Source organism: Pauljensenia sp. UMB10120, from assembly GCF_030212035.1.
Taxonomy (GTDB): Bacteria; Actinomycetota; Actinomycetes; order Actinomycetales; family Actinomycetaceae; genus Pauljensenia; species Pauljensenia radingae_A.
On the sequence record NZ_JASODH010000001.1, the window covers coordinates 1 to 115,343 of the forward strand.

At 59.7% G+C, this 115,343-nt stretch carries 98 protein-coding genes, 1 tRNA gene and 1 riboswitch; of the genes, 80 read left to right on the plus strand and 19 right to left on the minus strand.

The genetic code is table 11. The features are described from left to right. Positions 1-354 precede the first annotated feature (354 nt). The 15 genes from QP093_RS00005 (at position 355) to QP093_RS00075 (ending at position 15,877) form a co-directional block, all read left to right on the plus strand. Positions 355-2,979 (plus strand): HAD-IIA family hydrolase, encoded by a 2,625-nt coding sequence (locus QP093_RS00005; RefSeq protein ID WP_285014000.1) that lies wholly within the window; start codon positions 355-357, stop codon positions 2,977-2,979. Further along, a complete protein-coding gene (locus tag QP093_RS00010; protein WP_070727364.1) occupies positions 2,972-3,157 on the plus strand; it encodes a hypothetical protein in 186 nt (61 codons plus the stop codon). The genes QP093_RS00005 and QP093_RS00010 overlap by 8 nt, the downstream gene beginning before the upstream one ends. Before the next feature lies 1 nt (position 3,158). Next, entirely contained in the window at positions 3,159-3,995 is an 837-nt protein-coding gene (locus tag QP093_RS00015; RefSeq protein ID WP_285014001.1) for a TlyA family RNA methyltransferase, read from the plus strand. Continuing rightward, the gene (locus tag QP093_RS00020) at positions 3,995-4,834 is read left to right on the plus strand and encodes an NAD kinase (protein WP_058236919.1); all 840 of its coding nucleotides are present in this window, start codon (positions 3,995-3,997) and stop codon (positions 4,832-4,834) included. Before QP093_RS00015 ends, QP093_RS00020 begins: the two co-directional genes overlap by 1 nt. 39 nt (positions 4,835-4,873) lie before the next feature. Continuing rightward, entirely contained in the window at positions 4,874-6,550 is a 1,677-nt protein-coding gene (recN, locus tag QP093_RS00025) for a DNA repair protein RecN (protein ID WP_285014002.1), read from the plus strand. Then, a complete protein-coding gene (gene steA / locus QP093_RS00030) occupies positions 6,543-7,724 on the plus strand; it encodes a putative cytokinetic ring protein SteA (RefSeq protein WP_285014003.1) in 1,182 nt (393 codons plus the stop codon). Before recN ends, steA begins: the two co-directional genes overlap by 8 nt. A gap of 11 nt (positions 7,725-7,735) precedes the next feature. Beyond that, positions 7,736-8,740 (plus strand): copper transporter, encoded by a 1,005-nt coding sequence (locus QP093_RS00035; RefSeq protein ID WP_285014004.1) that lies wholly within the window; start codon positions 7,736-7,738, stop codon positions 8,738-8,740. Between the two features lie 28 nt (positions 8,741-8,768). Beyond that, positions 8,769-9,398 (plus strand): NUDIX domain-containing protein, encoded by a 630-nt coding sequence (locus QP093_RS00040; protein WP_285014317.1) that lies wholly within the window; start codon positions 8,769-8,771, stop codon positions 9,396-9,398. A gap of 126 nt (positions 9,399-9,524) precedes the next feature. After that, a complete protein-coding gene (locus QP093_RS00045) occupies positions 9,525-10,220 on the plus strand; it encodes a helix-turn-helix transcriptional regulator (protein WP_285014005.1) in 696 nt (231 codons plus the stop codon). Between the two features lie 70 nt (positions 10,221-10,290). Next, the gene (sufB, locus tag QP093_RS00050) at positions 10,291-11,739 is read left to right on the plus strand and encodes a Fe-S cluster assembly protein SufB (RefSeq protein WP_058236818.1); all 1,449 of its coding nucleotides are present in this window, start codon (positions 10,291-10,293) and stop codon (positions 11,737-11,739) included. Position 11,740: 1 nt separating this feature from the next. Further along, a complete protein-coding gene (gene sufD, locus QP093_RS00055; RefSeq protein ID WP_285014006.1) occupies positions 11,741-12,892 on the plus strand; it encodes a Fe-S cluster assembly protein SufD in 1,152 nt (383 codons plus the stop codon). Positions 12,893-12,924: 32 nt separating this feature from the next. After that, on the plus strand, positions 12,925-13,674 hold the full coding sequence (gene sufC / locus QP093_RS00060) for a Fe-S cluster assembly ATPase SufC (RefSeq protein ID WP_058236816.1): 750 nt from the start codon (positions 12,925-12,927) through the stop codon (positions 13,672-13,674). A 16-nt stretch (positions 13,675-13,690) separates the two neighbouring features. Further along, entirely contained in the window at positions 13,691-14,971 is a 1,281-nt protein-coding gene (locus QP093_RS00065) for an aminotransferase class V-fold PLP-dependent enzyme (protein ID WP_285014007.1), read from the plus strand. Next, positions 14,971-15,441: a Fe-S cluster assembly sulfur transfer protein SufU gene (gene sufU, locus QP093_RS00070; protein WP_092648626.1), complete on the plus strand. Its 471-nt coding sequence runs from the start codon at positions 14,971-14,973 to the stop codon at positions 15,439-15,441. Before QP093_RS00065 ends, sufU begins: the two co-directional genes overlap by 1 nt. Next, on the plus strand, positions 15,434-15,877 hold the full coding sequence (locus tag QP093_RS00075) for a metal-sulfur cluster assembly factor (RefSeq protein ID WP_257590272.1): 444 nt from the start codon (positions 15,434-15,436) through the stop codon (positions 15,875-15,877). The genes sufU and QP093_RS00075 overlap by 8 nt, the downstream gene beginning before the upstream one ends. A gap of 17 nt (positions 15,878-15,894) precedes the next feature. Here the strand turns inward: QP093_RS00075 and QP093_RS00080 are convergent, their stop codons facing one another. The 6 genes from QP093_RS00080 to QP093_RS00105 form a co-directional block, all read right to left on the minus strand. Further along, on the minus strand, positions 15,895-17,793 hold the full coding sequence (locus QP093_RS00080; RefSeq protein WP_285014008.1) for an AMP-binding protein: 1,899 nt from the start codon (positions 17,791-17,793) through the stop codon (positions 15,895-15,897). Between the two features lie 74 nt (positions 17,794-17,867). Next, entirely contained in the window at positions 17,868-18,755 is an 888-nt protein-coding gene (ypfJ, locus tag QP093_RS00085; protein ID WP_092648624.1) for a KPN_02809 family neutral zinc metallopeptidase, read from the minus strand. Between the two features lie 16 nt (positions 18,756-18,771). After that, positions 18,772-20,118, minus strand: a complete 1,347-nt coding sequence (gene tgt / locus QP093_RS00090) for a tRNA guanosine(34) transglycosylase Tgt (protein WP_285014009.1) — start codon at positions 20,116-20,118, stop codon at positions 18,772-18,774. Then, positions 20,111-20,812: a queuosine precursor transporter gene (locus QP093_RS00095; RefSeq protein ID WP_285014010.1), complete on the minus strand. Its 702-nt coding sequence runs from the start codon at positions 20,810-20,812 to the stop codon at positions 20,111-20,113. The genes tgt and QP093_RS00095 overlap by 8 nt, the downstream gene beginning before the upstream one ends. Positions 20,813-20,845: 33 nt before the next feature. Next, positions 20,846-22,858, minus strand: coding sequence for a DEAD/DEAH box helicase (locus tag QP093_RS00100; protein ID WP_285014011.1), 2,013 nt, complete (start codon positions 22,856-22,858; stop codon positions 20,846-20,848). 227 nt (positions 22,859-23,085) lie between these two features. Beyond that, positions 23,086-24,477, minus strand: coding sequence for an MFS transporter (locus QP093_RS00105; protein WP_285014012.1), 1,392 nt, complete (start codon positions 24,475-24,477; stop codon positions 23,086-23,088). Positions 24,478-24,566: 89 nt separating this feature from the next. On the opposite strand from QP093_RS00105, the gene aspS reads away from it, so the two are divergent. Then, positions 24,567-26,423 (plus strand): aspartate--tRNA ligase, encoded by a 1,857-nt coding sequence (gene aspS, locus QP093_RS00110; protein ID WP_285014013.1) that lies wholly within the window; start codon positions 24,567-24,569, stop codon positions 26,421-26,423. A gap of 60 nt (positions 26,424-26,483) precedes the next feature. Here aspS and QP093_RS00115 read toward each other — a convergent pair whose 3' ends face one another. After that, positions 26,484-28,127, minus strand: coding sequence for a DUF4091 domain-containing protein (locus tag QP093_RS00115; protein WP_285014014.1), 1,644 nt, complete (start codon positions 28,125-28,127; stop codon positions 26,484-26,486). Positions 28,128-28,280: 153 nt separating this feature from the next. On the opposite strand from QP093_RS00115, the gene QP093_RS00120 reads away from it, so the two are divergent. The 28 genes from QP093_RS00120 to QP093_RS00255 all read left to right on the plus strand — a co-directional run bounded on the left by QP093_RS00120 (position 28,281) and on the right by QP093_RS00255 (position 59,719). Further along, positions 28,281-28,898: an L-threonylcarbamoyladenylate synthase gene (locus tag QP093_RS00120; protein ID WP_058236807.1), complete on the plus strand. Its 618-nt coding sequence runs from the start codon at positions 28,281-28,283 to the stop codon at positions 28,896-28,898. Positions 28,899-29,038: 140 nt separating this feature from the next. After that, the gene (locus QP093_RS00125; protein WP_285014015.1) at positions 29,039-30,484 is read left to right on the plus strand and encodes a L,D-transpeptidase family protein; all 1,446 of its coding nucleotides are present in this window, start codon (positions 29,039-29,041) and stop codon (positions 30,482-30,484) included. Positions 30,485-30,495: 11 nt separating this feature from the next. Beyond that, a complete protein-coding gene (locus QP093_RS00130; RefSeq protein ID WP_285014016.1) occupies positions 30,496-31,836 on the plus strand; it encodes a replication-associated recombination protein A in 1,341 nt (446 codons plus the stop codon). 112 nt (positions 31,837-31,948) lie between these two features. Next, a complete protein-coding gene (rpsD, locus tag QP093_RS00135; RefSeq protein WP_058236804.1) occupies positions 31,949-32,572 on the plus strand; it encodes a 30S ribosomal protein S4 in 624 nt (207 codons plus the stop codon). A gap of 124 nt (positions 32,573-32,696) precedes the next feature. Further along, positions 32,697-35,387 carry an alanine--tRNA ligase gene (gene alaS / locus QP093_RS00140; protein WP_285014017.1) on the plus strand — a complete coding sequence of 897 codons (2,691 nt, stop codon included), beginning with the start codon at positions 32,697-32,699 and terminating at the stop codon, positions 35,385-35,387. A 24-nt stretch (positions 35,388-35,411) separates the two neighbouring features. Next, complete coding sequence (gene ruvX / locus QP093_RS00145) at positions 35,412-35,909, plus strand: Holliday junction resolvase RuvX (protein ID WP_058236802.1); 498 nt, start codon at positions 35,412-35,414, stop codon at positions 35,907-35,909. Between the two features lie 136 nt (positions 35,910-36,045). Beyond that, positions 36,046-37,194 (plus strand): endolytic transglycosylase MltG, encoded by a 1,149-nt coding sequence (gene mltG, locus QP093_RS00150; protein WP_285014018.1) that lies wholly within the window; start codon positions 36,046-36,048, stop codon positions 37,192-37,194. Next, complete coding sequence (locus QP093_RS00155; protein ID WP_285014019.1) at positions 37,160-38,044, plus strand: shikimate dehydrogenase; 885 nt, start codon at positions 37,160-37,162, stop codon at positions 38,042-38,044. Before mltG ends, QP093_RS00155 begins: the two co-directional genes overlap by 35 nt. A gap of 2 nt (positions 38,045-38,046) precedes the next feature. Continuing rightward, positions 38,047-38,742: a prepilin peptidase gene (locus QP093_RS00160; RefSeq protein WP_285014020.1), complete on the plus strand. Its 696-nt coding sequence runs from the start codon at positions 38,047-38,049 to the stop codon at positions 38,740-38,742. A gap of 57 nt (positions 38,743-38,799) precedes the next feature. Continuing rightward, positions 38,800-40,011, plus strand: coding sequence for a chorismate synthase (gene aroC, locus QP093_RS00165; protein ID WP_285014021.1), 1,212 nt, complete (start codon positions 38,800-38,802; stop codon positions 40,009-40,011). Beyond that, entirely contained in the window at positions 40,008-41,606 is a 1,599-nt protein-coding gene (gene aroB / locus QP093_RS00170; RefSeq protein ID WP_285014022.1) for a 3-dehydroquinate synthase, read from the plus strand. The genes aroC and aroB overlap by 4 nt, the downstream gene beginning before the upstream one ends. Beyond that, positions 41,596-42,129, plus strand: coding sequence for a shikimate kinase (locus QP093_RS00175; RefSeq protein ID WP_058236797.1), 534 nt, complete (start codon positions 41,596-41,598; stop codon positions 42,127-42,129). Before aroB ends, QP093_RS00175 begins: the two co-directional genes overlap by 11 nt. A 42-nt stretch (positions 42,130-42,171) precedes the next feature. After that, positions 42,172-42,735 carry an elongation factor P gene (efp, locus tag QP093_RS00180; protein WP_058236796.1) on the plus strand — a complete coding sequence of 188 codons (564 nt, stop codon included), beginning with the start codon at positions 42,172-42,174 and terminating at the stop codon, positions 42,733-42,735. A gap of 2 nt (positions 42,736-42,737) precedes the next feature. After that, positions 42,738-43,361, plus strand: a complete 624-nt coding sequence (gene nusB / locus QP093_RS00185) for a transcription antitermination factor NusB (protein ID WP_285014023.1) — start codon at positions 42,738-42,740, stop codon at positions 43,359-43,361. 153 nt (positions 43,362-43,514) lie between these two features. Further along, the gene (gene pyrR, locus QP093_RS00190; protein WP_285014024.1) at positions 43,515-44,087 is read left to right on the plus strand and encodes a bifunctional pyr operon transcriptional regulator/uracil phosphoribosyltransferase PyrR; all 573 of its coding nucleotides are present in this window, start codon (positions 43,515-43,517) and stop codon (positions 44,085-44,087) included. Continuing rightward, positions 44,087-45,079 carry an aspartate carbamoyltransferase catalytic subunit gene (locus tag QP093_RS00195; RefSeq protein WP_058236793.1) on the plus strand — a complete coding sequence of 331 codons (993 nt, stop codon included), beginning with the start codon at positions 44,087-44,089 and terminating at the stop codon, positions 45,077-45,079. The genes pyrR and QP093_RS00195 overlap by 1 nt, the downstream gene beginning before the upstream one ends. Beyond that, on the plus strand, positions 45,072-46,394 hold the full coding sequence (locus QP093_RS00200; protein ID WP_285014025.1) for a dihydroorotase: 1,323 nt from the start codon (positions 45,072-45,074) through the stop codon (positions 46,392-46,394). Before QP093_RS00195 ends, QP093_RS00200 begins: the two co-directional genes overlap by 8 nt. After that, positions 46,391-47,593, plus strand: a complete 1,203-nt coding sequence (gene carA / locus QP093_RS00205) for a glutamine-hydrolyzing carbamoyl-phosphate synthase small subunit (RefSeq protein WP_070727314.1) — start codon at positions 46,391-46,393, stop codon at positions 47,591-47,593. Before QP093_RS00200 ends, carA begins: the two co-directional genes overlap by 4 nt. Continuing rightward, entirely contained in the window at positions 47,577-50,891 is a 3,315-nt protein-coding gene (gene carB / locus QP093_RS00210) for a carbamoyl-phosphate synthase large subunit (RefSeq protein WP_285014026.1), read from the plus strand. Before carA ends, carB begins: the two co-directional genes overlap by 17 nt. Further along, positions 50,888-51,736 (plus strand): orotidine-5'-phosphate decarboxylase, encoded by an 849-nt coding sequence (gene pyrF, locus QP093_RS00215; protein ID WP_285014027.1) that lies wholly within the window; start codon positions 50,888-50,890, stop codon positions 51,734-51,736. Before carB ends, pyrF begins: the two co-directional genes overlap by 4 nt. Before the next feature lie 101 nt (positions 51,737-51,837). Next, entirely contained in the window at positions 51,838-52,149 is a 312-nt protein-coding gene (mihF, locus tag QP093_RS00220) for an integration host factor, actinobacterial type (protein ID WP_058236788.1), read from the plus strand. Positions 52,150-52,158: 9 nt separating this feature from the next. After that, the gene (gene gmk / locus QP093_RS00225; protein ID WP_480295302.1) at positions 52,159-52,731 is read left to right on the plus strand and encodes a guanylate kinase; all 573 of its coding nucleotides are present in this window, start codon (positions 52,159-52,161) and stop codon (positions 52,729-52,731) included. Between the two features lie 43 nt (positions 52,732-52,774). Then, positions 52,775-53,041, plus strand: coding sequence for a DNA-directed RNA polymerase subunit omega (gene rpoZ / locus QP093_RS00230; protein ID WP_285014029.1), 267 nt, complete (start codon positions 52,775-52,777; stop codon positions 53,039-53,041). A gap of 2 nt (positions 53,042-53,043) precedes the next feature. Further along, positions 53,044-54,264, plus strand: coding sequence for a bifunctional phosphopantothenoylcysteine decarboxylase/phosphopantothenate--cysteine ligase CoaBC (gene coaBC / locus QP093_RS00235; RefSeq protein ID WP_285014030.1), 1,221 nt, complete (start codon positions 53,044-53,046; stop codon positions 54,262-54,264). After that, positions 54,261-55,463, plus strand: coding sequence for a methionine adenosyltransferase (gene metK, locus QP093_RS00240; RefSeq protein ID WP_285014031.1), 1,203 nt, complete (start codon positions 54,261-54,263; stop codon positions 55,461-55,463). The genes coaBC and metK overlap by 4 nt, the downstream gene beginning before the upstream one ends. A gap of 4 nt (positions 55,464-55,467) precedes the next feature. Then, entirely contained in the window at positions 55,468-56,085 is a 618-nt protein-coding gene (locus QP093_RS00245) for a vitamin K epoxide reductase family protein (protein WP_285014032.1), read from the plus strand. A gap of 6 nt (positions 56,086-56,091) precedes the next feature. After that, entirely contained in the window at positions 56,092-58,089 is a 1,998-nt protein-coding gene (locus QP093_RS00250) for a primosomal protein N' family DNA-binding protein (RefSeq protein ID WP_285014033.1), read from the plus strand. A 19-nt stretch (positions 58,090-58,108) separates the two neighbouring features. Continuing rightward, positions 58,109-59,719 carry an ABC-F family ATP-binding cassette domain-containing protein gene (locus QP093_RS00255; protein WP_285014034.1) on the plus strand — a complete coding sequence of 537 codons (1,611 nt, stop codon included), beginning with the start codon at positions 58,109-58,111 and terminating at the stop codon, positions 59,717-59,719. A gap of 26 nt (positions 59,720-59,745) precedes the next feature. Here the strand turns inward: QP093_RS00255 and QP093_RS00260 are convergent, their stop codons facing one another. Continuing rightward, positions 59,746-59,961 carry a hypothetical protein gene (locus QP093_RS00260; protein ID WP_285014035.1) on the minus strand — a complete coding sequence of 72 codons (216 nt, stop codon included), beginning with the start codon at positions 59,959-59,961 and terminating at the stop codon, positions 59,746-59,748. Positions 59,962-59,996: 35 nt separating this feature from the next. On the opposite strand from QP093_RS00260, the gene QP093_RS00265 reads away from it, so the two are divergent. The 28 genes from QP093_RS00265 (at position 59,997) to lnt (ending at position 91,272) form a co-directional block, all read left to right on the plus strand. Continuing rightward, positions 59,997-60,491, plus strand: coding sequence for a SixA phosphatase family protein (locus tag QP093_RS00265; RefSeq protein WP_070727411.1), 495 nt, complete (start codon positions 59,997-59,999; stop codon positions 60,489-60,491). 113 nt (positions 60,492-60,604) lie between these two features. Then, positions 60,605-61,369, plus strand: coding sequence for a YebC/PmpR family DNA-binding transcriptional regulator (locus QP093_RS00270; protein WP_285014036.1), 765 nt, complete (start codon positions 60,605-60,607; stop codon positions 61,367-61,369). Next, the gene (gene pdxS, locus QP093_RS00275; RefSeq protein ID WP_058236778.1) at positions 61,366-62,289 is read left to right on the plus strand and encodes a pyridoxal 5'-phosphate synthase lyase subunit PdxS; all 924 of its coding nucleotides are present in this window, start codon (positions 61,366-61,368) and stop codon (positions 62,287-62,289) included. Before QP093_RS00270 ends, pdxS begins: the two co-directional genes overlap by 4 nt. A gap of 7 nt (positions 62,290-62,296) precedes the next feature. Beyond that, a complete protein-coding gene (gene pdxT / locus QP093_RS00280; RefSeq protein WP_058236913.1) occupies positions 62,297-62,890 on the plus strand; it encodes a pyridoxal 5'-phosphate synthase glutaminase subunit PdxT in 594 nt (197 codons plus the stop codon). Beyond that, a complete protein-coding gene (gene ruvC, locus QP093_RS00285; protein WP_058236777.1) occupies positions 62,881-63,510 on the plus strand; it encodes a crossover junction endodeoxyribonuclease RuvC in 630 nt (209 codons plus the stop codon). Before pdxT ends, ruvC begins: the two co-directional genes overlap by 10 nt. Before the next feature lie 35 nt (positions 63,511-63,545). After that, on the plus strand, positions 63,546-64,139 hold the full coding sequence (gene ruvA / locus QP093_RS00290; protein ID WP_285014037.1) for a Holliday junction branch migration protein RuvA: 594 nt from the start codon (positions 63,546-63,548) through the stop codon (positions 64,137-64,139). A gap of 1 nt (position 64,140) precedes the next feature. Beyond that, positions 64,141-65,169, plus strand: a complete 1,029-nt coding sequence (gene ruvB, locus QP093_RS00295) for a Holliday junction branch migration DNA helicase RuvB (RefSeq protein WP_285014318.1) — start codon at positions 64,141-64,143, stop codon at positions 65,167-65,169. A gap of 152 nt (positions 65,170-65,321) precedes the next feature. Further along, positions 65,322-65,780: a preprotein translocase subunit YajC gene (locus QP093_RS00300; protein WP_285014038.1), complete on the plus strand. Its 459-nt coding sequence runs from the start codon at positions 65,322-65,324 to the stop codon at positions 65,778-65,780. A 46-nt stretch (positions 65,781-65,826) separates the two neighbouring features. Then, positions 65,827-67,668 (plus strand): protein translocase subunit SecD, encoded by a 1,842-nt coding sequence (gene secD / locus QP093_RS00305; protein ID WP_285014039.1) that lies wholly within the window; start codon positions 65,827-65,829, stop codon positions 67,666-67,668. After that, complete coding sequence (gene secF, locus QP093_RS00310) at positions 67,665-68,771, plus strand: protein translocase subunit SecF (RefSeq protein WP_285014040.1); 1,107 nt, start codon at positions 67,665-67,667, stop codon at positions 68,769-68,771. Before secD ends, secF begins: the two co-directional genes overlap by 4 nt. Continuing rightward, complete coding sequence (locus tag QP093_RS00315; RefSeq protein ID WP_070727295.1) at positions 68,768-69,313, plus strand: adenine phosphoribosyltransferase; 546 nt, start codon at positions 68,768-68,770, stop codon at positions 69,311-69,313. Before secF ends, QP093_RS00315 begins: the two co-directional genes overlap by 4 nt. Before the next feature lie 73 nt (positions 69,314-69,386). Further along, complete coding sequence (locus QP093_RS00320) at positions 69,387-71,720, plus strand: RelA/SpoT family protein (RefSeq protein WP_285014041.1); 2,334 nt, start codon at positions 69,387-69,389, stop codon at positions 71,718-71,720. Between the two features lie 83 nt (positions 71,721-71,803). Then, the gene (locus QP093_RS00325) at positions 71,804-73,135 is read left to right on the plus strand and encodes a DUF349 domain-containing protein (RefSeq protein ID WP_480295377.1); all 1,332 of its coding nucleotides are present in this window, start codon (positions 71,804-71,806) and stop codon (positions 73,133-73,135) included. 3 nt (positions 73,136-73,138) lie between these two features. Further along, positions 73,139-73,858 carry an MBL fold metallo-hydrolase gene (locus QP093_RS00330; protein ID WP_058236769.1) on the plus strand — a complete coding sequence of 240 codons (720 nt, stop codon included), beginning with the start codon at positions 73,139-73,141 and terminating at the stop codon, positions 73,856-73,858. Between the two features lie 32 nt (positions 73,859-73,890). Further along, positions 73,891-75,237 (plus strand): histidine--tRNA ligase, encoded by a 1,347-nt coding sequence (gene hisS, locus QP093_RS00335; RefSeq protein WP_285014043.1) that lies wholly within the window; start codon positions 73,891-73,893, stop codon positions 75,235-75,237. A gap of 7 nt (positions 75,238-75,244) precedes the next feature. Then, positions 75,245-76,939, plus strand: a complete 1,695-nt coding sequence (locus QP093_RS00340; protein WP_285014044.1) for a dynamin family protein — start codon at positions 75,245-75,247, stop codon at positions 76,937-76,939. Beyond that, positions 76,939-78,534: a GTPase family protein gene (locus QP093_RS00345; protein WP_285014045.1), complete on the plus strand. Its 1,596-nt coding sequence runs from the start codon at positions 76,939-76,941 to the stop codon at positions 78,532-78,534. The genes QP093_RS00340 and QP093_RS00345 overlap by 1 nt, the downstream gene beginning before the upstream one ends. 9 nt (positions 78,535-78,543) lie before the next feature. Next, positions 78,544-79,488, plus strand: a complete 945-nt coding sequence (fmt, locus tag QP093_RS00350; protein WP_285014046.1) for a methionyl-tRNA formyltransferase — start codon at positions 78,544-78,546, stop codon at positions 79,486-79,488. Between the two features lies 1 nt (position 79,489). Continuing rightward, positions 79,490-80,935, plus strand: coding sequence for a transcription antitermination factor NusB (locus QP093_RS00355; protein WP_285014047.1), 1,446 nt, complete (start codon positions 79,490-79,492; stop codon positions 80,933-80,935). Positions 80,936-80,939: 4 nt separating this feature from the next. Beyond that, the gene (rpe, locus tag QP093_RS00360) at positions 80,940-81,602 is read left to right on the plus strand and encodes a ribulose-phosphate 3-epimerase (protein ID WP_058236763.1); all 663 of its coding nucleotides are present in this window, start codon (positions 80,940-80,942) and stop codon (positions 81,600-81,602) included. Positions 81,603-81,649: 47 nt separating this feature from the next. Further along, a riboswitch (FMN riboswitch) is annotated at positions 81,650-81,776 on the plus strand. A 125-nt stretch (positions 81,777-81,901) separates the two neighbouring features. Next, positions 81,902-82,636, plus strand: coding sequence for an ABC transporter permease (locus QP093_RS00365; RefSeq protein WP_285014319.1), 735 nt, complete (start codon positions 81,902-81,904; stop codon positions 82,634-82,636). Positions 82,637-82,658: 22 nt separating this feature from the next. Then, entirely contained in the window at positions 82,659-83,702 is a 1,044-nt protein-coding gene (locus tag QP093_RS00370; protein ID WP_285014048.1) for an ABC transporter substrate-binding protein, read from the plus strand. A gap of 21 nt (positions 83,703-83,723) precedes the next feature. Beyond that, entirely contained in the window at positions 83,724-83,987 is a 264-nt protein-coding gene (locus QP093_RS00375; protein WP_058236761.1) for a phosphoribosyl-ATP diphosphatase, read from the plus strand. Between the two features lie 32 nt (positions 83,988-84,019). Next, positions 84,020-84,865 (plus strand): ATP phosphoribosyltransferase, encoded by an 846-nt coding sequence (gene hisG, locus QP093_RS00380; protein WP_285014049.1) that lies wholly within the window; start codon positions 84,020-84,022, stop codon positions 84,863-84,865. A 222-nt stretch (positions 84,866-85,087) separates the two neighbouring features. Next, positions 85,088-86,032: a helix-turn-helix transcriptional regulator gene (locus QP093_RS00385; RefSeq protein WP_285014320.1), complete on the plus strand. Its 945-nt coding sequence runs from the start codon at positions 85,088-85,090 to the stop codon at positions 86,030-86,032. After that, positions 86,025-86,942, plus strand: a complete 918-nt coding sequence (locus QP093_RS00390) for a helix-turn-helix transcriptional regulator (protein ID WP_285014050.1) — start codon at positions 86,025-86,027, stop codon at positions 86,940-86,942. The genes QP093_RS00385 and QP093_RS00390 overlap by 8 nt, the downstream gene beginning before the upstream one ends. 14 nt (positions 86,943-86,956) lie before the next feature. Continuing rightward, complete coding sequence (locus QP093_RS00395) at positions 86,957-89,716, plus strand: DEAD/DEAH box helicase (protein WP_285014051.1); 2,760 nt, start codon at positions 86,957-86,959, stop codon at positions 89,714-89,716. Then, entirely contained in the window at positions 89,701-91,272 is a 1,572-nt protein-coding gene (lnt, locus tag QP093_RS00400) for an apolipoprotein N-acyltransferase (RefSeq protein WP_285014052.1), read from the plus strand. Before QP093_RS00395 ends, lnt begins: the two co-directional genes overlap by 16 nt. Here lnt and QP093_RS00405 read toward each other — a convergent pair. Further along, positions 91,269-91,634 carry an RNA polymerase-binding protein RbpA gene (locus QP093_RS00405; protein ID WP_058236755.1) on the minus strand — a complete coding sequence of 122 codons (366 nt, stop codon included), beginning with the start codon at positions 91,632-91,634 and terminating at the stop codon, positions 91,269-91,271. The two genes, lnt and QP093_RS00405, sit on opposite strands and share 4 nt — an antisense overlap. 137 nt (positions 91,635-91,771) lie before the next feature. On the opposite strand from QP093_RS00405, the gene QP093_RS00410 reads away from it, so the two are divergent. The 4 genes from QP093_RS00410 to QP093_RS00425 are packed head-to-tail and all read left to right on the plus strand — an operon-like array spanning position 91,772 to position 99,621. Beyond that, the gene (locus QP093_RS00410) at positions 91,772-92,890 is read left to right on the plus strand and encodes a hypothetical protein (RefSeq protein ID WP_285014053.1); all 1,119 of its coding nucleotides are present in this window, start codon (positions 91,772-91,774) and stop codon (positions 92,888-92,890) included. Between the two features lie 5 nt (positions 92,891-92,895). Continuing rightward, complete coding sequence (locus QP093_RS00415) at positions 92,896-94,416, plus strand: Hsp70 family protein (protein ID WP_285014054.1); 1,521 nt, start codon at positions 92,896-92,898, stop codon at positions 94,414-94,416. Positions 94,417-94,452: 36 nt separating this feature from the next. Continuing rightward, complete coding sequence (locus tag QP093_RS00420) at positions 94,453-97,119, plus strand: MMPL family transporter (RefSeq protein WP_285014055.1); 2,667 nt, start codon at positions 94,453-94,455, stop codon at positions 97,117-97,119. Next, complete coding sequence (locus QP093_RS00425) at positions 97,120-99,621, plus strand: YhgE/Pip domain-containing protein (protein ID WP_285014056.1); 2,502 nt, start codon at positions 97,120-97,122, stop codon at positions 99,619-99,621. It abuts the gene before it with no gap. A gap of 2 nt (positions 99,622-99,623) precedes the next feature. Here QP093_RS00425 and QP093_RS00430 read toward each other — a convergent pair whose 3' ends face one another. The 7 genes from QP093_RS00430 to pepN form a co-directional block, all read right to left on the minus strand. Further along, on the minus strand, positions 99,624-100,148 hold the full coding sequence (locus QP093_RS00430; RefSeq protein ID WP_058236911.1) for a MerR family transcriptional regulator: 525 nt from the start codon (positions 100,146-100,148) through the stop codon (positions 99,624-99,626). 154 nt (positions 100,149-100,302) lie between these two features. Further along, positions 100,303-101,070, minus strand: coding sequence for a transcriptional regulator FtsR (gene ftsR / locus QP093_RS00435; RefSeq protein ID WP_092648609.1), 768 nt, complete (start codon positions 101,068-101,070; stop codon positions 100,303-100,305). Continuing rightward, positions 101,067-101,504: an FHA domain-containing protein gene (locus QP093_RS00440; RefSeq protein WP_058236910.1), complete on the minus strand. Its 438-nt coding sequence runs from the start codon at positions 101,502-101,504 to the stop codon at positions 101,067-101,069. Before QP093_RS00440 ends, ftsR begins: the two co-directional genes overlap by 4 nt. A 106-nt stretch (positions 101,505-101,610) precedes the next feature. Next, on the minus strand, positions 101,611-102,348 hold the full coding sequence (locus QP093_RS00445) for a DUF881 domain-containing protein (protein ID WP_092648608.1): 738 nt from the start codon (positions 102,346-102,348) through the stop codon (positions 101,611-101,613). Between the two features lie 10 nt (positions 102,349-102,358). Next, a complete protein-coding gene (locus QP093_RS00450) occupies positions 102,359-102,691 on the minus strand; it encodes a small basic family protein (protein ID WP_058236748.1) in 333 nt (110 codons plus the stop codon). A 2-nt stretch (positions 102,692-102,693) separates the two neighbouring features. Beyond that, a complete protein-coding gene (locus tag QP093_RS00455; RefSeq protein ID WP_285014058.1) occupies positions 102,694-103,506 on the minus strand; it encodes a DUF881 domain-containing protein in 813 nt (270 codons plus the stop codon). After that, on the minus strand, positions 103,503-106,067 hold the full coding sequence (gene pepN / locus QP093_RS00460; protein ID WP_285014059.1) for an aminopeptidase N: 2,565 nt from the start codon (positions 106,065-106,067) through the stop codon (positions 103,503-103,505). The genes QP093_RS00455 and pepN overlap by 4 nt, the downstream gene beginning before the upstream one ends. A 66-nt stretch (positions 106,068-106,133) precedes the next feature. Here pepN and QP093_RS00465 point away from each other — a divergent pair, with 66 nt between their 5' ends. The 3 genes from QP093_RS00465 to QP093_RS00475 all read left to right on the plus strand — a co-directional run bounded on the left by QP093_RS00465 (position 106,134) and on the right by QP093_RS00475 (position 110,169). Beyond that, positions 106,134-107,696, plus strand: coding sequence for a UDP-N-acetylmuramoyl-L-alanyl-D-glutamate--2,6-diaminopimelate ligase (locus tag QP093_RS00465; RefSeq protein WP_285014060.1), 1,563 nt, complete (start codon positions 106,134-106,136; stop codon positions 107,694-107,696). 5 nt (positions 107,697-107,701) lie between these two features. Next, positions 107,702-109,162, plus strand: a complete 1,461-nt coding sequence (der, locus tag QP093_RS00470; protein WP_502929352.1) for a ribosome biogenesis GTPase Der — start codon at positions 107,702-107,704, stop codon at positions 109,160-109,162. A gap of 131 nt (positions 109,163-109,293) precedes the next feature. Further along, positions 109,294-110,169 carry a Cof-type HAD-IIB family hydrolase gene (locus tag QP093_RS00475; RefSeq protein ID WP_285014062.1) on the plus strand — a complete coding sequence of 292 codons (876 nt, stop codon included), beginning with the start codon at positions 109,294-109,296 and terminating at the stop codon, positions 110,167-110,169. Between the two features lie 3 nt (positions 110,170-110,172). Here QP093_RS00475 and QP093_RS00480 read toward each other — a convergent pair. Both QP093_RS00480 and QP093_RS00485 read right to left on the minus strand, forming a co-directional pair. Next, positions 110,173-110,246, minus strand: a tRNA-Val gene (locus QP093_RS00480). Positions 110,247-110,327: 81 nt separating this feature from the next. Then, positions 110,328-110,729 (minus strand): DUF3052 family protein, encoded by a 402-nt coding sequence (locus QP093_RS00485; protein ID WP_058236741.1) that lies wholly within the window; start codon positions 110,727-110,729, stop codon positions 110,328-110,330. Between the two features lie 301 nt (positions 110,730-111,030). On the opposite strand from QP093_RS00485, the gene aceE reads away from it, so the two are divergent. Beyond that, positions 111,031-113,781 carry a pyruvate dehydrogenase (acetyl-transferring), homodimeric type gene (gene aceE / locus QP093_RS00490; RefSeq protein ID WP_070727254.1) on the plus strand — a complete coding sequence of 917 codons (2,751 nt, stop codon included), beginning with the start codon at positions 111,031-111,033 and terminating at the stop codon, positions 113,779-113,781. A 91-nt stretch (positions 113,782-113,872) separates the two neighbouring features. Here the strand turns inward: aceE and aspA are convergent, their stop codons facing one another. After that, on the minus strand, positions 113,873-115,330 hold the full coding sequence (gene aspA, locus QP093_RS00495) for an aspartate ammonia-lyase (RefSeq protein WP_285014322.1): 1,458 nt from the start codon (positions 115,328-115,330) through the stop codon (positions 113,873-113,875). Between the last annotated feature and the right edge of the window lie 13 nt (positions 115,331-115,343).

Sequence of the window (115,343 nt, forward strand, 5' to 3'; positions counted from 1 at the left end):
AAGCCGCCTTTGCGCTGATGGTACTGCGACCGGGGGGTCGTGGGAGAGTAAGACACTGCCGCAATCAACCGTGAGTTCGGGGGTGGGGTACAGGCCTGGAGACAGGCCAGTACCCCACCCCCCCTTTTTACGCGCACACGCAAGCCCGCACACCCAGCGGGGCCGACCGACCGGATACCCAGTCAACCAACATAGTAGTGCACGGGCAACTGCCCGCCTCAGACGTGTATCTGCGCACGAAATTCATGAGCTGACAGGTATGTCAGCGCATATCAGGTAGCATTAACAGCAGTATTAACGTGTGAAGCAGCTCCGTAGATAGGGCGGGACACAGACGAATAGGGGAGACCATTCATGGCAGACGAACGACACGATCGATCGAACGACTTCCGCTCACGAGGCGAGCGTTCATGGAGGGGCTCCTCAGACCGCCGAGGCTTCGGCCGTCGAGATGACCAGGGAGGTCGGCGCTCTTCCGGTGGCTACCAGTCACGCAATCGTCGCTTCGATGACGGCGAATCACGGCGAGACGGTGGTTTTCAGCGTGACGGTGGTTTCCGACGCGACGGTGAGTCACGACGCGGAAGCGGACAATGGCAGCAGCGCGACAATGACCGTGATTTCAAACGCGGCAGCTTCAACCGCTCAGACCGTGACCGCGACCGTCATGGCGCGGGGCGCGGCTTTAGAGAACGTGACGATCGTCGCGGCGGACGTTCTGACGGTTTCGACCGCGATGGCAGAAAGCGCTTCAACAGACGAGGTGACGGTAAAGGCAGGAATTGGTCAGACCGAGGCGATCGGAATGACCGTCATGACCACTCCGAACGTGGCAGCCGTTTCGACCGAAACGATCGTGGAGACCGCAGGCGCGATGACCGCTCCCGTTCACGTCATGACCGAGGAAACAATCAGCGCGGCGATGCCAACTACGCGAGCACCGAAGAATACGTGTCACCTCACGGTGATGAGCCGACAATTCCAGCCGGCGTATCAGCCAGTGAACTCGACTCTGAAGCCCTGCGTTCACTCAAGACGCTATCGGGAGCTAACCATGACATCGTGGCACGCCACCTCGTTATGGCCGGTCAACTCATTGATCTGGATCCCGAGCAGGCCTACGAGCATGCCCGCGCCGCAGCCAAGCGAGCCGGTCGTGTCGATACAGTACGCGAAGCAGCCGCATTGACTGCCTACGCATCGGGACGCTATGAAGAAGCATTGCGTGAGGTGCGAGCCGTGCGACGCATGCGCGGAGACCAGTCTCTGCGCGCCGTGGAAGCGGACTGTGAACGCGGACTGGGCCATCCAGAACGAGCAGTTGACATTATTGACAAGACCGACACCGCCGCTCTTGACCTGGGTGAACAGGTCGAACTCGTCCTCGTTTCGTCTGGTGCGCGTGCGGATCTAGGACAAAACGAAGTCGGCCTGGTGCTGGTCGATGATGCGCTGGCAGCCTTGCCTGAAGATGCCGACACCGAATATGTGCGCCGTCTGATGAGCGTCAAAGCCGATCGTCTGCGCGAACTGGGGCGCGACGAGGAAGCCACTCAAGTCGAAGAATCGATGCCGCCGGAAATCGAAGATCCCGACATCGTGGACATCGAAATGATTGCTGATGCGGACGTCACCAAGCGTGGCAGCACGTTGCACGGAACCGACGAACCACTGTCCAGTCTCTTTGACACAGCGTTGCTTGACCTGGACGGCGTGGCATGGATGGGGTCAGACCCCATTGAGCATGCGGCCCCGTCCGTCGTCGCCGCGCGTGAGAACGGCATCAAGACGGTGTTCGTGACCAATAATGCCTCACGTCCGCCTCAGGCAGTCGCTGAAAAGCTGAATTCGATGGGATTCGAAGCGGACGAATCCATGATCATGACATCCGCGATGGACGTGGCGGCTATTATGAGCGACGAGCTCGATGACGGCGCCAAGGTCTTTATGGTTGGTGGTCCTGGACTGCGCGAGGCTCTCGAAAAAGCTGGATTCACCCTCGTTGAACGTGCAAGTGACCAGCCAGATGCAGTCGTCATGGGACTGGACCGAACTGTCGGCTGGGAACAGATGTCGCAGGCTGCCTACGCGATTCAGGCCGGCGCCCGATTCTTTGCCTCCAATATGGACTCCACACTGCCGACAGAAGAAGGCTTTGCCCTCGGAAACGGCTCTCTGGTGACCGCCGTCGAACATGCCACCAAACAGCGTGCAACCGCGGCAGGTAAGCCGACGCCCGGAATCTACCAACGCGGTGCGAACCTGGTCGAAGCACACAATCCACTGAGCGTGGGAGACCGACTCGAAACCGATATTGCCGGCGCTGTCTCAGCTGGCTACCCTGCCCTTCACGTGCTGACCGGTGTCCATCAGGCAGCAGATGTGATTCGGGCACGAAAGGGTCAGCGACCCACCTACCTCGCCCTTGACATGCGAGGGTTGAACGAGGCTCATCCTCATCCCAAACATCACAAGGACAACACGTGGACCTGTGGGTACTCCCAGGTAGCATCGGTGACCAAGTGGGGCACGCTGCGCCTGGACGGTATCGAGTTGACTGAACCGACCACGGTCACCCTGGATTCGTATCGTGCGCTGGCAGCCGCAGCGTGGGCTGTCGAATCAGATGAGCCCGTGCGGTGCCCGGAATTGACGGTTGTGCCCAACGACGATCCGGCAGGGATTGTGACTCCGCCTGAACCTCAGGACGAATCGGAAGACGAAGCGGAAAATCCCGAGGTTTCAGACGCCATTGACGCGGAATTGGCTGAAGATACGCGCCCGGATTCCGAAGTCGAAGAGGAAGCCCTCAACACAGACAATCCGATCCCGGCGTTCCTTCCTGGTGAAGAAGAACTCGAAGCTCTGCTGCGCGAGGGCGCAGATGACGAGACCGGCGTGAAGACCGCTGAAAGCGAAGATGACGCTGCCGCGGCGGACAGCGCGCAGGACGTGTCGCAGGACAGTGCCAGTGAGTGAGAACGACCCCGTGACACCGCGCCCTCATGATCCGCATGATCGTGAGGACGCGGTCACAATTCCCAACGCAGAAGTCGAACTCGACGGATTGAACGAGGCAAGCGCACAGATTCAGGTACGCACGCTGGCAGGATTCGATGCGCAGCTTCGTGCTGCCCTCGAGCACGTGAGCCGCTGAGATGAAACTCAGGAGAATCGACTCCGAACTGGTGCGCCGCCACCTGGCACGCTCACGCACCCACGCTCAGGAACTTATCCACGATGGGCGCGTCAAACTCGACGGGCAGGTGGTGCTCAAGCCGGCTCGACAAATGGATCCTGCACAGGCAATCGTCATTACCGAGGGGGACACCGTCGACTACGCTTCACGCGGTGCCTACAAACTTGCCGGTGCGCTGGACGCCCTCGGAAAATCAGCACCGCTCATACAGGGGCGACGATGCTTGGATGCGGGAGCATCGACGGGCGGATTTACTGACGTCCTGTTGCGACGAGGAGCACAGCAGGTGATCGCTGTTGACGTGGGATATGGGCAGCTTGCCTGGAAGCTGCAGTCGGATCCGCGCGTCGAGGTACGTGATCGCACCAATATTCGTACGCTCGCGCCCGCCGATATCACGCCACCCGTTGACCTAGTGGTGTCCGACTTATCGTTCATTTCACTGACACTGGTGATCCCGCCGCTGATCTCCGTGGCAACACCCGACGCGGACTACCTGCTGATGGTCAAGCCTCAATTTGAGATCGGCAAAGACAGGCTCGGCCACGGAGGCGTGGTGCGTGACCCCGATCAGCACGTGGAAACGGTGGAAAAAGTCGCGCAATGTGCGCGTAGCAATGGGTTGGATATCTACGCCGTTCAGGCTTCACCGTTGCCGGGTCCTGCCGGTAATGTCGAGTATTTCCTGGCGATGCGCTCAGGTCATCCGGATGCGATCTTGGAGCAAAACCTGCACAATCGGATTGTCAGAGCAGTACAGGAAGGGCCGGCAGTGAGGGGAAGGAAACATTCGTGATTCAGCGCGTCATGCTGGTGCGCCACATCAACCGCCCAGAAGCACAGGCAGCCGCCCAGGCAGCAGCACGTGAACTTTCGGTACGCGACATTGACGTGGTGCCTGAAGGAGACTGCACCGGCGATATCGACCTGGTGCTGGCCACAGGAGGCGACGGCACGATTCTTGCCGCAGCAGAATACGCCCGGAAATTCGACGCACCGTTGCTCGGCATCAACATGGGGCACATGGGCTTCCTTGCGGAAGTGTCTGCGGACGGCATCCTGTCAGTTGTTGACATGATTGCAGATGGGCGTTACACCATGGACACGCGCATGACGCTCGACATCCATGCGCACTTCCCCGATGGCACCGAATGGCACGACTGGGCGCTGAACGAAGCAGTCGTCATGCACACGGACGTGGCGCACCCGGTCCACCTGGGATTCGGAGTGGACGGACAGGCTGTATCCACCTACGGGGCGGACGGCATCATCTTCTCCACACCCACCGGCTCAACTGCATATTCGTTCTCTGCTGGCGGGCCAGTGGTATGGCCCGACACGGAGGCAATCATCATGGCTCCGCTGGCCGCGCATGGCCTGTTCACGCGGCCACTTGTTGTCAGCCCTTCGTCAGTGCTCAGCGTCAATATCCTCGAAGATGCGTGGAGTGCGCCAGAAGTGTGGTGCGACGGTCTGCGTCAGCGCACCGTCCCCAGCGGAACAACCATCACTGCCACACGAGGATGTCGCCCCGTCCACCTGCTGCGCCTCGATGACACTCCATTTTCCACGCGACTGGTCAAACGATTCCAGCTGCCTGTGGATGGTTGGAGGAAACGCCCATCCGAGCGTTAATCTGTCACGTGAGAGCTGGAGAGGCGAGAGGAGGCCAACGTGATCGATGCGCTCCGCATCAAGTCCCTGGGCGTCATTGACGAAGCCGACGTGCAATTTTCACCTGGCCTGACTGTCGTCACCGGTGAAACCGGAGCCGGTAAGACGATGGTGTTGACCTCACTGTCACTTTTGCTCGGCACTCGGGCCGATTCTCAGACCGTGCGTCAGGGGTGTGAGCAGGCCGAAGTAGACGGCATTTTCGAAGTCGATGACATGGTTGCCGCACGCGCCCAGGAGCTTGGAGCCAGCGTCGAAGACGGTGAGCTCATCGTGTCCAGAACGGTTAGTACCAAGGGTCGATCACGCGCCCACCTTGCAGGACGCCCCATCCCGGTATCCATTCTTGCTGATATTGGCGATAGTCTCGTCACGATTCACGGCCAGGCCGACCAGATGCGTCTACGTCAGACATCCGTCCAGCGCGCCATTCTCGATGAGACAGGCGACGATCAGCACCAGGAGCTTCTCCGCGACTACGCGCAAGCCTGGAAAGCAGCAGTCAATGCGAAAAAACGCCTGGACATGGCGCGCTCGCACGCCGACGAACGTGCGACACGCATTGAGGAACTGACCCGCATCACTGACCAGATCCGCCAGCTGGACCCGTATCCGGGTGAAGACGACGATCTGCGCACTCAGACTGAAAGACTGACCAACGTTGAGGATCTGCGCGCCCAGGTGGCTCTGGCCTACGCATGTCTGCGCGGTGAATCTGACGAGACCCACCTGATCGATCTGCTGCACCGCGTCCAGGCCGCATTCGCTGATGCCTCGCGGTTTGATTCCACGCTCGATTCGTTCGCCCAGCGTGCCCACACTCTGCGTCTTGATGCCGACTCGCTGGCAGATGATGCCGAGGCCTACCTGTCCACACTGAACGCCGACCCGGAGCGTCTTAACGCGTTGCACCAACGGCGCGCCGACCTGAATCGCCTGCTGCAGGGGCGGGCCGCAGATGCCACTCAGCTGCTTGAATGGGAAGCTCAGGCGCGCGCTGAACTTGAAGAACTGACAGATCCAGATGTCAACGAAGACTCCCTCGCCGCTGAACTTGCGCAGGCTCAGCAGCGCGTACTGGAACTGGGGGAGCGCCTGAGCACCTCCCGCCGGCACCTCGCAGACGAACTCAGCGAGCACGTCGATGCCGAGCTGGCAGCACTGGCGATGAAAGGGGCACACCTGAACGTCGAACTGATGCACCGTAAACCCAACTCCACGGGGTGTGAAGACATCACATTCATGCTGCAGCCTCATCCTGACGCGCCCGCCCGGCCAGTGTCTCGCGGAGCATCAGGTGGCGAGCTTTCACGCGTCATGCTGGCACTGGAAGTGGCGCTCTCGCATCGTGCGACGCCCCGCACCTTCGTCTTTGACGAGGTCGACGCCGGAATCGGTGGGCGCACAGCCACAGAGGTGGGCGCGCGACTGGCACGGCTGGCACGCGTACACCAGGTGATCGTGGTCACCCACCTGGCTCAGGTGGCAGCCTATGGAGACACCCACCTGGTAGTGCACAAAGAGGGTGGAACTGCGCGTGTGACATGCGTTGACGGGGAAGAACGCATCGACGAGATCGTGCGAATGACCGGCTCGCCGACCACCTCAGAAACGGCACGCCGTCACGCGAAAGAATTGATTCTGGCCGCAACCGTGCCACAATCGCCCTGTGAGTGACAATGAGACAGGTATGCCACCATCGCAGGCTCCCAGCGATGCGGATGTGAGGGCACGGATTCGCATCGACGAGAATCCCGTGCGGCTCGCCCGGCGCCTCGAAGCCGGTGAAATTGCGGTTATTGACAGGCCTGACCTGGACCGGGCCACCGCCCGACTGCTCATTGACGCACAACCCACAGCAATTTTGAACGCGTCAGCGTCCTCTACCGGCCGCTACCCGAACCTCGGTCCAGCCCTCGTCCTCAAAGCAGGCATTTTGTTGCTCGATGACCTGGGTTCTGACATTATGACCCTGCGTGAGGGAGACACCATCACGATCAGCGGCACGGAGGTGACGCAAGATGGTCGACTGATCGCATCCGGCCACGTGATGACTGACGAGGACGACCTGCGCGCACGCGAGGAAGCACGCGTGGGTCTGAGCACTCAGATCGAAGCGTTCGATGAATTCACAGATGACTATTTTGAGCGCGAATCTGACCTGCTCTACCACGAAAAAGGGATTCCGACCCTGCGCACCAAGATGCAGGGTCGCCCGGTTCTCCTGGTGAATAAGGCTGAAGATTCTGTCAAGGAACTCAAAGGGCTGCGTCGCTGGATTCGCGATACCAACCCCATCCTGGTCGGCGTTGACGGGGGAGCGGACCTGCTGCTTCGCGAACGCATGAAGCCCCACATCATCGTGGCCGACATGGATGCGGTCTCAGAAAAGGCATTGGGATGCGGGGCTGAACTAGTGGTGCGGGAGAACCGTGACGGCACCGCTCCAGGACGCGAACGCCTCAACCGACAGGGACGCTCCTACGAAGTGATGACCGCATCTGGGACCAGTGAGGATGCAGCGATCATTCTGGCTGCCACGCAACGTGCCTCCGTGATCGCCACGATCGGTATTCACCTGACGCTCCAGGATTTCCTCGATCGCGGACGCGCCGGAATGGCGTCAACCTTCTTCACGCGTCTCAAGGCAGGTGACGCGCTTATCTCATCGCGTGCCATTCGCGAAACCTACCGTCCACGCATTTCAGCGTTCTGGCTGATCGTATTCGTTATCGTCGCCGTCCTGCTGGCCGGTGCGGCACTGTGGTCCACACCGTGGGGGCAGGGTGCTATGGAAGTCGTAGCCCATTGGGTCGCAAGCTGGTGGCCCTTCAGCGCAGGGAGCAGTTAAAAGAGGTCATCATGGTTAATTTTCGCTATCACCTAGTCTCCATCATCGCGATCTTCATCGCGCTGTGCGTGGGCGTGATCCTCGGTGCCGGCCCCCTGCAGGTACGGCTCGATGACGCACTGAGCTCATCGCGCGCACAGGCGCAGCGAACCGCTCAGGAACAACTCGAAGAAGCCGAACACAGCCTCAAGCTGTCAGAAGCAGCCGTTTCGCAAATGGGCGACGAGATTGTGCCGGGAACCCTCGAAGGACGCAATATTGGTCTGCTGAAAATGGCGGCCACCGATCCTGCTGATATCGAGCAACTCAAGACTATGCTGAGCAAAGCCGGTGCAACAGTTGTCAGCGTCGCAACACTGACAGACAACTGGGATTCTCAGTCCATGACCGAGTATCGCAATACGCTGGCCACGCCAGTTGAGACCAACCTCGCCGGTGACGTTCCGGCAGATCTGACCAGTGACGGAGTGATCGGGCAGGCCATCGTGACTATTATGACCTCCTCTGGCGCCAACCAGGATCTGCTCCGTGACATCCTGACCGATGATTCGCGTCCCATTGTCACCTTCGATGAATCCGAGGGCGGTCAGGCTGACACCCTGATTCTGGTCGGGCCGCGCACGATGAAGGCTGGAATAGCAACCGCGCAGGACGCCCAGAGCGGCACAGGAGGCCCGACTTCTTCGAGCGCATGGGTCGGAATGGCTCGCGCATTGGCAAGTGCGCCCAATCCCGGCGTGATCGTGGGTGATGCCGGTGATGCGGACGCGATGATTGCCCAGCTGCGTGCACAGAACGCTCCAATCACCACCGTTGATTCCGTAGGAACAGCGATCGCCACGCTGGCAACAGTTCTCGCACTTCCGAGCGCCCAGGCTCAGCCACGCGCACTGGGCGGTGAGGACAGCGCCACCAGCGTGTTCCCAGAGCTTCAGCTCTCAGGCCGGCAAGCGGCTCCACCCGCGCCACACAACGAACCGGCAGACGGAGCCCAGTCACAAAGCGGAGGAGAGTAACACCGTGACGGCACACGAGGATGAACAGATGCCCATCGCTGATCGCAGCGGAAGCGCATCCGTCGCCAGTCACGACATCGTATGGCGCGGCAAAGTCTTTGACATGGCTGAAGACGAGGTCATCCTTGACGACTCTCACTCAGTGATTCGCCAGTACCTGTCGCATCCAGGCGCAGTCGGCATCGTCGCATTGCGCGGTGAGGACGGTAATGAGGAAGTACTGCTGGAATACCAGTACCGCCATCCAGTAGGCGCGCACCTGTGGGAGATACCGGCCGGCCTTCTCGATATCGAGGGTGAAGACCCCCTGACAGCGGCCAAACGCGAACTTGCTGAAGAAACGGATCAGAAGGCCGAGCGCTGGGATGTCCTCGTCGATTACTTCACCTCACCTGGAGGATCCGAAGAATCTCTGCGGATCTTCCTTGCCCGCGATGTTTCTCCGACTGGCACCACCTTCGAGCGTGAGGATGAGGAAGCGGCGATGGTGACCCGCTGGGTCAACCTGGATGAAGCTGTTCGCCTCGTTGCTGCGGGAAATCTGCATAACCCTTCAGCCTGCGTGGGAATCCTCTCCACCTTCGCTGCGCGCGCCCACGGGTGGCAGACCCTGCGTGCCAGCGACGCGCCGTGGATGCGTTCTGCGCGTCAGAACTGACTGCTCCAGACTCGAATCCTCCTTATAGCGTGCAAGTGATCTCAATCGCCGTAATTTAGAAAGCATCGTGTTGCTAAAAGCCGTACACTGGTGGGGTAGTTACTGACGGCGATAAGGAGGACAGTCATGGGAGAGCCGACTGAAATCGGCACCCGCGAGCAGGTGCTCGACCTAATCGTCGAAAAAGGTCCCGTGACCGCTACGGTCATCGCGAAGATCCTGGATCTGACCACGGCGGCGGTCAGACGGCACATCACCATTTTGCAGGACGCTGGAGAAATCGTTCAGTATCAGGACTACTCGACGGAAAAGCGTGGACGAGGGCGACCAGCGCGTCACTACGTGGCAACCGAGCGAGCACACGACAGGCTCCCAGAGGGATACTCCGAGTTGGCTGTCAAGGCTCTGGGCTACTTGGGACAGGTCGGAGGTGGCCCGGCCATTGACTCATTTGCCGCTGCCCGCTCACGCGAAATCGAACGTCGATACGCGCCGATCGTGCGTGAAGCAGGGAACGACCCGAAAGTGCGCGCACAGGCTCTGGCTGACGCGCTCACCCAGGACGGTTACGCAGCGACAGTGCGCGACATTGGCGATGGCGCCTTCGCAATCCAGCTATGTCAGGGTCACTGCCCGATCCAGCAGGTAGCCGATGACTTCCCACAATTGTGCGAAGCGGAAACCCAAGCCTTTGCGCGTCTGCTGGACGTGCATGTTCAACGTTTGGCCACCTTGGCCGGAGGGGAGCACGTATGCACCACGCATATTCCCGTGGGTGCCCCCACAATCCGGCGCTCTGCGTTGGCGGCTCTCAGGCGATAGCGTGAGTGCTTTTGACACAGCGGCAAAGTCACGATCTTGACGCCAGTCAAGTCACTGAGGAAAGGACAATATGAGCCAGTCACCGCCAATCGTTTCATCTGAGGATAAGCGCAGAAGTGATGAAGCGATTATCGAATCCATCGGTGCATACGAATTCGGATGGCACGACAAGGACGACTACTCACATGATGTTCCCAAAGGCATCAACGAGCAGGTGGTGCGCCACATTTCGGCCGAAAAGAATGAACCCGAATGGATGTTGGAGCGCCGACTGAAAGCTCTGGAGATCTTCGAGCGCAAACCCATGCCGGCATGGGGTCCCGACCTGTCCGACATCGACTTCGGTGACTTCAAGTACTACGTGCGTCCCACCGACCGTCAGGTTAAAGACTGGAACGACCTGCCCGAAGACATTCGTCAGACCTATGACCGCCTGGGCATTCCCGAAGCGGAAAAACAGCGTCTGGTCGCAGGCGTGGCCGCGCAGTACGAATCTGAAGTTGTTTACCAGCAGATTCAGTCTGATCTGGAGAAGCAAGGCGTCGTCTTCATGGACACCGACACCGGCCTGCGTGAATACCCCGAGATCTTCAAGGAATACTTCGGGCACTCGGTACCTTCAGGTGACAACAAGTTCGCAGCACTCAACACGGCAGCATGGTCGGGTGGCTCATTCGTGTACGTGCCACCGGGCGTCCACGTTGAGATCCCTCTGCAGGCCTACTTCCGCATCAACACCGAAGCGATGGGCCAGTTTGAGCGCACGCTGATCGTAGCGGACGAAGGTTCCTACGTTCACTACGTCGAGGGCTGCACGGCCCCGATTTACGACTCCAACTCGCTGCACGCCGCAGTCGTGGAAATCTTCGTGCGCAAGGATGCCCGCGTGCGATACACGACCATCCAGAACTGGTCGACCAACGTGCTCAACCTGGTGACTCAGCGTGCCATCGTTGACGAGGGTGGAACGATGGAGTGGATCGATGGCAACATGGGCTCCGCGATCACGATGAAGTACCCCGCGTGCTTCCTCATGGGTGACCACGCCCGAGGCGAAACACTGTCGATCGGTTTTGCCGGCCCCGGCCAGAACCAGGACACGGGTGCGAAGATGGTGCACATGGCGCCGCACACGTCCTCGTCCATTGTCTCCAAATCAGTGTCACGAGGGGGTGGGCGCACCTCGTATCGAGGCCTCGTGCAGGTCAATGCGCGTGCGCGCCACTCCAAGTCGAATGTTCTGTGCGACGCGCTGCTGGTCGATAAGATCTCCCGCACCGACACATACCCGTATGTGGATGTGCGCACCGACGACGTGGAAATGGGGCACGAGGCCACCGTCTCGAAAGTGTCAGAAGATCAGCTGTTCTACCTGATGAGTCGCGGCCTGGATGAAAACGAAGCTATGGCCATGATTGTGCGCGGATTCGTCGAGCCTATTGCGAAGGAACTCCCCATGGAGTACGCACTCGAACTGAACCGCCTCATCGAACTACAAATGGAAGGATCGGTGGGCTGAGTTGGCTCAAGACCATCGCGAAGATCACGTCAGCCCACACCCATCGCGCGCAGATCGGCCGACGTCATTCAACCTCGACGATATTCCCGTGCCCAAAGGCAAGGAAGAAGACTGGCGATTTACCCCGATGCGCCGTATCTCGATGTTGTTCGACCCGGCCAACTACGATACCGAGGACGCTCCGCTGACTGTGGAAGCTCCCGAAGGCGTCTGCGTTGAAACCGTCTCGCGAAACGATTCACGCGTGGGCACCGTGCTGGCTCCTGGTGACAGGACCGCGGTAGTTGAATGGAATACGTTCCATGATGCTCAGGTCGTGTCCGTTCCAACCGGACAACGCATCGACGATCCAATTCTTATTACGGTGGATACGGCCTCTGACCAACGCAGCCAGCACCTGGTCGTCGACGCTGGCGCACACAGCGAATCCACAGTGATCCTCAACCACACGGACAGCGCCGATGCGCGAATCAACCAGGGCATTGAGATCACTACCGGTGAGAACGCATCGTTAACGTTCGTGTCCCTGCAGGAATGGGACGACAGTGTTGTACACGCGTCGAACCACCGCATCCGCATTGGCAAGAACGCGAAAGTGCGTCACATCGTGGTCACACTGGGTGGCGATACGGTTCGCCTGTGCGCCGATACTGACTTTGAAGGGCCGGGCGCTGAACTGACTATGCTGGGCGTGTACTTCGTGGACGGAGGACAACACCTGGAACACCGTGTGTTCGTGGACCACTCAGCACCCAACTGCTACTCACGCGTGACGTATAAAGGCGCCCTGCAGGGTAAGGATGCGCACTCGGTGTGGATTGGTGACTGCCTCATCCAGGAACCTGCTGACGGAACAGACACCTATGAGCTGAACCGTAACCTCATTTTGACCGAAGGCGCTCATGCTGATTCAGTTCCCAACCTTGAGATTGAAAACGGTGAGATCGCCGGAGCAGGACATGCATCAGCGACAGGACGCTTTGATGATGAACAATTGTTCTACCTGATGAGCCGCGGAATCACCGAGGAAGATGCCCGTCGCCTCGTGGTGCGAGGATTCTTCGCGGAACTGATTGACCAGATCGGTGTTCCGGCCATTGAAAAGCATCTGATGGAATCGGTTGAAAGAGAACTTGAAGTTACGGGACGCTGAGCCGCCCTCGAACGTAAGAGAAAGAACGCGACATGTCGACTTTGGAAATTCAGAACCTTCACGTCAACGTAGAAACACCTGAGGGCACGAAACAGATCCTCAAAGGTGTCGACCTCACCATCGAATCTGGCGAGATCCACGCCATCATGGGACCGAACGGATCAGGCAAATCCACACTCGCCTACGCGCTGGCCGGTCATCCAGCCTACGAGGTGACCGAAGGCGCCGCCTACCTCGATGGTCACAACATTGTGGACATGACCGTTGATGAGCGCGCCCGCAGCGGCCTGTTCCTGGCGATGCAGTACCCCGTGGCAGTGGCGGGCGTGTCAGTGTCGAACTTCCTGCGCTCCGCCAAGACCGCGATCGACGGGAAGGCGCCGAGTATCCGGACCTGGGTCAAGGACATGAACGCCGCGATGGAGAAATTGCGCATCGAACCGGCTTTCGCTGAGCGTGACGTCAACGTGGGCTTCTCCGGTGGTGAAAAGAAGCGCCTCGAAATTTTGCAGATGGAGATGCTGCGCCCCTCGTTCGCCATTCTTGACGAGACTGACTCCGGCCTTGACGTGGATGCGCTGAGGATCGTCTCCGAGGGTGTCAACCGGGTCCACGAGTCCACGAACTGCGGGATCATGCTGATCACGCACTACACGCGAATCCTGCGTTACATTCACCCCAGCCATGTGCACGTGTTTGTTGACGGTCACGTTGCCGCTCAAGGCGGCCCGGAACTGGCTGAACAACTGGAAGAAACAGGGTACGACTCATACCTTCAGTAAGCAGTAGGAGCAGATTGTGAGTGAGACGATCGGCGCGTTCACCGTCGATGAGATTCGTCAGGACTTCCCGTACCTGACGCGGCGCGGTAGGGCGGGTGGCCCCATCGCCTACTTTGACGCGTCAGCCACATCTCAAAAACCCTCGTGCGTCATAGACGCGGTTACTGACTTTTACCGGTACCACAACGGTGCCGTGCATCGCGGTACCCACGTGCTGTCAGATGACTCAACGCAACTGTACGAGGACGCGCGCGCCACCGTCGCACGCTTCATCAAAGCGCGGCCGGACGAAGTGGTGTGGACGAAGAACGCCACTGAAGCACTCAACATCGTCGCCTACGCGATGACGAACGGGTCAGCTGGTGGCTCGACAGGCCACGATGTCCGCTTCAGCCTGCAGGCAGGGGACCGGGTCGTGATCTCACGCGCCGAACACCACTCGAACCTGGTGCCGTGGCAGCTGGCCTGCCAGCGCAGCGGAGCCGAGCTCAAGTGGCTCGATCTGGACCCCGAGGGACGAATCGACCTCGATACACTGGACGTCATCACGCCGAACACGAAGGTCGTCGCCGTCACACACGCATCCAACGTGACCGGAGCGATCACTCCGATTGAGCCGATCATCCAGGCAGCCCATAACGTCGGCGCACTGGTGGTTCTGGATACATGCCAGTCATCTGCGCACCTTCCGATTGACGTGACAACACTGGGCGCAGACTTCATTGCTCTGTCATCACACAAGATGTGTGGGCCGACTGGAATTGGTGCATTGTGGTCACGTCGCGACCTGCTTGAAGCGATGCCACCAGTGCTGACGGGCGGCTCAACGGTCGCATCTGTCACGATGGATTCCACTGAGTTCCTGCCTGCACCTGACTGCTTCGAAGCCGGATCGCAACCAGTGGCACAGGCGGTCGGGTGGGCACGCGCACTGGAGTACATATCCACCATTGGAATGGATGCCATTGCCAGGCGCGAAGAGGAACTGGCCACACTGATGCTGGAAGGATTGTCCGACGTCGAAGGCGTGAAGATCCTGGGACCGACATCCACGCACGACCGTCTGGCAGTCGTCGCCTGGACGATGGACGGAGTCCACCCACATGATGTGGGCCAGTTCCTTGACTCGCGTGACGTTGCGGTGCGAGTAGGACACCACTGCGCCATCCCGTTGCACCAGTTTTTCTGCGAGCGCGCATCGACACGGGCGACGGCAACAGTGACCACGACACGCGCCGAGATCGATCAGCTGATCGACGCAGTGAGCGCAACAGCAGGATTTTTCACAGGAGCATAATGAGCAGTCTTGAACAGATGTATCAGCAAGTGATCCTGGATCACTCACGCGAACGCCGAGGCAGCGGCACGGTGGACAACATCCAGGCATCCTCACACCAGGTCAACCCCACATGCGGTGACGAGGTGACCCTGGGCATCAGAGTCGACGATGCCGGAAACATTGAACACCTGGTGTGGGACGGGGATGGCTGCTCCATCTCGCAGGCCAGCCTGTCGATGCTCTCCGACATGGTCGAAGGCCAACCGACTGACACGGTGCGTGACCTGTACGCCGATATGGAAACCATGATGCATTCGCGCGGTCAGGGTGTGGACGATACAGTCCTGGACGCGCTGGGGGATGCCGCGGCCCTTGAAGGAACCAGCCAGTTCCCGAACAGAATCAAGTGCGCACTGCTGGGATGGTACGCCCTGCGTGACGCGCTGGCACAAGTTGGTATCGACATAGCAGGAGACGATCATGAGTGACACGCCCTATTCGCCCGAAGGCGCGCAGTCAGCAAACCCGATGGCTCAGACGGAACCTGTCGAACAGCGCTTTGCCCCCGCACCACAGCAGCAACTGCCCACCGGCGTTGACTACGTGGAAAACGGCACCGTTCCCGCCGCAGACGTGGAAGAAGCACTCAAGGACGTCATCGACCCCGAACTGGGAATCAACATCGTTGACCTCGGTCTGCTCTACGGCATCACGGTCAGTGAGGATGACAGTATCCAGCTGGATATGACGCTGACATCTGCTGCATGCCCACTGACCGACGTGATCGAACAGCAGGCGCAGATGGTGCTGCAGACTTTCACGGATCTGGTGATGGTCAACTGGGTGTGGATGCCCGCTTGGGGGCCAGAACGCATTACTCCTGATGGGCGGGATCAACTCCGCGCCCTCGGATTCAACGTCTGAGCATCGTCTGTTTGTGCTTAGTCGCGTGAGGAACTCTCGCCCGTATCCGTCTGTCCATCTGCGGCGCGCTTGGCAGCCTCGTGGCGGATCTGCTCTTCCTGATAGGACCGGATCGCCGCCTCGGTTGCATCGGATACTCCGCGGGAGAGCGTTGTGGCAGCTTCGCTGACACCTTTCACCACTGGCGTGACGGCGTCCTCAACCGCTTTTGACGTGGAATCCCACAACTTTGCTGCCGGATTCAGCAACTGCTCACGAACCCTGCGCCGCATGACCTTGCCCAGCTGATTACGCGGCATGGTGGAGATGAACGCGATCTGGCGCGGCAATGCGTAGTGCGAGATCGATCGCTCTGCCCATTCGCGGACCTGATCCAACGAAATCAGGGGAGCGCCCTCGTCCATGATCAGCGCAGCGGTCACTTCCTCGGTCTCATCACCCTTCGGCAGACCGACAACGGCCACATCCTTCACTCCAGGCATGGAACGAATCGCGTCCTCGACCTGCGAGGGATACACGTTGAAGCCGCCGGACAAAATGAGTTCCTTGCGGCGGTCAGCGAGCGTGATGAAACCGTCATCGTTGACACCGATATCGCCGGTGCGGAGCCAGCCGTCCTGTGTGAAGACTTTTGCGGTTTCCTCGGGAGCATCCAGGTAGCCCTCAAAGACCTGCGGGCCGCGCACAACGATCTCGCCTGGTTCGCCATCGTCGACATCACGCGTGGGATCCTCAAGGTCGACTAGGCGCAGCTCGGTGGAAGCGAAGGGGATGCCTAGAGTTCCGTGTCGCCTGCCTGGTCCCAGAGGTGATCCGCAGATGACAGGAGAGGTCTCAGACAAGCCATAGCCCTCTAGGATAATGCCGCCGGTATATTCTTCCCATTCGTCGGCAAATGCGGTAGACAACGGCATCGCTCCGGAGACCGAATACCGGATGCTATCGAGCGGCGTATGCGTCTTTCGTGCTTTCTTCAGGATCCTCTCAAACATCGCGGGAACACCGACAAAGAACGTGACGGCACGACGACGATGCGCAGCAACAGCCATTGCCGCATCGAAAGTCGGCATCAGGACCTGCGTCGCCGCCTTCCTGACGGAGGTACACAGGAAAAACGTCAACCCGAATGCGTGGAAGTAGGGAAGCAGGGAGAAAAACGTTTCCGCGCCTTCGTGCAGCTTCCACACCCAGAACAGGTTCTGATTGACATTGGCGCCGATGTTGGTGTGAGTGAGCGGAACCGACTTCGGAATACCGTTGGTGCCGCCCGTGTGCAAGATAACGGCTCGATCTGAGCCAGTTGGATGCGGATAATCGCGACGAATACTGTGAGCAGCGGCCACTGCATGATCCCAGGAACGCGTCGAATCAGGAACCTCACCGCGCATCTTGTCATGCATCTGCTTCGCCTTGGCGACCGGCAACTTCAGCGCGAGGCGCTGAATGGTGGGAAGACCGGCTGCGATATTGACGGTGAAAACCTTCTCGATGTCAACCGACCCGTCAGTGGGGTAGGAGCCGACGCACTTTTCCCACACAATCGCGACCTTGGCGTGGTGACGCTTGAGCTGACCTTCGATTTCGTGGGCGGGCGCGAGTGGATTATGCTCAGCCGCTACGGCTCCGATCCTCATGCAGGCATAGAACGCGACAAAAGCCTGCGGGCAGTTCGGCAGCGCGATCGCGACCACGTCGCCCTTTCGCACGCCAGCATCCACCAGGACCTGGGCGGCGCGCAGCACCTGAGCGAGGACTTCCCGATAGGTCGTGGTCGCACCCATGTAATCCAGCGCCACATGCGACGGGTACAGTCGGGCAGTCGTATTGAGCAGTTCGAACAGTGGCGTGTCCGGGATCGGAATTTCATACGGACATCCCGGCTCATAGTGGGCGTGTGCCTGCTCGACGATACTCATAGCGCAATCTCCTCACCGATACGGTTCGATGCTATCGCACCGCCAACACTGCCTCCCAATCGAGGCGCTTGCCGTCACACTTCCGGTGCAGCGAATGTATCGCACTTCTCCAGCGAGCCGTTTTGCACGCCAGTTTCAAGCCAGCGTTGTCGCTGTTCAGCTGACCCATGTGTCCAGCTTTCAGGATTGGTCGTGCCCTGCGCCTGCTCCTGAATACGGTCATCACCAATGGCTTCGGCAGTCTGCCATGCTTGCGCCAGTTCCTCAGAAGTCGGCTCTTTCAGGAATGCCTCGCCTGATTCGGGATCCTTGGTCTGTGAGGCCCAATGCATCCACACGCCGGCGTAGCAGTCTGCCTGCAGTTCAAGACGCACTGCATCACTTTGCTCACCGGTCTCCTGGCTGCGATGTTCGGCAAAGATGCCGCGAAGATGCTGGATGTGATGGCCCCATTCATGAGCGACCACATACTCCTGAGCCAAAGGTGCGTTGGCAGCACCGAGCTGCGATTCCATCTGCTGGAAGAAACCCAGGTCCAGGTTCACTGACGCATCTGAGGGGCAGTAGAAAGGACCGACCTGTGAAGAGGCCGTACCACACGCTGTGTTCACCGCCTGCTCGAAGAGCTGGAAGCTGGGCGGCTGGTAGTCCATTCCGGCCTGCTCGGGCAACTGAGTCTGCCAAACTACGTCCAGTGAATCAGCGGTCGTCACCATGCGGCATTCGACGTACTGATTGGCATCTGCACCAGTTTGGCAGTGTTGCAGAGACGATCCGGACTGTTCTTCCACGCTGGGCTGCGCCCCTCCGGCCAAGCCGGTCAGGTCGATTCCCGTCAGACGTGACAGCAGGAACAGGCCGATCAGTACGGCAACGGATCCGCCACCGATGGCAACGCCACGTCCGCCGCGGCTGGTACGCACTCGTCCAGAATTAGACTGGACCCCCTCGTTAAAACTCATATCGCAAGAGTAGCCCCTAGCGTTGGTCAGCGTGATGATAGCGTCCGAGCATTTCATCACGGAAAGCATCGAAGTCACCTGACTGGATGCTTCCGCGGATCGCATCGACCAGGTGCACAGTGAACCACTCATTGTGAATCGTCGCCAACGTGGACGCAAGGATCTCCCTGGCCTTGAACAGGTGACGCACGTAGGCGCGGGTGTAGTGCTGACACGTGTAGCACCCGCATCCATCGACCAGGGGAGTGAAGTCGTCAGCAAAGCGCGCATTCGTCACGTTAAAGCGCCCGTCCGGGGTGTAGATCGCGGCATTTCGCGCTACGCGCGACGGATTCACGCAGTCGAACGTGTCCGCCCCAGCTTCCACTCCGGCAAACAGGTCATCCGGTTCGGAAATTCCCAGCAGGTGACGAGGACGATCGTCGGGCAGTTCCTCGCATACCCACGACACAATGCGCCCCAGATTCTCTTTCTCGAGGGCGCCTCCCACTCCGAACCCGTCAAAGGTGCGGCCATCGACTTGCATCTGCGCTAGGGTGCGCGCAGCACAGCGACGCAGATCCTCATACTGTGCGCCCTGGACAACGCCGAATAGCTGCTGGTAAGGATGATCCGCGCGCTCTTGGGTCAAACGTTCATGTTCAGCAAGGCAACGCCGCGCCCACTCATGCGTACGCTCCAGGGATTCCTCCTGATACCAACGCGGATGCAGCAGCGAAGTCAACTCGTCAAATGCGAACATGATGTCTGCACCCAGCTGATGCTGAATCTGCATCGACTTTTCCGGAGTAAAACGGTGATGGGAACCGTCAATGTGGCTTTGGAACACCACGCCGTCACTGTCGACCACTGCGCGCGAAGATTTCACGGCCTGGCGGAACATCCAGTCCTGCTCGGCGGCAGAAGCCTCCTTGTAGACTCCCGAAAACTCCTGCGTGAGCACTTTCTTAAAGCCAGCGCCCAGTGAGAGCACCTGGAAACCACCCGAGTCGGTGAATGTTGGGCCGTGCCAATTCATGAATGCGCCGAAGCCGCCGGCACGATCCACGATGTCGGATCCGGGCTGCAGGTACAGGTGGTAGGCGTTCGCGAGGACCGCCTGACCGCCCAGATTCGCCACCATCTCGGGAACCAGTGCCTTGACGTTGGCTTTCGTGCCCACTGGAATAAATGCGGGGGTGTGGATCTGACCGTGAGGCGTGGTAATGACACCCGTGCGGGACAGTCCCATACCGCTGTCGTGACGGTATGTGACCTCGAAACCGACTCCTCCCTCGCTCACTGTGCCAGCTTGGCCGGGCTGGGGCGTGATTTCTAGGTGCGGGCGGGACGGGAGCGCGATCCACTGCGGCGCGTCAGTCATGCGTTACCTCACGTTCATGTGCCGCGTTGCGCTCTGGCTGTTCCCAGCGGCGCACCGCACCGATCACTGCGTAGGTCAGGGGCAGGAAAATGACCTCGACCCCCACCTTGTACAGGTATCCGACCACCACGTAGTTGACGAAGTCCCATCCGGGAATAATTCCGGCGAAGGCGATGGTGCAGAAAATCAGCGTGTCAGCCAGCTCGCCCACCATTGTCGAACCGATGAGTCGAACCCACAGGTTACGCTCACCCCACCGCTGGCGCATGCGCACCAGGACCCAGGAGTTCAGCAACTGCCCGACCAGATAGCCACACACCGATGCAGCCACGATGCGTGGCACGAAACCGAGCACGGCGACGAAAGCATCCTGATTCTCATACCCCGGGCCTACAGGGGCAGCCCCGACAACCAGGAAGGTCAGGGAGGCCAGGATGGAAACTGCAAAACCGGTGAGAATGACGCGCTTTGCCCGCACAAAGCCATAAATCTCAGAGAGTAGATCGCCCAGGATGTAGGTCAGTGGGAACAAGACCGCGCCGCCATCGAAAACCAGCATGAGCGGGCCAATATGGATCCCGATCACTTTGGTTGCCACGATATTGGAGATCAGCAAGAACGCGACAAAACATATTGCGACGATGTCGTAGACGGATCGATGACGCTGGACGCGTGGTTGTGAAGAAGTACTCATGACGTGTTTCCGTACCTGGGTCTAAGGCCCGCTTTAGCGAGGCCTGCGCTGGCCGCGTGCACCGAAACGGTGTCCCGAGTGATGATCACCCGATCCGCTGCGGGGACGACGCACATGTCCTGCATCGGTGGCACGCGAACGCGGCCCGCCATCAACACGGATACGCAGTGTACGCCCGGCAACCTGGGCTTTACCGAGTTTTTCCATCTGATCGTCGGACAGGCTCGGGCCGATGTCCACCAGTGAGAATGTCGGGTAAATATCGATACGGCCCACATCAGAGCCTTTCAGATGAGCTTCGCCCGTGATTGCTCCAACAATGGATCCAGGTTTGACGCCATCCTTCTTGCCGACTTCGATGCGGTAGCGCGTCCCCATCGGGGTACGCTGCGGCTTGCCGCCGGCGCGCCGGCGGGCACCGTTCTTCCCACCCTTGAGCGGCTTCGAATCACGCCCGTTTTCGAAAGATGCAGACAGGAACTCACCGTTCTCATCGAGGACTTCCTCGCGGCGAATCTTGCCGTCGGAGCGGCGGTCCTTGTGATCGTGCGTGCCATTGTCATGGACAGTGCGCGCCAGCATTGCTGAGGCGATGATCAGTGGATCGCACGCGTGCTCATCTGCGAACTCGCGGATAAGCTGCTCGAACATGTCGAGTTGCCCGCGTTCAATACGCGTGGGCAACATGTCGAGGAAATGGCGCGAACGGAACTCGCTGACAGCCTGTGGCGTGGGGATGTGGACTTCCTCCATCGCAGTGCCCGTCAGTTTTTCGATACGACGCAGACGGTAGTGCTCGCGAGGAGTGAAGAACGACAGTGATTCGCCTTCGCGGCCGGCGCGCCCGGTGCGACCGATACGGTGGACGTAGGCTTCAGGTTCGCGTGGCACATCAAAATTGACGACCAGGCCGATCCGCTCCACGTCCAGGCCTCGGGCCGCCACATCGGTGGCAACCAGAACGTCCAAAGAACCGGACCGCAGACGCTCCACCATGCGCTCACGTTCCTGCTGTGCCACATCGCCGGAAATTCCGGCCGCGCGGAAACCTCGAGCCGTCAGATCCAGTGAAATCTCTTCAGCATCCAGTCGCGTGCGCACAAAGACGATGACGGCGTCGGCCGAGCGGGTCGACAAGACGCGGGCCAGCGCATTGTTCTTGTGTTTAAACGGCACAACCGCGTAGGTCTGGTGGATGGTGTCAACGGTCGACGACTCTTCCGACACCGCTATCTTCAACGGATCATGCAAGTGGGTTTGCGCCACTTTTTCAATCGCTGCCGGCATTGTGGCCGAAAAGAGTGCCGTGACGCGTTGGGTGGGAACTGTGGCGGCGATGGTCTCCACATCCTCGGCGAATCCCATGCGCAGCATTTCATCGGCTTCATCAAGGACGAGCATACGCACCGAGGACAGATCCAGCGCGCCCTTCTCGATCAGGTCGATCATGCGGCCAGGTGTGCCCACGACGATCTGCGCGCCATCCTTCAGCGCGCGAAGCTGCGGGCCGTATGCAGAGCCACCATAGACGGCGACAATGTTGATGCCGCGGTAGCTCGCCGCAAACTCTTCCATCGCATCGGCTGACTGCAGCGCCAGTTCGCGCGTCGGAGCCAGAACGACCGCCTGGACATCCTTTTCTTTCGGATCAATCAGCGTCAGCATCGGCAGCCCGAATGCCGCCGTCTTACCGGTGCCGGTCTGCGCGATGCCGACCACGTCACGCGCCTCAAGCAGTGCGGGAATCGCCTCAGCCTGAATGGGCGTGGGCGTCTCGAATCCCATCGCTGTGACCATGTCCAGCAGGGGAGCGGGCAGACCGAGGTCAGCGAAGTTCACCTGATCGTCGGCGTCGTCATCCTCGTCGTCATTTCCATCGTCATCCTCGTCATCTTCGAGGTCGATGTCGTCCTGATCGACATCGTCGGCATGGTCATTGTCGTCAGTTCCATCGGCGAGGGCCTCGCTGTCAGCATCCGAATCCTGTGCAACGTCATCCTCGTGAAACAGAACGTCATCGAGGCCGAGGGCATCGGATATGGACATAGGGGCAGAATCTTGTGAAGGCACGGTTTCCTCTTACTGTTGTGAACACAGGGCTCGCGGTTTCGAAAATGCCACCAGGAATGCCTGGGGCTACAGGGCGCGACCCATTACACCAACAACACACATCGGCTCCTGGCCGATCACTATCACAGTGGGAAGCGCCTTGACGAGTTTTAACACTATTGCGTTTCGCGCTCATTTCCTAGCGTGAGCGGCGGTGAAATGCCTCACCGCGCCTGTTTTGAGCGGATTCTGGAGGAGGCGAACACCGCCAGCAGGCACACGCCCAGCGCGATTACGGGGGCTGGAACATACTGAATACCGCCCTCAAACGCCGGCATCCAGACGGCCAACACGACCGAAACGATTGCCAGTTCCACGGCGCCGCCCGCATTGTCAGCAATCTGGAGCCACGAGGAGGCCCGTCCGTGTTCAGACGGATCAATTGACCCGAGCGTGAGATCAGACAATGTTGAGTGCACCATTCCGATCCCCAGACCTGTAATACTCCACCCCACAAGGGCGACAGCCGGCGGGAGCCCTTTCAACACCAGGAAACACACGGGAAGAACGCCGACCACCATGAGGCTCGCGCCCACCAGCGGCAGTCTTTCGCGCGTTGCCTGAGTGTTGACGCGCGTGGGAATCGCTGAGCCTATCGCCCACGTGATTGAGCCAATCGTCACGGCGAGCGATGCATGACTTGCACTCCATAAGTGCACACGCTGGAGAACAAGCGGCAGGAAAACCTCCGCGCCAGACAGACCGCCCATGACCAGTGCGCGAGTGGCAATGATTGAGGCAATACCGGGGCGAAGAGTAAACGTGCCGTCGGGAACCAGGCGCTTCAATGTCATGGCACAGCCGGCCAGGCCGAGAACAGTCGCCGTAACGAGCGCCCATCCACTCAGCGTTCCTGCAAATTGCACCAGCACAACGGAGCCACCCGCTCCGGCCGCCAACGCGGCCAGATGACGCATCGAACCTTCGACCGCACCCTGACGAGAAGGGAAACGCCGCAGCACGGGGACCATTGCCGCCAGGCCGACGGCAGCGATGAACGGCACTACGCCGAAGACCCATCGCCAGCCCCACGTGGCCGTGACCCATCCGGCAATCGCAGGACCGACCAGAGAGGGAAACACCCACGCCATCGAAAAGGCGGCGAAAAACGTGGGCCGATGCCGCGGTGACGCGATGGAGCCGACGAAAACATAGATCGGCACCATGACGAGGCCACCGCCCAGACCCTGAATCATGCGTCCGATGACGAAGAGTGCGATATGCCCGGCGAATGTGCACAGCGCCAGCCCCACCACAAACAGTGCGGCACCCCACAGCAGCACCTTGCGCGGGCCGCGTGCATCACACAGAGGTCCGGCGATGACGGTGGAGGCAAGCTGCATGGCGATCGCCGCTCCGGACGCGACGGCGAACCACGTATCGGATCCCAGATCGGCCACAACATTCGGCATGATCGTCATAGCTGCCAGCGCTTCAAATGCTGCCAGGGTGATCAAGACGATGGAACCAGCCAGCAGAACTTTCTCATCGCGACTCCACCGCGTGACGGCGTCACCCTCGGTGATCTGAGCAGGCGTTTCGCGGTTGGTCTCCATGAGCCGTAGACTACCCTGTGTCACTCTGGATTGCTGCGCTGCCTGTTTCGCAGATGCGGCGACCAGTGAAGTCAATGAAAGGAAAACTGGTGTTACGCACACACACGATCTCTCAGATGGGGACCGACCTGGTCGGTCAGACAGTGACATTAACCGGGTGGGTTGACCGCCGCCGTGATCATGGCGGAGTGGTGTTCATTGACCTGAGAGATGCCAGCGGAATCGTGCAGGTTGTTGTCCGCGATGAATCCGTCGCCCATGAGCTGCGTTCAGAATACTGCCTACGGGTAACCGGCGAAGTCAGCGCCCGTCCCGAAGGCAACGAGAATCCGGAACTGTCCACGGGGCAGGTTGAGATTCTGGGCGATGACATTGAGATTCTGAACACCTCGCCGGCTTTGCCTTTCCAGGTGTCGGCCCATGCCGAAGAATCCGGCAGCGTGGGCGAAGAGACACGTCTGCGTTACCGTTTTCTCGATCTGCGTCGCGCCCAGTTGCAGCATGCGATGCGTTTGCGCTCCCGCGTGTCGAGGGCGGCTCGCGAAGCCCTGTACGAACACGATTTCGTGGAAGTTGAAACACCGACATTGACGCGTTCCACCCCTGAAGGTGCCCGCGACTTCATCGTGCCGGCGCGCCTGTCTCCAGGCTGCTGGTACGCCCTGCCTCAGTCACCGCAGTTGTTCAAGCAGCTCCTCATGGTCGGTGGAATGGAACGCTACTTCCAGATTGCGCGCTGCTACCGAGATGAGGACTTCCGAGCTGACCGTCAGCCCGAATTCACTCAGCTTGATATTGAGATGAGCTTCGTCAGCCAGGACGACGTCATTGCCGTGTCCGAGGACGTGCTGCGAGCAGTGTGGGCTGAAATCGGTTACGACTTGAAGACTCCGATCCCACGCATGCCGTTCAACGAAGCAATGGCCAAATACGGCTCCGATAAGCCGGATCTGCGTTTCGGATGCGAACTGATCGACCTGACCGACTACTTCAAGGACACCCCGTTCCGCGTCTTCCAGAACCCGTATGTGGGTGCAATCGTGATGCCAGGCGGTGCTTCACAGCCTCGCCGCACCTTCGACAAGTGGCAGGAATGGGCCAAGGCTCGTGGAGCCAAGGGACTGGCCTACGTGACCATTGCTGAGGACGGAACACTGGGCGGTCCCGTAGCAAAGAACATTTCCGATCAGGAACGCGAAGGCCTGGTCGAGGCCACAGGAGCCAACCCCGGTGACTGCATCTTTTTCGGCGCCGGAAAGCCCACAGCAACCCGCGAACTGCTTGGCGCTGTGCGCCTGGAAGTGGGACGCCGCTGCAACCTGATTGACGAGGACGCATGGTCATTCGTGTGGATCGTCGACGCACCCCTGTTCAAACCGACCGGCGAAGCTGAAGCAGAAGGTGACGTGGCGCTGGGGCACTCCTCATGGACCGCTGTCCACCACGCGTTCACCATGCCGCAGGACGAATGGCGTGACAACTTCGAGGACGATCCGGAGCACGCGTTGTCCTACGCCTACGACATCGTGTGCAACGGCAACGAAATCGGTGGCGGCTCGATCCGTATTCACCGTGACGACATTCAGCAGCGCGTCTTCAACGTGATGGGAATTTCCGAGGAAGAAGCCGAATCGAAGTTCGGATTCCTCATGAGCGCACTGAAGTTCGGCGCACCGCCACACGGCGGCGTGGCATTTGGATGGGACCGCATCGTCTCGCTGCTCACGCATGCCGACTCGATCCGTGACGTCATCGCCTTCCCGAAGTCCGGTGGCGGATACGACCCGCTGACCGACGCGCCCGCGCCGATCACGCCGCGTCAGCGTAAGGAAGCAGGGGTCGATGCGAAACCGCGCAAGCGCGGTGAAACAGACCAGGATCAGAAGGCCGACAAAGCCGACAAGGCGGAGAAGGCCGAAAAGGCTGGCCAGGCTGACAAGTCGTGATCGTCAGTGCCATTTTGTCAGGGCGGCTCGGACACACATGTGTCGGGTCGCCCTCGGCTTTTACGACGCCAGGCGTTCAAACAGTCTGGCACGCCGCGCAAGATAGTCGCCCTCGCTGATCCATCCGGACGAAAAATCAACAGTGCGATTCGGATCCATGATGCGCAGCACCTCCTCGCGACCAATACGCGTGGCCGCGTCGTGGAACAAGACGAGGTCTTCGAAGGCAGCTCGGAGCATTTCGTAACGTAGCGAGTAATACACGCCGAGGTCGTCCGCCGGATACACGACGAATGGGTCGCCTGAGAAGAACGCTCCGCCGGCGCTGGAATCGGCGAACGGATTAATGGGACGCACCGACAGCTGCGAGTAGTAGAAGTCAAACGCCCAGTGCAGGAAACCGCGACTGTTCGCGCAGAACAGCTGCAGACCGAGCATGCGGTGACGAATCGGGCGCTGCGCGATGAAACGGTTGGCCACAGCGTTCGCCTGACCCACGCAGTAGTACACCCAGGATGGCTCGTAGCCAGCCTCACGGAAACGCGTCACCGCAGTGGTGGCCACGATCGGATGGTCAACCAGGTCGATGTAATCCGGATCGGACAGTGCATCGCCCACCATCTGCCCTTCCAGCAGATCGATCACCTGCTTGCGCGCCGCCTGATAGCTGGAACGGTTGGTCTCATCAGGCTCGTCTGAAATATGCCACCAGATCGCATCACCGAGGTTGCGTCCACGGAAATAACCGATGAGGAATGGGATGAGCTGTTCGACAAACGCGCGGTACTTGGGCGAGGTTGCCTCCGTGTCCCATCCGAAACGCCGTTGTTCCCCCTCAGTTGTTTTCACGATGAACTGCGGACACGCGTGCGCACCCCACTGCGTGAACAGGTGTGGCAGTTCGAGGTAGCGGATACCCGCATCCAGTGCCATATCAACCCACCGATCGAGACGCTCCGTGGCGAAGTGGTACGTCCCGTCATAGCTGATATCCAGTAACTGTGCCGCAGGCCTGTAGGTGCCGACCGCCGTGTCGAGTGGGGGAGACCAGATCGGGGTCAGCAAGCTGTTCACGCCCATCTGTGTAGCGGCCCGCACATGATTGGCGAGGGCGTGCCAATGCTGCTCGGACCACATGGGAACGTGAAAGTACGTGGCGAGGCAATCCGGATGCAGCCACTGGGTGTTGATGAAATCGCTGTCGTGGTGTGTCAGATCAACGCCTGTGACAGATACGGTTTGTTCGAACAGATTTGAATCGGCGCGGGTGACAGTTACGGTGATTGTGCCCGAAAATGCCGGCACACTCACCCATACGGCATTCCATCCCATATGGTGCGCCTGCAGCACAACAGTCGTCAGAGCACCGTCGACGCTCGCGTCCAGAGGGGTCAGCAGATCGGGCAGCAGGGATGGTTGGGTTGCCAGATACCCGTCATCTGCATCTGCCGGTGCTGGCAGGCCGGCCGCAACCAGGTCAACGTGACAGACCTGGACGGGCTCACCGTCCGTGCGAATGGTCAACGTCAATTCAGAGCGCGACCAGTACACGTCCTGGTGCTCGTGCCAGGCCACCTGGAAATTGATCGACTGACCGGTGCGCGTGACCAATGGCTGCGTGAGCGAGTCGGGCTCCTCGCTGGGAAGCACCTTTGTCAGGTCGTCAACCAATCGGATATCGACGCGTGAAGTGGGGGCAGCCATCAAGATCCTTCCGCACGGTGTCAGTTGCCTTCCAGTGTGCCATGAAGTTCTCGCCCGTGCCGCCTAACGACGCTGATCAATGGGCACTTTCTTTTTGGAAGAGACACGCGACAAGTTCCAGCGAAGAGGACAAAAATGAGGCACACTAGAGACATGGCTCACATTGAAATGCATCCGGAGAATCCACAAGCCCGCCTGGTCACTAAGACCGTTGACCTCCTCAAGGAGGGTGGCACCATCGCATTACCGACCGACTCGGGATATGCGATTGCCTGCACCCTGGGGAACAAGGAAGGGATGGATGTCATCCGGCAGATCAGAAAACTCGACGAGAAGCACAACTTCTCGTTGCTGTGTCATTCCTTTGCGCAGCTGGGTGAGCTTGTCATCGTCGACAACCACCAATTCCGCACGATTAAGGCGCTGACGCCCGGACCGTACACGTTCATTCTCCAAGGCACCAAGGTCGTGCCTCGTATGACGCTGAACAAGAAGAAGCACACAGTGGGCGTCCGGCTGCCAGATCATGTGATTACTCAAACGATTGTCGAAGCTCTGGGGGAGCCGCTTCTGTGCTCGACTTTGATCATGCCTGGCGAAGACGAGCCGTTGGTGGACGGACACGATGTTGACGACCGCATCGGCAACATGGTGGATCTTGTCATTGTTGGCCCGGTCGGTCTGGCCGAACCGACAACCGTCATCGATTACACCGACGGTACGGCAGTGATCGCCCGTAAGGGCGCTGGCGACACGTCACTATTTGAATAGAAGTTTCCTGTGCGCTCTCGCACTGTGGAATGGCGCAGCGCGAGAGTACACGAATTTGGGAATTTTGCTCACAATCAGTATCCAAATTTCAGTTCCTTAGGTAGCATCCGGCATGGAGCTATATTCGAAGGAGCGATGTTGTGAGCGAACACGTCAGGCGAGAACCGCGCAGGACACGTGTGTGGATCCTGATCGCGGCATGCACTGCCGTGCTGGTTGCGCTGGTCGGTTCGGGGGCTGCCTACGCTGCCCACTACGATGAGCGGGCGCTTCCGCGTACATCTGTTGCCGCTATTCCAGTTTCAGGAATGACGCATGACGAGGTCGTTGCCGCTATCAACGAACGTGCGCAGAACATTCGTGTCACCGCCCGGGTTGATGGCAAAGAAACTGAGATCGCTCTGGCTGACGCCGGTATCCAGATCGACGCCGAAGCCACAGCGACCCTGGCTCTTGAATCGAGCCGTTCCTGGACAAGCCGCCTGCAGGGACTGTTCACATCCCGACAGATCCCGGTGGTGACCACAACGGATGAAGAGGCACTCAGCGCGATGGCGGAAACGCTTGCGCGTCAAGCGGGACCTGCTGCCGTCGATGCGTCCGCCCACTACGACGCCGACCGTGATGCATTCGTGGTTGATCCTGCCGAAAATGGCACAACGATTGACGCGCAAGCACTGACGACAGCTCTGATGGACGCTGCGACAACGCTGGGCGACACGGAAGTTGACCTGTCCTCGACGCAGTCGGAGCCGTCCGTTACCACAGAAGCCGCACAGCAGGCTGCCCAGCAGGCAGATGAAATGCTGGAGACAGACGTTTCACTGACCGACACGATCGACTCCTTCACACCCTCGCGCGCCGACGTTGCCCAGTGGATTTCCTTCGAGAACACGGACAGCAAGCTCACCGCCCACTACTCCTCTGAAGCTGTTGGCTCGTGGGTATCAGCAACTGCCCAAGCCTCAAATGTGGAAGCCGACCCTACGATCAACAACGTCAATGCTGCAGGCGACGTGCTGGTAGAAGCATGGCCAGGTAAACCCGGCCTGAAAGCCAATAATGTCGCTGACCTGTCGAACGCGCTGATGAGTGCCCTCGACAATGGCGAAACGTATGAAGGCACGATCACCTATGACGACGTGCCGCAGGAAACGAAGACGCGCCCGATCGCCCCGGGTGCGGAGAATCTGCCGTATCCGGCTGCTGAGGGCGAAAAGTGGATCGATATTGATCTGACCAGGCTGACGGTCACCCCGTACATCGGCACGAAACAGGCTCACGAACCCATCAGCATTGTTCCCGGCTCACCTGGCCACGAAACGGTCACCGGCCTGTATCACGTCTACCTCAAGTATGAGAAGCAGGACATGGGGTGCACACCCGAGTGGCCATACTGCGCCAAGGGCGTGCCGTGGGTGTCCTACTTCACGGGCTCGTACGCCATGCATGGCGCACCGTGGGTGAGTGAATTCGGATGGTCCGGACCGGGCGGTTCGCACGGATGCCTGAACATGCCCGTGTGGGGCGCAAAACTCATCTACGATTTCGACGAAATCGGCACCCCTGTCATGAGCCACTATTAAGCCGTATCCCTATGGATTTATTTGACAGTGAAGGCATTGACACCAATGGGGTACCCTCGTTCGACGAGCATGCGCCGCTCGCTGTGCGGATGCGCCCCACCTCGATTGACGAGGTCGTCGGGCAGAACCATCTGCTGACGGCGGGATCGCCCCTGCGACGCATGCTGTCAGCGGCAGCAGATTCTGGACCGCTCTCCTCCATGATCCTGTGGGGTCCGCCGGGAACCGGCAAAACGACCCTTGCCTACCTGGTGGCACGCGCCTCACATCGACATTTTGAAGAATTGTCCGCTGTTTCATCGGGAGTCAAGGACATTCGCGATGTCATCGCATCGGCACGCCGTCGCACCGCTGCCAGCGGCGAAGACACCATCTTGTTCGTTGATGAGGTCCACAGATTCTCCAAGTCCCAGCAGGACGCACTGCTTCCGGCTGTTGAAAACCGGTGGGTCACACTCGTGGCGGCGACAACCGAGAACCCGTCGTTCTCCGTCATTTCGCCATTGCTGTCACGTTCTTTGCTGTTGACGCTGCATCCACTCGACGAAGACGGGATTAGCACATTGATTACCCGCTCCCTTGACGATGCTCGCGGACTGAAGAGTGAATTCACCATCGACGAGGCCGCTTTGGCTAGCCTCGTCCGACTGGCAGGAGCAGATGGCCGGAAGGCGTTGACACTGCTTGAAGCTGCAGCAGGTGCGGCGCGCGATGCGGACGATACGGTCATTGCTCAACACCACGTGGAAACCGCCGCAAACCAGGCGCTCGTGCGGTGGGATCAGGACCAGCACTATGACGTGGCTTCCGCGTTTATTAAGTCAATGCGCGGATCTGATGTCGATGCCGCCGTGCACTATTTGGCTCGGATGATCGAAGCGGGGGAGGACCCTCGTTTCATAGCCAGGCGCGTCATGATCTGTGCCTCTGAAGACGTGGGAATGGCGGCGCCGGAAATCCTCGGAATCTGCGTGGCAGCTGCTCAGGCAGTGGCGATGGTCGGCATGCCTGAGGCGCGTATTATCCTGGCACAGGCCGTGATCGCGGTGGCGACCGCCCCGAAATCCAATGCGTCCTATCTCGCGATCGATAAGGCGCTGGCCGACCTGCGCAGCGGGAAAGGCGGCCCGGTGCCTGCTCATCTGCGTGATGCCCATTACGCAGGAGCGAAGAAACTTGGGCACGGGGAAGGCTACCTGTATGCCCACGATGCGCCGCATTCTGTGGCCGCACAACAGTACTTACCGGATGATCTGCAAGGCACTCAGTACTACCGTCCGACTGAAAACGGAATTGAGGCAATGATCACGAAGCGGCTGACAGTGTTAAGGCAGCTGCTGTCCATGGGGTAAGCTATGAGGGTTGTCCACGACAACACCTGGGGTCTTAGCCGTTTGTGTTGACCCCATGTTCGGTTCAACGGGAGCCGGACATGACCCATGAAACAGGAAAGGAAACCGTTTTATGTCGACGAATCGTTCACGGAAGCAGGTGCGCCAGTCACGCGCACTCGGAATCGCACTGACCCCGAAGGCTGTGCGTTACTTTGAGAAGCGCCCCTACGGCCCCGGCGAGCACGGCCGTACCCGCCGTCGCCAGGATTCCGACTACGCCGTTCGTCTGAAGGAAAAGCAGCGTCTGCGCGCACAGTACGGCATCCGCGAAGCTCAGATTCGCCGCATCTTCGAAGAAGCTCGCCGTCAGGACGGCCTGACCGGTGAAAACCTGGTTGAGCTGCTCGAAATGCGCATTGATGCTCTGGTTCTGCGTGCAGGATTTGCCCGCACCATCCAGCAGGCTCGCCAGGTGGTTGTACACCGTCACATCATGGTGGACGGCAAGATCGTTGACCGCCCCTCTTTCCGCGTGAAGCCCGGACAGACGATCCAAGTCAAGCCAAAGTCGCAGACCACTGTTCCGTTCGAGATCGCCGCCTCCGGCGTGCACCGCGATGTACTGCCGGCAGTTCCGGATTACCTCGACGTTGAGCTGGAACGTCTCAAGGCCACACTGGTGCGTCGCCCCAAGCGCGCTGAAGTTCCAGTGACCTGTGACGTCCAGATGGTCGTTGAGCACTACTCACGCTGAGTATGAACGTGTGATGAGGACCCCGGGTGCCTGTGCGCCCCGGGGTCTTTATCGACACACCGTTCGAGGTCGCCCTTCAGGTGTATCTCGCTTTCCCTCTACTTTTCCAATACGATGAGGACACATGCGCACCTCTGAGATTCGTTCCCGCTGGCTCGACTACTTCGCTGCACACGATCACGAAATTCGTCCATCAGTTTCACTGATTTCTCCCGATCCATCGATTTTGTTCACGATCGCGGGGATGGTGCCGTTCATTCCGTATATCACCGGCGTTGAACCGCCGCCGTGGCCGCGCGTTGCATCGGTGCAAAAGTGCATCCGCACCAACGACATCGACAACGTTGGACGTACCACGCGACATGGCACGTTCTTCCAGATGAACGGAAACTTCTCATTCGGTGACTACTTCAAGGAAGGTGCGATCCACCTGGCGTGGAACCTGCTGACCGGCTCGCAAAAGGACGGCATGTACGGCCTGGACGCAGACCGACTGTGGACGACGCTGTGGGAGAATGATGACGAGTCCTACGACGTGCTGACCAAACAGATCGGTATGGATCCGCGCCACATCGTCAAGCTTCCACGCGAGGAAAACTTCTGGGATACAGGCCAGCCCGGGCCAGCCGGTCCGTGCTGTGAGTGGCACTACGACCGCGGCCCTGAATACGGTCCCGAAGCTGTGGGCGGCACCGTTGACCCGGGCGGCGACCGCTACCTCGAACTGTGGAACCTCGTTTTTGACCAGTACATGCGTGGCGAAGGCAGCGGAAAGGACTACCCGCTGCTGGGCGAACTCGATGACAAGGCCATTGACACGGGTGCAGGTCTCGAACGCCTCGCATTCGTCCTGCAGGACAAGCCGAATATGTACGAAATTGACGAGGTTTACCCCGTCATCCAGGCCGTCGAAGAGATGTCCGGGCGCCACTACCATGACGATGCCGATGACGACGTTCGCATGCGCGTGGTGGCTGATCATATTCGCTCCGCGATGATGCTGATCCTCGATGGCGTGCGACCCGGAAACGATGGACGTGGATATGTTCTGCGGCGCCTGATGCGCCGAGCCATCCGGTCGATGCGTCTGCTGGGTGTCGATACATCCTCACTCCCGACGCTGATGCCGGTTTCACGTGACGCCATGGCGCCGTCGTACCCGGATCTGGTGACGAACTGGGATCTTGTCGCAGATGTTGCGTACGGTGAAGAAGAATCGTTCATGCACACCCTCACCTCGGGCACGACGATCCTGAACGCGGCAGTCAAGCAGGCCAGGGAAACGAGCCAGGAGGCGCATTCGACGGCCACCCTCAGCGGTGAAGACGCGTTTGCGCTGCATGACACCTACGGCTTCCCGATTGATCTGACCCTCGAGATGGCGGCCGAACAGGGCGTGAGCGTGGATGAACAGCGCTTCACGGAGCTGATGAACGAGCAGAAGCAGCGTGCTCGCCAGGATGCTCGCGCCAAGAAGACCGGACACGTTGATGTTCGCGTTTTCCACGAGATTGCACATGAGCTGGGCGGGCAGTCTCAGTTCCTCGGATATACCGACATGGCAGCCGACGCGCATGTGGCAGCAATTCTGGTGGATGGTCAGTCAGTGCCCGCAGCAACAGCTCCCGCACATGTTGAGGTCGTCCTCGACCAAACACCGTTCTACGCGGAGATGGGCGGTCAGCAACCCGACCACGGCACCATTCGCGTGGCAGAAGGCGGGGGAGTGGTCCGCATTGATGACGTGCAGGCTCCGATCAAGGGGCTGACGGTCCATCGCGGCGAACTGGTCGAAGGTACCATTTCTGTCGCTGCCGACGCGTGGGCGGAGATCGACACTGAACGCAGGCGCGCCATTGCGCGCGCACACACCGCCACTCACATGATTCATCGCGCTTTGCACCAGATCGTCTCGGACAACGCTACGCAGGCAGGATCGGAGAACTCGCCGTCGCGTCTGCGCTTCGACTTCCGCCACAACAGTGCGCTGGAAGCCAGTCAGGTTGATGACATTGAATCCCTGGTCAACGACCGGCTGTCTGATGATCTGGCTGTGACGGATGAAGTGATGCCAATCGAACAGGCTCTGCAGACCGGAGCTATGGCGTTGTTCGGTGAAAAGTACGGTTCCGAAGTGCGTGTTGTGTCGATCGGCGGCGACTGGTCGAAGGAACTGTGCGCAGGTACTCACGTCCCCACAACCGGACATATCGGACGCATCGCGCTGCTGGGTGAATCATCCATCGGATCCGGTGTGCGCCGTATCGATGCACTGGTCGGATCTGGTGCCTACGGATTCCAGGCTCGCGAACATGCCCTTGTTTCGCAGCTGTCATCGCTGCTCGGAGGGCGCCCCGAAGATCTGCCCTCGCGCGTTGAACAGCTGATGGCGCGTGTGAAGAAAGCAGAGAAAGCGCTCGAGGAGGCCGAAACGCGCGGCGCGCTGGCACATGTCGACCAGCTCATCGCTGAGGCCACAATGCATAATGGCATCCGCGCCGTTGCCGCATCGGCCGGCCAGATGAGTTCTGCCGACAACGTGCGTTCCCTGGCGCTCGCCGTGCGCGACAAGATGGGCGAGGGCGAGCCTGCGGTGGTGGCACTGATCGGAGATATCGACTCCAAGCCGAGTATCGTTGTCGCAACCAACCAGAGTGCGCGTGAGCGCGGCGTCAAGGCTGGAATGCTTGTGCGCACTGCTGCGCAGGTTCTCGGTGGCGGTGGCGGTGGCCGTGATGACGTTGCCCAAGGTGGCGGTCGTGATCTGACGAATATGGATCAGGCCCTGTCAGCGATCACCGACTCGCTGAAGTAAACAGGGAAGGTAGACCTGGTGAGCATGCGAACGGGAGTACGTCTGGGACTGGACGTGGGGACCGTGCGCATCGGTGTGGCCAGGTCCGATGAACGCGGGATCGTGTGCCTGCCGGTGGAGACCGTTCATGTTCAACGAGATCATTCTGAAATCGATGATCTGTTGGACATCATCGATGAATACGATCCGATTGAGATCGTGGTCGGGCTGCCTCGGCACTTGAAGGGGACAGAGGGACAAAGTGCCCATATGGCCCGCAGCGTGGCCAACCGAATTGCGGCACGCTGGCGTGGCGGACGCATCTGTATGGTGGATGAACGCTTAACCTCCAATCAGGCTCACAGCAGGCTCCGGGACAGTAAAGTGGAAACTCACCGCCATCGGGAGATGGTGGACCAGGTCGCGGCTCAGATTATTCTGGAGCTAGCGCTGGAGAGCGAACGAATATCGGGGACTCCGCCAGGGCAAACCGTGTCTCTGGGAGATCCATCGTTGAGTAGTGGAAAGGCCGAACGTGACTGATTCAGACCCATTGCGGCCACCGTTCCCTTCACGAAGGGATCGCCACCGTCACCGGCAAACCTCGCAAGAATCCAGGACCTCTCAGCCCTCACAGCGTGTACCTCGCCCATCGTCAGGGGGCACTCCGGCAGGTGGTGTGGAACTACCGACGCGCGCGCAGCGCCGTGCACAACTCAGTGCCGAGGCGCGCCGCAATGCAGCTCGTCAGCAGCGCAAACGTCGAACTCGACGCAAAATTCGGACCTTTATCGTCATCATTGCCGTGCTGGCTGTTCTGGGCGGAGCGGCGTATGTTGCCGTGTCTGCACTGAAGTCCACCGGAGTTGTGGCGGACCAAAGCGATGACTACCCAGGCCCCGGCTCAGGAAGCGTCGAAGTCACCATTAACAAAGGCGAGATCGGTTCCGATATTGGAGCTAAACTTGTCGAGGCCGACGTGGTGAAGTCAGTTGCAGCCTTTAACCGCGCGTTTGACGCAAATAAGGCGGCATCGGGCATCAAACCCGGCACGTACCAGCTGAAGAAACAGATGTCGGCTTCTGGTGCCGTGGCAGCGTTGCTGGATGAAACCAACCGTACCGAAAACACCGTGACTGTCACCCCAGGTTCGGTACTGAAGCAGACTCTCGATAAAATGCGTGAAGTGAGCGGCTTCAGTGACGAGGCGATTCAGGAAGCCATCAACAACCCTGAAACACTGGGACTGCCTGCGCAGGCTCAGGGTAATCTCGAAGGCTGGCTTGAACCAGGTTCGTACGAGGTATCTCAGGACGATACGCCTGCTGACCTGCTCTCGGAGATGATTCAGGCGCGAGTCGACGCACTGGATCAGGCAGGAGTGCCCGAGGATCAGCGCCAGACCGTCCTGATTAAAGCTTCCATTGTGGAGCGCGAAATGCACCTGGAAAAGTACATGCCGATGGTGGCACGCGTCATTGAAAACCGCCTGAAGGACACTGAAGGTGAAACTCGTGGCCAGCTCAAGATGGATTCCACCGTCCTGTACGGTGTGGGCAAGTATGGCGGCGTTCCTACGAAGGATGACCTGGCCAACGACAACCCGTATAACACCTACCTGATCAAGGGACTGCCTCCGGGGCCCATCGCCTCGCCATCATCCACAGCAATTAACGCGGTCCTCAATCCTGAACCCGGTGACTGGCTTTATTTCGTCACCATCGACCTTGACACCGGTGAAACCCTGTTCGCGACGACGAACGAGGAACAGGAAAAGAACAAGGTAAAGTTCGATGAATATTGCGAAGCCAATCCCGGAAAGTGCTGACACGAGCCGCTGGGCGGCGGTCATTGGGTCGCCCGTGGCGCACTCGTTGTCACCCGTCCTGCACAGGACCGCATGGGACGATCTGGGGTGTGACCCACGGTGGGCCTACCGACGCATCGAATGCGACAGGGACGGCGTTGCATCCCTGATCCAGCAGTGGGATCCGAACTGTCTGGGACTGTCAGTGACCATGCCGTGTAAGCAGGTCATTGCCCCGCTCATGGATGTAGTTGATCCGCTGGCCAAAGCAGTGGGATCCATCAACACTGTCGTCCCGGCAGGCGGGTTACTGACCGGTCTGAACACGGATGTCGAAGGCATCGTGGAAGCTGTCAGGCGAGCGCGCACTGGACTCGAGCCGATTCGCAGCGCAACGATCCTGGGGGGCCGCGCAACTGCCTCATCCGCGCTGGCTGCGCTGAAGAGCATGCACGTTGATGATGTCCGTATCGTCGCGCGGCGCTTTTCGGGGCCAGGATCCGTTGTTATGGCAGAAAGCCGCCTGGGCGTGACCAGTACCCACATCATGTGGGATGACACTGAACGCGTCATCGCCAGCCTGGATGAAACCGATGTCGTGATCTCCACTATGCCGGCCGGCGTGTGTGACAACATTGCCGCACGTGTACGGCCACGATCCGAACAGACTCTGCTGGACGTGGTGTATGCACCGACTATCACACCACTCGTTCAGGCCTACCGTGACCGTGGGGCGCGCATTGCTCACGGCCTCGACATGCTGGTATTCCAGGGACTGGCGCAGGTGCGCGTGATGACCAGTCGAACACCCCGAGTCGAACCCGTCATGGATGCGGTGTATCGTGCAGCGGAAGTACCTCGAGCATCATGATCATGGGCAACGATGTTGGAGCGCTGTCACTGGCGCTGTCGCTGATGGTCTGGATCGCGATCGCCATGTGGCTGAACCGCGCAGGATGGCGCGTTCAGCGTCGCTACTTCACCACCATCAACATGAGGCCCATGAATCGCATGACGGTGGTATGGGTCTGTGCCCTCACCGGCATGGTCACCCTGCTTGCCGCGCATGCCTCACCGATGGCGCCCGCGATCGTCACTCTTGCGATGATCGGGCCTCTGAGCGCGTTCGTTGACGCCAAGACCCATAAGTTGCCCACGCGTTACACCCTCGTCCTTGCTGGGGGTGCCATCATCGGCATCGCGTCAGTCATTTTCTGCAGCGAGTACGCTCAACAGGTCAACGACACGTGGTGGATCTCCATGATCGGCGGAATGGTGATGTGGACTCTGCCCTTGTGGCTGTCAGCGAAGATTTCGCACGGAGCAGGCTACGGTGACGTCAAACTTGCGCCGGTGCTGGGTGCACTGACAGGTATCCCCGGATGGGCATGCACGTTTGGTGGTCTGGTCATCTGTTTTGTGGGAGCGGGCATCGCAGCGGTGTGGGCGATCATTGCACTGGGAGCTCATGGCCGCACCCGCGTCGCTCTGGGCCCGTGGCTCATTGGCGGAGCAGCGCTGGCACTGGTCCTGTGGGAGATCATCCCGTCCTGGCAGATACCTGCGTGAGGCACACGGTAGTGGAATGAGATGCTTCGACGTCGCTCAATGTGACACACTCGGAGCATGCTCAGATGGATCACCGCTGGAGAATCACATGGCCCGGCTCTTGTCGCGACCCTGGATGGACTACCCGCCGGCATCACATGCACGACGCAGACCATCACGCAGGCATTGGCTCGCCGCCGCCTTGGATACGGACGAGGCGCACGTCAACGCTTCGAACAAGACGTCGTGCACATTCTGTCCGGTATTCGTCACGGCACCACCCTCGGATCTCCGATCGCCGTGACCATCGAGAACACAGAATGGCCCAAGTGGGAAACCGTCATGAGTGCGGATCCGGTGGATCCCGACGCATTGCTCGTCAATGCCGGAACCGGCGATGAGCGCGAAGTTGCCCGCAATAAACGCCTGACTCGGCCTCGTCCAGGACACGCTGATCTGCCAGGAATGCTGTCGTACGGCCACGAGGATGCCCGGAATATCCTCGAGCGCGCTTCTGCGCGCGAAACTGCCGCTCGGGTCGCTTTGGGAGCTATTGCCGAGGAATATTTGCGCCAAGTTGCCGGAATTGAACTGGTCAGCCACGTCGTTGCTGTCGGAGACCGCTATGTTGGCTCCACCACGCTTCCGACTCCGCGCGAAACCCAGGCCCTTGATGAGTCGCCCGTACGCACCCTGGATCCGCAGGCTGAACAGAAATTCACGGAGGCGATTGATAAGGCTCAAGGCAACGGTGACACGATCGGTGGTATTGCTGAAGTCATCGCCTACAACGTTCCGATCGGAATCGGCACGCATGTCAGTGCTGACCAACGCCTGGATACCCAGCTTGCCGGTGCGCTCATGTCCATCCAGTCCGTCAAGGCCGTCGAAATCGGTGACGGCTTCCTGCAGGCACGCATGCCTGGGTCAACCGCACATGATGAAATAGTTCATGCCGACGACGGCCACCTGACCCGAACTTCCAACCATGCGGGCGGCATTGAGGGCGGGACCAGCAACGGGCAGCCGATTATTGTGCGCGCAGGCTTCAAACCGATTTCCACGGTGCCGCACGCGTTGCGAACCGTGGATATGGCAACCGGTGAGGATGCTCAGGCACTGCATCAGCGCTCCGACACGTGTCAGGTTGTCCCCGGAGCAGTCATCGCGCAGGCGATGGTCGCCCTCGTCATGGCTCGGGCGCTTCAATCACATGCGGGCGGGAATTCACTGGAAGAATGCAAGCGCAATCTGCGAGCCTACATGGCCGCTATCGAGGCGCGCGCATGAGCGCGATCCCCGCACATCTGCCGATTTTCCTGGTCGGACTGCCGGGGGCAGGCAAGACCCGCGTCGCACGGCTGTTGTCTGAACGCCTCGGAGTGCCGTGCGAAGATACTGATGAGATTGTTGTGCGCACCCAGGGTCGTCCCGTCACTGATATCTTCAGGGACGAGGGCGAAGCAGCTTTCCGTGAATATGAACGTCAGGCGATCGAATTGGTCTTGAACCACCGTTCGGTGATCTCACTGGGCGGGGGAGCTGTGACCTCGCCTCAGGTGCGGCAACTGCTGAAAGGTCAGACCGTTGTTTTTATCGACGCGGACCACGATGAACTGGTGCGCCGGACCTCGGGCAAGAATCATCGTCCGCTCCTGGCAGGTGATGCCGATGCTGCTTTACGCAGACTACGCAGTGAACGCGCAGGCTACTACGATGAAGTGGCGACCATACGTGTGACCTCGGATTCAGGTCCAGTGGAGCGTGTTGTGGAGGACATCGTGATGACGTTCAGTGACGTGACGACACTGACAGTGGACGGACCCGCTCCCTATGACGTCCTGATCGGACACTCGCTTGTGCCACAGGTGTTGACCCACTACGTTCCCGCCGGGTCACGCACCCTCATCGTGCACCCACCGGCAGTGGCCGAGTACGTCAACCAGATCGCTGACAACCTGACGCGCCACGGTGTTGAGGTGGCCGTCATGGAACATCCAGATGGCGAAAGCGGAAAAACCTTTGCGGTCGCGGAAGCTGGATGGCAGGCAGCAGCTGAAGCTCACATTGGCAGACGAGACACCGTGATTGGGATTGGCGGGGGAGCAACCACTGACCTGGCAGGGTTCATCGCCGCCACCTGGCTGCGCGGAGTGGACGTGATCCAGATCCCGACGACGCTCCTGGGCATGGTCGATGCAGCGGTGGGAGGCAAGACCGGTATCAATACGCCGGCCGGCAAGAACCTCGTGGGATCATTTCACACGCCGCGCGTTGTGATCGAGGACGTCGCGCTGCTGGACACGCTGCCGAGCCAGCAGATGCGCTCAGCGATGGGCGAGGTCATCAAGTGCGGTTTCATCGCAGACCGCGCGATCATTGACCTGATTCGTGACCACATCGAAGACACTGCTGTGCTGATCGATCCGCACGGACTCAACCTGCGAGAACTGGTGGAGCGTTCCGTTGCCGTCAAGGTGCGTGTTGTCAGTTCCGACCTCAAGGAATCCGGTATGCGCGAAATTCTTAACTATGGCCACACCCTCGCGCATGCCATTGAGCGGCAGGAAAACTTCACGTGGCGACATGGTGACGCTGTGGCCGTCGGCTGCATCTTTGCCGCCGAACTCGCCCACGCCCGCGGCATGCTCACTGACGAGGATGTCCAGCTTCACCGCGACCTGTTCAGCGCGTTTGACTTGCCTGTGTCCTACAGCGGTGCGCGCCTCGACGACCTTGTCCAGATCATGAAGCTGGATAAGAAAGTGCGCAACGGCGAACTCAGGTTCGTCCTTTTGGACGGTAGTGGCCATCCGGTTGTGCAGGTGGTTGATCCTGAGCAGCTGCGCATTCCAGCGAGCAAGGTAGGCATTCATGCTGACTGAGAGTGGACCGAGTGTCGTCCTTATTGGAGTGACAGGATCGGGTAAGACGACGGTGGGACGGCTCTTGGCTGACCGTCTGGGATTGCGTCTCATGGAGACAGACGACGTGGTCTCACGTGACCTGGATTTGTCCATCCACCAGCTGATTGTGAGCCGCGATCCGCGCCTGGAAGACGCGCAGCGGCGCACAGCTCTTCGTCTGCTCAGCCCAGACGGCCAGGCACGTGGTCAGATCGTCACCCTCAGCGCATCGTTGCCGACAGATGAAGGGGTGCGTGCCGCACTGCTCAAAGCACGCAGCAACGGCACAACCGTAGTGGAGCTGGCTGCCACCCCTGCAGAGATCGCACGCCGAGAGAATATGGGCGCCCCTCGGTCAGTCGCCCTGGGCGCTCCGCGCGCGATGATGACGCAGATGATGAAAGAACTGCGGGAATCATATGCGCCACTGGTTGACGTGAGTGTGAACACGGTTGGGGTCAGTCCCGCTGACGTGGTGAGGAATATTGCTCAATCGTTGTAAGATAGCGGGCGATTAGGTTTTGTCGAGAGTGAAGGAATGCACGTGGCTACTACAAATGATCTGAAGAACGGCCTGGTGATGGTGATTGACGGCCAGCTGTGGCAGGTTGTCGAATTCCAGCACGTCAAGCCCGGTAAAGGCCCTGCATTCGTTCGCACGAAGATCCGCAACGTGATGTCCGGCAAGACCGTCGACAAGACGTTCAACGCAGGCGTCAAGATCGAAACAGCCACTGTGGATCGCCGCGACATGACCTACCTGTACCAAGATGGCGATGACTACGTCTTCATGGATCAGGAAACCTACGAGCAGATCATGGTGCCGCGCGAAACTGTGGGCGACGCCGTGAACTACATGGTGGAGAACCAGGATGTCATCGTCTCCCAGCACGACGGCCAGGTTCTCTTCATTGACCTGCCGGCAACTGTGACACTGACTATTACGCACACCGAGCCCGGCCTTCAGGGTGACCGCTCCTCGGCAGGCACCAAGCCAGCGACGCTCGAAACCGGCTATGAAATCCAGGTTCCTCTGTACATGGAGGAAGGAAGCCGCATCAAGGTTGACACCCGCACCGGCACATACTCCGGACGAGTCACTGACTGACCGTGTCCGCTTTCGCTTTCACTGCCCGCACCAAGGCCCGCAAGCGCGCAGCCGACGTCATTTACGAGGCCGACCAACGCGGTATGGGTCGCAACCCGGAAGTTCTGCGCGACCTTCTGCGTGAGCGGCGTGTCGTTACCGCAGCGCAGACACCGCTGCCGGAATACTCTCTGCAGATTATCGAGGGCGTGGCAGAGCGCCTGCACGACATCGATACATTGCTGCGTCAACACGCAAAAGTGCACGGTCTGGATCGGATGCCGGCCGTTGACCTGGCCGTGCTGCGCGTTGCAGTGTGGGAACTGCTTGTGAACGAGGACGACGTTCCTCCGCTGGTTGTCATTGACGAGGCGGTGTCGATCGTGAAGTCCATTTCGACTGATGATTCGCCTGCTTTTGTCAATGCCGTGCTCGATGCGATTCGGCGTGGCCTCGAGACGCCATCGTGGACGCGTGAGCGTGTGATGGACGAGCCTGCACGTCTTGACGAGCCTGCCCCGGACAGCGGCAGCGAAGCTGACACGCAGAATCCGAGCTTTGCTGATGTTGAAAAGCAGCATCCAAGCCTTGCGGATGTTGAAAATATGAATATGGATGAGCTTGACGAGCTCTTGTCGGACTACTGAGCCTGGAGGCCGCTTCCACTAAACGGAAGCGGCCTTCACGTATGTAATGTCACCTCGGCGCGCCCGCCGACAGACGCGCGAGTGCGCTACTCTAAAAACCGGAACGATCAACCTTTAAGGTCCGTCCTGTGAGGCGGGGAAGGGAGGTCCACTGTGGGCCAGTCATATCCACAATCAACCGAGCGAGATGCCCGGGGCAAAGAAGTCCTGGGAGGTGATGACATCGCTCGTTCCCTGACCCGAATCGCCTACGAGATCATCGAACGCAACAAGGGTGCACGTGGCCTTGTCATTGCGGGAATTCCTACACGCGGTGAATACCTCGCCCGCCGCCTCATTGAACGGATCAAGGAAGTCTCTGGCGAGCAAGCCGATCTGGCGATCATTGACACCACCATGTTCCGCGATGACCTCCATCGTCATCCCATCCGCACACCCCACCCGAGCAGTATCCCTGCCGGCGGGATCGATGCGCGCGTGGTTGTCCTCGTCGATGACGTGCTGTATACCGGACGCACGATCAAAGCGGCGCTGGATGCCCTTGGATCACTGGGACGTGCAGATTCTGTACAACTGGCCATCCTCGTCGATCGCGGACACCGTGAGCTGCCAATCCGCCCCGACTTTGTCGGCAAGAACCTGCCGACCTCGCGTGAGGAAACAGTCAAGATTCTCCTGACTGAAGCCGATGGGAAAGACGCCGTCATTCTGGGAGGACACAACTGATGACTTTCTCGCACCTGCTCAGTATTCGCGACCTGACCCGCGAAGATGCCATCGACATCCTCGACACTGCCGAAGCAATGGCGGCCACGCAGTCCCAGCGAGTCAAGAAATTGCCGACACTGTTGGGACGCACCGTCGTTGACCTGTTCTTCGAAGACTCCACGCGCACACGCTGGTCGTTTGAGACGGCTGCGAAACGCCTGTCCGCCGATGTCATCACCTTCCAGTCCAAAGGATCATCGGTCGCCAAAGGTGAAACCCTCAAAGATACGGCCTTGACGCTGCAGGCAATGGGCGCAGATGCCGTCGTGATCCGGCACCCCTCATCGGGCGCAGCTCACCGCCTCGCTCACGCGGGCTGGATCGACCTGCCCGTCATCAACGCAGGCGATGGCACTCACCAGCATCCCACCCAGGCGCTGCTCGATGCGATGACGCTGCGTCGCCACTTCAAGCGTGACGTGAGCGACCCGTCCGTCAACCCTGTTCCTGCGGGCACGGATCTGGCGGGCGCACGCGTGACAATCGTGGGCGATGTTCTGCATTCGCGTGTGGCGCGTTCCAACGTTGACCTGCTGAGCCTGCTGGGTGCGCACGTGACCCTGGTGGCACCGCCCACATTGCTGCCGATGGGTGTGGAGCAGTGGGCCTGCGACATTGACTACGATCTTGATCATGCGATCGACGAGGCTCCCGATGCGCTCATGATGTTGCGCGTCCAGCGTGAACGCATGAGCGGTGCCGGTGGAGGATTCTTCCCGTCACCGGGTGAATATCACGATGCCTACGGCCTGGACGTGCACCGCTATGCGCGTCTGAGCGACCACTGCATCATCATGCACCCCGGCCCCATGAACCGCGGCCTCGAAATCTGCGCAGAAGCGGCCGATTCGCCGCGATCCGTTGTTGTTGAACAAGTTGCCAATGGCGTGAGCGTCCGTATGGCGGCTCTGTACATGCTGCTTGCCCCGGAAGGAACCCACCGTGACTGATCACCCCACTCAACTGCTCATCACCGGACTCAACATCGAAGGAGACGGTCAGACCGACCTGCTCATCGAAGACGGAGTCATCATTGCCGAGGGCGACCAGGCTCGCGTCGATGGCGCCCATGCACACACGCTGGATGCAGACGGGCTCATTGCACTGCCCGGACTGGTAGACCTCCACACGCACCTGCGTCAGCCAGGCAAACAAGACGCCGAAACCGTCGAATCAGCCTCCCGCGCTGCGGCGGCAGGCGGCTTCACCTGCGTGCACGCCATGGCGAACACGTTACCCGTAGCCGACACAGCATCGGCAGTTGAACAGATCTGGTGGATGGGCCAGGAAATCGGATTGACCGAGGTACGCCCCGTCGGCGCCGTCACGAAAGGTCTTGAAGGCAAACACATGGCCGCACTGGGCGCGATGGCGAACTCGCGCGCTCAGGCTCGTGTCTTTTCAGATGACGGCAAGTGCGTGTCGGACCCGGTGCTCATGCGCCGCGCTCTCGAATACGTCAAGTCCTTTGGGGGAGTAGTCGCCCAGCACGCGCAGGATCCTGGACTGACCGAGGGCTCCCAGATGAATGAGTCAGAACTGTCCGGTGAGCTGGGCATGACCGGCTGGCCTGCAGTGGCAGAAGAGTCCGTGATTGCGCGCGATATTCTGCTGGCTCAGCACGTGGGATCTCGCCTGCATGTGTGTCACGTGTCGACCAAAGGATCGGTGGAACTGATCCGCTGGGGTAAGCGCATGGGTGTCAATGTGACAGCCGAAGCGACCCCGCACCACCTGTTCCTGACGGAGGACCTGGCTGCCACCTACGATCCGATCTATAAAGTCAACCCGCCGCTGCGCTCACGAGAAGATGTGGACGCGGTGCGTGAAGGCCTGGCCGACGGCACGATTGACATCGTCGCAACGGATCATGCGCCGCACAACATGGAAGAAAAAGACTGCGAATGGCAAGCCGGCGCATTCGGCATGCTTGGACTGGAAACGGCGCTGCCCATCATTATCGAAACGATGGTGAAGCCCGGACTGATGGACTGGCACGACGTGGCCCGCGTCCTGTCACGCACCCCGGCGCGCATCGGCTTGGTTGACCATCAGGGGCTGTCTCTCACCGTGGGTAACCCCGCGAATATTACGCTGGTCGATCCGACCGTGCGTGTGCGCGTCAACCGCTCTGACTTGCATTCACGCTCCGTCAACACGCCGTATGACGGAATGGATGTCACAGGTCGGATCATTCATACGATCTTCAACGGGAAGGTCACCGTCCGTGATGGTGCTTTGGCGGCAGAAGGGACCGCACAATGACCACACACGATGATCTGGCCTTGCTCGTCCTCGAAGATGGGCGCATTTTCCGTGGACGTGCGTGGGGAGCGCGTGGCCGCACATTGGGTGAAGTCGTCTTCGCCACGTCAATGACGGGGTACCAGGAAACATTGACGGATCCGTCCTATCATCAGCAGATTGTCGTCATGACCAGCCCACATATCGGCAATACCGGCGTCAATTCGGAGGACTCCGAATCCTCACAGATCTGGGTCGCCGGATTCGTGGTGCGTGACCCGGCCCGTCGCGCGTCCAACTGGCGTGCCTCAGGAGAGTTGGAAGAAGAACTGATCCGCCAGGACATCGTCGGAATCGCAGATGTCGACACGCGAGCCATTACACGCCACATCCGCTCTCACGGTGCGATGCGCGGGGGGATCTTCTCCGGCACCGCGCTGCCTGCAGGTGCCGAGTACATGAGCGAGTATGTGTGTGAGTCACTGGTACGCATCGTGCAGGACCAGCCTCACATGGCCGGTTCATCGCTTTCACAGGCGGTGTCAACGTCGCACACGTACGTGGTGCCGGCAGCAGAAGACGGAGCCGACAATCACAAACGCGTCGTGGCAGTGGATCTGGGCATCAAATCACGTACACCCGAGCAGCTCGCGGCACGGGGTGTTGACGTCTACGTCGTGCCCCAGGACATCACCGCCGGTGAGATCCTCGAACTCGAACCTGACGGCGTATTCTTCTCCAACGGTCCGGGTGACCCCTCAACCGCCGAGCACCAGATTGGTGTGCTCCGCGCCATCTTGGACCAGGGGATTCCCTTCTTTGGCATCTGCTTTGGCCATCAGCTTTTCGGCCGAGCTCTGGGATTTGGCACTTACAAGCTGGAATTTGGTCACCGGGGGGTCAACCAGCCAGTGCGCGATGAGCGCAGCGGACGAGTGGAGATTACCTCCCACAACCACGGTTTCGCCGTGGACGTGCCAGTCGGTGAGCCGGTAGTTGCTCCCTTCGACAAGGGACGGTACGGACGAGTTGAGGTCAGCCACATTGACCTCAATGATCGAGTGGTGGAAGGCTTACGCGCCCTCGACATTCCAGCATTCTCCGTCCAGTTCCACCCCGAGGCGGCGGCCGGTCCCCACGATGGGGAACACCTCTTCGACCAGTTTCTTTCCATGCTGAGCCACGATAAGGAGGATGCTTCCGATGCCTCAGCGCACTGATCTGAAATCCGTCCTCGTCATTGGTTCAGGCCCGATCGTCATCGGTCAGGCATGCGAATTTGACTACTCCGGGACGCAGGCCTGCCGTGTCCTGAAAGAAGAGGGCCTGCGGGTCATTCTCGTTAACTCGAACCCCGCAACCATCATGACCGATCCGGCGATGGCGGATGCGACATATGTGGAACCGTTGACCTGCGAAGTGGTCACCTCCATCATTGAAAAGGAACGACCCGATGCGTTACTGCCCACCCTGGGTGGCCAGACCGCCCTCAACCTCGCCGTTGAACTGGCAGAAAGAGGCGTACTCGAGCATTACGGCGTTGAACTGATCGGCGCCTCCATCGAGGCGATCCAGGCTGGTGAAAACCGTGAGACGTTCAAGGAAATCGTGGCGCGCTGCGGAGCTGAAGTTGCACGCTCATCCATTGCGCACACGCTGGAAGATTGCCATGCTGCTGCCGAAGAGCTCGGCTATCCGCTGGTAGTGCGTCCCTCGTTCACCATGGGCGGTCTGGGTTCGGGTATTGCGTTCACACCCGACGACCTTGACCGCATCGCTGGCGCAGGCCTCGAAGCGTCCATGACCACCGAAGTTCTGCTGGAAGAGTCCATCCTGGGATGGAAAGAATACGAGCTGGAACTGATGCGCGACGCCGCCGATAACGTGGTGGTTGTCTGTTCGATTGAAAATGTTGACCCTGTGGGCGTGCATACCGGCGATTCGATCACGGTTGCTCCGGCTCTGACCCTGACCGACCGTGAACTCCAGCGGCTGCGCGATATTGCGATCGCCGTGATCCGTGAAGTCGGCGTGGATACGGGTGGCTGCAACATTCAGTTCGCTGTGCACCCGCAGAGCGGGCGCATCATCGTCATCGAGATGAATCCGCGCGTCTCACGCTCTTCAGCTCTGGCCTCCAAGGCAACCGGTTTCCCGATCGCGAAGATCGCGGCACGTTTGGCCACTGGCTTCACCCTCGATGAGATTCGCAACGACATTACAGGCTCCACGCCGGCCTCGTTTGAACCGACGTTGGACTACGTGGTGGTGAAGGTTCCACGATTCACTTTCGAGAAGTTCCCTGAAGCCGATGAGACGCTGACGACATCCATGAAGGCCGTGGGCGAAGCAATGGCGATTGGGCGCAACTTCACCGAAGCCCTCAATAAGGCGCTACGGTCCCTCGACAAGACGGGCGTGCAGTTCCACTGGGACGGCGCCGATCCGACACCGGCGGATGTCGAGGACCTGCTCACCCGCATCGCCACCCCGACCGAACACCGATTCGTTCAGGTCCAACAAGCTCTGCGCGGGGGTGCAACCCTGGAACAGGTATGCGAAGCAACCGGCATTGACCCGTGGTTCATCGACCAGATCATGCTGATCAACGAGGTCGCCCGCAGCGTCAGGAACGCGCCGGCGCTGACTCCGGACGTGCTCACCGCGGCCAAGCGGCACGGCTTTTCGGATCGACAGATCGCGGTATTGCGTAGCCTGACCGAAGATACTGTGCGCCAGGTTCGCCACGCCTTCAACATCCACCCGGTGTTCAAGACAGTCGACACGTGCGCAGCCGAATTCGCGGCACGCACCCCGTACCATTACTCCTCTTACGATGAGGAAACGGAAGTTACTCCACGCAGTCGCGAAGCAGTGATGATTCTGGGTGCTGGGCCGAACCGAATTGGTCAGGGTCTTGAGTTCGATTACTCGTGTGTGCACGCAGCATTCGCACTGCAGGATACCTACGACACGATTATGGTCAACTGCAACCCAGAGACTGTGTCGACCGATTATGACATCTCAGATCGTCTCTATTTCGAGCCGCTGACCCTGGAAGACGTCATTGAAATCTACCGGGCAGAATGCGAGGCTGGTCCCGTTAAGGGTGTGTTGGTCCAGCTGGGTGGACAAACGCCACTGTCACTGGCCTCCGACTTGGAAGCGGCAGGTGTGCCGATTCTGGGAACTACGCCCTCGTCGATTGCGCTGGCGGAGGATCGCGAAGCCTTTGGTCATATTCTCAGCGAGGTGGAGCTGCCCGCACCTGCCCACGATATTGCGCACACGCCGGCGCAGGCTTTGGGTGTGGCGCAGGCGGTTGGATACCCGGTCCTGGTGCGCCCCTCGTTCGTGCTTGGCGGGCGCGGAATGGCGGTCATTAACGATGCGGACGCCCTGCGCGCCTACCTCGACCGCCCCGACATTGACGAGCTGTTCACCTCAGGTCCGCTCCTGATCGATCGGTTCCTTGACGACGCCATTGAAATTGACGTTGATGCGCTCTACGACGGCACCGAGTTGTTCATGGGCGCAGTGATGGAACACATCGAGGAAGCGGGCGTCCACTCGGGCGATTCGGCGTGTGTGCTGCCACCCATGTCACTGTCGGAGCGGGAAGTTGCCCGCATTACAGCTTCGACGGAAGCACTCGCCAGCCAGATCGGAGTGCGCGGCCTGATCAACGTCCAGTTCGCGCTCATGTCGAACGTTCTGTACGTGATCGAGGCCAACCCGCGTGCCTCGCGTACGGTGCCGTTTGCATCGAAGGCGACAGGCGTTCCGCTGGCGCAGGCGGCAGCCCGCATCCAGGTCGGCGCATCGATCCGGCAGCTCGTCGACGAGGGTGTCCTGCCCGCTGTTGACTCTCGGATCATCAATATGAATGCTCCCATTGCCGTGAAGGAAGCGGTATTGCCGTTCTCACGATTCCGCCGCGCTGACGGCGGGGTAGTGGACACAATTCTGGGTCCGGAGATGCGGTCGACCGGTGAAGTGATGGGAATTGACTGGCGTTTCCCGGCAGCCTACGCCAAGTCTCAGACTGGCGCGTACGGCGAGTTGCCAACGGATGGCACAGTGTTTATTTCGGTTGCTGACGGTGATAAGCGTGCCATGATTCTGCCGGTCGTGCGTCTGGCTGAATTGGGTTTCCACATCTTGGCAACGGAAGGCACTGCCTCAGTTCTGAGTCGCAACGGCGTGGATGCGCACATTGTGCGCAAGGGGTCTGACGGTCCTGGCCCCGACGGGGAACCGACCATTATTGACCTGATTCGTGACGGGTTTGTCGACATGGTGGTGAACACGCCCCAGCGTTCGGCGCATCGCCAGGATGGCTTCATGATTCGAGCAGGGGCAACCGCAAACAACCGCACGATCATCACGACGCTGCAGGCATTCAGTGCCGCTGTTCAGGCAATCGACGTGCGCTTGGGTGGCACATATGACGTGTGTTCACTTCAGCGATGGGATGAGTTGCGTGCGCATGGAAACGAGAGCGGTGAAGACAAATGAGCACACCAGGTTTTGGTGATCGTCTGTGGGATCTGATGCGCCAGCGAGGCCCGCTGTGTGTGGGCATTGATCCCCATCCGGCGCTGCTTGATCAGTGGGGGCTGGAACGCAGCGCGCAGGGTGTGCGCGAATTTTCGATGCGGGTTGTTGATGCCCTGGGCGATCATGTTGCTGCCTTTAAACCCCAAAGTGCACTGTTCGAGCAGTACGGCTCTGCCGGCGTAGCTGTCCTGGAAGAAGTGATCGCCCGCTGCGGCGACACGGATGCGGTATGCATTGTGGATGCGAAGCGTGGTGACATCGGATCCACGATGGATGCGTATGCGGCAGCATATCTGGGGGAGGGGTCACCGCTTGCCGGCGATGCACTGACCGTCAGTCCGTATCTGGGTGTCGGAGCGCTGGCACCTGCCTACGAGCAGGCACAACAATCCGGACATGGTGTGTTCACACTGGCCCTGACATCGAATCCCGATGGTCACGGCATTCAGCATGCGACGGTGGACAATGCTCACAGCGTTGCAGGGCTTATCATCAGCGAGGTCAACACCCTCAACACGAAATGTGATTTCCAACACATTGGTCCGTTTGGTTTGGTGATTGGAGCAACGATTCAGTCGGCGTTAACCGACCTGCACATCAACATTGAGGATTTCACAGGTCCAATCCTGTCTCCAGGAGTTGGCGCGCAGGGTGCCGGATCGGAACAGGTCAGAGATGTTTTTGGACGTGCTGTCGATCGAGTGCTGGCGTCTTCGTCCAGGCAGATCTTACGCTGCGGTCCGGAAAAAGACCGTTTGGTTGGTGCCGTGAAGGAGGTGTGTGACTCTTTGAGGTTCCAGTGACACGGAGTTGATGACACGCCTCGAATTCCCTCGTAAGTGGCGCTTTGGGGCCATACTTAGAGTGTGAGTAACACATGTCACAATTAAGGGAGGTGAGCGGCGTGGCACTACCTAAACTCACTCCGGAACAGCGATCAGCTGCACTGGAGAAAGCCACGCAGGCGAGGCGCAGGCGTGCTGAAATTAAAACTGCGCTGAAGTCTCGATCCATGACATTGAGTGAAGTTTTTGACTTGGCTGAGTCTGATGAGGCAGTCGCAAAGATGAAGGTGACGTCCCTACTGGAGTCTCTTCCGCGCGTCGGAACCAATACCGCTGCAAAGTTGATGGCAGACATCGGTATTGCGCCCACGCGACGTGTGCGAGGTCTCGGACCTGTTCAACGGGAAGAATTACTCAAGAAATTCGGATGACGTGGCAAGATGGGGCTCATGAAACTTCATGAGCCCCATCTTACTGTTCTGGTTGGGCCGACGGCGGTCGGTAAGGGAACCGTTGTGCACGCCCTCCTGAGCCGCCATCCCGAGATCGCACTGTCCGTATCAGCCACCACCCGTGCACCGCGCCCAGGTGAAATCAATGGCACGCACTACTTCTTTGTGAGCGACGACGAATTCGATCGCCTGGTCAATGACGGACAGATGCTCGAATGGGCATTGGTACACGGCGCACATCGATATGGCACTCCTCGCAAGCCGGTTGAACAATGGCTGTCAGAAGGAAAGAGCGTTCTGCTCGAAATTGACGTGGCAGGCGCACGACAGGTTCGTGCTTCCATGCCTCAAGCGCATTTCATCTTCCTGGCGCCTCCCTCGTGGGATGAACTGAAACGACGCCTCACTGAACGCGGCACCGAAACGCTCGAGGAGCAGGAGCGGCGCCTGACCACCGCGCGAGCCGAACTTGACGCAGCTCACGAATTCGACGCAATTGTGATCAATGACGACCTTGACCAGGCCGTGACGGACCTAGCCGTCTTGATGGGGCTGGAGTAGACTGGACAAGCTAATTAGCCAGATTTACATGAGAAGAGGTCCCATGTCCGGAATTGTTGCCCAGCCTGAAGGCATCACCAACCCGCCGATCGACGACCTTCTGAACCGCGTCGACTCCAAGTATGCGCTGGTGGTCTTCGCGGCAAAGCGCGCCCGGCAGATCAACACCTACCAGCTCCAACTCGAGCAGAACATGGTGCAGTTCGTCGGACCCGTAGTGGAAAGTGACCCCGACGATAAACCGCTGTCAATCGCACTACGCGAAATCAACGAAGGCAAGCTGACGCTCGAATCTGCGCCTGAGGCCTGACCATGAAGCCACTGGTCGTCGTCGGAGTTGGCGGCGGCATTGCTGCGTACAAGGTGACCCGCGTAGTACGCGAACTCCAGCACCACGATTATGCAGTGAGAGTCATCCCCACTCAGGCTGCCACCCACTTTGTCGGTGATACCACGTGGCATGCGCTCAGTGGGCAGGCCGTCACAACCAGCGTATTTGACGGTGGAGCAACCGAGCACGTCGAGATTGCCCGCCACGCGCAGGCCATTGTGATTGCACCTGCCACGGCAGATCTCATTGCACGCCTGGCAGCGGGCATGGCAAACGATCTGCTCACCACCGTTGTGCTGGCTGCGCATCGCGATACGCCTGTCATTCTGGCACCCGCCATGCACAGTGCGATGTGGACTAACGCCGCAACTCAGGACAACATCCAGACACTGCGCACGCGTGGCATGATCATTATCGAACCGGATGACGGTCCGCTGAGCTCAGGAGACAGCGGCACAGGCCGTCTGCCTGATCCGCTCATCATCACGGAACGCGTCCTTGAAGCTCTCGAGCCGCACGAGGGGGACCTTGCCGGACGCAGCGTCCTCATTACGGCTGGCGGTACCCAGGAACCGATCGATCCCGTCCGTTTTATTGGCAATCGCTCATCCGGCCGGCAAGGATGCGCATTGGCAGCTGAAGCGCGTCGACGCGGGGCAGACGTGACCCTGGTTGCCGCCAACATCGACGATCACCTGATTCCGCACGGAATTACCGTCATCCCGGCCCCGACAGCCGCTGAGATGTATCAGGCAGTCACTGACCGCATCGCGACAACGGACATTGCGATCATGGCAGCTGCGGTGGCAGATTTCAGACCCATCCACGTTGCCGACGACAAGATCAAGAAAGATCCGTCGACTCAGGATGCGCCTGCCATCGAGCTTGAACGCACCACCGACATTCTGGCGTCGGTTGCCCACTTGCCCCAGCGTCCACCGGTGCTTGTCGGCTTTGCCGCCGAAACCGGCTCGCCTCAGGTTGTGCTCGAGCGTGGTGCCGACAAAGCTCGGCGAAAGGCAGCCGACCTGCTGGCTATTAACGCCGTAGGGAACGGACAGGGATTCGGTGACGTGGAATCTCAGGTCGTGCTGGTTGATCGCGAGGGACAGCCCGTGAAAACAGTCAGCGGATCGAAGGTAACAATTGCGGCCGGCATCATCGATGAGGTCGCACAGAGGATAGGTAAGATAACCCGGTGACATCGCTTCGACTTTTTACTTCGGAATCAGTAACTGAAGGTCATCCAGACAAAGTCTGTGACCGCATCGCGGATTCAATCCTTGATGCATTGCTCGAACAAGACCCACATGCACGTGCCGCGATCGAGGTTTTCGCCACCACTGGCCAGGTGCATGTCATGGGTGAAGTAACCACGGACCGCGCCTACGTGGAAATTCCGCAGATCGTTCGCGAGGAAATCTGCCGCATCGGATACACCTCGTCGCGAATTGGATTCGACGGCGCCTCTTGCGGTGTCTCCGTGTCGATCGGCCAACAAAGCCCGGACATTGCCGGGGGAGTGGAACGTTCCCTTGAAGCACGTGAAGGGGCTGATACAGCTGACCCGCGCGAACTTCAGGGCGCCGGCGACCAAGGCCTCATGTTCGGATATGCATCCGATGAGACACCGGATCTGATGCCTGCCCCGATCTGGACGGCACACAAGCTGTCTCATCGCCTCGCACAGGTTCGACACGACGGCACCATCGACGGTCTGCGCCCTGATGGCAAGACGCAGGTGACCTTCGGATATGACGAGAACCACACGCCCGTCAGTATCGAGACGATCGTTGTGTCCACCCAGCACGACGAGGCACTCACATTGGCAGACCTGACTCGGCAAGTGCGCCGCCATGTCATCGAACCAGTGCTGGACGAATCAGGTCTCAACGTGTCCTGGAAAGACGCCGAAATCCTCGTGAATCCATCGGGACGGTTCGTGTACGGCGGACCAGCTGCCGACGCAGGCCTGACCGGACGCAAGATCATCGTCGATACTTACGGCGGAATGGCGCGGCACGGAGGTGGCGCGTTCTCAGGTAAGGATCCATCGAAAGTTGACCGCTCAGCTTCCTACACGCTGCGCTGGATTGCCAAGCACATCGTTGCAACAGGCATCGCGAAACGCTGCGAAGTTCAGGTGGCTTACGCCATCGGCCGAGCACACCCGGTAGGTCTGTACGTCGACACCTTCGATACGGGGCAGGTAGACGATGCGACCATCGCGCGCGCAATCACCGACGTGTTCGACCTGCGCCCAGCAGGTATGATCGAGGACCTCGCTCTCTTGCGCCCGATCTACAAGGAGACCTCAGCGTACGGCCACTTCGGCCGACCGGGATTCCCGTGGGAAGACGTGACCCGCATAGAGGATCTGCGCGCAGCACTGAAAGGCTAAGACTATGGCGGACCGGGACGATTTCGATCTCGACCATGCTCCCTCGCGCGCGTGGATGATGCGAAGCGTCGTAGTGCTGGCCATTATGTCGGCTCTAGTCCTGATCGCCTCATTCGTCCTGTCCGTGGAAGCCTGGATCCTTGCAGGTGACCAGAACAGCCGCTTCGGATGCGATGTCAGCGATGCACTGTCATGCTCGGCAGTCGCATTGACACCGCAGGCCCGCGTCCTGGGATTCCCCAACGCATTTTTCGGAATCGCCTTTGGCGCAGCGGTGTTCACTATTGCATGCGCCCTTCTCACCGGCTCGCGCCTGTCACGTCTGTTCCTCATCGGCGCGGAAGTCCTCGCCGCCGGCGGTCTGGCCAGCGCACTATGGCTGTTTTACCAGTCCTACGTTGTCATCCAGGTATTGTGCCCGTGGTGCCTGGTGGTGTTCGTGTCATCACTGCTGATCTTCGCCACCATGACGCGTATCTGCCTGGTCCGCGAAACGCTGCCCTCAAGTGCCAGCATTCGCTCCCTCATAGCCTCGGGCACGGACTGGTGGATCACGAGCGGTATCCTTGTCATCATCGCCGCACTGATCGTCCTTAAGTACGGCCCGGAGCTCATTGCGTGAGACGCAATGGAGTCATACCTGCCGGGCTTCGAACCACCGCCACGTGAGGATTCCCGTGACCCACTGACTGTCGCGCACGTTCTGGTCGACGTCGACTTGGCGCACCTCGATCATCCGCTTGACTACGCCGTCCCACCCGAACTTGACTCTGCAGTAACTGTCGGTTGCACCGTGCGCGTTGCATTGGCCGGTACACGCCAACGAGGGTGGGTTGTGGGTCGGGAGACCGTACCGCACCACCGCGCCCTGTCACCCATCCAGTCCGTTGTTTCACGCACTCCGGTGCTCAACGAATCCACGCTGACACTGGCGCGCTACATTGCGCATAAACATCTGGCGACCACCTCACAGGTGCTCTCACTGGCGATCCCGGCGCGGCATGCACGCAGTGAAAAAGACGTTCTCGCTGCACACCGAGACTGCGCGGTGCCCTCGCCAATCTCAATGGACACGGAATTCCTGTCGTGGTACGAGGGGGACCCGACTGCGCCAGGGCGGATCGTCTGGCAGGTCGTGCCCCATGACTGGATACGCCAGCTGGCAACCGTTGTGGCAATCCGCTCGGTGCGCGCCCCTGTCATCGTGGTGGCCGCCACGCGTGAACAGGTGGATCGAATCGCTGCGCAGATCGCCCTGATCGTCGGTACCGACTGTGTCGAGACGGTCGGGTCGGATGATTCGGCAGCTCATCGATTTGCCGTTCATCTGCGCGCACTAGCCGGAGAACTGACCATCCTGGTGGGAACACGATCAGCTGTGTGGACACCAGTGAAGGATCTGGGAGCAATCATCGTGTGGGATGACGGTGATGACCGTTTAACCGAGGAGCGGTCTCCACGCACAAGCGCGCTCGATGTTGCGATCGCGCGTGCCCACCTGGAAGGGGTCGACCTGCTCAGCGCAAGCCTGGCACGGTCGGTGAAATCGCATATGCTGGTCAATTCCTCATGGGCAGTGCCGCTCACACCGCTGCGCCACGCGCTGCGCGAACATGCGCCGCGCGTACGTGTCCTCGATGACTTTGACGCGGCCAGGGAAGGCCCATCGGCAGGTAATATTCCGACCAGCGTGCAGCGCTTTATCCGGGAAAGTGCGCAGAGCGGGCATGTCCTGATTCAGGTGCCACGACGCGGCTATGTGCCGGTTATTGCTTGCGCACAGTGTCATCGGACGGCGCGATGTCAAAGATGCCACGGCCCATTGGCGATGCGAGGCGATCGCCAGATTGTGTGCCAATGGTGTCAGTGGGATGCGTCGGCGTTCACGTGCCCGCATTGCGCAGCGCACGCGGTGCGCGCACGCCAAATCGGCTCTGAACGCACGGCAGAGGAACTGGCTCGAGCTTTACCGGGATTGCCACTGGTGGTCTCTTCTGCAGACCATCGGATCGACACACTGCGTCCGACGGATTCACGAATCGTGGTGGCAACACCCGGCGCAGAACCTACCCTCGATGGCGGCTATGAGGCAGCCGTTATCCTCGATGCCGATACAACAGCCGCACGCCCTGAACTGTGGGCATACGAGGAAGCCATGCGCCGCTGGTTCGGAGCATTGTCACGTGTAGCGCCCGCACACCCTGCCATCGTTGTCGGTCTGTCAGATCCGACACTGGGTCAGGCCCTCGTGCGGTGGGATCCGGTCAGAGTTGCTGCCGATCAGCTGGCAGAACGTCGTTCTGTAGGATTCTTCCCCTTTACGACAATCGTTGCCCTCGACGGGCCTGCACCTGACGTTCACGCGATTGTGGCAAGTCTTTCAGATGCGGAGCTGCTCGGCACAGTTCCGATCGAACAGGCGCCCACACGCCGTGCAGCTGATAGTGCCCAGCTCTCCCTCGCCATGCCGGAACATGAGCCCGACCAGCACATCCGCACTCTTGTCCGCACGCCGATTTCGCATACAAATACGCTGCTTGACCAGCTGACACAGGTGCGGCAGCACCGCTCAGCCCACAAGCTGGCACCTGTGAGAATGGAAGTCAATCCTCCCGAGTTGTTCTGACACCGCTTAGACTCGATAGGTGATTTCTGTGCAGGACTTTTCGCTTCGGATCGGTGCACGCGTACTGATCTCGAACGCCACCTTCAGGATTGACCGCGGGATGCGTATCGGTTTGGTTGGCAGAAACGGTGCCGGCAAGACCACCATGATGCGCCTCTTAGCAGGGGAGAGCGATCACGGTGCCGCTGAGTTTACTGGGCACGTGCGTCGCAGCGGCACCATCGGATACCTGGCACAGGACACCCACATTGGCGACCAGAAGATGACGGGGCGTGAGCGCATCATCTCCGTTCGAGGTATCGACACCCTCATAGAGAAGATCCGCAAAGCTGAGCATGAAATGTCCACCCTGGAAGGGGAGCGCCAACAGCGGGCGATGGAGCGTTACGTCAAGCTCGACCAGCGTTTCACGAATGCTGGAGGGTGGGCTGCCAATGCTCAGGCATCGCAGATCGCTCATTCACTGGGATTAGACGATCGCGTGTTGGAGCAAAGCCTCGACACGTTGTCCGGTGGTCAGCGACGCCGCGTCGAACTGGCTCGGGTTCTTTTCTCAGAGGCTGATATTTTGCTGCTGGATGAGCCGACCAACCACCTTGATCACGATTCAATCCTGTGGCTGCGCGATTGGCTGCGCGCATACTCCGGCGGATTCATGGTGATCAGCCACGACGTCAAATTGCTGGATGACACGGTCAACTCCGTGTTCTATCTGGACGCGAACCGCACGGCACTGGATGTCTACCACCTCGGATGGTCTGCCTACCTGCGTCAACGCGACGAGGATGAACGCCGTCACCGCCGCGAACGCGCCAACGCGCTCAAGAAAGCCGAACAGCTGCGTGCGCAGGGCGAAAAGATGCGCGCGAAGGCAACGAAGGCTGTTGCGGCACAGCAGATGCTGCGCCGCGCCGATGAACTGATTGAGCAGGCTGGTCAGGAAATCCAGCATGAAAAGGTTGCGCGTTTGCGTTTCCCCGAACCTGCGCCATGCGGACGCGTGCCACTGTCAGGAGAGGGCCTGTCGAAATCCTACGGCTCGTTGGAAGTTTTCACTGGTGTGGATCTGGCAATTGACCGCGGCTCGCGTGTGGTGATCCTGGGTCTGAACGGTGCTGGTAAGACGACGCTGCTGCGCCTGCTGGCCGGCGTGGAAGAGCCTGATCTGGGGCAAGTCATCAGTGGGCATGGCCTCAAACTTGGCTACTACGCCCAGGAACACGACTTCCTGGACATGGACGCCACGGTGTATGACAACATGGCGCACGCAGCTCCTGACCTGGACACCACGCACGTTCGCAACGTGCTGGGGCAGTTCCTGTTTGGCGAGGACGACATCGATAAGCCGGCGCGCGTACTATCCGGCGGAGAGAAGACGCGCCTGGCCCTTGCGACGCTGGTCGTCTCTGCAGCAAATGTGCTGCTGTTGGATGAGCCGACGAACAACCTTGATCCAGCCTCTCGCGAGGAGATTCTCAACGCGCTGCGCACCTATGAGGGCGCCGTCGTCCTGGTCACGCACGATCCCGGCGCGGTCGAGGCGCTCAACCCGGACCGCGTGCTGGTGCTGCCTGACGCCGATGAGGATCTGTGGGATGAGTCGTACCTGGACCTGGTCACACTTACCTAGAAACTGCAGGTTAACGTGGTCGGACGCTAAGAGTCGACCTCGTCAATTGGGACGACACGGGTGGGAAAATCCCGGTAGGCCAGGTATTGCTGGAGCGAGTCGCGATGATCACGACACGCCAGCCATGTCTTGGATCGGCCAGTGTGAATGGCCGGATTTGACCAGATGATCGCAACCTCAGCCTTACGGCTGCATCCGCGTGCTGAACACGCCAAATCCTCTGGCCCGGGTGCCAGTGCCATCCAATCCCTCCTCGATCCTCGCTATTGTAGATACTATGACGACACGAACGCTTATCCTGGTACGTCACGCTGCTGCCGGTTCGAGCAGCTCCGGTGACCGTCAAAGGCCGCTGACTCCAGAAGGTGTTGAGCAGGCTCGGCGACTGGGACGACGAGTCTCACGCCTGATTGACCACGTTGATCTGTCACTGACATCGCCCGCCGTGCGTACACAGGAAACGGCGGCGCAGCTCCACACATCGATCGAGGTGCGCACCACCTCAGTTGATGACGAACTGTATCTGGCCGGCGCTGACAGTCTGCTCGACAAGGCGCGGAGCCTGCCCGCGTCAGTCACCTCAGTCATGATGGTCGGCCACGAGCCAGCTATTTCAGCAATGGCGGCATCGCTGGGGGCACGCCGATCCTGTAAGGAAAAAGTCCGTTGGGGTGTTCCCACGGGTACCGCCGTCGTCCTCACTTTCGAGGGCAATTGGTCGCAGCTGGCCGAGAACTCGTGCGAAATGGAAGTTTTTCGCGAGCCAGCGTGACGAAAGTGTGAAAACACTTACCTCAACGGTTCTCATACTGTGCACCAGGCGCCCGTACTGGGATCAGGGCGCTACACTATACGCGTACTAGACCATACCCAAGGGGAGAATTCATGTCCGGACACTCCAAGTGGGCAACCACAAAGCATAAGAAAGCAGCCATCGACGCCAAGCGTGGAAAACTCTTCGCCAGGCTCGTCAAGAACATTGAGGTGGCAGCCCGCACAGGTGGAGGAGATCCCGCAGGTAATCCCACGCTGTATGACGCCATCCAGAAGGCGAAGAAGAACTCCGTTCCGGCCGACAACATTGATCGCGCTGTCAAGCGTGGCTCCGGTGCAGAAGCCGGTGGCGCTGAGTACGAAACCATCATGTACGAAGGCTACGGTCCCGCAGGTGTTGCGATTCTGGTCGAATGTCTGACCGATAACCGCAACCGCGCGGCATCAGATGTACGCCTGGCATTTACCCGTTCCGGTGGCAACCTGGCTGACCCCGGCTCGGTGTCCTACCTCTTCTCCCGTCGCGGAATCGTCGAGGTGCCGGAGGCCGACGGTGTGGATGAGGATTCCATCATGGAAGCCGTACTCGATGCAGGTGCCGAAGATGTCGCCCAGCAAGGAGACGTCTTCGTCATTTCCTGTGAGCCGACCGAGGTGGTCGCTGTGCGCACCGCGCTGCAGGATGCAGGAATTGACTACAACTCTGCTGAGGCGCAGTTCGTTGCCTCGACACAGGTGGAACTCGACATTGAAGGTGCCACCAAGGTTATGCGTGTCGTGGACGCCCTCGAAGATTCTGATGACGTGCAGAACGTCTACCACAACATGTCACTGAGCGATGAAGTTCGCGCTCAACTTGAACAGGAGGAGGAATGAGCGAAAATCCCTCTGCTGCCACACCCACCGACGAAGGACGCCAGGTCGGAACCGACCGCGTCAAGCGTGGAATGGCGCAAATGCTCAAAGGCGGCGTCATTATGGACGTCGTCACCCCTGAGCAGGCGAAGGTTGCTGAAGACGCCGGTGCCGTGGCCGTCATGGCACTCGAACGCGTCCCCGCGGATATCCGCGCCCAGGGCGGCGTGGCCCGCATGTCAGACCCGGATCTGATCGACGGCATCATTGACGCCGTCTCCATCCCCGTCATGGCCAAAGCCCGCATCGGACACTTCGTGGAAGCGCAGGTGCTCCAGTCCCTCGGCGTCGATTACATTGACGAATCCGAGGTGCTGACCCCGGCTGACTACTCGCACCACATTGACAAGTGGAAGTTCACCGTGCCGTTCGTGTGCGGTGCGACCAACCTGGGTGAGGCTCTGCGCCGCATCAGTGAAGGCGCGGCCATGATCCGCTCCAAAGGCGAGGCCGGCACCGGTGACGTGTCGAACGCGACGACGCATATGCGCAAGATCCGTGACCAGATTCAGCACCTGACCTCGCTGCCCGAGGACGAGCTGTATGTGGCAGCGAAAGAACTGCAGGCACCGTATGAACTGGTCGCAGAGGTGGCACGAGAAGGCCGCCTGCCTGTCGTCCTGTTCACCGCCGGCGGCATCGCCACTCCTGCGGATGCCGCGATGATGATGCAGCTGGGTGCCGAGGGTGTCTTCGTTGGATCCGGTATCTTCAAGTCCGGTGATCCGGCTAAGCGCGCGAGCGCGATTGTGCGCGCAACAGCGGCTTACAACGATCCTGACACCATTGCGGAAGTCTCACGCGGACTGGGGGAAGCGATGGTCGGCATCAACGTTGACGATTTGCCGGTTGACCACCGCCTGGCTGAGCGCGGATGGTGACACCAGCGTGAGAACCATAGGCGTACTCGCGCTTCAAGGTGATATCTCAGAACATGTGCGGGCGCTGGAAGAATCCGGCGCCCGCGCTGTGTATGTGCGCCACCCTGACCAGTTGACACAGATCGACGGCCTGGTTATTCCCGGTGGGGAGTCAACCGCCATGTCTATCCTCATGCATGCCACAGGTATGGACGAAGGACTGCATGGGGCTGTGGATCAGAAAATGCCGATGTGGGGGACTTGTGCCGGCATGATTATGCTGGCCAGCACTATTCTTGACGGGCGCAGCGACCAGATCGCATTGGGCGCAATGGACATGACTGTCAGACGTAACGCATTTGGCCGGCAGGTCGACTCCCATGAAGAAGACCTGGAGGTGGATGGATTTGACACGCCATTTCGGGCATTGTTCATTCGCGCTCCATGGGTCGATACGGTCGGAGAATCTGTTCGCGTCATGGCGCGTGCCGACAACAAAGCTGACGGGCCGATTGTCGCACTGCGTAACGAGCACTGCCTTGCGACATCATTCCACCCTGAAATTGGGGGAGACAACCGGATCCATTCTCTCTTCGTGCAGATGGTTGACCAATGCGCGTAATGGGGATTGACCCGGGCATCACCCGATGCGGAATCGGAGTGGTCGATGTTGATGCGTCACGCGCAGCGGCGCTGGTTCACGTGGGCGTGGCCAGAACCAAAACCAGTCTGGCCACCCATTTTCGCCTCGCATCCATTGCCCAGGAGATCCGGCACACCATTGAGACCTTTCAGCCTGAAGTGGTGGCCATTGAACGGGTTTTCGCACAGGACAACCTTCAGTCAGTAACCACCACAATGCAGGTGATGGGCGTGGCCATGTCATGTGTCGGGCAGGCACGTCTGCCAATGGCAGTCCATACACCGTCAGAAGTCAAAGCAGCGATCACCGGTTCTGGCACCGCCGGGAAAGCGCAGGTGCAGCACATGGTGGCTCGCATCCTCCGCCTCGATACTCCGCCGAAGCCAGCAGACGCGGCTGACGCCCTTGCAATTGCAATCTGTCACGCCTGGCGAGGCTCAGGCTTGCTCGGCGCGGGGGATGATTCTCAGATTACCGTGTCCCTGTCAGGCAAAGTCTCCTCCAAGGGCACCATGACACGGGCTCAGCAGATCTGGGCAGAAGCTCAGGCGACGCAACACCGCACGGGTGCGGTCGATCCGCGCTGGCATCGCCGCTAAGATGGAACAGATGTTCGTAGCGAGGAGGAATAACGGTGATCGCACTGCTGACTGGAACGGTTGAGCACATCGGCCTGGATGAAGTCACTGTGGTCAACGGTGGAATTGGATGGGCCGTCAAGGTCACTCCACCAACGGCGCACAGCCTGATCCGTGGCAATGAGGTCACGCTCCACATCGTCATGGATGTCAAGGAAGATGCGATCACTTTGTTCGGCTTCCCGACGCGTGACGAGAAAGACGTGTTCACCGTGATCCGCACCGTCTCCGGAGTGGGACCGCGCATCGCCCTGGCGGCGTTGGCAGTTCTCACACCCGACCAGCTGCGCGACGCCCTCGCCCAAAAAGACAGCGCACAAATCAGGAAGATCCCCGGAGTGGGGCCAAAACTTGCTGATCGGATCGTCCTTGAAATTGGGAACAAGCTGGGGCCCGCTGCACACGCTGAAGATGTACCCAGCGAACCCGACAGTGATGAAGTGACCGAGGAAGTCACCGCTGCACTGGTACAGCTCGGCTGGACACAGGCGATTGCCCGAAAAGCAGTCGACTCACTTGCCGGGCAGGGGATGGGGGCATCCGACCTTCTGCGCGCATCACTGATCAAGCTGGGAGGCACCCGTGGATGAGATGGATGACGACCTGTCTGAGCGCATTGTCGCGCCCGATGCGACGGAACTGGAGCGCGCAGCTGAAGCTGCTCTCCGTCCGAAACACCTCAGCGAATTCGTGGGTCAGCCGCGCGTGCGCACACAGCTCGAACTGGTGTTGAAAGCAGCGATCGGTCGCTCTGTCACACCCGACCACGTGCTCCTGGCCGGACCGCCTGGACTGGGAAAGACAACCCTGGCGATGATCATTGCGCAGGAGATGGGATCCTCACTGCGCCTAACCTCCGGACCTGCGATCCAGCACGCTGGCGACCTCGCCGCGATCCTGTCTGGCCTGCAGGAGGGCGACATCCTCTTTATCGACGAGATTCACCGCCTGGCACGCACCGCTGAAGAAATGCTCTACCTGGCGATGGAAGACTTCCGTGTCGACGTGGTCGTTGGCAAAGGTCCGGGCGCCACGTCGATTCCGCTGACACTGCCACCGTTTACAGTGGTGGGCGCGACCACGCGTGCCGGGCTGCTGCCTGCACCGCTGCGCGACCGCTTCGGCTTCACCGGGCACCTGGAGTTCTACGAGACAGAGGACCTGGTTCAGGTCATCAACCGGTCGGCAGGGCTACTGGGAGTGTCGGTGAGCGATGAGGCAGCCCATGAAATCGCCTCCCGTTCACGCGGCACGCCACGTATTGCAAACCGTCTGTTGCGCCGCGTACTTGACTACGCGCAGGTGCATGGGGACGGAACACCCACACTGGAATCGGCGCGTGAAGCACTGGCATTGTTTGAAGTGGACCAGTCGGGACTGGACAGACTGGATCGCGCCGTCCTCGAAGCACTGTGCGTGCGCTTTGGCGGAGGGCCGGTGGGGCTGTCGACGTTGGCTATCACCGTGGGCGAAGAAGCTGAAACCGTTGAAACTGTCACTGAACCGTACCTGATGAGGCAGGGGTTCATTGTTCGCACCCCACGCGGCCGTGCAGCTACACCGAAAGCATGGTCACACCTGAATCTGACCCCTCCGAGCGATCAGGACACGCTGATTTAAACGTGAGGTAGCACGCACAGTGGCGCCGTTCGTCGCGATCGAGAAGACGAACAGGTAGACTGCAACGGGCGCCGTGTACTGTCACGGTGCTGTCATATACGTAGATTTGTCGAGGATGAAGAGGTTTCCCCGTGCAAGGTACCGGCTCGTTAATGCTTTGGCTGCCGCTGTTGTTGATGCTGATTGTGATGTTTTGGTTCTCATCACGCGCTCGCAAGAAAATGGCGAAACAGCAGGAAGAACAGCAACGGATCATCAGCGAACAGATGGTGCCCGGTGCATGGGTGAAGACCGCCGTAGGGTTCTGGGGACGCTACGTGGATCAGGATGGCGACATCGTCATCCTGGAAACGTCGGACGGCACCGAAACTTACTGGGAACGTTCCGTCATCCGCGAAGTCGGCGAGCCACCTTTCGCCACGGAATCAGCTGATCACATCGAAGAAGCCATTTCCGAGGAAGAAGATGAGCCTGCTGTACTTGGGTATGATCCCATCGAACCTGAGACACCCTCGTCAGTGAACGAGGGCGACACGCTCGCAGCGGATCTTAAGGACGAGGATAAGCGGGACAAGAACCGCAACAAGGACGATATTCCGCCCGTCATCTAATTCATTCATCCATTCATCGACTTCATTGACCAAGGACTCCATCACTGTGGCTAATAAGAAACGTCGCCCGGTGCGCACACTTGTCGCGCTCTTTGTTGTGATCGCTATCGGCATCGCAGCACTGCTGATCGGACGCGCAACTCAAGGTGCATCACTCCATCCGAAGCTGGCTCTGGACCTCGAAGGTGGAACCCAGCTGATTCTGACGCCGAATACGACAGGCGAAGACGACCGCAACATCACTGATGAGGACATCACTGAGGCGATCAACATTATCCGTAACCGCGTGGACGCCTCGGGTGTCTCCGAATCGGAAATCACCTCAATGGGTTCGAACAACATTGTGGTCTCGCTGCCTGGCCGTCCCTCAGAGGAGACGCTGAATCTGATCCGCTCATCTTCTCAGATGGACTTCCGTCCAGTGCTGCAGGTCGGTGCCGCAGTTGCACCCAGGCAACAACTGGAAGCGGCTCAAAGCGGCGATTCCGGCCAGTCGGGAGCCGGCAGCGCGCAGTCTGGAGATGCAGCCGACCAGCCGCAGTCGCAAACCCTTGTGTCCACAGCCATGTCCGAGGATGAGGCCCGCCAGGCTGCCGACCAGGATAAGGATGGGAAACTGAGCACCGAGCCGGCGACCACACCGGAGAACAACTCGGACTCGGCATGGATGACCGAGCAGGTCGTGTTCGACTTCCTGACCCTGGACTGCATGTCGACTGAGGCACGCACCCAGACCACTCCCGGTGATCCCGACAAGCCTTATGCCACGTGCTCGGATGACGGAACCCAAAAATTCCTGCTTGGCCCGATCGATGTCAAAGGTGAGAACCTGAATTCAGCCCAGGCCGCAATGGACTACAACCAGACGGGGCAGGCAACAGGCGAGTGGGTTGTGAGCCTCGAATTCGACTCAGTCGGTACCGAAGCATTCAAGGAAGCGTCAACTCGTCTGGTCGGCTTCCAGAATTCTGATCCCACGCGTAACCGCTTCGCAGTCGTCCTTGACAATAGGGTGATTACCTCACCGTCGATGAATGCAGCAATCACTGACGGTCATGCCAAGATCAGCGGTAATTTCACGCCAACCAGTGCCAAGGCACTGGCCAATCAGCTAAACTTCGGTTCACTGCCATTGGACTTCACCGTCCAGTCCGAGCAGCAGATCTCTGCAACGCTCGGATCCGACCACCTGGCCAAGGGCCTGTGGGCCGGTCTGATCGGTCTGATCCTGGTTGTCCTGTTCATGATCTGGCAGTACCGAGGCCTGTCGATCATCTCGATCGGTTCACTCCTGATGGCGGGCGTGATCACCTACCTGGTCATCACGTTGCTGTCATGGCTGATGGAATATCGCCTCTCACTGCCTGGCGTAGTTGGCCTGATCGTTGCAGTTGGCGTCACCGCTGACTCGTTCATCGTCTACTTCGAACGCATCCGCGACGAGGTGCGTGACGGTCGCCCGCTCGTGGCAGCCGTCGACGAAGGATGGGAGCGGGCCAAACGCACCATCATGATTTCGGACGCGGTGAACCTCGTGGCCGCCGTGGTGCTGTACATGCTCGCGGTGGGTGGCCTGCAGGGATTCGCCTTCACATTGGGCGTGACGACGGTGGTTGACCTTGCGGTGATCTTCTTCTTCACGCACCCGATGATGGAGCTGTTCATCCGCATCCCATTTTTCGGTGAAGGCCACAAGCTGTCCGGTTTGGATCCCGAACACCTCGGTGCAAAGTCCAGTGCCATCTACGCGGCGCGTGCACGCACTGATGTGCGCAAGACGAAGTCAGTATCAACGCCATCGGGGAGCACAGCGGTCGGCACCCGTAAATCGCTTGCTGAGCAGCGCCGAGAACAAGCCGCTGCGGCTAAGCAGGAGGAAGCACGATGAGAAGTTACGCCCAGTGGGGAAACGCCCTGTATGCGGGCGAGAAATCCTATCGGATCGTCCCGAACCGCAAGATTTTCGTGTACGCGGCCGGCATCACGCTGGTTGTCTGTGCGCTCCTCGTGTCAGTGCTGGGACTGCGTCAATCCATCGAATTCACCGGTGGTTCGCAATTCTCCATGATCGGCATTAGCCAAAGTGAACAGCAGCTTGCATATGATGCAGCCAAATCCGCGGGCGTGACCGACGTGCGCGTGTCGAATCTGGGTCAGAACGGTATCCGCGTCCAGACACCGTCACTGGACCCCAACCAGACAGCGCAAGTTCGCGACGCGCTGGCAGAGGCATACGATATATCCACAGATGATGTCCAGTCCTCGTCGATCGGCCCGTCATGGGGCAAAGACGTTACCGGGAAGGCACTGCAGTCTCTGGTCATCTTCCTGGCGGTCATCACCGCCTTGATGACGGTGTACTTCCGCTCGTGGACCATGTCAATCTCTGCTATGACGGCTCTGCTGCACGACGTGGCCCTGACCGTCGCGTTCTTCGCGATCACTCGAGTCGAAGTCTCACCTGCAACCGTCATTGGCTTCCTGACCATTTTGGGATACTCCCTGTATGACACGGTGGTCGTTTTCGACAACGTGCGCGGCCTGACGAAGAATGTGTGGGAGCAGAAGCGCTACACATATGGCGAACTGGTCAATCTCGCCGTCAACCAGACGATGGTGCGTTCCATTAACACTTCCGTTGTCGCACTTCTGCCGGTGGGAGCGATCCTCGTGATCGGTACTGTTCTTCTGGGTGCGGGCACGCTGACGGATATTGCTCTGGCACTGTTCGTCGGAATGATTGTGGGTACCTACTCGTCGATATTTATCGCCTCGCCGCTGTTGGTCATGCTGGAGGAGCATCGGTCACGCGCCCGTGAACACAACACCATCGTCGCCAGGCAACGCTCAATCGATTCGACTGACGAGGGTGACCACGCCCCAACATCTGACAGTGCTCAGGTACAAGCTGTGGCGGCGCGACCGGTCATCCCGGGGCACCGTCTTGGCAATGATGCTCAACCTCAACGAAAGAAGCGTAAGCGCAAATGACAGAAGAACTCGGAAGGCGCATCAAGAAACTGGTCGTCGACAATATGCGTGACGTCCCCGGTTTCCCGCAGGAAGGCGTCCTCTTCCACGACATCACACCGCTGCTGGCCAACGGCCCGGCGTTCCAGGAAACTATCAATCTGCTCTGCGAGCACTACGAGGGACGCATTGACGCTATCGCAGGCCTGGAGTCACGAGGCTTCGTCCTGGCTGCACCGATGGCGACACGTATGGGCATCGGTATGATCACGATTCGTAAGGCCGGCAAACTGCCCGGACCGGTGATCGGTGAGGATTACTCCATCGAATACGGCATCGCTCGCATGGAGCTTCGCCCGGACTCTGTCGTAGAGGGACAACGCGTCCTGATCATTGACGACGTGCTGGCGACCGGCGGCACGGCACGTGCCTCGGTGAATCTGCTTGAGCAGTGCAAGGCCGAGGTTGCAGGTGTGGCGGTCCTCCTGGAACTGACGGAATTGAAGGGCCGAGACAAGCTTGAGGGCTTGGATGTGCAGTCTGCAGTGGCACTGTCTGTCTGACATCACCCGGTAACTTTCCAGCTCAGGCGCGCTTCCTCACACGTGGGGGCGCGCCTGAGCCTATGATGACTGTGTGAGTGAGAGAACTAAACCACCGAGCAGGCCGAAAGCGCCGTCGGCAGGGTCCTTTGTGCGGTCGGGACTGGTCTGGTTTGGTTCGCGAGGGCGCACGACCGCACCTGAGATTGAACCATTGGTGCGTGCCTTGCGCGCCAACCACCCGAAAGCAGATATCTCAATTATCGAGCGTGCCTATGAGACGGCTGAAGTTCACCACAGAGGCCAAAAACGCGCATCTGGCGAACCGTACATCACTCATCCCGTCGCAGTGGCGACGATTCTGGCTGAAATGGGCATGACGACGCCAACGCTGGTGGCGGCGCTGCTGCATGACACGGTTGAGGACACGGATTACACGGTTGAGCAGCTCACCGCTGACTTTGGTGAGTCAATCGCACTGCTGGTCGACGGTGTCACCAAGCTTGACAAGATCCGCTATGGCACCGCAGCCCAGTCCGAGACACTGCGCAAGATGATCGTGGCGATGAGTCGGGATATCCGCGTGTTGCTGATCAAGCTTGCAGATCGCCTGCACAATGCGCGCACGTGGAAGTACGTCTCGCCTGAATCCGCCAAACGCAAGGCGAAAGAGACGCTGGAGATTTATGCGCCGCTTGCTCACCGCCTGGGCATGAACACGATCAAGTGGGAGCTTGAAGAGCTGTCATTCAAGACGATGCTGCCGGAAATCTACGAGGAGATTGACCGGCTTGTTCAGCAGCGCACACCGCGCCGCGAAACCTACCTGCGTGACGTGATCGCGCAGATCGAAGAGGATCTGCGGCGCGCCGGAATTCGCGGAACGGTCGGCGGGCGCCCGAAGAACCACTATTCGATCTACCAGAAGATGATTGTGCGCGGCAAAGCGTTCGATGAGATTTTCGATCTGGTGGCGGTGCGAGTCCTTGTTGACAGTGTCAAAGACTGTTACGCCGTTTTGGGCGCAATGCACGGCAGGTGGAATCCGATTCCGGGCAGGTTCAAGGATTACATCGCCATGCCGAAGTTCAACTTCTACGAATCGCTGCACACGACGGTGGTCGGGCCGGGCGGCAGGCCGGTGGAAATCCAGATACGCACATATGAGATGCACGAGCGTGCCGAAAATGGCGTAGCCGCTCACTGGAAGTACAAGGAGAACCCGAACGCAACATCGGGCACGTCCGACGCAATGAGCACCAATGAGCAGATGAACTGGTTGCGCGCTCTGGTGGAAATGGAACGGGAAACAGGCGACCCGGAAGAATTCCTCGACTCGCTGCGCTACGAAATTGCCGGTGAAGAAGTCTACGTGTTCACCCCGCGAGGCGAAGTTGTCGTGCTGCCTGCACACGCCACACCCGTCGACTTTGCCTACGCCGTCCACACCGAAGTCGGCCATCACACTGTCGGTGCACGCGTCAACGCCCGCCTCGTTCCTCTTGATACGCAGCTGGAATCGGGCGACACGTGTGAAATCATCACCTCGAAGTCAGAAAAGGCCGGCCCGTCTCATGACTGGTTGGCATTTGTGGCGTCCCCTCGTGCACGATCGAAAATCAAATCGTGGTTCTCGCGCGAACGCCGTGAGGGAGCCATCGAAGCCGGCAAGGAAGCACTGGCGCGCGCGATGCGCAAACAGAACCTGCCTCTGCAGCGCCTGATGAATCATGAATCGATCCTGTCGGTGGCAACTGACCTGGGTTACCAGGACGTGTCGGGTCTGTACGCGGCAGTAGGAGAGAACCACCTGTCCGCCCACAATGTCGTGTCCAAACTGGTGGAGAACCTGGGCGGGGGAGCCGGCACTGAAGAGACGCTTGCTGAAGGCATCACACCAGGCGATACGCGCACACGCAAGGCGACCTCGGATGTGGGCATCGTGGTGTCTGGAATGAGTTCCAATGACATCTGGGTCAAGCTGGCCCGATGCTGTTCGCCGGTGCCCGGCGACCCAATTATGGGGTTCATCACACGTGGGCAAGGTGTTTCCGTCCACCACAGTGACTGTTTGAACGCAGCCCGTCTGGAAGAGCTCCACCCTGAACGTCTCATCGATGTCTCGTGGGATACGAACCGTTCGAACGCGCAGTACCGCGTCCAAATTGAATTGCGTTCGCTGGATCGGGCTGGATTGCTGTCGGATCTGACGAAGGTCCTGTCGGATTATTCGGTCAATATTCTGACCGGATCAATGTCGACGTCGGCTGACCAGGTGGCCTCTACGCGCTTCACATTCGAACTTGCGGACATGGCACATCTGAACGCCGTTTTATCTGCTCTCAGACGTGTTGATGGTGTTTTTGAGGCGCGTCGCGTGACGGGCACCCGGAAACGTGCGCGTGAATCCCGTGCAGACGAATCGTGAACGAGGAGACCGACAGTTCGCCCCTCGAGCGTGATTTTGCGTAGGATAAGGAAGTGTCAGTCAAGACACATAACCGCGCACGGATGGATCGGTCCATCCACGTCCCGAGAAGGAAGATCGTGACTATCTCGCCTAATCCACAGCAGCCATCCACTGGCTCCCCGGAAACCGCATCCGAACCTGCTCGTACCGAGTTCGGGCGAATGGACACTGAAGGAAATATCTACGTCACTGACGGTGAGAGCGAACGCCTCATCGGATCCTACCCGGAGGGCGCTCCGGACAACCCGTTCGAACTGTACGAGCGGCGCTACAGCGACTTGGAAGCCACGATCCGCCTTTTTGAAGACCGTCTGCCTCACCTGGGGGCACGCGACATCGACCAAACCGTAGCCACGCTGCGTGAGGCCGTTGCGGAGCCGGCAGCAATCGGTGACCTACCCGCGTTGCGTGAGCGCGTCGACAAGGCCGCTCAGGCTGGTGAGGAGCGCAAGGTTCAAGCCAAGGCCGAGCGCCAGGCTGCTCGCGAACAGGCCATTGCAGATCGCACCAGCGTGGTCGAGCGGGCCGAAGAAATTTCTCAACAGGACCCAGAACGCACCCACTGGAAGCATTCAGGACAGGCACTGCGTGACTTGCTTGAAGAGTGGAAGACTTTACAGCGCAAGGGGCCACGCCTGGACAAATCCACCGAAGATGAGCTCTGGAAGCGTTTTTCCAGTGCACGCACTGTTTTTGACCGTCATCGTCGCCAGTTCTTCTCGGCACTTGACCAGAAGCAGACTGAGGCGCGTCGCGTGAAGGAAGGGCTGATTGCTGAAGCTGAAGCCCTTCAGAATTCAACGGACTGGGGGCCAACCTCGTCGGCCTACCGGGACCTGATGGATCGCTGGAAGGCAGCGCCTCGCGCGTCTCGCAAGGAAGACGATGCGTTGTGGGCACGTTTCAGGACAGCGCAGCAGGTGTTCTTCGATGCGCGCCGCGCCAAGGATGAAGCAGCAGATGCCGAATCTGAAGAAAACCTCAAGGCCAAGGAAGCGCTGCTGGAGCAGGCCGAGGCGCTCTTGCCGATCGAAGACATGGACGCTGTCAAGCCTCGTTTGCGCGCCATCCAGGACCAGTGGGATGAGATTGGCCGCGTGCCATCGGCCCACGTCGGCCAGGTTGAAGGCCGGATGCGCGCCGTGGAGGATGCGGTGCGCCAGGCTGAAGAACGCGAGTGGAAGCGCTCGAACCCGGAGACACGTGCCCGCGCCGAAGGCATGCTGGGGCAGCTGGAAGACCAGCTCGACCGACTGAAAGCCGACATCGAGAAGGCCGAAAGCGCCGGAAATTCCGATCAGGTACAGTCGTTGCGCGAAACACTGGCAACGAAGACTGCGTGGTTGGATCAGATCCGCTCGTCAATGGAGTGACGCGTGCTCATCACTGTCATACCGACCCCGTTTTTCGGGGCTAACTGCATCGTGCTTCAGCCCGACGCAGAAGCGAACGTCGTAGTGGTTGACCCGTCGGCAGGTGTGTGCGACCAGATCCGCGGGGCACTGGATCGCGCTGATGCTCAGGTGGGCGCCGTTCTGTGCACTCACGGTCATCCTGATCATGTCTGGGATGCTCACGAGGTGGCCTCATGGGCACCTGACGCGCCTGCACCGGTGTGGATCCCTGGCCCTGACAGATACCGCATGGATGACCCGATGTCGTATCTGCCGATGAAACCGAGCGGCATGGACCTGACGTGGCACAAGCCGGAAGATCTGCGCGACGTGCCTTCTGACACGTTCGAAATCCAGCCCGGCATCTGGCTGCAGATGCTTCCTGCGCCAGGCCACACAGAGGGGTCGGCATTGTTCCTGGGGGAGTGCGACGTCAATATCGCGGACCACGAGGGCACAATCCTGTGGCAGCATGACGATCCAATTCCGTGGGCGCTGAGTGCTGACGTGATCTTTGCCGGGTCGGTTGGACGCACCGACCTGCCCGGTGGAGACGAACGCCAAATGAAACATACGCTTCGCACCATGGCCAACGCCATTGATCCGCGAACGGTCATGATCCCGGGGCACGGGCCACTGACGACGTGGGCACACGAACTTCAGACCAATCAGTACGTTGCGCGCGCACGACGCGAAGGCTAGACACAGAGTAAAAGAATCGAAGGACACATACGATGGCACGGACAAAATTGTCTGGATTTCCCGAATGGAGCGTTGAGGGCCGGCTGATCGAGCTGCATGTGCTCGATTCGCTGCGTCATGTGTTCGAACTCCACGGGTTTTCCAACATTGAAACCCGAGCCGTCGAAACCCTCGACTCGCTGCTGTCCAAAGGGGAAACCTCCAAAGAGGTGTACCTGCTTGAACGTCTCCAGGGACTCGAGAAAGGCGAACACACCGATAAGGACCGCAGGATCGGACTGCACTTCGACCTGACCGTTCCGCTGGCCCGATACGTCCTGGATAACGTCAACGACCTGCATTTTCCGTTCAAGCGCTACCAGATTCAAAAAGTCTGGCGCGGCGAACGCCCGCAGGAAGGACGTTTCCGCGAATTCACTCAGGCCGATATCGACATCGTCGGCAACGGTGCATTGCCGTTCCACTTCGAGGTCGACCTGCCGCTCGTGATGGCCGAAGCACTGTCCTCACTGCCCATCGGCCCGTTCAAGATCCTGGCCAACAACCGCAAGGTCGTTCAGGGCGTATGCGAAGCGCTCGGAGTTGGCGACGTTGACGCAGCGCTGCGCGGTTTGGACAAGCTGGACAAGATTGGGCCCGAGGGTGTGACCGAGGAACTGGCAGAAGCCGGAATAGCAGGCGACCAGGCACGCACCCTGCTGACAATGGCGCAGATCCACACCGATGATGTGGCCGAGCTTCGCGACGGTATTGACGCGTTGGAACTGTCCAACGACATTTTGCGCGAGGGGCTGGATGAGCTGTGTGCGCTGATTAGTGACGCGCATGAGCGCATGCCCGGCGCTGTCTTTGCTGACTTGAAGATAGCGCGCGGACTGGACTACTACACTGGATCGGTCTACGAAACAGTGCTGACCGAACACCCGTCACTGGGATCGATCTGCTCAGGTGGGCGCTACGATTCTCTGGCATCGGACGGCAAACGTAGCTACCCGGGCGTCGGGCTGTCCATTGGTGTCTCTCGCCTCGTCTCCCGCATGATCGCGCAGCCAATGGTGACCGCCACGCGTACCTCACCGGCCGCGGTGGTCGTCGCCGTCATGAACGAGGAAGACCGCGGGCACTCCAACCGGATCGCAGCGACCCTGCGTTCACGCGGTATTCCCACCGATGTTGCGCCTACAGCGGCCAAATTCGGCAAACAGATCCGCTACGCTGATCGATTAGGAATACCATTCGTCTGGTTCCCGGGCGCCTCGGAAGGTGACACTGTCAAGGACATTCGATCGGGTGACCAGGTCGAAGCCGATTGCGAGACATGGATGCCTCCGGCAGAGGATATGCATCCGCGCATCGCGTCGGCCACACAGGAGGACTAGGCTGACTATGGAGCGTTCACCACTGCACAGTGCGCGTGAAATGCGTGATGCGTTGGCGGACGTGTCGATCAATGTCGAAACGCCGTCAGCCCGCCGTGCACGTAGTGAACAGGCTCGAGCCCTGCGGCGCCTCGACGATCATGTGATCCCGCGCCTCGAACATGCCCAGGCACCCATTCTGTGCGTGATCGGCGGATCTACGGGGGCCGGGAAATCCACCCTGGTCAACACGATGGTTGGGTACGCAGTGTCGGCGTCGTCAGCCGTACGTCCCACGACACGCGACCCGCTCCTGCTGCACAATCCCAGCGACGCCATGTGGTTCGACTCGAACCGGATTCTCACCTCCCTGACGCGCAGGCGTGAAGAGGCGGATGCTGATCCTGAGCGCGAATCACATCCTCACTCGCTACGTGTGCGCGCCCTCGAAGCCATTCCCCACGGTGTCGGCGTTATCGATGCACCTGATCTTGATTCGGTCGTGGACGACAATCGTGCCTTGGCTCGTCAACTGCTCGACGCGGCTGACCTGTGGATTTTCGTCACGACTGCGGCCCGCTACGCGGATGCCGTGCCGTGGCAGGTGCTCGAAGAGGCCGGAAGTCGCGGCATCGAGACGGTGATCGTCCTCAACCGCATTCCGCCTGGGGCAACCCAGGAGGTCGCGGCCGACCTGAATGCATTATTGTCCGAGCGCGGCCTTGGCAACGCCCCGGTGCTCGCTATCGATGAACAGGCGCTCGAGGATGGCTTGCTGCCCCGCGATGCCGTCCAGCCGCTCGTTGACCGACTACACGCACTGGGAGCAGACGCCGAACGCCGCAGCGAACTGGCTCAGCAGGCGATCCGCGGATCGGTGCGAGAGGTGATCGAATCGGCCGGCGCAGTCAGCCAGGCTCTCGACGAGGAACGTGCCGCCGTTGAGGCAACTGTGGAGCGTATAGACCGGATCGGGGAGGCTGCCGGGCGTCGTGTCCGCCAGGGCACTGCCGACGGCACGCTGCTGCGTGGTGAGGTGCTGGCCCGCTGGCAGGAAGTTGTCGGCGCGGCAGATTTCACGCGCATACTGTCGCGAGGCATTTCGCGTCTGCGTGACCGCATTTCTGCCTTCTTTCGAGGGCGCCCGACCCCGTCCGAACCTGTTGAAGATGCCATTGAAGCTGGCTTGACCAGCTTGCTGGCAGATGAATTTGCTGACGTGAGTGACCAGGTGGCCGAGCTGTCGCGCACTGATCCGGCACTGGTAGGCGCGTCGCCCTCGTCAATCATGACGGCGTTGGATCCGTCCGAGCGTGCTCAGCGCGTCGCGAATCAATGGCAGCGCGAACTGCTTGCGATGGTGCGCAGCGAGGGCCAGTCCAAGCGCGCCGGAGCCCAGATGATGGCCATTGGTGTCAACGTGGTGGGCGTGGCGCTGATGATCGTCATTTTTGCGTCAACGGGTGGACTGACCGGAGCTGAAGTGGGTGTAGCTGGTGCAACCGCGGCCGTGGCGCACAAACTGCTCGAAGCGATTTTCGGCGACCAGGCGGTGCGTGACATGGCCAAGAAGGCGCACCGCAACCTCGTGGAGGCAGCTGACCAGGAGATCGCCCAAATCCTGCAGCCGGCGCGCGACGCTCTGCCCGAAGCAGGTGACTACGCGCGCCTGACCGAGGCGATTGCGCAGGCGAGCCAACAATGGTCGGTAGGAGCCGAATAATGACCCGTGGTCTCTCCAACCCTGCCGAACGCGTGGATCATATTGCCTCCGCTATGGAGCTTGCCGGACCGGATGTGTCCAATGAATGCGTGGACCGCGTCGCGGATTGCTTGCTGCGCGCACACGAACGCACAGGGCTCGATCCTGACACGACCGTGGTTGCGTTCGTGGGAGCAACCGGGTCAGGCAAGTCGTCGCTTTTTAACGCGATCCTGGGGCACGACATCGCGCAGGTTGGCGTACGCCGCCCCACCACCACACAGGCTCTGGCCGCTATCGGCGCGGGCACGCGTGCACCTGGACTGGTCGAATGGATGGGCGTGCGCGAGCAGGTCATGATCCCGTCGGGCGCCGGCCTTCCGGAAAGTGTGGCCCTGGTTGATCTGCCTGATATCGACTCTATTCAGCAGGACAATGTGGCGCTCACCGAGCGTCTTGCGTCCCGCGTTGACCTGATCGTATGGGTCGTTGATCCGCAAAAGTATGCCGACCACGTTATCCATTCGCAGTGGATTGCGCGTTTCGCTGCCTACGGTGCGCCGGCGTGTATGGTGCTCACGCACGTCGACCAGCTCTCGCCGACTGATCGTAGCCAGATCGAAGCGGACATTCGTCGTCTCCTGGAAGCTGATCAGGCAGCCGGCATGAAGCTGGTGGGTGCCTCGTCGGTGACAGGGGAGGGCATTGATGCGGTTCGCTCGATGATCTCTGAGCGCGCACGTATTGTGCGTCAGCAGGCTGAGCGTGTTGGCGCCGTCCTGGATGAAGCCGTTGATGTGGCGCGCCGGGACCTGGAGATTGAAACTGCTGAACTGCCGAAGGTGCCGAAGAACCTGACCTTACAGCTGGTTAATGTTGCAGCGGGCGCTGCAGGTGTGGGACACGTGACGTCAGCTGTTGATGCGGGGTATCGTCACCGTGCTCAGAAAGTGTGCGGCTGGCTTCCGTTCCGTCTGCTTGCCCGATTCAAATCCGACCCGCTGGCACGCCTCCATCTGGAAAGCTCGGAATCATCAGTGTCATCTGTGCCCGAAGCAACACCCGTCGCCCGTGCCAAATTGAATTCTGGCGTGCGAACCATTGCCGGGCAGATTGCGCACGGCAGACCGCAGGTGTGGCAGCGCCGCGTACGTGAACTAGCCCGCGAACGTGCCGAAAGCGTCACCACACGGCTCGACCAGGCTGTTGCCGGAACCGATTTTGGCCTGCAAGAACGACGTACCTGGTGGCGTGCGAGCGCGATCCTCCAAGGCATCGGATGGCTGATGGCACTGGTCGGAGTGCTGTGGATCCTGGCGGTGCGTGGGGCCGACCAGTTCCTCATGATCCGGTGGGACGTGCCGATGTGGCGCGGTCTGCCCGTTCCCACCTGGTGCGTTCTTGGAGGGCTGGCCCTGACGGTAATCGTGGCTCTGCTGTCGTGGGTTGGCGTGCGCATAGGAGCAGCCCGTGCTCGCCGCCGGGCACACTCGCGCTTGACTCGGTCGATCAGCGAAGTCATCGAACAGAGTGTCAGCGGGCCCCTCGTAGCTGAATGCGAACGTCAGGCTGACATCGTGAAGCACCTGAATGCTGCCGCCTCGCGAACCCACTAGAATATAGCTGTGCGCATTATTTTTGCTGGAACTCCTGACGTCGCTGTGCCCACCCTGTCGGCGTTGAACGATTCGAAACATGACGTGGTCGCGGTCATCACTCGTCCGCCGGCTCGACGGGGCAGAGGCAAGAAAACCTTCCCGTCACCTGTCGCGCAATACGCGGCTGACCATGGCCTCGAGCTGATCGAGTCGTCACGTTTTACCGATCCGTCGCTTCAGCACGACATTGATGCTTATGACGCGGACCTTGGCGTCGTTGTTGCATTCGGCGCGATCATTCCGCCTTCTGTCTTAACAATGCCGCGGTTGGGGTGGGTGAACCTGCACTTCTCGGATTTGCCGCGCTGGCGCGGAGCTGCCCCGGTCCAGTATGCGATTTGGTCGGGTGATGCTCGAACGGCGTCGAGTATCTTCCAGCTGGAAGACGGCCTGGACACCGGGTCGGTTTTTTCGCGCTTGCCGGTCACGATCGACCCGTCTGAAACTGCCGGGGAACTGCTGGAACGAATGGGACGTCTCGGAGCTGACCAGATGGTGGCCACGGTGGATGCACTGGCTGACGGACGCGCATCAGCACACGTGCAGGATACAGATGGTGTCACCTATGCTCACATGCTCACCCCCGTCCAGGGATTCATTGATTTCACCCAGAGCGCGGCAGAGGTGTCGCGTCACATCCGCGCCTTCACTCCGAACCCAGGTGCATGGACTGTTCTGCCTGACGGCAAACGTCTCAAGATTGCGGGGGCCGAGCCCACCGATCAGCCCACACTCGGCACAGGTCTGCTGCAGGTGACAAAGCATGAGGTCATGGTCGGGTGCGCTGACGCGTGCGTCAGACTGGGCCAGGTCGCACCAGCAGGTAAAGGCTGGATGGACGCAGCGGCCTGGGCGCGTGGGGCACGCCTCAGCGGCGAGGAACGTGTCGGCGTTATGGCAACGGAGGAGTGAGATGGCAACAGGACGATATGCGGATGGTTACCGAGCGAAACGCAACGTTGATCCTGCCCGGCTCGTCGCGTTTGAGGTCCTTGATTCGATCGAGCAGGACGGCGCGTTCGCGAACCTTGCACTACCTAAAGCTCTGCGTGCTGCGAAAGAAGACTTCGCATCCTTCGACGGGCGCGATGCGGCATTTACCGCTGAGCTCGTCTACGGCACAACGCGCGCACAGGGCCGCCTCGACTGGATCATCAACGCCCATTCGACACGTCCGGTCGACCAGCTCGATCCATCGTTGCGCACGGTGCTTCGCATGGGAGCTCACCAGATCCTCAACATGCGCGTGCCGGACCATGCGGCCGTCGCCGCAACCGTTGACCTTGCCCGCGAAGTCCTCACTGACGGTCCGGCGAAGATGGTCAATGCTGTTTTGCGCTCCATTATCCGCACCGGCGCTGATCAGATCGACGCGGACATTGACGCAATCGAGAATCCGGTCGAACGCCTGGCTGTGCGTTATTCACACCCGACCTGGATTGTTTCGGCACTGGGCGACGCCCTGACAGCTCATGGCTGCTCCAAGGATGAGCTGGAAGAAACACTGGCTGCCAATAATGAGGCACCACTGGTGACTCTAGTTGCCCGCCCGGGTCTGATTGACGTGGAGGACCTGGCTGATGAAGCGATTGATGCATGCCACACGCGGGTAGCTCCGGGCACGCGTTCGCCGCTTGCTGTTGTCCTGGAGTCGGGCGACCCGGCACGCATCGGCTCTGTTCGACGCGGACTGGCCGGTGCGCAGGATGAAGGTTCCCAGCTGGCCGCCCTCGTCACTGCCGCCGCGCCGATCGAAGGGTCGGACACCGCATGGCTTGACCTGTGCGCTGGTCCGGGCGGGAAGGCCGCGCTTCTGGCGGCTGAGGGAGCCGAGCGAGGGGCACACCTGTTGGCAAACGAAGTCCACACTCACCGCGCACGCCTCGTTGAGCGCGCAACGGCCCGCCTGACCAACGTCGAGGTCATTTCCGCTGATGGGCGCACGCTCGGCGGGCAGGGAACACCGTGGCAGCTTGGCTCATTCGATCGCGTCCTGGTCGACGCGCCATGTACGGGCCTGGGGTCACTTCGCCGTCGCCCGGAGTCACGCTGGCACAGGTCCGAGGGGGACCTGGCGGATCTGGTTGCGCTTCAACGTGACTTATTGGACCGGGCTGTTGATCTGGTTCGCGTTGGGGGAGTGGTTGCGTATGTCACCTGTTCGCCGCATCGTGCGGAAACTGTTGACCAGGTCCGACGCCTGAGCGAGTCGGGACGCGTGGAACTGATCGATGCTGTGCCGGTTGCTGCGGGTATCTCGCCTGAGCCGTTGAGCGCTGACGGACCGACCCTGCAGTTGTGGCCGCATCGTGATGACACCGATGCGATGTTTATGGCTCTGATGAAACGGGTATCCTGAGAGCATGCATCTGACTATTTCGCCGTCGATTCTCAATTGCGATATTGCTGATCTGCATGGCCAGCTCGAATCGATTTCCTCAGCTGACATTGCTCACGTTGACGTGATGGACAATCACTTTGTGCCCAACCTGACGTGGGGCCTTCCGGTTGTAGAAGCCTGCGTGAAGACCGGCATCCTGCCGGTGGACGCGCACCTGATGATCGAGGATCCTGACCGGTGGGCGCCGGCCTACGCTGAGGCTGGCTGTGAGTCGGTGACATTCCATGTCGAAGCTGCAGCGGCACCGATTCGGCTTGCGCGCGAGATCCGACACCAGGGTGCGCGTGTGGGCCTGGGGCTGCGCCCGGCAACTGACATTGCACCATTCGTCGATATCTTGTCCGAATTCGACATGATCCTCATCATGACGGTCGAGCCGGGATTCGGTGGTCAGAAGTTCCTTGAGTCAATGCTGCCCAAGATTCGCCGCACTCGTGATGCGATTAGGTCGGCTGACCTGCCCGTGTCGATTCAGGTTGACGGTGGCGTGTCACGCCAGACGATTGAACAGTGCGCACAGGCTGGTGCCACGAACTTCGTTGCCGGGTCGGCGATTTTCAAGGCAGAGGATGCATACACGGAGATTGCGACGTTGCGCGAACTTGCCGGTTCGCACTGTCACTGAGCTGAGGAATCTAGTTTTCCTTTTCCCAGTTGGCGTGCCATAATTGCCACATGCTCCGGGGTCGGTGTAAGTCCGAACCGGCGGTGAGAGTCCGCGACCCGCGCGTTCATACGCGTGGCTGAACCGGTGAAACTCCGGTACCGACGGTGAAAGTCCGGATGGGAGGAGCACAGGAAGCGTGACCGCGCGTTTGGACGCGCTCGTCATTTGTGCTGCGTGAGCCCCCGGTGCGCGGAGGACACGAACAGGTGGCAACCAGCCAGAGCCAGCGACGCGGCGCTCGAGGAATCAGCAGCGTGATGAACGTGTGCGCACCCCTCATTTTCCTCCTGCTGATCATGACCGTATGGGCGTTGGCCACCACTGTTTTTTCACTCGAACCGTGGCGACTGCCCAGCCCCGCACAAGTCTTCCAGCGAGCACAGGTATTGCTCACACAGCCCTGGATGTGGCAACGGGTGCTGATCACCGCAGGCGAAGCAGTGCTCGGCTGTGCGACAGGTGCCCTTGTGGCGTTGCCACTGGCGTACGCGATCTACAAAGTGAATTGGTTCCGCGCAGCAGTCGAACCGTTCCTGGGTGCAACCCAGGCGATCCCCGCGATCGCACTGGCACCCCTGCTGGTCCTGTGGGTCGGCTTCGGCCTGGCCCCAGTGATTGCCCTGTGCGCGATCATGGTCTTTTTCCCGATCCTCGTGTCCACCGTTGTCGGACTGCGTCACCTTGACCAGGACGTGCTGGAAGCTGCTTCACTGGACGGCGCGTCAGGGTGGATAATGCTGCGCCAAATTGAAGCTCCAATGGCAGCACCATCAATCCTGGCTGGCCTGCGCAACGGTTTCACCCTGTCGGTGACCGGTGCCGTGGTGGGGGAGATGGTCATGGGGGGCAACGGTATGGGCGGCATTCTTGTCCAGCAACGCCAAAACATGGACACGCCCGGAATGTTCGTCTCCATCATTGTGCTCTGCGTGTTGGCAATGAGCATTTACATCGTTATCTACCGGATTGAAAAGCGGTATAACCGCAGTTGAAAAGATGAAAGAAGGATTACTGATGGCACGTGGCATACGCGCTTTGACAACACTAGTGGTAGCGGCGAGCGCTGTGACCTTATGTGGCTGCAGCTCCTCCGAGTCGCCCTCGCCGGCCGCTAATGCCCAAAGCGAAGTTGACTTGCAAGAGCCCACTGACGTCACGCTCGGGCTGACTTACATTCCCAACGTCCAGTTCGCGCCCACATACATTGCCGAGGAAGACGCGGTATACGCGAATGCGGGAGCGAACGTCACGCTGCGTCATCACGGCGCCGATGAAGGACTGTTCACCGCTCTGACAGCCGGTGAAGAAGATGTCGTGCTTGCCTCGGGTGATGAGGTACTGCAGGCTCGTGATCAGGGAATGGATGTGGTTGCCATTGGCTCCTACTACCACACCTACCCGGTGGTTGTCGCCGTCCCAGAAGAATCCGACATTGACTCCATTGACGATCTGCGCGGACACAGTATCGGTATCCCCGGCGAATTCGGTTCCAACTGGCTGGGCCTGCTCGCAATCCTGAACAACGCTGGGCTGAGCACGCAGGATGTCAACGTCGTGTCGATCGGCTTCACGCAGCAGGCTGCCCTGGCGGCTGGCCAGGTCGACGCAGTCGTCGTCTTCACGAACAACGAGATGGTCCGTTTCGGGCTCGATGGTATGAAGGTGCGCGCCCTTGACGTCGACCAAGACGCTTTACCGTTGGTGTCCGCCACGCTGGTGAGCACCCGCGAATGGGTTGACGCACATCCTGATGCGGCGCGTGCCATCGTGGACGGTACGACGCAGGGGATTGAACGAGCGAAGGACAATCCTCAGCACGCTCTGGAGGTGGCGAAGAAATACGATGACACGCTGAACGATCCGGCATCGTTCGAGGGTGCCCGAGCAGTACTCGAAGCCACGATCAAGCTGATGACGACAGGGAACGGAGCCGCCAGCGGCAAGCAGGATCTCGACAGATGGAACAAGATGGGACAATTCCTGTATGACACTGCAGGTGTGCTCACGCAGGCTCCCGATGTTGACGCCGCGGTGACGAACGAGTTCGCAAGCCGCTGATTGCTCGAGTAATGTGATCATGTGACTACATTTGATGAACTGTTTGCAGAACTGACCGAGAAGGCCCAGACACGTCCTGAGGGATCTGGAACGGTCGCTGAACTTGACCGCGGCGTTCACGCCATCGGCAAGAAGGTCGTCGAGGAAGCGGCTGAAGTGTGGATGGCAGCCGAATATGAAACTGACGACGACCTGGCGCTCGAAATCTCTCAGCTGCTCTATCATGCTCAGGTCATGATGATCAAGAAGGGCTTGACGCTCGAAGACGTCTACAAGCACCTGTAAGCTCACAGCACCGCACCTGCGAAGGACTCACCATGCTACGAATTGCCGTGCCCAACAAGGGCTCACTGTCCGAACCTGCTATCACGATGCTCACCGAGGCGGGCTATCAGCTGCACCGCCGCGGCCGTGAACTGGTGATCAGCGACCACGCGAACGATGTCGAGTTTTTCTTCTTGCGTCCGCGCGATATTGCGGTCCACGTTGGTCATGGCACGATTCACGTCGGTATCACCGGGCGTGACTTGCTGCGCGATTCGCCTTCGGGCGCGGTGGAGCATCGGGCGCTCGGATTTGCCCGCTCAACCTTCCGCTTCGCGGGACCAGCCGGTGAGTTCACGTCACTGGAGGACATACAAGGGCGCCGCATTGCGACCTCTTATGACAAACTCGTGCGAGATTACTTGGATGAGGCCGGTATCGATGCCGAAGTTGTCCACCTTGACGGTGCAGTGGAATCCTCAGTTCGTCTGGGCGTTGCCGACCTGATCGCGGATGTCGTCGAAACAGGTGGTACGCTTCGCGCAGCCGGCCTGGAAGTGTTCGGTGACCCTCTGATGCAATCGGAGGCCCTGCTGATTGCCCGTGAGGACATGCGGGATAACGCAGCGCTTGCGACGCTCGACCGACGCCTGGAAGGCGTCCTGGTTGCACGCTCGTATGTCTTGGTCGACTACAACGTGCGTGAGCGCGACCTGAACGCCGCGATTGCGATTACGCCGGGCCTGAATTCCCCGACCATTTCGCCCCTGATGAATACCGAGTGGCTCGCCGTGCGCGTCATGGTGAAGGCAGAGAACATCAACTCGGTGATGGACCGTCTCTACGCGGAGGGCGCGCGCGCCATCATCGTGACCAAACTGGCTGCTTCACGTATCTGAACAGCGTCGATCCGGCCACGGCAGGGGCCCGAGGGTGCCCATATTGGTGTGCCCGGGCAGCCCGCCGATCTGATAGGGAACCATATGGTTCAGATCGCAGCGCCCCGCGGGGTGTTCGAATGGGGATATCGTTCATACGGTTCACGCGCGCCCCGCACCCTGCACACGCCATCCGCCACGTCATGTCGGCGCGACTCAATCCGCTAGGCTGAAACAGTGAGTATGTCATCAACGAACGTCCGTGTTCTCAACACGTTCTTTGAGTTACTCACGTCCGATGTGGGGCGCACACGCGATCAGATCTGGAGGCTGGAAGGCTATCGAAATCTGTCAGAAGAAGCCTTCAGTTCCGCCTTCCAACGCGACAAGGACGCTCTTCGTGACATTGGCATCATCATGACCGTCACGCCCGGCCGTCACGGAGAGCGATATGCGATTTCGCCGGACTCATTTGCTGACCGTCGCGCCACGTTCGACGCAGTGGACGGCGCGCTGATCAACATGGCGTTGGGCGCGTGGAACGAGCAGGATGGAGCCGAGCGCGGCGCAATGCTGACCACGAAACTGCGTGCCCTCAGCGATGGTGCAGAAAAACCGTGTGCACCGCTCAGCGTCGGATTGTCGGGCGCTCACATGATCGTCGATATTCTCACCGCGATCCGCAACCGCCAACCGATCACATTCATGTACGAATCCACCCGCGTTTCAGAGCGCGCAATCGAACCGTGGCGCATCATCATGCGAGGACGCGGCCTGTACGTGTGGGGATTGGATTTGGATTGCGACGAACCACGGCTCTTCCGTACCTCCCGCATAACGTCAGGCGTCACGCTGCTGGGAGAACCCGGAGACGCCGGCCCTATCCCGGACAATTTGGGCGACCCATTCGAACGCCTCATGGTTTCGCCCACCCTGGCAATTCAAGACGGACAGGCGCAGGCAGTGCGAGATATGTGCCGTGCCGAGGGCGCCCGCAGCTGCGAGGGCGAGGTGAGTGTTGCTGACGGATGGATGCTGTATCGCGGACAGGCCGCCGAACGCAGCGAATGGATAAGCGCGATCCTCGCACACGTTTCACACGTAGTGGTGCGTTCACCTGAATGGCTGCGCGAAGCGATCATGACGCGACTGGACGCCGCTGCTGGCTGGGGGAGTGACGATGCCTGAACGCACAGAAGTAGCCGCCGCACGTTTGCTGTCACTGGTCGCCTGGATCGGTGATCATCCTGGATCCTTGGTCAACGACATTGCCGAGCACTTTGGTCGCACACGCAAGCAGGTCCAACGCGACATCGAAGTGCTGGGCAGTGTGCGCGACTCCCTGCCGGGGGCCTCGCTGGAAATTGACTGGGATCTGTACGCGCGTGAAGAACGCGTCGCCATGCATTCGACGCTCGGCGCAGACGTCCCGCCCAGGCTGACCGAAGAGGAAGCAGCACTGATCATTGTGGGGTTGCAGGCCCTCACACCGATCCTGGGTCCTGACCTGCACGATCACGTCATGCACACGGCGCTGGCGGTGACACGTGACGCGCAGGCCTTTGAAGAATCCCTGGCCTATTCGCCCTCCGGAAGCGACCAGGCCCGAATCGATGACATTTTGAGCGCGCTGTCTGCCCAAGTAGCGGTGAGATTCACCTACCCGCATGACGACCATGACCGCGAGCGCACCATTGACCCGTGGAACATCAAGCGTTTCGAAACCGGCTGGACAGTGACCGGCTGGGATCACGACGCTGCAGCTGAGCGGACATTTCGGATAGACCGTATGCGCGATATCAGCGTCAGCGATCAGCCGGTGACACACCCTGCAGCAGCGGATGGGTCCCCCTCGGCAATGGTGCGTATGACGTGTACGAGCGAGGCACGATGGATTCTTGACGCCGTGCCGCTGAGCGTCGTGAGTGACTCGGGCAGCGAATTCAGTGTCGATGTGCCAGTGTGGGACGAGGAATGGGTGACTCACTTCCTGATCGACATTGCCCCACATGTTGTGCAGGTTGAGCCCTCCGAATGGAAAGAACGTGCTGCGCGCGTGGCGCGCCGGGCCCGCGACGTGTGGGCGATGGGGAAGTAGGGGAGTAAGCGAGCATGTCACCGAAAAGACGCCGCCGCCGCGTCCGCGAGGAAGGCGAACCAACCCGCGAAATGGATCAGATGAGTCCGGCTGAACGCTTCGAGGCTGCCAAGGCTCAGCGCGCCGTCGATTCGAGTGCGCGCAGTGCATTTGCCGACTCGCTTGGGTTTTCGCTTGATGATTTTCAGTGGGAAGCGCTTGAAGCTGTTGAGGGTGGCGAGTCTGTGCTGGTGGCCGCGCCGACCGGAGCAGGAAAGACCGTTGTCGGCGAATTCGCCACCTATCTGGCTGTTGGGCGTGGAACCCGCGCGTTTTACACCACCCCGATCAAAGCCCTGTCCAACCAGAAGTTCATGGATTTCCAAAAGCGGTTCGGGGAAGAATCGGTGGGTCTGCTCACCGGTGATACGTCCATCAATCCGGGTGCTCCAGTGGTCGTGATGACCACTGAGGTTCTACGCAACATGATTTATGCGGGCGCGCCGCTCGATGATCTGACGCACGTAGTCATGGACGAGGTTCACTACCTGGCTGACCGTTTCCGCGGCCCGGTGTGGGAAGAAGTGATGATCCACCTGCCGCAGCGTGTCAGTGTGATTGCGCTGTCGGCCACAGTGTCGAATGCCGAAGAGTTCGGCGCGTGGATGCAGCAGGTGCGTGGCACGTGCCGCGTGATTGTCTCCGAAAAACGCCCCGTTCCCCTGTACCAGCACATGATTGCCAATTCGCACCTGTTTGATCTGTACGCGCCGGGGTCGAGCCGCCGGGCGGGTGTGAATCCGCAGCTCAGGTATGAAATTGCCCGCAGCTCGCAACCGGGTAGTGGCCGAGGTTTGCAGCATAATCGACGAGGCAGGCTGCAGCGCCGCGAAAGTCGAGCCGGCGTGCTGATGACACTGCAGCGGGCCCACCTGCTGCCGGCAATTGTGTTCATCTTTTCTCGGGCTGCGTGTGACGATGCGGTACAGCAGGTAGCTGCCTCACCGTTGGTGCTGACGACTCCGGAAGAAGCGCGCCAGATCAGGGATGCGGTCGATAAGGCAATGGAGCAGATTCCTGTCACTGACCATGTCGTGCTGGGGCTGCATCGATGGGCGAGCGCTCTGGAGCGAGGGATAGCGGCTCACCATGCCGGAATGCTTCCCGTCATGAAGGAGACGGTGGAACGGTTATTTACTCGCGGTTTAATTAAAGCGGTCTATGCAACCGAGACGCTGGCGCTGGGAATCAACATGCCCGCCCGGACAGTTGTCATCGAATCCTTGCAGAAGTGGAACGGCGTTGCGCACGTTCAACTGTCGGCGGGGGAGTACACGCAGTTGACGGGACGTGCCGGCAGGCGCGGCATTGACCGTGAGGGCCACGCAGTGGTGCTTTACCAGGGACGCGTTGAGCCTGAAGAGGTTGCATCGCTCGCGTCGAAACGAACCTACCCGCTGATCAGTGCCTTCAGACCAACGTACAACATGGTGGTGAACCTGCTGGCACGGTCCTCTCGCGCGTCGACGCGCGAAGTGCTCGAGTCCTCATTCGCCCAGTTCCAGGCCGACCGCGGAGTCGTCGAATTTGCGCGCGAAGCTGCGCGGGTGAAGAAACATATGGATGAGGTCGCCTCGCACGTCAAGTGTGAATACGGCGATGCCCTGGAGTACTTCCAGTTGCGTGAAGAGCTGTCCGGTTTGGAGAAATCCTCAGCGAGGGCGCGGTCGGCAGTAGTGCGGCAGGACATGGAAAAGGATCTGCGCCGGGCGCGCCGCGGAGATATCGTCGCCTACCAGCCCGGGCGAGCGACCCGCTATGGGGTGGTGATCCGGCCTGCCGACGAGGGGCGAGCACCGCGAATCGACGTAATCGGCACGGATATGAAGATTCACGATGTGATTATTTCGCAGAAAATGCGTGCCTTTGCCGTGGTTGGAAGTATGAAAATCCCGATGGGACGTGACCTGCGCAAACGTGTGGTGCGCGAGAAGGTGGCCGGCGAAATTCGCCGCCGTGTACGCTCAGGCGCACTGGATGCACCGCGTCGGTCAGCCCACCGTGACGATCCCACCATTGCGTATATGAGAGACGAAATTCGTCACCATCCGGTTCACCGTTGCCCGCAGCGCGAGTCGCATGCAGCGATGGGGCATGAATGGGCACGTGCTCGCAAGGAGTACCTGCGAACGGTTGAACGTATCAATGAGCGCACCGACACGGTCGCGAAGGAGTTTGACCGTGTGTGTGCGGTGCTCGAATCCCTCGGCTTCCTTGACGGCGACCGTGTGACAACGGCGGGACAACAGCTGCGACGCGTGTTTGGTGAGCGGGATCTGTTGGTCGTTCACGCCGTGCGATGTGGGGCGTGGGACGACCTAGATCCGGCTGAATTGGCAGCGGTGGTCTCCACCTGCGTGTATGAAGCGCGTGCGGAAAACAATCCCGACACGTCAATTCCTGGTGGCGCCAATTCAGCGATCGCTCGTGCACTGGATGCAACGTGGCGTGCCAGCCAGGAGATCCAACAAGCAGAAACGTCTGCGGGAGCTACACCCACTCCTCCGCCGGATATCTCGCTGGTCGGTGCTATGCATGCGTGGGCGCACGGTGCGTCGCTGACCACTGCACTGCAAGTAGCTGACCTGTCGGGCGGCGATTTTGTGCGCTGGGTGCGACAGGTGATGGATCTGCTCGACCAGCTCTCGCACGCTGATCAGGGTGGCCTGGCCACATGCGCCCGGGACGCTCGACGGATGCTCGTACATGGAGTGGTGGAATGGTCGACCGTTTGAAACTGAAACTTCCCCCGCGGCGCAGATGGCTGGATTATCCGTGTGCCGCGATCAGCGGCGTATGTCTGTGGGCGGCATTCCCGGATGTGGGATGGTGGCCGCTTTTCGTCATCGGGCTGGCATTTCTAGTCGCCCTCGTCGATCGATCGTCGACTGGGCGAGGCATGTGGTACGCAACGTTGGTCGGCGCGCTTTTCTGGCTACCGCACATCCACTGGTCATCCATCGCAACAGGCGGCTGGTTGCCGTGGGTGACACTGTCAGCCACGCAGATCATTGCATTGTGCATCTGGGCGTGGTGCGCTGCGATCAGCAGGGCACTGGTGTGGGTGCGCACCTGGTGGGGACAGACATTGTCGTGGGCCGTTCTGTGGGTCGCGGTCGAACAGCTGCGTTCAACCGTGCCATTTGGCGGTTTCCCGTGGGGCAAGACGGCGTATGCGATGGTCGATGCTCCGTGGGGAAAGCTCGCGCCGTGGGGTGGGGAAGTGCTGGTCAGTGCAGTCACTATGATGCTCGCAGTGCTGGTGCGGCGCACATTTTCGCTCCTGAGAACGCGCTCGGATGAGCACTGGTGGAACAGACCGTTGATGCTGGTGCTGGCGGCTGCGCTGGCGTGTCTGCCGCTGGCGATCACACTACCGAATGCGCAGGAAGCCGGATCGATTCGCGTGGGTGTCGTCCAGGGCAACGTTGAAATCCCGGGCAATGCAACGTACAGCGTGCCGCTGAAAGTTACTGGCAATCACACGCGCGAAACGCTGCGAATGGCCGAGGAAGGCGACGCGGTGGATGTGGCTGTGTGGGGTGAGACGGCAGCCGATCGCGATCCACGTGCCAATTCAGGCGTAGCGAACCTGGTCGATGAAGCAGTCGATGCGCTCGGCGTTCCGATTCTGGTCGGCTTCAACGGGTATGACAGTCAGGACAATACGCGCACGAATCTGGTTGGCTGGTGGTACCCGGATTCGGGTCTGAGCGATCAGCTTTACGGTAAGCAGCACCCCGTGCCGTTTGGTGAATACATTCCGTGGCGCTCCTTTATTTCAAAACTGGCTACCGAGGCAGCTCAGGTCAACGTCGACATGGTTGCGGTCGATAATCCGAGCCTGCTGTCCGTGACGCTCAACGATGGGCGCGAGGTGCCTTTCGTGATGGGAATCTGCTTCGAGGTGGCTTATGAGGATCTGATTCGAGACGGTGTGGAACGAGGCGGTCAGATCATTGCCATTCCAACGAATAACTACCATTTTCGGTATTCAGCTGAGTCCGCTCAGCAGGCTCAGATGCTGCGTTTTCGAGCAATGGAGTACGGCCGATCGGGAATCCAGGCCTCCACCAATGGTGTCTCGATGATTGTGCGCCCTGATGGCACGATCGTCCGCCAGACAGCGAAACAGACTGCAGATCACATGGTGGCGCAGCTGCCGTTGCGTACATCACTGACGTGGGCAGCCAGACTCGGCATAATTCCGTCAGTCGGAATAATGTGTGGAGGGGGAGTCGTCACCATCTGCGCCGTGGTGCGCGCACTCATCAGCGTGCGGCGACGTTAATTCTTTCGGTAGGCGCCTTCTGGACGCAAACGGCCCGAGCGCAGCAGTTCGAGCTGCTCGTTCAGGACAACGTCGAGTTCTTCAAGGGATCGGCGCTCGCGCAGCATATCCCAGTGCGTGCGAACCGGTTTGGCTGGTTTCTGTTCTTCCTCTTCGCCTTCTTCGCCGATAATTTCAGCGGTGGCGCCGCATTTGCATTCCCACGTCGCCGGAGGATTCGCTTCGGTGGAAAATGGAATCTGGAATTTATGGCCGTTGGAGCACAGGTATGTTGCAGTCGCTCGGTCGGCGAAGATGACACCTTCTTCTGATTCCATCGATTTTGCACCAATTTGCATACCGCGAAGGGCGCGATCAGCCATGAATCCTCCTAAATGCGTGCGAGCTCGAATATTGTAACTGATAGAGGTTCGCACGCTCCACCACAATCCGATAATGTACATTATGTCAGATTTGGGAAATCGTGAAATCCCCTCTCACTTGGCGAAAGGAAATCTTCATGCCCGAGGTCAGCAGCTCGGTCCACGCTCAACGTCAGCGCACGCGAGGGACAACCCAGCCGCGCGGTCTGTCACTGCGTCCCTACTTTAAATCCGACGCGCCCGCGCTTGTTGTGGTCTTTGGCGTGGTGTGCGCGCTGACGATCGCTGTGACGCGCGCATACCTTGCTCTGACTGGTTATCCCCAAGTTGGCGGCGAAGTGTTTCACATTGCTCATGCGATCTGGGGCGGCTTGCTGCTCATTATTGGCTTGATCGGCGCGATGGTATTGACGAATTCCTGGGCGTCCTGGGCAGGTGCGATCCTCGGTGGCGTCGGTGCCGGATTATTCGTGGATGAGGTCGGTAAATTCATCACACAAGATAATGACTATTTCTTTCCTCTTGCCGCAACCATTATTTACGTGTTCTTGGTGTTGTTAGCTGGTGGGGCGCTTGCTCTCCAACGACCAAGCCGCAGTACTGCTGCCGCGCACCTGCACCTGGCCCTCGACATTGCCGAACAGAGTGTGGATCGCACCCTTCCGGCTATGCGCCGCGCCCAGATGGCACAACACTTGGACAAAGCCCGAAACCTCAACCCCTCTCCTTCACAACACCTGCTCATCGACGCGCTCAGTGACTTGGCAAATGATCTGCCCGGAGATGGATCTGACGCCGGCACACGCCTGACACGCTGGGTTAGAAACGTTCCCACGTCTCGCTTCCAGAGCGTCGCAGCCGTTATGCTCTTCATTCAGACGATCGGTGACGTCGCACGCGCCGTGATTGCCCTCGTGTCGTACGCGTCGGGACATGCCATGCTCGACCAGGTCGTTCCCGATGTGACACAAGACGGCTGGACGGGCGCATTGTCAATCGCAGCTGTCATCGGCGGCGTCATCGCGGGTGCGCTTGCCGTGGTTGCAGGAGTCATGATGCTCGGGACGCGCTCCTCCATCAAGATTCCATTCGGCATCGCCTTCGCGGCGGTAGGCATTGACCTCGTTGTGGTCAACTCGCTTGCCTCCTACACCAACCAATTCTTCATCCTGGCGATCGCCGCCTACCTATCGGTGTCAATGTCGGTGATCATCATGTGGCGTCGCTCGAATTCTGCCGATCGACTACTACAGTAGGAAACATGAGATTTGGAGTAGATTTCGGTACGACACGCACCACTGTTGCGGCAGCTGATCGAGGCAACTACCCTATTGTAGCTTTCAGTGACGTCGACGATGACGTGTGTGAATACATCCCCTCCCTCATGGCGCTTGACGGTGACCATCGCGTCTACGGCTTCGACGCGGTGGAACTGGCGCGCCAGGGTGCTCCGCATCTGCGCTCCTTCAAACGCCTGATCTCCGATCCAGCTGTCACAAGCGAAACAACGGTGCGGGTTGACCGCCGCGACATCAACGTCCTGACGCTCCTGATCGAGTTCCTCACCTACGTGGCCCACGAAATTCGCACGAACTCGTCAGTGAGTCAGATCCCAGACGAAGAACCACTGGAAGCCGTCATCGGTATTCCCGCCCACGCCTACTCGGCACAACGTTTCCTGACGCTGGAAGCATTCCGGGCAGCCGGCTTCACCACTCTTGCCATGATCAACGAGCCGTCAGCAGCAGGCTTCGAATACACCAGTCGACATCGCGCTTCGCTATCGACCAACCGGCAACAGATCCTCGTATATGACCTCGGTGGCGGAACCTTCGACGCCTCACTGGTCAGCGTGGAAGGAACCTCTCACGAGATCCTCGGATCACACGGCAATAACCTGCTCGGCGGGGACGACTTTGATCAGGTACTCGCCCAGTGCGCACTGGCCGCAGCCGGCGCAATCTTTGCCGATCTGAGCGACTCCGATATGGACGATCTGCTTGAACAGGCACGCGATGCAAAGGAAGCACTGACACCTCAGACCAGGCGAATCTCATTGACGGTGGGCGCACGCGATGTAACAGTGCCGGTCGCGGACTTCTATGCTCACTGCATCGACCTGATCGATTCCACCGTCGAAACAATGAAGCCGCTGCTCGCCATTGATTCAGAAGGCGGAGAGGAACTGGGACCTCACGTTGCGGGATTGTACGTCGTGGGTGGTGGGTCCCAACTGCCGCACGTCCTGCGCGAACTGCGACGCCGCTTCGGGCGACGTGTCCACCGCTCCCCTCACACCGCAGCATCAACCGCGATCGGGCTGGCCATCGCAGCTGATCCCGAGTCCGGCTTCACCCTGCGTGAACAGCTTTCACGTGGAGTCGGCGTATTCCGCGAAATGCAGTCAGGGCAGATGGTGTCGTTTGATCCTCTGCTGGATGCTCACCTCAGAGTCTCCACACAGGATTCCGTCAGCGTCACGCGTCGCTACCGTGCCGCTCACAATATCGGGTGGTTCCGCTTCGTTGAATACACTGCAACCGACGACCAGGGCGTGCCGCGAGGCGACGTCTTGCCATATGGCGAGCTGATTTTCCCCTTCGCCCGCGAACTGCAGGATATGGGCGACGCCCTCGACCCCCATGCCGTGAGTGTGCGCCGCACGGGGGACGGACCCTTAATCGAAGAAAAGTACACGGTGGATCGGCACGGTATCGTTTACGTCGCCATCACCGACTGCGACACGGGTTACACTGTCTCGCAATCACTGGGAAGTAAATAACACTGCAGGAGATCCTCAAACGTTAGACAATGGAATGTGTCCACTTTTCTGCGTCAGTTAGGTGCCGCCTGCGCGCGCCACGGGATCCGCACGCTCCTCGTGTGGATTGCTGTCCTGCTGATTGGCGGGATCGGGGTGTGGCAGGCAGGCCCGCAACTGTCAAATGATTTCAAGATTCCCGGCACAGAGGCCCAAGACGGCCTCGACATTATTTCGGAACGATTCCCCGAACTGGCCGGACTGACCGCACAGGTCATCGTGGAATCTCCTGATGACCACCCCATCGAGACACACCGCGACCAGGTGCAGCGCGTCGTCGATCAGTTGAGCGCCGTCCCTCACGTCACTCAGGCAGCCGACCCGTGGTCAGAACTGCTGCGCACTCCCACAATCAGTACGGACGGACGATTCGCGCTGATCAACGTCCAACTTGACCTGGCGCTCGGGCAAGATGACGACGGCGCACTGGACACTATCGAAACGGTCGCTGCCGACAGCACCAAGGCCGGGATGCCGGCATCGGTCGGAGGCCAGATCTACCAGCTAACATCAGTGCCCCTCTCCCCTCTTGAACTGGTTGGTGTGGCCATTGCGCTCATCATCCTTGCGATCACCTTCCGTGCACTGCTGCCTGCAGTCCTGCCCGTGATCACCGGACTGCTCGGCGTGAGCATCGCGATGACAGGTGTACTCATTGTTGCGCAGTGGGTGGACATTTCCACCACTACTCCCACGCTGGCGATCATGATCGGTCTGGCGGTCGGCATTGACTACTGTCTTTTTATCGTCTCCCGCCATCGTTCCCAGCTGGTTCACGGCTGGAACGTCGTTGATTCCATTGCGATGGCCAATGCGACATCAGGCGGTGCCGTAATCTTCGCCGCCATCACCGTTGTGATCGCACTATGCGGTCTGATCGTCTCCGGCATCCCCTTCCTGGCAGTGATGGGTCTATGTGCCGCGGCCGCTGTGGCCGTGTCCGCTGTGATTGCGGTGACCGCCATCCCGGCTCTGATGGGTTTGATGGGTGAGCGACTGCGCCCACGCTACGCACGCGCATCGCGGCGCTCCGGTCAGGAAGAGACTCGCAAACATGCAGCGAAGCACTCGAAGCAGAGTGCTTCCCAATGGTGGGTATCAGTGATCACTGCCCGCCCGTGGATCACGATCGCTGTCGTCTTGGTTTTCCTGTCCGCCGTCGTCATTCCTGCCAAAGATCTGCGCCTGTCCCTTCCCGACAATGGAACCGAGCCGGTGGGCACTCCCGCACGGGACACCTACGAGCTGGTGGCGAACGAATTCGGAGACGGAGCCAACGCTCCCCTGCTGATCATCGGTGGCATCATCCAGTCTGAGGACCCGCTCGGTCTGGTCGATGAACTTGCTGACCGGGTTGAACAGGTTGATGGCATCAGGTCAATTCAGATAGCCACCCCGAACAGGAACGCTGACCTTGCTGCCGTCATTGCGATCCCCGAGGCCGCGTCGAACGATCCTGCAACCGAAAAAGCACTGGAGAACCTGCGCGAAGCTGCCGACACGTGGGAGCGTGAACTGGGCGTCGAGGATATTCATGTGACCGGCATGGTCGCCGCCAGAATGGATGTGACCGCTCGCCTGACGGATGCGCTGGTGCCGTTTGCCTCACTGGTGGTGGGGCTGGCGTTGATTGTGCTGACAGTAGTCTTCAGGTCACTGTGGGTGCCGCTGACCGCAACGATCGGATACCTCCTGTCGATCGGCGCAGCATTCGGCGTCACGTCCATGATCTTCTCGTGGGGATGGTTCACCGGACCGCTGCGCATCTCCAATACCGGGCCGGTCATCTGCTTCATGCCGATCATGGCGTTGGGTGTGCTCTTCGGCCTGGCGATGGACTACCAGGTCTTCCTCGTCACCCGCATGCGCGAGTACTGGACTCACGGCGAGGATGCACGGCAGGCAGTCAAGAAGGGATTCGCCTCCTCCGCACCTGTTGTGGTGGCTGCAGCGCTGATCATGGTGTCGGTTTTCTTCGGATTCATTCCCTCAGGTTCCTTCTACGTCCAGCCCATCGCACTGGCGCTGGCGGTTGGCGTTGCTATTGACGCATTCATCGTGCGCATGACGCTCATTCCAGCGGTCATGATGGTGCTTGGTAAGCGAGCCTGGCGTTTTCCGCGCGCACTGGACCGGGTAGTGCCTCACGTCGACGTCGAGGGCGTCGCTATGGATCACCTCAGCGATCACATGGAGTGGAAACGTGTCAACGGACCGGCAATCTTGCGCATGGAAGATGTCCGCATTAACGAGGGTGGCCAGACCGTGGCCTCGTGCGATGAGCTGATTGTCTGGCCCGGTGAGGTCATCCAACTGGACGGGCCACCCAGCCAGGTGCGCACACTCATGTGCGCGGCTGCGGGCCTTATCCGCGCTGACCAGGGAATTATCGTGGTGCGCGATAACGACGCGCGCGATCGATCCAGCTGGATGCGCGCTAACATTCCGATCATGTTGCGAGCCTCATGGGCCCACATGATTGCGTCGGATGCTGAAGAGTCGGACAAGAACCTGGTACTCGTGGACTGCCCGGTAACCGAACAGGTGCGAGACCAGCTCATCAGTGCGACAGTGGAACAAGAAGGTGCACTGATTGTGGGACCTCAGGCTGGCAACAGTGGCTTTGTGGTCACACGGACGGTAAAGATTGGAGGCGACGCATAAATGCGATTACGAGATGCACGCCTATTGCTGGTCGCCGTCATCGTACCGATCCTGCTCGCCGCGTTGTCCATGTGGTCAATCGGTGGGAACAGTACAGGCTCGGACATTACACGCCTGAAAGCGGCGATCGTAAACCTGGACAAGGGCGCGGAAATGACGCTGCCCGACGGCTCAACCCAATTTGTCCCTTTCGGACGCCAACTGTCCGCCGAACTGCTCAAACCGCACGATGGAACCGCAACGTTCCAATGGGAGCTGATGCAGGTCAACAGTGCGCACGACGCAATTAAGAACGGTGACGTTGCTGCAATCGTGACCATTCCGGAAAACTTCTCGACAGCGGTGGCAACGATCGGGCAAACTAACGCAAATCCCGGCATTGTCTCACTGACCAGCTCTGATGCGACTGCACCTATGATGAACGAACTGGCCCATGCGGTGACGGAAGCCGCCGCGCGATCCTTGGGCCAGACGCTGGGCACGCAGGTTCTCAACGGTGTCTATCTGGGATTCGACCAGCTGAAAGACCAGCTGGGAGCAGCTGCAGACGGAGCTAGGCAACTCGATTCCGGTATCGGGTCCTTGGGACAGGGTGCCCATCAGCTGGCCGACGGCGTCCACCAGAGCACGGATGGCACCTATGAACTTGCCGGCGGACTTGCCCAACTTGCCGACGGCACGGCAGCACTGGAGAGCGGTGTGGCAGGATTTTCGGGCGGTATCGGACAGCTCCATGCCGGTGCGGAACAACTGTCAGGCGGCATCCACCAGATGCGCGACGGAATCGCCGGATCAGCCTCCTCCCCCGGTCTGACCGGCGGCGTTGACCAGCTGGCGGACGGCATCCTGGGAAACGGTACGACGCCGGGGCTGGCCAGTGGCTCACTCCAGCTGGCAGAAGGAACCGAACAGCTGGCCGACGGTATCGCGCGACTTGACAACGGGTTGGACACGATCCGTGCCCTCATTCCCGAGGATTTCGATCCGGCTGACCTGCCAACGATCACCATCGATCTTCAGCAAATTGTCGATGTGATGAAACAGGTGGCTCGGGATGCGCGCGATGTGCTCAGCAGGCTTGAACCAATCATGACCAATCAGGATGTCATTAACGAGCTACGTAGCTCGCTGCTCGGCCTTATCGATCGATGCCCCGCTGAAACGTTCCCACAATACTGTGCCGATATGAAAGAGTTTGGGCAGTTGATTGTGCCTTTCATTGATGGCCTGCCCACGGTTGCAACCGATTCCCTCGCTGCCCTCGACGATTTCCTGGCGAAGATTTCCAGTGACGAATTCGCGGACGGCCTTGCCGACGCGCAACATTTCCTTGACCACTACAACGAGTACATCGCCCAGATTGTCGGTCCGGATGGTTTACTCGCAGGGGTGAGCCAACTGGCCACAGGATCCCAACAGCTTGCCAGTGCAGCGCGTCAAATGGCGGATGGCATCAATGGAACAGACTCGACGATAGGCCTCGTTCAGGGCGTCACACAGCTACAGAACGGGGTGCATCAGCTCCAGGACGGATTTGACGGCACAGAAGGCCAGCCTGGACTCGTCACCGGAGCCGATCGCCTAGCCGACGGCTTGGCACAATTGTCGGCTGGAGTGGGCCGCTTCTCGGGTGGCATTAGCCAGCTCAACGACGGAGCCCAGGGAGCGGCTGACGGCTCCAGCCAACTGGCAGACGGACTCGGACAGCTCGGAAACGGAGCCGATCAGCTTTCCACAGGCATCGACCAGCTACGCGACGGATCGTCCCAGCTCGCGGATGGCCTGGACGAGGGCGTCTCGCAAATCCCCGTCTACTCAGATGCGGAACGCACTCGGATTGTGTCCATGGCGATGCGTCCGGTGCAAACAGAGCAGGATGCCACGACGCAGAGCACCATCGGAACAGCTTTCCCGTTTACCGCTGCAGTCCTGATCTGGATCAGTGCGTTTGGTGCATTCTTGATGATGCCGGGCCTTCGCGGTCGCGTCTTGGCTCGTCCAGTCGGTGCAGTTCGGGCGGTCATTGATTCGCTGCGCGCCCCGTCCGGCGTAGTGGCAATCTCCGTGCTGGGCGTGATCTGTGTAGCGCTGCTGTTCAAGGTCTTTCCTGTCAGTCTCGCTGGTACAGGTGCACTGATCATAGTCGGCGCAATTGTGGCAGTCCTGGTCCACCAGATGCTATTGGCAGTGTGCGGTGCCCGGATCGGGCGTGTCGTCTCGCTCCTGTTCTTCACGTTGCAGGTCGTTGCCCTCATCGGGCTGATGCCCTACCAAGATTCACCTGACGCCTTATCTACAATGAACGCGCTGCTGCCGTTGGGAGAACTTGCCGGAGGCCTGCAGACCAGCGTTCTGGGTGTGGGATCCTCGTGGGTGCCCCCGCTCCTGTCGCTGATCGGATGGGGCCTGGTGAGCTTCATTGGTTCGGCGGTGGCGGTTACGCAGCGCCGAACGCTCTCGCCCGAGAAGGTTCGCGAAGCGCTGAACGTTGTTCCGATGTGAACTTAGGAAACGGAACGGTGCCTGCGGCGACGGCGTTCAGCTAGATCGTCAATAACCGTGTCATCTTCGTCGCGCCGCTCGACTGGCAGTTCAGCCAGGGAACCTTCAACTTCGCGCCACACTCGCCCCACTGCGATACCGAACACGCCCTGTCCGCCTTGGAGCAAGTCAATTACCTCATCGGATGAGGTGCATTCATACACGGATGCGCCGTCACTCATCAGCGTGATCGACGCGAGGTCATCGATTCCACGGTTACCGAGCTGCGTGACTGCCTGGCGGACTTGCTGGAGTGACACGCCGGCGTCAAGGAGCTTCTTGACGACTTTCAGGACGAGGATGTCGCGAAATGAGTACAAGCGCTGTGAACCGGATCCACGCGCAGCGCGCACCGAAGGCTGCAGTAACCCTGTGCGAGCCCAGTAGTCGAGCTGACGGTAGGTGATGCCGGCCGCGGAGCACGCAACCGGGCCGCGATAGCCGGTTTCGTCTTCGTTGAGGCCTTCAAGAGGGTCGCCGAAGAGCATGGCCTGTCGTGGTTGTGGGGCTACTGAATCAGCCGGATTCGCGCTCACGTATGCTCCTCGGACTCTTAGCCACTGAATGGGCTCACTGTGTGTACTCTCTAACGCTAATTCCCGAACGGTCGTCGGTCAACAATTCAAACGGCGAGCCTCAAGTTCAACTTGAAGGTGAGTCGCCGTTGAGCCTCGACAATGAAATGCGCAATAGTTCCCGGTGCAGGTCAGCGAGCTTCTCACCAAATTCCATTGAGCGTGCGTGTGCACGCTCACGATCGGTAGCGCGTTGCCGTGATAACTGCGAGGACACAACCTGATCAATCACATCCGCACTGCGCTCGGCACCTGTGCGCACAGATCGCAAGATCCTCGCATTCATGCCCTCAGCTTCAAGGGCCACCAGCAGGTGCACGACGTGAACCGTGCGAGATGGAAAATAGCCAGCAATGTCAGGGGCGATCAATCCGAGTGCAGTGTAACGTTCGAGAGTTTCGACAGTGGCGCCCGTCAGATCAGCCAAGTCACGCGTGGAAATCGTTGACTGGTTCGCAGGGACAACCACTTCCCCATCGGAAGCAACAATGCGTGCGCTCGGAGCAAGATCCACGTCATGGCCGGCGTCCAATGCTCGCAGCTCATCGCGAATGGCATTGAGGGGCGAATAGGAATCGCGCTGGCGGCGCAGGATATAGCGCAGTCGCTCACGGTCGGACTCGGAAAACTTTCGGTAACCCGCACTCGTACGGCTCGGACAGATGAGTCCCTGATCCTCCAGAAAACGAATCTTTGACACTGAGACGGTGGGGAACTCTTTTTGCAGAGCTTCTGTGACCTGGCCGATGGCCATTGTCGGCTCTGCACTCAAGCCACGTGGCCACTGTCCCTGTTGCGGATTCTCCTCGAGTGCGTATGCGTGGGCAGTGTTCATGCCTGCTGCGGGGACGGCTGGTAGGTCATGCGGTACTTGCCGATCTGGACTTCATCGCCTTCTTGCAGATGTGCCTCATCGACACGTTCACGATTGACATAAGTGCCGTTCAGGGAGCCTGAATCGCGGACAATGTAGCCACCGTCCTGTGCGATGAACTGGCAATGTTTGCGGGACACAGTCACGTCGTCAAGAAAAATGTCCGACTTGGGTGAGCGTCCGGCGTTAGTTGTGCCTGGATCGAGCAGGAAGCGCGCACCGGAGTTCGGGCCACGCTGAACGATGAGCAGTGCGGAACCGGCAGGAAGGGCCTCGACTGCCTCGCGGTCGCGAGCAGACAACGGCAGCGGTTGAGCAGTCTCCTCTTCTTCCTCCGAGCCTGGCAGGCCGAAGACCGAGGTTGCCGTCGGGTCAAAGTCACTGTGATCTTCCATCATTTCCCTCTTCCGCGAGTACACCGGAATTCAGATGCACCCCAGTGTACGCAAAAAAGGTACGCCGGCGCATTGCTGTTTCATTGATAACAATTATGTCACGCCTCTATTTTTCTGTCGCATATTGAGGGATCGGAGTAGGAGCAACTTCATCGATCACGACTTGCTGGGATTTGATGATCTCCACGTCCGCATTCTTGGAACGCATCTGCCAAGCCGCACCTGCAGAAATCTCCAGTGCAGTGGCAATCGTGTCCGAATCTCCAATCACTTTCCACTGGTAGGGCGAGTGGATCACCTGACCGTTCATGATGATGCCCACATCCGACATGGAAAACCAGGTCTGCGCGTTGGCACGGATACCGTTGATGCTCACAGCTTCAGCTCCGGCGTTGCGCAGTTCCCCAAGGGTCATGACGAACTGGACTGCATTGACACCTCCCTGCGGATCGGTAACGATCATGGTGAGGCCTTCGCCTTCAACAGGGACCGTTCCGGCATTGATACGTGCCTGCTCGACACTCTTGCGGGCCGCTTCGTCGGCAGCCTGCTGCTGGGAGACAGCATTCTCCAGGTCAGCCAGCTCAGACTCGAGCTCAGCCTTCTCGCCGCGCAGTGTTTCCTCGCGTCCAGACAGCTCATCGAGCAGCACCACCAGGTCTTGCTCGGTCATCTGGTCGAGCGGGTCGGCACGCTGGGCGCGCACCTGAGTTACCAATGCGATACCGAGCATCATGCAGATGACGACAAGAAGAATATGGATCGGCCTCGGACTGGCCAAAAGAGCCTCTCGCAGCCGTGAACCGCGCGATATCTGGGGTTTGTTCGCAGAATTACGTGCCATTGTCGTGCACCTACGCCTTGAAAATAAGACGACGGATGGACGCGGCGTTGGAGAAGATACGGATACCGAGAACGACGACGACAGCGGTCGTCATGGCGGATCCGACGCCAAGCTGCTGTCCTAGGAATACCAACAGACAGGCTACGAGGACATTCCAGAAGAACGACATGATGAAGACACGGTCGGAGAAGACACCTTCGAGCCACGCGCGCCCAGCGCCGAAAAGAGCGTCAAGCCCAGCGACAACGGCAACGGGAAGGAATGGCTGAATCCACACCGGGATCGTGGGATCGACCATGAATCCGATGACGATTCCTGCAATCAGTCCAAGGACAGCAATCATGTTTAGCCTCCAGCACCATCTCGAGTTTCAGCGTAGCGCGTCGAGCGCTGATCAACGCCCTGCATCTCAATGGAGTTTGCGGCCCGTGTCGTGACCTGTATACCTCGAGCTGACTGGGCGGTAGACAGATAATCACCGGTGCCGCCACGCACCAGTGCCACCGACAGATCCGACCCGTCTCCGATGGCATTGATGACGTAGGGAGACTGGATGGCCGTGGTGTTGACCAGGATCGTTGAACCTGCGGTGCGGATGAAGGTGCCCGACCCGATGCGAATGCCGTTGACGTCAATGGCTTCAGCTCCGCCCGCCCACATGGCATTGACCACCATTCGCAAGTCCTGATCGCGCACAACCGCCTGGGGCCGTTCAGTTTTGGAATCTGTGGCGTCGCTGAGGGTAACAGCCAGACCCGGTCCGTGCACGGAGTGAGCCGCGCTGGCCATCGCCACGCTTGCCTCCAGTTGCGGTGCAGATGTCGGGGCGATATCGGCAGCTGAGCGCATCGTGGAGGACAGGTCGGACACTTCCTGGCTGAGCGAGTCAACCTGCGTCTGGACGGTTTCGATGCGCGAGGTCAATGACTTTTGCACTGTCGTATCAGCGGGGGCGCGTAAGTATCGCACTGCGATTCCGGAGGCGATCCCCAGCGCGATCGCCATGATGATGACGAGGACGCGCATTGCCGGGCCGGATCGGCGGGCATTCGGATCGGCTGCGTATGCGTGGTAGGCAGCATCGAGCGGATTGCGAAGAAGCTGGTTGAGCTGCGACATCGATGCGGCAGGGTCCTTTCGGGGCGAGGCAGTGCTCATAGCGTCTCCTCCCAAAGTTCCTGGACGCGTTGAGCACGCTGGACGTCGTCAAAGTTCTCGATTACGAGCCGTCGCAGGGCAGCAGGTGCATCCGTATTGCCCTCCAGCCATTGTTCATATTCATTGACGAGGGTGGCTACCGCATCCGGATCATCGCAGTCGACGTGATGTGGAGCGCCAGCACGCACGAAGCGAATACCCATGCCGATGGAGTGGGTGGCCCAAAAATCAGCGAGGTGCGCGAAAAACTCACGGTCGAGCTCATCGCCCTCCCACGTGGACTCCGCCAGGCCGAAGAGAATCGCTGAGGTTTCCTCGTTGGAAATGTCCCCGGTGAGAACTCGTTTCCATGACTGTTCACGGATAGTGGCTGTGGGCAGAGCAGCCACAGCGCGAGCGTGGAAAATGGTAGTCTCCCCTGTGCGTTCGTCGTCCAGCCACTGGTCGAGGCGAGCGCGGTCGACATCGCCGCGCGCAGCAAGCGCGCGGCGTGCACGCCAGGCAAGTTCGGGACCGATTTCCAGTCCATGAATACTGTGCCGGCCCGCCACGGCTGTGATCGTGCTGGTCGCTGCAGGTGACAAGGGGCACCAGGGTGCTGAGCTGAGCAACGCTCCGAGCCACAGACGCTGGTGGTCCACGGTAGTGGTGTGTGAGAGGATGTCGAGTGCAGTGGCGACGACCTGTTCGTGCAATGCTGCTCGTTGTGAGCGCGGGCAGTAATGCGCGATGGCGTACTGAACACTGGACAGCAGTCTGTCCACAACCGCGTCGTGATCTTCGGTGAGTGCCTGCGTGAGCACTGCGCGAACATAGCGGTCTGCGCGCATGAGCCCATCGCGCACCATATTCCATAGGTTCGCCCACACAACGGCGCGCGTGAGCGGATCAGGGCAGGTTCCGATGTAAGCCAATGCCGTGTCCGCGCTGTGCGCATCAAACCTGCAGATCGCATACGTCAGATCGTGGTCGTTCAACACGATCAAATCGCATTCCTCGCGTGAAAGTGTGTCGTCTGTGATGCGGATACGGGCGGCCTCAGTATGCAGGCTATAGGTGTGGGTGCGCCTCAGGGCTCCCTCGTCAATCGCCCACGTGGATACCTCAAGTGTGTGTGGACGAACGAGGCGGTCCTGGACCAGGTCGAAGCGGGAAAGACGGCCCGAATGGTCGAATTGCACGTCGACGGAGAGCCTGGATGGGCCGCTGGTTTCCAGCCATAGCCTGCTCCACTCAGTCAGATCCTTCCCGGACGTTTCTTCCAGGGCTTTCAGAAGGTCGGTCAGCTTCGTCGCACCGTTAGCGTGGCGGGTGAAGTAGAGTCGTGCACCGGCAAAAAACGCGTCCTCACCAAGGGTGACGAAAAGTTGCCTGAGGACGGCTGCACCCTTGGCGTAGGTGATGCCGTCGAAGTTGTTCTTTGCTGCCTCCACGTCCGGGATATCTGCAGCGATGGGGTGGTTGGTTGGATACTGGTCCTGCTCGTAGGCCCAGGCTTTGCGGCCAATGGCGAATGACGTCCACTCCCCTGTGTAGGCGGTGGCGTGAGCAGCCGTGTTGGTGCCCTGGTGGTCAGCAAAGGATTCTTTGAGCCACAGGTCATCCCACCATGCGGGCGTGACGAGATCACCGAACCACATGTGGCACATTTCGTGAAGGATCGTGTTGGCACGGTGCTGACGCTGCGCGAATGTGGGGGTGTCGCGCGACAGGAGATGTTCGTTGAACGTGACGCACCCGGGATTCTCCATTGCGCCAAGGTTGTATTCAGGCACGAACACCTGATCGTAGGATCCCCACGGAAATGTCACACCGTAGTGCTGATGATAAAAGTTGAGGCCCTGTCGGGTGACAGTCAGAATATCGTCGTCGTCCATGAAAGGCGCGAGGGCGGCGCGACACATCAGACGCAGCGGGATCGCGACATGTGTGCCGTCGCCGGCTCCACCTTCCCAGGTACCGCCGTCAACTACGGCCCACTGGCCTGCAACAACTGCGGTGATGTAGGAGGACAGAGGTGGTGTGGTGGAAAAGTCGTGCCGAATGAGGGTGCCGGCATCCGTCGGTGTGTCGATGCCGTTGGACGTGACAGTCCATTCTTTCGGCGCGAGGACGTGGAAGGTCCAGCGCGGCTTGATATCGGGCTGATCCATACACGGCCAGGCTCTGCGCGCATCGGTGGGCTCAAACTGTGTGTACAGGTAGATGCGGTGATCTTCAGGATCGAGATAGCGGTGGAGCCCCTCCCCTGTGCGTGAAAAGCTGCAGTGGGCGCGCACGGTGAGCGTGATCGGGCGTGAGGTTGGAAGGTCATCAAGGTCAAGGCGAGATCCGTCGTGGTGGAACGCATGCGGAGCGTCATCGACCAGAACCTCGTCCACCGTTCCCACCACGTCAACAAATGTTGAGGGACGGTTGAGCGTCATTGTGAACACAGAGATGACAGGGTAATGTGCCTCGTCAAGGTCACCTGCACGCGTCAGATCCACCGTCACGTCAATGTGGGACACTAAGACTGTCTGAGCACGCTGACGTGCCTGGGATCGCGTGAGGTTGAACATGTCTCGATTGTAAGAGTGCGCGCGAGTTGAGGCATTGGGGCGCGCCCGAGTAGTAAAGTGTGCGCCATGACTACCATTAATGAACTGCGTCCTCGCACATCAGCGATTACTTTTCGTGAACTGGTCCGCGACCTCGATGTTCATCAATGGGTGAATGAAGACAAGGCCACCTGTGCCGTCACTGGCGTGACGGTCTCTTCCAGTGACATTGATGCCGGATGGGTGTTCGTGGCAATCCCCGGATACTCCCACCACGGCGCCGAATTTGCCGCAGGTGCGCTTGAGGCTGGCGCGGCCGGCGTCATCACGGATGAGAAAGGTGCGCGGATCCTGCGTGACAGTGGCGCGAGTGTCCCTATTGCAGTTGTCGACGACCCTCGCCAGGCGGCAGCGTTCGCATCTGCACGAGTGGTCGGAAACCCCGATCAGTCACTGACGACCGCAGCAGTGACCGGCACAAACGGAAAGACCACCACAACCTATCTGGTCAGTGCCGCGTTGGGCGCCATACACGATGTTCCTGCGCTGTGCGGCACCGTGGAAACCCGCATCGGTGACATGACGATCTTGGCGACGCGCACCACGAACGAGGCACCGGTTCTGCATCGCTTCCTTGCGTGCGCACAGCAGCAAGGCGCTGACAATGCGGTCATCGAAGTGTCCTCTCATGCATTGAGCTTGAATCGTGTTGACGGCATTGTCTTTGACGTCGCCATTTTTACGAATCTGCAGCACGATCACCTGGACTTCTATCACGACATGGAGCACTACTTCCAGGCCAAAGCATCCCTGTTTACGCCCGAGCATGCCCTGCGTGGAATCGTGTGCGTGGACGATGAATGGGGCCAGCGACTGGCACGTGAGGCCACGATCCTGATCACGACTGTTGCGGCCTTGAGCTCGCAACAGGCAGACTGGCACGTCAGTGATATTCATCCGGATCCGCAGACCGCACAAACCGTTTTCTCCCTGACCGATCCGGCGGGGCACACCCACCAGGTTCACAGCCCGGTGCTCGGTGAAGTGAACGTGCAAAACTGCGCTGTGGCAATCGCAGCAGCGACGGCAGTGGGTGCGGATCCAGATCAGGCGGTCACTGCCCTCGAGCGGGCACCGCAGGTTCCCGGGCGTATGGAGAAAGTCAATCCGGACTGTGACGATCAGCCGCTCGTGATCGTTGATTACGCGCACACCCCCGAAGCTATGGAATGGATTCTCAAGGATGCGCGCGAACTGGCTGGCGGCCGCGTTGTCCTGGTCTTTGGCACGGACGGTGACCGGGATGCCTCCAAACGCATACCGCTGGCTGAAGTTGCGGCGAGACACGCGGACGTGTTGTGGGTGACAGATGAGAACCCCCGAACCGAGGACGCGGCGGCAATTCGCGCCGAGCTGATGGAGGGAATCCGCAACGTGCGTCCCGACCTGACCAACGTCACGGAGGTTACAACGTGCCGCCGGGATGCGGTACGGTGCGCGATTCAGGACGCCAGTGCGAATGACATCGTCCTGATCACCGGGAAGGGTGCCGAGTGGTATCAGGAGATAGATCATGTCTATCACCGATACAATGACGTGCCGGTTGCACGCGAAGTGCTGGAATACAGTGAACCCCGCAAGCGAGGATGACAAACGTGAGCGAAGAGCAGGATATTGACACAGGTGACGCCCGCGCACGCTCGATGCGGTCGTCACTGGACAACTATGAGCTCAGTGAATCCGACTTGCAGATCCTTGACGATCACGAGGGCGACCTGCCCTCCGTTACTGAAATGGACGGCTTGCCGGTCCTTGCTGTGATCGGGCGACCCAACGTCGGCAAGTCCACGCTGGTGAACCGCATCCTGGGGCGCCGCGAAGCGGTTGTGCAGGATACGCCGGGTGTCACGCGTGACCGTGTCACCTACCAGGCAGAATGGGCTGGTCGCGAATTCCTCGTCGTTGACACGGGCGGCTGGGAAGTCGACGTGCGCGGACTGGATCGCAATGTGGCCGACCAGGCCGAGGTGGCGATCGACCTGTCAGATGCAGTGCTGCTGGTGGTCGACGCGACGGTGGGAATTACCACCACTGATGAACGTATCGTGGAGTTGCTGCGCCGCAGCGGCAAGCCGGTCATTCTGGCGGCTAACAAGGTGGATTCCGCCATGCAGGAAGCAGACGCTGCCTACCTGTGGGGTTTGGGTATGGGCGAACCATACGCCATCTCCGCTCTGCACGGTCGAGGCACGGGTGACCTGCTGGATCGAGTGCTGGCAGTTCTCCCTGAGCGCTCGGCACGAGCCGGTCAACCACGCGATCCCAACATTCGCCGCGTGGCTCTGGTGGGACGACCGAACGTCGGCAAGTCCTCACTGCTCAATGCACTCGTTGGACATGAGCGCGTCGTCGTAGACTCAACAGCTGGCACTACGCGTGACCCGGTCGATGAGATCGTCACTCTGGGCGACCGCCAGTGGCAATTTGTGGATACAGCCGGTGTGCGCCGCAAAATGCACCGAACAACGGGAGCTGATTTCTACGCGTCGATCAGAACACAAGCCGCGATTGAAAAAGCCGAGGTCGCCCTCGTCCTTTTTGATGCCTCGGAAGTATTGACCGAGCAGGACGTGCGCGTCGTGCAGCAGGTTGTTGATGCCGGACGGGCGCTCGTGATCGTCAACAACAAGTGGGACCTGGTGGACGAGGAACGCCAAAAGGAACTCAAATCTGAACTCGAACGCGAACTCGTGCAGGTCGCGTGGGCGCCGCGCATCAATATTTCGGCGGCAACGACGTGGCATACGAACAGAATCGTGCAGGCGTTGGATACGGCCCTGGCCGGGTGGGAAACACGAATTTCGACAGGTAAGCTGAACGCTTTTCTGGGGCAGCTTGTGGCCGCACACCCGCATCCGCTGCGCGGTGGCAAACAACCCAGGATCCTGTTCGGAACGCAGGTGTCATCCGCTCCCCCACGCTTCGTGCTCTTCACGACCGGTTTCCTCGACCCCGGATATCGCCGATTCATTGAGAGGCGTCTGCGTGAGGACTTCGGTTTCGCCGGCTCCCCCGTTCAGATATCTGTGCGCGTGCGCGAGCGGCGCAGGAAATAGTCCTGACTGTTGTTTTCGGCATGTATGGCATCTATCTTTCGATCTGCTATGTGCAGCGTCGTCACGCAACGCGCATGAAGGAGTGAATTGACGAGGGTGACCCGTGCGGGAGGCCGGTCGATGATACAGTCATGACCGGACAAGAACGGAGAGCCGACGTGAACGATACGCCCATGATGACACTGCCCGATGGGCCAATTGACATTCGACTGATCGCCAGCGACATGGACGGCACGCTGCTGGACGGCAACTCGAAACTGCCGGACGAGTTCTGGCCGCTCATGCATGAACTGGCTGTACGTGAGATTGCGTTCGTGCCCGCGTCAGGCCGTCAGCTCGCCACCCTCGACGCCATGTTTTCCGGCACGGACGCCGGTCACTCCTACATTGCTGAAAATGGCTCCATCGTCACGTTCCACGGGCAGGTTGTGTCGACCACTTGCATCGACATGCCGACAGTCAATGAAATGATCGATGTGACGCGGCGTGTGAGCTCTGACGGTAGCTACAACCTCGGTCTGGTCGTGTGCGGGCAGAACAGCGCGTACGTTGAACGCACAGATGCCGAGTTTTACGCTGAAGCCCACAAATACTATGCACAACTGGAAGTCGTCGACGACTTGAAGCAGGCCGCGGCGCACGATAACGTCCTGAAACTCGCAACGTATGACTTCACGGATATTTCTGCCTTCGTTGATGATCAGGTTCCCCACTTGCGTCAATCGCATCAGGTGGCAGAATCTTCGCGCCACTGGGTCGATATGATGAATCCTGTGGCGAATAAAGGACGAGGGTTGACTGCCCTGCAGGAATCGCTGGGGATCGGTCCGGAGCACACGGTTGTGTTTGGCGACTTCCTGAACGACCTAGAGCTCTTCGACCATGCCGACTATTCGTACGCGATGGCTAACGCTCATCCGGATGTGACAGCACGAGCCCGATACCGCGCGCCGTCAAATATTGATCACGGTGTCATGACAGTGGTACGTGCGCTACTGGCGCTTTAACGGTGGGCCCGGCCGGTCTCGAACCGACGACCTCTGCGGTGTAAACGCAGCGCTCTGGCCAACTGAGCTACAGGCCCGACACGTGCCACTGACGTGGCACGAGGGATACTTTAACGCACACAGGTACGCAGACGCACTTGAGACGTGCGTGAGATGTCTTACCGGTGTGCGCGCGGACGAGCCGTGACGCAGATTCCGGTCCACGTGTCCCCCATTGAGAACGCGGACGTAGAATGCAGACCTGCCACACTGGCTGCTTCGGCAATGTCCGCCACGGGCACAGTGTTCGGATCAGAAGGCTTGGGGAAAAGAACCCAGATCATGCCGCCGTCATCAAGGTTTGACGCAACATCGACCAGAACGTCACCGAGGTCTTCCTCTTCAGCGTCGTCAGCGCGCCACCATACCAGTGCGCCGTCGACAACGTCGCCATAATCGACATCGACCAGTTCGTGACCAGTCTCGCGTGCAACAGCATCGCGAACAGCTTCATCGCTGTCATCGTCTACGTAGAATTCCTGGACAACCTGATTTTGGGTGAATCCGAGGCTGATCGCCACGTTGTGTAACCACCTTCCACACGCGAACCCGCTGGGCTCGTGAACTATCTAACGGCACTATAGTAGAGCAGATCTGCACCTGGGAAGAATATTTGCGCCGAAAGTCGCCGCCGATGCGGCTTGACGGGACCTGCGAGTACGGTCGGAAGGCGTCACCCTCGTCAATGAATCAAAATTGAGGCGATTCTCATGGGTCTTAAGCCCTAAAGAAGTCGCAAATCTGGGACTTTCGGGTGAGAATAGAACCACCAGGACATTGGCGACCTTCAGGTCTGTCAGCACGAGATAAAAAGGGGTATCTGTGAGCACAAACCAAAAGCATCCCGTCATCAACGGATTGCTCAGTCAAATTCCAGACAACGATCCTGACGAAACCCAGGAATGGATCGACTCGCTCACCAGCCTGATCGATGAAAAAGGCGGACCTCGCGCACGCTACATCCTGCTGCACATGATGGACGAGGCTCGCAAACGCGATGTGCAGCTGCCTCAGGAATACACCACGCCCTACGTCAACACGATCCCCGTTGACCAGGAACCCTACTTCCCCGGCGATGAAGCGATGGAGCGTCAGTACCGCCGCTGGATCAGGTGGAATGCCGCCGTTCAGGTCACGCGCGCTCAGCGCCCCGGTGTCGGAGTAGGCGGCCACATCTCCTCTTACGCATCAGTCGCTACCCTGTACGAAGTGGGTCTCAACCACTTCTTCCGCGGCAAAGACCACCCGGGCGGCGGCGACCACATCTTCTTCCAGGGACACGCCTCCCCTGGCCCTTATGCACGCGCATTCCTCGAAGGCCGCCTGACCGAAGAAGAGATGGACGGATTCCGTCAGCAGGTCAGTGTGGACGGTGGACTACCTTCCTACCCCCACCCACGCCAAATGCCTAACTTTTGGGAATACCCCACCGTGTCACTGGGACTGGGGCCTGCCGAGGCAATCTACCAGGCGTGGTTTGACCGCTACCTGCAGTTGCGCGGCATCAAGGACACTTCTCAGCAGCACACCTGGGCATTCCTGGGTGACGGCGAAATGGACGAGCCGGAAGCGCGCGGCATGCTGCAGCTTGCCGCACAGCAGGGCCTGGATAACCTCACCTTCGTCGTCAACGCCAACTTGCAGCGCCTCGACGGGCCTGTACGTGGCAATGGCAAGATCATTCAGGAACTCGAAGCCTTCTTCAAGGGCGCCGGCTGGAACGTCATCAAGGTGATCTGGGGACGCGGCTGGGATCAGTTGCTGGCAGCAGATAAGGACAATGCCCTGGTTCACCTGATGGATGAGACCCTCGACGGTGACTACCAGACGTTCAAGGCCAAAGATGGTGCATACGTTCGTGAACACTTCTTCGGACGTGATCCGCGAACCAAGGCGCTCGTGAAGGACTGGACCGATGAGCAGATCTGGGCTCTGGGCCGAGGTGGCCATGACTACCGCAAGGTGTACGCCGCCTACAAGGCTGCGATGGAGCACACCGGACAGCCTACCGTCATCCTGGCGCACACCATTAAGGGATACGCGCTCGGCACGCATTTTGCAGGACGCAACTCGACGCACCAGATGAAGAAACTGACTCTGGAGGATGCGAAGGCGCTGCGTGACCGTCTGCAGATCCCGATCAGCGACGAGGAGCTGGAGAAGGATCCGTACAAGCCGCCGTATTACATGCCACCGGCAGACGATCCGGCGTTGCTGTACATGAAGGAGCGTCGGGAGAAGCTGGGCGGATACCTGCCTGAGCGTCGTGCCCATGACGATGCACACCTGCCTGAACCTGCGATGAAGCCGTTCGAGGCTTTGTCGAAGGGCTCAGGAAAACTCGAAGTGGCCACGACAATGGCACTGGTCCGACTGCTCAAAGACCTGCTTCGTGATAAGAATATTGGTCGGCACATCGTGCCGATCATTCCCGATGAGGCACGCACGTTCGGTCTGGACGCTATCTTCCCGTCAGCCAGGATCTTCAACACGCACGGTCAGAATTACACTGCCGTGGACGCGGACATGATGCTGTCCTACAAGGAATCCGAACAGGGGCAGGTGATGCACACCGGTATTACCGAGGCTGGATCTGCGGCTGCCTTGCAGGTCGTGGGCACCTCGTATGCGACGCACAACCTGCCGATGATTCCGTTCTACATCTTCTACTCGATGTTCGGTTTCCAGCGCACCGGCGACCAGTTCTGGGCTGCTGCCGACCAGCTGACTCGTGGCTTCGTCGTGGGCGCGACAGCTGGACGTACCACCCTGACCGGCGAGGGTCTTCAGCATTTGGACGGCCATTCCCCGATCCTGGGTGCAGCCAACCACGGTTTCGTGCTGTACGACCCCGCCTACGCTTACGAAATCCGCTACATCATGTGGGATGGCATCAAGCGCATGTTCTGCGAGCACGATCCCTCGGATACGCGTGACCCGAATGTCATGTATTACCTGACGGTGTACAACGAGCCGATTCATCAGCCCGCAGAACCTGAAAATGTGGACGTGGACGGCATTATCAAGGGCATCTACAAGGTTGATGACCATACAGGGCAGGGCCCGAAGGCTCAGCTTTTGGCATCAGGTGTGGCGGTGCCGTGGGCACGTGAGGCCCGCAAGCTCCTGGCCGAGGACTGGGGCGTGGACGCCGCCGTGTGGTCGGTGACGTCATGGAACGAACTGCGTCGCGATGGCGTGGAAGCTGACGAGCACAACTTCCTGCATCCGAATGAGGATCCGCGCTACGCCTACCTGACAACCAAGTTGTCCGGCTCTGAAGGCCCCTTCATTGGCACGTCCGATTACGATGCCCTGATCATTGATCAGATCCGTCCGTGGGTTCCCGGCTACCTGTACACGTTGGGCGCAGACGGCTTCGGCATCTCCGACACGCGCCGCGCAGCACGACGCTACTTCCACATCGATGCAGAATCAATGGTGGTGCGCACGCTGCAGGCACTGGCCGATCAAAACCAGGTTGACCGCGCAGTCGTCGAACAGGCCATCGAGAAGTACCAGCTGCACAATGTGCGCATCGGTGCCGATGAGGCTGCAGCTTCAGACGAATAAGATGTGAACGCAGACGTGGAGACGCCCTCATCGCTACTCAGTGAGAGTGACGAGGGCGTCTTCGTGTGTCTGCAATTGGCAGAATTACGCGCTAGTGCTTACTTGACGCCTGCTTGGGGGTTTCAGGATCATCGCTGATCTTGGCGCCACGATACTGCGGGTTCGCCAGGTTCTCCGGAGACAGGATCTCATCGACCTGTTCCTGAGACAGGAAGCCCATCTCAACGATCAGATCACCGACGTTCTTGTTTTCTGCCGCTGCTCGTTTACCCACCACGTCACCGGCATGATGCCCGATGACATCGTTGAAATAGGTGACGATACCGATCGAATTCATCACCATGTTTCGGCAGTTTTCTTCGTTGACGGTGATACCGTCCACACACTTTTCACGCAGCGTGTCGCATGCGTGGGTGAGCAACGTGGCCGATTCAAACATGCACTGGGCGATCACCGGTTCCATGACGTTGAGCTGAAGCTGGCCGGCCTCGGCTGCCATCGTGACCGTCACATCGTTGCCGATGACTTTGAAACAGACTTGGTTGACCACCTCGGGTATCACCGGGTTGACCTTCGCGGGCATGATTGAGGATCCGGCAGCCCTTTGCGGAAGGTTGATCTCGTTCAAGCCGGCTCGCGGACCCGATGAGAGCAGACGCAGGTCGTTGCAGATCTTGGACAGCTTGCCAGCGGTGCGCTTCATCGTGGCATGCATGGAGATATACGCCCCGGCATCCGATGTCGCTTCGATCAAGTCTTCGGAGGCTGTCACGTCCAGGCCCGTGATATCACGCAGATGAGCGACCACTGCCTTCTGGTAGCCCGGAGGCGTATTGAGCCCAGTGCCAATCGCAGTGGCGCCCAGGTTGGTTTCCAGAAGCAGGTTGGCTACGTTGACCAGACGTGGGTCCTCTTCACGCAAAGTCACGCCGAACGCGGTCATTTCCTGACCAATCGTCATGGGGACGGCATCCTGCAACTGTGTGCGCCCCATAGTGAGGACATGCTGATAGCGGGCACCGAGGCGCTCAAACGCGTCGGCCAGATCATTCACGGCGTGCCGCAGCTGGTCGACCTTCTCGTAGGCGGCCAGTCGAAAAGCTGTGGGATACGTGTCGTTGGTGGACTGGGAGTGGTTGACATCGTCGTTGGGATTAATCAGATCATAGCGCCCTCGCTCCTGACCGGTCATCTCGAGAGCGAGATTGGCGATCACCTCGTTGGCGTTCATATTCACCGATGTGCCCGCACCACCCTGGAACTGGTCAATCGGGAACTGGTCGAGGCACGCGCCCTCGTCGATGATGGCATCGCAGGCCTGCACAATTGCATCTGCCGTGGCGGGCTTGAGCACTCGCAAATCCTTATTCGCCAGCGCGGCAGCTTTCTTGACCTGAGCGAATGCCCGAATCAGCTCAGGCACTTCATTGATCGTTCTACCGGAAATCTGGTAGTTTTCCTGCGCGCGCAAGGAGTGGATACCCCAGTAGGCTTCCTGCGGAACGTCGCGACTTCCCAAAAGATCTTCTTCGGACCGATTTCCCACAATATCCTCCGTTCAT

Coding starts and splice junctions, on each gene's coding strand:
- QP093_RS00005 (WP_285014000.1), top strand. CDS start 355: ATGGCAGACGAACGACACGATCGATCGAACGACTTCCGCTCACGAGGC.
- QP093_RS00015 (WP_285014001.1), top strand. CDS start 3,159: ATGAAACTCAGGAGAATCGACTCCGAACTGGTGCGCCGCCACCTGGCA.
- QP093_RS00035 (WP_285014004.1), top strand. CDS start 7,736: ATGGTTAATTTTCGCTATCACCTAGTCTCCATCATCGCGATCTTCATC.
- QP093_RS00040 (WP_285014317.1), top strand. CDS start 8,769: ATGCCCATCGCTGATCGCAGCGGAAGCGCATCCGTCGCCAGTCACGAC.
- QP093_RS00045 (WP_285014005.1), top strand. CDS start 9,525: ATGGGAGAGCCGACTGAAATCGGCACCCGCGAGCAGGTGCTCGACCTA.
- sufB (WP_058236818.1), top strand. CDS start 10,291: ATGAGCCAGTCACCGCCAATCGTTTCATCTGAGGATAAGCGCAGAAGT.
- sufC (WP_058236816.1), top strand. CDS start 12,925: ATGTCGACTTTGGAAATTCAGAACCTTCACGTCAACGTAGAAACACCT.
- sufU (WP_092648626.1), top strand. CDS start 14,971: ATGAGCAGTCTTGAACAGATGTATCAGCAAGTGATCCTGGATCACTCA.
- QP093_RS00075 (WP_257590272.1), top strand. CDS start 15,434: ATGAGTGACACGCCCTATTCGCCCGAAGGCGCGCAGTCAGCAAACCCG.
- QP093_RS00080 (WP_285014008.1), bottom strand. CDS start 17,793: ATGAGTATCGTCGAGCAGGCACACGCCCACTATGAGCCGGGATGTCCG.
- ypfJ (WP_092648624.1), bottom strand. CDS start 18,755: ATGAGTTTTAACGAGGGGGTCCAGTCTAATTCTGGACGAGTGCGTACC.
- tgt (WP_285014009.1), bottom strand. CDS start 20,118: ATGACTGACGCGCCGCAGTGGATCGCGCTCCCGTCCCGCCCGCACCTA.
- QP093_RS00095 (WP_285014010.1), bottom strand. CDS start 20,812: ATGAGTACTTCTTCACAACCACGCGTCCAGCGTCATCGATCCGTCTAC.
- QP093_RS00100 (WP_285014011.1), bottom strand. CDS start 22,858: ATGTCCATATCCGATGCCCTCGGCCTCGATGACGTTCTGTTTCACGAG.
- QP093_RS00105 (WP_285014012.1), bottom strand. CDS start 24,477: ATGGAGACCAACCGCGAAACGCCTGCTCAGATCACCGAGGGTGACGCC.
- QP093_RS00115 (WP_285014014.1), bottom strand. CDS start 28,127: ATGGCTGCCCCCACTTCACGCGTCGATATCCGATTGGTTGACGACCTG.
- QP093_RS00120 (WP_058236807.1), top strand. CDS start 28,281: ATGGCTCACATTGAAATGCATCCGGAGAATCCACAAGCCCGCCTGGTC.
- QP093_RS00130 (WP_285014016.1), top strand. CDS start 30,496: ATGGATTTATTTGACAGTGAAGGCATTGACACCAATGGGGTACCCTCG.
- rpsD (WP_058236804.1), top strand. CDS start 31,949: ATGTCGACGAATCGTTCACGGAAGCAGGTGCGCCAGTCACGCGCACTC.
- alaS (WP_285014017.1), top strand. CDS start 32,697: ATGCGCACCTCTGAGATTCGTTCCCGCTGGCTCGACTACTTCGCTGCA.
- ruvX (WP_058236802.1), top strand. CDS start 35,412: ATGCGAACGGGAGTACGTCTGGGACTGGACGTGGGGACCGTGCGCATC.
- QP093_RS00155 (WP_285014019.1), top strand. CDS start 37,160: ATGAATATTGCGAAGCCAATCCCGGAAAGTGCTGACACGAGCCGCTGG.
- QP093_RS00160 (WP_285014020.1), top strand. CDS start 38,047: ATGGGCAACGATGTTGGAGCGCTGTCACTGGCGCTGTCGCTGATGGTC.
- aroC (WP_285014021.1), top strand. CDS start 38,800: ATGCTCAGATGGATCACCGCTGGAGAATCACATGGCCCGGCTCTTGTC.
- aroB (WP_285014022.1), top strand. CDS start 40,008: ATGAGCGCGATCCCCGCACATCTGCCGATTTTCCTGGTCGGACTGCCG.
- QP093_RS00175 (WP_058236797.1), top strand. CDS start 41,596: ATGCTGACTGAGAGTGGACCGAGTGTCGTCCTTATTGGAGTGACAGGA.
- QP093_RS00195 (WP_058236793.1), top strand. CDS start 44,087: ATGACTTTCTCGCACCTGCTCAGTATTCGCGACCTGACCCGCGAAGAT.
- carA (WP_070727314.1), top strand. CDS start 46,391: ATGACCACACACGATGATCTGGCCTTGCTCGTCCTCGAAGATGGGCGC.
- carB (WP_285014026.1), top strand. CDS start 47,577: ATGCCTCAGCGCACTGATCTGAAATCCGTCCTCGTCATTGGTTCAGGC.
- pyrF (WP_285014027.1), top strand. CDS start 50,888: ATGAGCACACCAGGTTTTGGTGATCGTCTGTGGGATCTGATGCGCCAG.
- gmk (WP_480295302.1), top strand. CDS start 52,159: ATGGGGCTCATGAAACTTCATGAGCCCCATCTTACTGTTCTGGTTGGG.
- rpoZ (WP_285014029.1), top strand. CDS start 52,775: ATGTCCGGAATTGTTGCCCAGCCTGAAGGCATCACCAACCCGCCGATC.
- coaBC (WP_285014030.1), top strand. CDS start 53,044: ATGAAGCCACTGGTCGTCGTCGGAGTTGGCGGCGGCATTGCTGCGTAC.
- QP093_RS00245 (WP_285014032.1), top strand. CDS start 55,468: ATGGCGGACCGGGACGATTTCGATCTCGACCATGCTCCCTCGCGCGCG.
- QP093_RS00250 (WP_285014033.1), top strand. CDS start 56,092: ATGGAGTCATACCTGCCGGGCTTCGAACCACCGCCACGTGAGGATTCC.
- QP093_RS00260 (WP_285014035.1), bottom strand. CDS start 59,961: ATGGCACTGGCACCCGGGCCAGAGGATTTGGCGTGTTCAGCACGCGGA.
- QP093_RS00265 (WP_070727411.1), top strand. CDS start 59,997: ATGACGACACGAACGCTTATCCTGGTACGTCACGCTGCTGCCGGTTCG.
- QP093_RS00270 (WP_285014036.1), top strand. CDS start 60,605: ATGTCCGGACACTCCAAGTGGGCAACCACAAAGCATAAGAAAGCAGCC.
- pdxS (WP_058236778.1), top strand. CDS start 61,366: ATGAGCGAAAATCCCTCTGCTGCCACACCCACCGACGAAGGACGCCAG.
- ruvC (WP_058236777.1), top strand. CDS start 62,881: ATGCGCGTAATGGGGATTGACCCGGGCATCACCCGATGCGGAATCGGA.
- ruvB (WP_285014318.1), top strand. CDS start 64,141: ATGGATGACGACCTGTCTGAGCGCATTGTCGCGCCCGATGCGACGGAA.
- QP093_RS00300 (WP_285014038.1), top strand. CDS start 65,322: ATGCTTTGGCTGCCGCTGTTGTTGATGCTGATTGTGATGTTTTGGTTC.
- secF (WP_285014040.1), top strand. CDS start 67,665: ATGAGAAGTTACGCCCAGTGGGGAAACGCCCTGTATGCGGGCGAGAAA.
- QP093_RS00315 (WP_070727295.1), top strand. CDS start 68,768: ATGACAGAAGAACTCGGAAGGCGCATCAAGAAACTGGTCGTCGACAAT.
- QP093_RS00325 (WP_480295377.1), top strand. CDS start 71,804: ATGGATCGGTCCATCCACGTCCCGAGAAGGAAGATCGTGACTATCTCG.
- hisS (WP_285014043.1), top strand. CDS start 73,891: ATGGCACGGACAAAATTGTCTGGATTTCCCGAATGGAGCGTTGAGGGC.
- QP093_RS00340 (WP_285014044.1), top strand. CDS start 75,245: ATGGAGCGTTCACCACTGCACAGTGCGCGTGAAATGCGTGATGCGTTG.
- QP093_RS00345 (WP_285014045.1), top strand. CDS start 76,939: ATGACCCGTGGTCTCTCCAACCCTGCCGAACGCGTGGATCATATTGCC.
- QP093_RS00355 (WP_285014047.1), top strand. CDS start 79,490: ATGGCAACAGGACGATATGCGGATGGTTACCGAGCGAAACGCAACGTT.
- rpe (WP_058236763.1), top strand. CDS start 80,940: ATGCATCTGACTATTTCGCCGTCGATTCTCAATTGCGATATTGCTGAT.
- QP093_RS00365 (WP_285014319.1), top strand. CDS start 81,902: ATGAACGTGTGCGCACCCCTCATTTTCCTCCTGCTGATCATGACCGTA.
- QP093_RS00370 (WP_285014048.1), top strand. CDS start 82,659: ATGGCACGTGGCATACGCGCTTTGACAACACTAGTGGTAGCGGCGAGC.
- hisG (WP_285014049.1), top strand. CDS start 84,020: ATGCTACGAATTGCCGTGCCCAACAAGGGCTCACTGTCCGAACCTGCT.
- QP093_RS00385 (WP_285014320.1), top strand. CDS start 85,088: ATGTCATCAACGAACGTCCGTGTTCTCAACACGTTCTTTGAGTTACTC.
- QP093_RS00390 (WP_285014050.1), top strand. CDS start 86,025: ATGCCTGAACGCACAGAAGTAGCCGCCGCACGTTTGCTGTCACTGGTC.
- QP093_RS00395 (WP_285014051.1), top strand. CDS start 86,957: ATGTCACCGAAAAGACGCCGCCGCCGCGTCCGCGAGGAAGGCGAACCA.
- lnt (WP_285014052.1), top strand. CDS start 89,701: ATGGTCGACCGTTTGAAACTGAAACTTCCCCCGCGGCGCAGATGGCTG.
- QP093_RS00405 (WP_058236755.1), bottom strand. CDS start 91,634: ATGGCTGATCGCGCCCTTCGCGGTATGCAAATTGGTGCAAAATCGATG.
- QP093_RS00410 (WP_285014053.1), top strand. CDS start 91,772: ATGCCCGAGGTCAGCAGCTCGGTCCACGCTCAACGTCAGCGCACGCGA.
- QP093_RS00415 (WP_285014054.1), top strand. CDS start 92,896: ATGAGATTTGGAGTAGATTTCGGTACGACACGCACCACTGTTGCGGCA.
- QP093_RS00425 (WP_285014056.1), top strand. CDS start 97,120: ATGCGATTACGAGATGCACGCCTATTGCTGGTCGCCGTCATCGTACCG.
- QP093_RS00430 (WP_058236911.1), bottom strand. CDS start 100,148: ATGCTCTTCGGCGACCCTCTTGAAGGCCTCAACGAAGACGAAACCGGC.
- ftsR (WP_092648609.1), bottom strand. CDS start 101,070: ATGAACACTGCCCACGCATACGCACTCGAGGAGAATCCGCAACAGGGA.
- QP093_RS00440 (WP_058236910.1), bottom strand. CDS start 101,504: ATGGAAGATCACAGTGACTTTGACCCGACGGCAACCTCGGTCTTCGGC.
- QP093_RS00445 (WP_092648608.1), bottom strand. CDS start 102,348: ATGGCACGTAATTCTGCGAACAAACCCCAGATATCGCGCGGTTCACGG.
- QP093_RS00450 (WP_058236748.1), bottom strand. CDS start 102,691: ATGATTGCTGTCCTTGGACTGATTGCAGGAATCGTCATCGGATTCATG.
- QP093_RS00455 (WP_285014058.1), bottom strand. CDS start 103,506: ATGAGCACTGCCTCGCCCCGAAAGGACCCTGCCGCATCGATGTCGCAG.
- pepN (WP_285014059.1), bottom strand. CDS start 106,067: ATGTTCAACCTCACGCGATCCCAGGCACGTCAGCGTGCTCAGACAGTC.
- QP093_RS00465 (WP_285014060.1), top strand. CDS start 106,134: ATGACTACCATTAATGAACTGCGTCCTCGCACATCAGCGATTACTTTT.
- QP093_RS00475 (WP_285014062.1), top strand. CDS start 109,294: ATGACCGGACAAGAACGGAGAGCCGACGTGAACGATACGCCCATGATG.